This is a genomic window from Streptomyces sp. NPDC037083 (genome assembly GCF_055606485.1).
Window position 1 is genome coordinate 66,154 of the sequence record NZ_JBVJSQ010000014.1, and the last position, 111,921, is coordinate 178,074.

Sequence of the window (111,921 nt, forward strand, 5' to 3'; positions counted from 1 at the left end):
GACCCTCACGCCCCTGTGGTGTCGGTCCCTCGTGCCATCATCTTCGTGTGTTCATGATCCCCGGATATGAAGGCGGCCCTCTGGTCGAGGGCGGTGCCTACCTTGACGATCCGTTGTTCTGGCCCGTGCACCTCGGCACCTGTTTGCGCGGCGAGGACGCGCAACGAGCCGCATTCGGAGCTGACTGGGACGCGGCCATGGAGCTCTACAGCGTGCTCTCCGCCGAGCAGGAGTGGCCGATGTTCAGCGTGCCCCTCCGCTCCGGCCACACCATCTATGTCGTCTACCGCAACTTCGACGGGGACCGAGGGGTGGACTACCTGATACATCACCCGACTTGGCGGGCCGCGGAAACCCTCGCTGTGGATGACGGTCACTTCATGGGCCCTGGCATGGCCTGGCCGGAGTTGCTGTCTGCTGCTCGACAACCGTCGACAAAGGGCGTTGACGACCCCGACGCCCGTCTCCTGCTGCTCTTCCCCACACTCGGCGACGCGCGACTTCCCGACGACGCAACCCTGGCCCTCGCCACCGCGCTCAGCACTCTCACCTCGATCGAAGAGCCCGCCAACGTGGCAGGCATGCTCCTCGAGAACCAGGGCCAATGGGCTCCTGCTCACTGGAGGATGGCGGACGGCGTCTGCGTCAACGACGGCGGTCACTCGTACCGCAATCCCGGCAACGCCTTCGCTCTGCCCGAGGGCCGCCTTCTGGAGATCAGTAAGGCACTGAACGGCGGAGAAGCGACGGATCACCAGACACCCGGCTGAAACGATAGACGTGCCGTTGGCGAAGGCAGGTTCCCAGATCACGGTACGGATGATCTGCCTGGGGCCGGGTGACGCGAAGGTGACCGACGGATCCGGCGATTCCGTCCTGGAGGTGGCCGGCTGCAATGCCACGGCGGCGTACACGACGGGATTCACCTCAGTGAAGAGCGACCGCGTGATGCGGCTCTCGGTGCAGCCTTCTGTGTCGTGGCGGGTGTTGGTCTGGGGGTAGCCAGGCGGCCGCCCACCAGGAGCGAGCCGATGCGGTGCCGGCAGGTGACCCTGCCGGCACCGCATCCGTCGACTGGGTGGGTCGTTCCCCCGGCGTCGCCGGCAGGGTCACTTGCCGTCTGTCGGCCCTCGCAGAACTTCGATCACGCTCGCGTAGCTGTCTGATCCGTGGCCGGCGGCCTTCGTCCGTTGCATGGCGGATTTCAGGAGCTCGGGCAGAGCGTTGTCGATGCCGCGGGCTGCTGCGGCGTGGATGAGATGGTCGATGGCCGCGATCTGCACGTCGACGGTGGCGTCGTCACCCGGGTAGCGGCCGGCGTCCACTTGGGGCGCGTAAGTGGTGAGGAATCCTGCCACGGCGGTCAGCCAGCGGATGGCGATCGGAGTGAAGGCCACGGCCGGTGTCTTCTCCGCGCCGACGAGCGCGGTGCCGTGCAGCCAGCCCGTCATGGTGGACCACATCAGGCCGAGCAGCGCGGCGTCGTAGAGGGAGGCAAGGCCCGGGTCGGATCCGAGGTGCAGGGGATCGCCCAGGGTCGCCAACGTCGGACCATGGTCTTCGAAGGCGGCTTGGGAACCGCTGTAGAGGAACATCATCTCTGAGTTGCCGACTCCCGGCGGGGTCGTCATGATCGCGCCGTCGAGGTAGTCGGCGGAGTGTGAACGGGCCCACGCGGCGGCTCCGTGGGCCTGCTCGGGGGAACCTGACGTCAGGTTGACCAGGACCTTGCCCTCGAGGGAGGCCGCGACGGGGTCGAGGACGGCGTGCAGCACCTGGTAGTCCAGCACGCAAGCGATGACCAGCGGGCTCGCTGTGATCGCCTCCTCGGGTGACGAGGCCAGATGTGCGCCCCGGTCGACCAGCGCCTGGGCCTTGTGCGCCGAGCGGTTCCACACGGTGGTGTTGTAGCCCCGTTTCAACAGTGCAGTGGCCAGGGCTGAGCCCATGGAGCCCAGACCGAGGACGGTTACTGCCGGGCGATCAGAATGCATGCCACAACTCCCTGTTGCGTCCGCCTGTGGCGGCGGTCGGTCACGTAGGAATCAAGATCGCAGCAGGTCGTGATCGGAGACAGTGACAGCGGTGTCGGTAACCACCAAATACCTGCCATAACCTTCGAGGCATGAAGCCTGGTTCCGTGGCCGTGGTCGTGACCGAGAACATCGGAGTCCCCTCCTGGGATCTGTACGAGTTGAGCATTCCCTGCACGGTGTTCGGGCCGCAGCCAGGCCTCGCCGACTCCTGGTACGACCTCCGGCTGTGCAGTACGGGCCTGCGCCATCAGGACGGTTCTCCGGCCGGAGCCGGGCTGTCACTGTCAACTCGGTACAGCCTGGACGACCTTGCCGGCGCCGACACGGTCATCGTTCCCTCGGTGCCCGACCCCTGTGTGGACGAGGGCGCACCACTGCCCCAGGCACTGATCACCGCGCTGCGCCACGCCTACGAAGGAGGCGCCCGCATGGTCTCCTTGTGCACAGGGGCCTTCGCACTCGCCGAAGCGGGGTTGCTCGATGGCCGACGCGCCACCGCGCACTGGATGCACACCGCTCAACTGGCCGAGCGATACCCGAAGGTGCAAGTCGACGACTCCGTGCTCTACGTGGACGACGGAGATGTGCTCACCAGCGCCGGACTGGCTGCCGGCCTCGATCTCTGCCTTCACCTCGTACGCCGAGACCTCGGCGCGCACGTCGCCAATCAGCTGGCCCGCCGGATGGTGGTGCCCGCTCACCGATCCGGCGGCCAAGCGCAGTTCATCGACCTGTCCGTGCCCAGCACCGACGACGAGAGCCTGCAACCCGTCCTGGCCTGGGCCCGTGCCAACCTGGAGCATCCCCTGACGGTCGAGGGCCTGGCACAGCGCGCAGCGATGAGCCCGCGAACCTTCCACCGACGACTACAGGCAGCCACCGGCACGACACCGCTTCAGTGGCTCCTCAACCAGCGCCTGGCACGTGCCCAAAGCCTGCTGGAGACAACAGACCTGCCCATCGAGAAGGTCGGGGAGCTGAGCGGGCTCGGCACCGCGAACAACCTCCGTTACCACTTTCTCAAACAGGTGGGGGTGTCGCCCGGCGCCTATCGCCGCGCTTTTCCTCGGACGATGCCCGAGTCGTCCTCCTCTCGTGGCCCGTGGGAGCGGCGATGCAGCGTGTTGGGCGAGGACCACCCGGACACCCGGCGCTCAGCGCGGGCACTCGCGGATGTGCCCACACCCGCGGACGGTTGCCGGTAAGCGGATCATGCGGCGGGTTGAAACGCGCTGGACCGGTCATCGATCCACTGGTCATGCACGCTCACCGACGTCGATGGTGGAGCCGGGGTACCGGGCTGGGGGTAGCGTTCCGTCATGACGTCAGCGCTGACCCGGTTTCCGCCGTATCCGATCCGTGGCGTCCGCGTGCGGCACCAGAAGCAGAACTGCGCGCCACATTTCGCGGAGATAGAGGTGGATTTCGAGCCCGCGGCCGAGGGCTTCGCCTTCGAGCCGGCCCAGGGGCTGACGGTGGTTTATGAACCGGCCGAGGACCTGCCACGCTTCTTCGCTGCTGTTGCCGTGGGGATCGAGGAGCGGCTGAGCGCACCCGAGCACGGAGTTGTGGTCGCCACTCGAGTGGTGTTGCGGGGTGCCCGCGCCGATGCTTTCGGCTCTCACGAACTGGCGTTCAGAATCGCGGGCCATCTCGCCGCCGGCAAGGCTCTGGAGTGCGCGGCAGGCTCGTGGCGCGCGGAGGCAGGACGCTGACGCCGGCGCCGGAGCCGGGGTCCAGGACGTGCTCGCCTGTATGCAGGTCGGCGACAGCGGTGAGTGGCGCCAGTGTGATGAAGTGGTGGCGGCGCAAGCCCGCACGGCCAGTGGGGACTCGACCTCGACCTCGCGCGCGTTCGGCAGGAGTTGAGCGTTACGCCGGCGGCTGGGTGAGTTTGGCGGCCACGGCGTCGAGGACCCAGTCCAAGCCCGTCGCGAAGGATGTCTCGGCGTCCACGTCCGTGCCGTCGTACACGGCCTTGGCCAGTGCCGGGAAGCGGCCGGTTGCCAAGATTCTCGTCACATGCGGGCCGGAGGCCCGCTGCCAGTCGCGCTTGGACAGGCCCGTGGCGCGCTCGGCGCGCACGTTCGCGATCTCGCGCCTGATCGCGCCGATGAAGTAGGAGCTGACAGTCTCCACGGCGCGCATGACGGTGTCGACATCGGCGAGGCCGTCGAGGGCGGACAGCGTGGCCTCGGTCACGGCGAGGCCGTTCGGGCCCAGGGCCGGGCGACCGCCGAGCAGGTCGGCCAGCCATTCGTGGCGGAGAGCGGCCTGCCTGGTCCGCTGGGCTAGGACGCGCAACGCCTCCCGCCAGTCACCGGGCTGCTCCTCGGGGAGAATCTCGGCCTGGACCTCGTCCACCATGAGGTCGAACAGCTCCTCCTTGGTGGAGATGTATCTGTACAGCCGCATCGGGCCGGCGTCCAGGCGGGCGGCGACCTTGCGCACGGACACCGCCTCCAGCCCGCCCTCGTCGGCCAGCGCGATGGCGGCGGCGACGATCCGCTCCCGGTCGAGCGGCACGGGTTGAGTCGGCGGCTCCGGCCGGTCCCACACAGTCATGGTCACACCGTACGTTGCGATGCATCGTAAAGAAGCAATACAGTGTATCGGCATGAGACAGCGCATCGCAGTGGTCGGGGGCGGACCTGCCGGCCTTACCTTCGCCCGTGTCCTGCACCGCCATGACCATCCCGTCACCGTCCTCGAACGCGATCCCGCGCCGGACGCCCGCCCTCCGGGCGGCACGCTGGACCTGCACGAAGGGCTGGGCCAGCTCGCACTGGACAAGGCGGGGCTGCTGGCGGAGTTCCAGCGGCTGTCCCGTCCCGAGGGACAGGCCATGCGCATCCTGGACACGGCCGGGACCGTTCTGCGCGACTGGCGACCCGGTCCGGACGACCGGGCCAATCCCGAGATCGACCGGGGGCAACTCCGTGACCTGCTGCTCGGCCCTCTCGACGTCCAGTGGGGGCGGGGCGTGACACAGGTGGTGCCGGGGGCCCGGGACGGCGCACTGGTCCGTTTCGCGGACGGGCGACAGGAGACGTTCGACCTCGTGGTCGGCGCGGACGGCGCCTGGTCCCGGATCCGCCCGGCAGTCTCGCCGGTGACGCCGCACTACACCGGCGTCACCTCGGTCGAGACCTCACTGGACGACGTGGACACCCGCCACCCTGACCTCGCCCGATTGATCGGCGACGGTTCCGTGGCTGTGTATGGCGTGAACCGGAGCCTCGTCGCCCAACGCAACAGCGGCGGCCACGTGAAGGTGTACACCAAATTCCGCGCGCCGCTGGACTGGCACACGAACCTGGACCTGGACGACGTCGAGTCCGTGCGATCGGGCCTGCTGGCTCTGTTCGACGGCTGGGCCGCTCCCCTCCTCGACCTCCTCCGCCACGGCACACCTTTCGTCCACCGCCCCTTGTACGTCCTGCCCGTGTCCCACACCTGGGCCCACGTCCCCGGGGTGACGCTGCTGGGCGACGCCGCCCATCTGATGCCCCCGCTGGGGGTCGGTGCGAACCTCGCGATGCTGGAAGGCGCGGAACTCGCCGAGTCCATCGCCACCGGCGCCGGAGACCTGGATGAGGCCGTCCGCGCCTTCGAGGAACAGATGTGGGCACGGGCCGGCAGGTGGGCGGAGATCACTACGGCCGGTCTGGAACGCCTCGTGAGTCCGGACCCCGCCGAAGCCCTCGCCCTCTTCGACCAAGTCCAGCCGTCCTGACTGCCCGGCGCGAGAGGACCAGAACCAACAGCTCGCTCGCCACCACCCCTTCGCGGGTCAGTACGGCCCCCCCGCGGTCCCTTCCGGCGACAGCACTGTCGGACGAACGGACGGACGCCTGCGCCGAACGCATCCTTCAGCCTGCTACCGCCGCATTGTTCCCGAAGCGCCGGGGAATTGATGAACTGGTCGTCAGAAGATCCTGGACGGTAGGGTTCCGGGTTTGCGCGCGACTCGCATCGGCCGCATGGTGGAAGTAAGGCGACTGCGACCGACCGGCGGGCGCGCTCCTTGACCGGCCTCCATTCTCCCGAGGAGGCGCGATGGTTGCCCTGTCCCCTGTGCGTTTCCGTAAGCGCAACGATGAGATCAAGGCCGTTCAAGCCGCACTCATCGCAATCGGAGTGCGCACACCCGCGGGCGCCACCGGATTCTTCGGCGAGCAGACGAGAGCGGCCTACGCGAAAGGGCGGCGCCCGCTGGGATTTACCGGCCCGGCTGCCGATGGAATCCCCGACTGCTCGTCACTGGCCAGAATCGGAGCCGGAGCCGTATGCGTTGTGGACGAGTCGTCCTGCAACCCGAGCGCGGTGAACAGGGGCGACGCGAACGGGACAGGCCCGGTCCAGTCGGACGGTGCAAAGCTCAACTGTTTCACACGGCTACGCCCAGGTGATTCGCGGACGTTCGCCGAGAACCACCAGGCGGGCACGACTGACCGGATCTACGACCCGGTGGCGAACAGCGCGTGGCGGCGACCGACTGAGTCTGGCGCCACTGCCGTGACATCTTGCGCGTTCAACAGGCCAATCCGCATCGTGATCCGGCTCCTTACTGAAAGGAGAGGGCCATGCCTGTGGCTCCATTCCCAGGAGCGAAATTCTTCCACAAGGGACAACGCAGTCCCCTGATCGCTTCGATGGGCAAACGCCTGGTGAAGGAAGGGTGCGGAAAATACCGGTCAGGCCCGGGTCCCGAGTGGACCGAGGTCGACCAACAGTCGTACGCGGCCTGGCAGCGGAAAATCGGATTCGAGGGGCCCGAAGCCAACGGCATTCCGGGTAGGACCTCCTGGGACCGGCTCCGCGTCCCGACAGCAGCGCCTGCTCCCGGTGGCCACGTCGCATCTCCCGTACCGGGGCACCACGTCACGACCGCATACCGAGCAAAAGGGCCTCACTGGAGCCTGGGCTACCACACCGGCGCGGACTACGCCGCTCCGAACGGCACACCATGTGTTGCCGTGCTCAGCGGGTCCATAGCCCGCAGCGGGCAGGACCCCAGCTTCGGCAACTACCTCGTGCTGCGCGCTGGTGGATCCGACTACTGGTACTGCCACCTCTCCGAACAGACCGTGAAACACGGTTCGGTCAAGGCCGGCCAGAAGATCGGGGAGGTTGGCTCCACCGGGAACGCCACCGGCCCGCATCTCCACTTCGAGAAGCGTCCGGCCGGCGGCGGCTTCGGACACGACGTGAGACCCGTCTGGTAACCGTCGCCTCCCTGATGCGGGCTCACCCGACGCTCTCGCTCGCGGACGCGGTGAAGCAGCAGGCCGACGCACAAGCCCAACGCGCTTCAGTACGCCACACTACGTCGATGCTCACGCTCTGCGGCCAGTTGTGCGGCTGCCTGTCCTGCCTCGGCCGCGCGGTGCGGGGAGTTCCAGGCGAGCGCTACGCGTTCGGCCAGCGCGTAGTTGTCGGCCGCGGCCCGGTGATCCCCCAGCAACCGTTGGAGATCGGCGAGGGCATGAGCCAGCGGGCGGGTCGCGTAGGCGGCGCCGGCCGTCCCGGCGAACTGATCGCGGACGGGGCGCAGATGCTCGATCAGCATGGCCGCCGCGCCCGTGTCGCCGAGCAGGACCGCGAGTTCGGAGCGGTAGTCCAGCTCGACGCCGTAGAGGTGGTCGGTCACGGGTCGCGGTGGGAGGGACACCGCTGCCGCCTCCTCAAGCCGTCCCAGGTGGGCCAGGACGAGGGCGTGCGCCACCGCGACGGGAGCGCCGATCGCCGCGTACAGGTCGCGGACGACCGGTTCGATGTCGGCGGCCCGCCCCTGGGCCAGACGGATGGTGATCAGGCCCAGCGTGCGCGGGCCCGTGGCGTGATGCGCCTTGACGCGCTGCAACAGGGTGTCGGCGCCGGCGTAGAGGGCCTCCGCCTCGTCGAAGCGGCCGGCGACGGTGGCGAGCATGGCTGAGGTCGCGGCAGCGATGCCCTGTGCCCACAGCATGCGGTAGCGGCGCGCCAGTTCCAGGGCTCTGGCGTTGTGCTGACGCAGGCCGTCCGGGTCGTTGCGGGTCGCGGCCGTCATGCCGTCGAGGTGCTCGCACACCCAGCGGTACGCCGGTAGGTCGTGTGTCTGCGCCAACTGCCGCAGTTCGGTGACGAGCGGGGCACGGACGGTGCCCTGTGTCTCGTGGGGCAGCAGCTTGGCGGAGGTCATCAACGCCGAGGCCAGCAGGCGGGGTTCGCCGGCGGCTCGGGCCAGCGCCAGCTGTGCGTGCGCTGCTTCGACGGCTCGCGGCGCTTCCTCGGCGGCCACGGCGTCGACGAGGACCTGCAGGACTCGGGCGCGCGTCGCGTCGTCCAGCGTGCGGTCGTCGGCGAGACGTTCCAGACGGGTCAGCGCGGTGCGGTCGAAGAAGCCCTCCAGTCGGCTGCGCCAGGGGGAGGGCTCGGTCCAGGCGCCGTAGACAGCTGCGACCAGATCGTCCCGGCCGGCCCGCACTGCGAGGTCGACCGCTTGCTGCCGGGTGCGCCGGGCGGCGTCCGTGGACCCGGCCCGCACCTGTGCTCCGAGCAGTCGCACCAAGAGGGCCACCGTGTCGTCGGGGTCGGCGTCGCAGTCGTTCACGGCCGCCTGGTGGGTCTCGAGGGCTTGTTCGATGAGTTCGACGGCGACGTCGTGTGCGTACCGTCGCTCGGCCAGCTCCGCCGCGCGCAGGGCGTAGTCGACGGCCAGGGGAGCGTTGGCGGTCCTGCCGGAGCGGGCGAAGTGGAATGCGAGGGCCGCCAGATCTGTCGGGCGGTGGTGGCGCAGTCCCTGCGCGATGCGGTCGTGGAGACGGGCTCGGCGCACCTTGGACAGGTCGCTGTACACGGTGTCTCGGACCAGTGCGTGCACGAAGCGGACCCGCCCCAGGCCGGGCTCGGTCAGAAGGCCGGCGGCCACCGCGGCGTCGAGTCCTTCCAGCACCACGTCCTCGTCGGTGTCGGCCACGTCGACGAGGAGGGCGACCTCCGTCTCCAGCCCTGCGACGGCCGCCGACCGCACCGCTGAGCGGGCCGGGGCGGGCAGCAGCGCCAGACGCCTGCGCAGCACGTCGCGTACGCCCTGCGGGACTTCGGACACCGCCACCAGGGCGCCCTCGCTGACCAGCAGGCGCGCGCTTTCGAGCACGTAGAACGGATTGCCGCCGGTGCGTTCTGCGAGGGCCGTCACGATGGCCTCGTCGACGGGCTCTCCGCAGACGGCGGCGACCACGGTGGCGACATCCTGCGGCGAGAGGCCCCCGAGCGCGATGCGCCGGGGTGCACGCGGGGCGAGGTGGGCGAGGGTCTTGATCAGGTCCGCGCCCACCTCGGCCGGGCGGTAACTGGCGACGGTGAAGAGGGGGACGCCGGTGATCTGCGCGGCCGCCTCGAGGAGGGCCAGGGTCTCGCCGTCGGCGCGGTGCAGGTCCTCCAGGAGGATGGCGAGGGGGCGTGCGGTGGCTGCGGCCCGCAGCCAGGCGGCGAAGGCGCGGTGCATGCGGAAGCGTCCTGCGGCGGCGGCATCGCGTGTCATGGTCGATGCGGTGATCGGTTCGTGCAGCAGGGCGGCCAGTTCTTCGGGGTGCGCCGACGGCGCGGTACGGGTGAGGGCGCCGAGCGCCTCCCCCCAGGCCCAGGCGGGCGGCGCCCCCTCGTACTCGGGGCAGGAGCCGACCACCACCGTCCATCCTGCCGTCTCCAGCCGCTCCACGAGTCGGGCGAGCAGTGCGGACTTCCCCGCTCCGGCCTCGCCGGTGACCAGCACCACGCCGCCCGTGCGTCGCGCCGCCCGTGCGGCGGCCTCCACGGCCCCCAGTTCGGCCTCCCTGCCGACGAAGAGTCCGGCCTGGTCCACGTGTTCGGTCTCGAACTCGTGGACGGGCACCGGGTCCGGCGCGGCGATCGCGACCGTGTGGTCCGGCACGACCTCCCGTAGGACGTCGAGCCGCCGGCTCAGGACGGCGTGTTCCAGCTCGGTCAGGGCCGGCCCGGGATCGCAGCCGAGCTCCTCCCGCAGCACCGCACTGGCGCGACGCAGCGTGGACAGGGCGTCGCCCTGGCGGCCGCATGCCCACTGGGCCAGAGTGAGCAGACGCCAGCCCTCTTCCCGCAGGGGGCTCTGCCGCACCAGGATCTCGGCCGCCAGCACCGCTTCGGCCGCGTGGCCCGTGCGGAGGTCCGCCGTCACCGCCATTTCGCGGGCCTGGGCGCGCAGTTCGGTCAGCCGGGCCACCTCGGACGCGGCCCACGACTCGTCCCCGTGCTCCAGGAAGGCCGGACCATGCCACCATCCGAGCGCTTCGGCGAGCAGTTCTCGCGCTGTGTCGGGCGGGGAGCTCCGGGCCCGGGACACCTGGGCCTCGAACCGCCAGGCGTCCACCGCCTCGGTGGGCAGCCGCACGGCATAGCCCGGCGGTGACGTGACCAGGACGGCCGCGGGAGTGCGCGGGAGCCGCTCGGGCTCCAGCAGGCGGCGAAGATTCGACACATAGGCGTGCAGCGACGCGGTGGCCTTGGCCGGGGGTATCCCGCGCCACAGCTCGTCGACGATGCGGTCGACGGGAACCACCCCTTGGCGCGCGGCGAGCAGCAGGGCGAGGACGGTCCGCTGCCGCGGCGCCCCCAGTTCGACCGGGCGCCCCCCGACCTCGGCGCCCAGACAGCCCAGAACACGTATGCGCAGCACGACGCGCGAATCTACCCGAGCGGCGGTATCAGGCCGTCAACAGACGCTGAACGACCCCGGTCGAGCGGTCGCCGAGCCGGCCGCCAAGTCGGGCGCCAAGCCGATGCCAAGTCGGCCGGAGAACAGTGAGCGCGTCCCACCGGTACCTCATTGCTGGAGCAAGCAGGCGTGTCCCGCAGCACAGATTTCCCCCCTCCCTCCGACCAACGCCCCTACACCCACGAGATGGTGGTCGTCCATCGGGTCTTTCGACGCGAGTCGGCCCTCGCACCCCGACTGGTACGGGCCGTGCCGGACGGCGACACGGCACGCGCGGCACGGATCGCGGCCCACCTCGACGACTACGTGATGGGGCTGCACCATCACCATTCCCTCGAGGACGAGTTGGTCTGGCCCCTGCTGCACGCCCGAGGTGCGGGAGGCGAACTGGTCGAGCGAATGCAGGAACAGCACCAGCGGATCGACCGCACGCTGGCAGTGGTCGCCGAATGGCTCCCCGCCTGGCAGCGGGAGGCCAACCACATCGCCCGGGAGGAACTGGCCCTCGCCCTGCTCGAGCACCGCACCGTGCTGCTCGAGCACCTCGACGACGAGGAGCGGCTGGTGCTGCCCCAGGTCGCCGAACATCTGAGCGTCGCCGAGTGGGACCTGGTCGGCCAACGCGGACTGGAGGAACTGCCCAAGAAGAAGGTGCTGGTGGCGCTCGGCGCGATCCTCGAGGACGCGACGCCGCAGGAACGCGCCTACTTCCTCGGCAAGGCCCCCTTCCTCGGCCGCCTGCTGTGGAAGACCGTCGGCCGGAGGCAGTACGCCGCGTCATGCCGCGTCCTGCGCGGCGTACTGCACGAGGAGAGCGGCCCGTGACCGCGCTCGACGCTGCTCCTCTCGATGTCCTCGACGCCTACCGCACCTGCGAGTTCGTCACGCTCACCCCGGACGGCGCACCGGTGGTATGGCCCGCCGCGGTCCGCCGCCGGACTGACGGGACGCTGTTGCTGACCACGTCGCTGGCGTTCGCGCAGAAGGCGCTGAACGTGCGCCGGGACGGGCGCGTGGCCCTGCTCTACTCCGATCCCACCGGCAGCGGCCTGGACCACGCCCCCCAGATCTTCGTCAGCGGACGGGCCGTGTGCCCGGACGACGTCATGACGGGTCCCGAAGGCGCCGAGGACTACTGGCGGATGCTCTTCGAGCGGCAGCCGCACAGCCGGTCCTACCTCCTGCCGGGGGTGAGACGGTTGATGGAGTGGTACTACCTGCGCCTTCTCATCATCGTCACCCCTGAGCAGGTGATGGTCCGCCCTCCGTCGGCAACCCTGCCCCCGTCAGAGGCCGTCACCGGACCACACGGACCCGACGCCTCGCTCCTCGGCGCCGCACAACTGGCCCGCTACCCCAGCGCGGTGCTGGCCGCGCGCGACAGGACGGGAGCCCCCGTCCTCGCCCGGACCCGGCCTGTGGCGACGCCGACGGGATTCGCGGTGACGGTGCCCTCCGACTGCGCCGTCACGGCGGGCCCCGCCTCCCTGCTGGTGCACCGGCATGACGAGCGGCTCAACCACATGCAGAACACGCTCGTCCGAGGCGAGCTGGTCCAGGCCGGCGACGCCTGGCTGGTGGTCCCCCGAACAGTGGTGGAGCCGATGGGCTCCGGGCGTCCGAGCGACGCGCCGCGAGTGCTGCGTCGGACGAAACAGGCCACGGCACGCTACCTGCAACGACGTGGCCTGCAACGGCCTCGTGTGCAGTGGGAGGCCTTCCGGGCGCTGGCCGCCCCTGCACCGAAGCGAGTTGGCCGCTGAGGTCCGGTGATATGGCACCAACCAGCGCGGGTTGGATGGCCGGCGCCTGCCTGTAAAGGGGGACGGCACAGAGGTGTTGACCGGACTACCGAGCGACTCGCCGGGCCGCGGCGCATCCCCCGGTCGGTCTAGTCGGTAGATGTTGCGCATCCGAACGAGCAAGGAGCGCAGCAAAGTTGGACGATCTCTCGCGCGATGTCCGATCGATTCGCCTGCCACGTGGGGGCATGTGGCCGCGAACCCGGGCGTGGTGCCATGGCTGGTCTTCGATGAGGAGGGGCGGGCTGTCGAGCCGGTTCGCCGGTACCTGATCGATTTCGTCGCCCGGTACAACCGGCCCGGCAGCGTACGCAGCTACGCCTTCGACCTGCTGCGGTGGCTGCGCGTGGTGGATGTTCCGTGGAACCAGGCCACTCCTGCCGAAGGACGGGACTTCGCGTTGTGGCTGGGGGCGACGGTCAAGGTCCCCAATGCTGGGCGGACGATTTCCACCGCGACAGCGGGCACCATCAACCCGATCACCGAGAAGCCCTACCTGGACGACCGGTACAAGCCCCGCACCATCCGGCACAGCAACGCGGTGATCCGCAGCTTCTACACCTTCTGGATCGAGGCCGGCGAAGGCCCGCTGATCAACCCGGTGCCGCTGGCGCGCTCCGAGCGTCGCCGTCCCCACGCCCACCACAACCCCGCTCGATCCGTATCGAGGCGAGGGCCGGCTCCGATACAACCCGAAAGTCGCACGCCGCCGGCCCCGACAGATGTCGGACGAGCGGTGGAACGAGTTGTTCGCCGCGCTCCGCTCCAACCGGGACCGGGCGATCGTCGCGCTCGCCATCAGCAACGGCGCCCGTGCCTCGGAGCTCCTGGGCATGAAGGGGGTCGACGTGGACTGGGGCGACCAGCTCGTACGCGTGGTGCGCAAAGGTGCCCAGAGCGAGCAGTGGCTGCCCGCGAGCGCGGAGGCGTTCATCTGGGTCCGGCTCTATCAGAGCGAGGGCACACCGCTGGACCCGCAGGCTCCACTGTGGTGGACCCTGCGCCGACGTGATCGCGGGGCGGGACTGAACCATCAGCCGATGAACTACGAGGCCCTGCGGGCGGTGTTCCGCCGCGCCGACGCCCTGCTGGAGACGAACTGGTCCATGCATGACCTGCGGCACACCGCCGCGCTGCGCTTGGCCCGCGACAAGCGTCTTTCGCTGCGTGACGTGCAGACCATCCTTGGACACGCGCACCTGAGTACCACCGCCGACATCTACCTTCCAGCGGCGGCCCTACTGGCAGCCGCAGGTTATGAGCGAGGCCGCCGTCAAGCACAGGCTCGATCGAACGCTGGAAGCCACCGGCCTGCGCGACCAGGCAGGACAGCCGCTGACCTACACACCGCACGACTTCCGCAGGATGTTCGCCACCGAGGCCGTGACTGGCGGGCTGCCCGTCCACATCGCCGCCCGCATCCTCGGACACAAGACGCTGACCACGACTCAGGCATACCTTGCGGTCTTCCAGGACGACCTGGTGCGGACCTACCGCGGCTTCCTCGACCGGCGCCGGGCTGACCGACCTCAGGACGAGTACCGCGAGCCCATCGAGCAGGAGTGGCACGACTTCCAGCAGCACTTCGAGCTCCGCAAGGTGTCACTGGGCACCTGCGGGTGACCCTACGGAACTCCCTGCAAGCACGAGCACGCCTGCATCCGATGCCCCGTCCTCCAGTTGGATCCCCACCGGCGGCCCCGCCTCCTGGAGATCATCCAGAACCTCCGCGAGCGCATCCGCGAGGCCCGCGCCAACGGCTGGCTTGGCGAGGTCGAAGGACTTCAAGTCGGCTTTGACGCCGCGATGGCCAAGCTCAACAGCCTCAAACGGGCTCTGACCGATGGCCGGCCGCAGCTGATTGACCTTGGCATGCCGGTCTTCACCGACCACACACCACTGCTTCAGCCAGGATCGGGAGAGCCCGGATACCGCCCCTGATCCTGTCACCGAGCGAGTTCGGCTTGGCGAAGACTGCGGAACACCTCCGCGGTCGCCCATCCGCGCAGCGTGGCGTGAATCGACGAGCGGAATGCGGCCTCGGCCGTGGGGGCGTCGAGGGCCCCGGCCAGTTCGAGAGTCACAAGCCCATGCAGGGTTGCCCAGATCGACAGGGCGATCGCCGTTGCGTCGCCAGCGAGGACGGACGCCGTCAAGGCGCGATCGATCGCCGCGAGGAGCGGGCGGATCGGGTCACTGGCACCGACCTCCCCCGACGGGTCGAAGGACTGCACACCACCGAACAGCACCGTGTACAGGTGGCTGTATCCGCACCCCCAACGACGGTAGGCGACGGCCAGCGCGTAGAGGTCGGCGAGAGGGTCCGCGGAGGTTTGCACCGCCGACACGTGCTGGAACAGGCCGGCGACGGCTGTGTCGCGCACCGCACCGATCAGCCCGTCCTTACCACCGAACAAGGAGTACACCGCCGTCGTCGACGCCTCGGCGGCAGCGGCCACGGCGCGGACCGTGACCGACTCCTGCGGACGGGTGGCGAGCATCTCGGTTGCGCACTCCACAAGCCGCTCTTTGACGGCCTCGTCGTTTGTTCTCGGCCTACCCACGGCCAGCAGCCTACCCCCTCTGATAACGTCGTTTTGAAACAGTGTTCTGAAACTGTCGGAGGTCCGCCGTGCCCACGCCCGTTTTGCGCCTCGTCCGCTTCACCGGCCGCTTACTGCTGGCCCTGGCCGCCGTCGCGACGCTGGTCGTCGTCTTTCTCGCACTGATCGCCTTCATGGACGGGGCAGGTTCGGGGCTCGCCGCCTGGTTGACGACCCTCGGGGCCGGGACTGTCCTCGCGCTGTGGTGGGGTCGGCACCGCACCTGGCGGGCGCGGCTCGTGCCGTTCCTACCGGTGGTCATCGCGGCGGCGTTGACAGCGACGGTCTGCATCCCGACCGTGCCCACGGCCCGGCGATACCCGCCCGCGCTGCCGTTCGTGTCCACTCAGCACTGGAACCTGGCCACAGGCAGCCGGGTCGCGGTGTATCACTACCCGCCCGCGAACCCCGGCCCCCGGCATCCCGTCCCGTTCGTGTACCTCCACGGAGGACCCGTCCGAGGCATCTCCGTGCAAGACCACCGGTTCCTGCAACTCCTGGCACGCCAGGGCTACGACGTCTACGCCTACGAACAGGCCGGCGGCGGACGAAGCGACCTGCTCACCATGGACCAGTACACGATCTCCAGGTCGGTCCGTGACCTCGCCGCCTTCGTCGACCGCCTGGACAAGGGCAAGGTCGACATCCTCGGATTCTCCTCAGGCGGAGTCGTACTCACCCGAGCCCTGGCCGAACCTGGCGTCGCCGCACGCCTGCACCGGGCGATCATCGCCGAGCCCGGGCCCATGGACGGCCCCACCGCACACATCACCGGGCACAAGGGCCGAGCATCCGCACGGGGCCTCGCCCCGGCCCCGACCGGACCGCGATCGACGCACGTCCCCCGGTACGCCGTGGCATTCGGCCTCATGCGACTCGGACTCCTCACCCCCGACACCGGACTGATCGGACAGGCCGAAGGCGACAACGCCTTCACCGCCGCAGACCTCGGCAGCGACACCGCATCCGCCTACTGCGCGCGCGACGCGCACCGCATCCCCACCGAGGACACCGCACAGAACTTCTCCTTCAGCCCCGCTGCCAGCCTCCGTGTCCAGCAGACAGTCAAGGACTCACCCTCCATCGCCCCGCAACTGAGGCAGTCCCGGACCCCCGCGATGCTGATGATCGCCGAATGCTCCTCCCAAGTCCGTCAATGGGCGACCGCCATCCTTGGCCATGACCCCGCTATCCAGCGCACGCAGTACATGCCCGGAGTCGGACACCACATGTGGAACGGCCTGGACGACAAGAACGACCGAGCCGCCGCCGTCATCACTGCGTTCCTTCAGGACAAGCCAGCCCCCCTGCCGAACTACCCGACCCGCGACGAGATCCCTACCTTCCTGCGCGACCACAGATGAAGACGTTGTAGCCCGTCACCGGCAATGGCGGGCGAACCCTCGAAGCCGCCCGGGCCCTGCTAGAAGTACAGCCAAGGGCGATCTCTTAGTCCGGAAAAGCTCAACGGCCATGCCTGTCAGCTTCGTTGACATCCCGTCGCCGACGCCTTCACCAGCGGCGCACGACGTCGTGCGGGCGGCCACGGAAGCGCCGTGGCCGCCCGCACGTCCGCTTCACCGCCCGCCCCCGCATGGGCACCCAAGAACGGGCGGCCGACACGGACGATGAGGGAAGGTCGTCAGGCGTCCGCGATCCAACTGCCGTGCAATCCCAGCGGCACGCGGCCGGGCAGGTGGATGCGGGCCGGCGGGTGGCCGCTGAAGTCCTGGGCCGAGAGGATGAACAGGTCGGTCGCGCCGCGGTCGGGGTCGTTCACGTACGACAGGACGTAGCCGTCGTCCTCGTCCCGCGCGCCGCGCCGCGCGACGAACACAGGCTCGCTGACCGCCGCACCCTCGGGGAAGCGGTGAAGCCGGCTGCTGCCACGCAGCATGTCGTGCATGACGAGGTAATTGGTGAACTTCTCGTCCGGCGGCGCCCCGTCGACGGTTTCGTACGCGCGCCACATCTCGGCCGTGCTCGCGGTGTAGGCGTAGCGGTGTCGGCGCGCGACCAGGGCTTCGTTGATGCGGGGGACTCCTGCGGGCGGTCGTCCAGCCGGCTGCTGCGGACCCGGCCCGCGCGCGGGTCGATCGCCCAACGGTCGGGCGTCGGGGCGCCGGTGGCGGAGGGGCCGCCCATGCCGCGCCCGGCGGCGTGGAACGGGGCGGGGAACCCGCTGTACTCCACCACGACCGTGTCGTCCTGCTCGTAGGCGTTGAGGGTGTGGGAGTAGTAGACCGGGGCGATCTCGAACCAGCGTGTCGTGCCGCCGGCGCGCGGCAGCAGCCCGATGCGCACGGGGTGCCTGTCGTTCCACACGTACGGCACCACCGCGCCGGACTCCGCGGCGGCAGCGTCGAAGGTGATCGGTACGTCCACGATCACCACGTACTTCTCGGTGAGGGCGAAGTCGTGCATCATCGGCGCATCCGCGACGGGGATCCGTGTGCTCCGCGCCACCCGGCCTGTCCGGTCGATCATGATGTGCCGCACGTGGTCCCACGTGGGGTAGTAGGCGATCGCGTGCAGCTCGTCGGCCGCGGAGTCGCACTTGGTGTGTGCGGTGAACGCGCCCGTGAGGGTTGAGCGGAAGTCGTACGGGCGGACGGTGTTGAGCTCGCCGTCCAGCTCGTAGGGCAGCGGCCCGCCTTCTTGCATCGCCAGGATGCGGCCCTTGTACGGGATCACGTGCGTGTTGCAGGCGAAGTCGTCCGGCGGCGCCTGACCCGGGTAGGTCTCGCCCAGCTTCGCCGTCACCTGTGAGGACCGCACCCAGCGGTTGCGGTACCACTCCGCGCGTCCGCCGCGCAGCCGCACTCCGTGCACCATCCCGTCGCCGAGCATCCAGTGGTGGGCGCGGACGTCCTCGAGGCCCAGCGCGTTCGGGCCGGTGCGCAGGTAGCGGCCGTCCAGGTCGTGCGGAATGCGGCCGGTCACCTTGAGGTCGAAGGCGGTCAGCTCCTCGGTGACCGGTGCGAAGGCCCCTGCCAGGAACGGGGGCGAGCCGCTGTCGCCGTCCTTCCCGGCCAGAGGGCTCGCTTGTGCCGCGGCCAGGAGGAAGCCAGGACCGAGGCCGCTGCCGACCACGCTGCCCGCCGCCGCGAGCGTGGCGCCCTTGAGAACTGTCCGCCGTGTATGACTGGCCATCATGCGTCCCCGTTCCGGTGTCGGTGTCCGGCTCCTGCGGCCGGGCTCCTGATGACGGGGACGACTCTCCTGTGCGGTCGCCCGGAATGCAGTTGGCCCAACCCCCCAATCACGGGGTGGTGCCGGCAACACCCCGGGTGCCCGCGCTGCGATCCTTGCCTGCCTGCGCACTGGTCGGCTACGCGCAGTCGGGCCTCGTGACCGGTGACCCGGATCCTCCCGTGTGCCAGGAATGGTCCTCGCCGCCGCGAGGCAACGCTCCATGCCCATAAACCGTCTGGTCAAGCGAGATGGGGCTGAGTCGGAGCCCATCAGGAACGGAGCGAAGAGTGTTGATCGGCTTGCTGACCGCCGTTGCGGCATCCGTCTGTTACGGCACAGGCTCAGTCCTGCAAGCCGTCGGATCCCGCAGGTCCGCGCGGAGCGATGCGGCCACAACCGCCCGCACCCAGTACGGCGGGCCCAGCCTCTCCTCGACTGCCAAGGCGGCGATGACCTGGGAATTCGTCGTCGGCACCGTCCTGGACTTCGTGGGCTTCGCGCTGGGTGCGCTGGCCGCTCGGCTACTGCCCCTCTTCCTCTCGCAAACCGTGATCAGCGCCAACCTGATCATCACCGCCGTGCTGAGCGTCAGACTCCTCCGTATTCGGCTGACCCGCGCCGAGTGGACGTCCATCGGCGCGGTCTGCGTGGCACTCGTTCTGCTCGCCACGGCGGCGGGGGAGGAGGGAAGTGGAGACGGCGTCCCCATCTCCACGCACTGGTGGCTCCTGGCGATCTCGCTCGCTCTGATCGTGGGCGGCACGCTCGCGGTACGCCTCCTCGGTGCCCGCGCCGCGATCCTTGCCGGCCTGCTGTCCGGACTCGGATTCGGCGCGCTCGGCGTGGGTGTCCGTGTCCTGAACGGCGTCGCCCCCTTCGATCCGGCCGCGATGCTCACGGATCCTGCCCTGTACGCGATCGCGACGGCCGGCGTCGGCGGGATGTACCTGCACACCGTCGCCTTGCAGATCGGTTCGGTCAACGGGGCCACGGCGGCCCTGGTCGTCGGCGAGACCGTGCTGCCCGGCGCGATCGGCGTGCTGTGGCTTGGTGACGCCTCACGGGCCGGTCTCGCCTGGATGGCGATGCTCGGCTTCGTCCTGGCGGTGTCGGGCGCGGTCGCGGTGGCGTGGTTCGGCGGGCACGAGGCGCACCTGGAGGAGGAGCCTCAACAGGCGCCAGAACTGACTCCCGTGCGCTGAACACCCGACCTCCAGGAGGCCCCCGCGCACCTGGTGGTCCACCTGATCTGCGACGACCCTGACACTCGCAGGGTGCTCGCGAGCGGGACGTGGTCGTCCAAGCGCCGTCGCTTTCACCTGCGCTTCACCCGACCGGATCGTCCTGGATCAGCCGGGGCGAGCGGAGCGTCGGCTTCCGCAGTTGCGGAGTCTGCACGATGCGCGGACATCGCTGCTCGCGCCCAAGGAGCGTGGCTTCGGGTGGCGGCGGACGGCCTGCCTGAGCCCTGCGAGTGTCAGATCCATGATGCCTGTTCGGAGGCGGTTTGCGGTAGGACGGAGCGCACGTCCGTTCGGGCTTGTCGCAGTTGGTGGTGCGCCCGCAGACTCGTCGTCATCCACTCTCCGACGTTCGTGTCGGCATCCGTTTCCGGCTGCCGACGCGTTCGCTGTGCTGTCTCGTCGCGTGACGAGGCGGGCCGGGGGGTGAGGGAACGAAGGGGGATCGATGGATCAGGACATGGTTCTGCGGGCGAGGGTCGAGCTGCTCGGCGCCAACCGGCGGGTGGTGCGCGGCGTCGAAGGGCTGTGGATCTACCGCCTGCTGACACAGGTCGAGCCGGAGGTGTACGGGTCGAAGCTGGCGTACGTCCTGGTGGAGGCAAGCGCCTCGCCGCTGGTGCGGGAGCTGCCCGCGCAACGACTGGCCCTCCTGGACGAGGCAGTGGCGGTGGCGACGGCCCTCGACGGGGCGAATCCCTACCGGGCCAAGGTGCTTTCGAGGGCACTCGCCGCCCGGCGGGAACTTGACGGCCGACAGTCGAGGTAGCAGGAAAGGCGGAGGCCGGCGCGGCGTGCAGGACCAGGCCGGGACGCTCGGCCTGGCCCTGCAAGGCAAGAGCTACGGGGAGGGTGCAGCCACGTGCCGGGCGGCCGTGTGGTGGATGCGCGGCACCAGGTGCAGGAAGGCGGGGCCGCCGGCGTCGAGCACCACGGTCGCGCTTCTTCCCGCAGCGTGCGGCGCAACCCTCGTCGACCTCTCCCAACCCTGCTCGGCGCCCCTCACGAGCGGGTGTCAGTCAGGGCCGTCACCGCATCAGGTCTGCTGGGGGCGGACGAGCCGCGGAGCCTTTCCAGTTGCTCCGCGGCTTCGTCGTCGGGCGAGAACTCAGGAGCGCCCGGTGCCGGGCCCCGGGACAATGATCGGCATGACGTCTCTCCACGCGAACCCACTTTTCACTCGGCTTGCCGATGCCGAACGGATCCTCGTCGCGGGGGCGGGTGGCGGATTCGACATCTACTCCGGCCTTCCGCTGGCTCTGTCGCTGCTGCACCAGGGCAAGCAGGTGTATCTCGCGAACCTCTCCTTCAGCGCGCTCGAGGGTCTTCCCATCGACGACTGGGTCGCCCCCGACCTGGCCGCGATCACCCCCGACTCCGCTTTGCACCAGAGCTATTTCCCCGAGCGGACCCTCGCGCAGTGGCTGAGCCGGCACGGCTACCCGTTCACCGTGTACGCCTTCCCCCAGACCGGGGTGCGGCCGCTGCGCGCCGCCTACCAAGCGCTGATCGATCTGCACGACGTCGACGCCGTGGTGCTGGTCGACGGCGGTACGGACATCCTGATGCGCGGCGACGAAGCCGGGCTCGGCACCCCGGAGGAGGACCTGACCAGCGTTGCGGCGCTGGCCGCGCTGGACGGTGTACCGACCCGCCTCGTCGTCTCAGTCGGCTTCGGTGTGGACGCGTACCACGGCGTGAACCACGTACAGGTATTGGAGAACATCGCCGCGCTGGAGCGCGACGGCGCCTACCTCGGCGCGTTCTCCATACCGCGCGCCACTCGTGAGGGCGCTCTCTACCTCGACGCGGTGACACACGCTCAGCACCACACCCCCGAGCACCCCAGCATCGTGAACGGTTCCATCGCGGCAGCCGTGCGCGGATCCTTCGGCGACGTCCGGTTCACTGACCGCACCCGGGGCAGTGAGTTGTTCGTCAACCCGCTGATGTCCCTGTACTTCGCCTTCGATCTGCCGGGTCTGGCAGCCCGCTGCCTCTATCTGGATCGGATCGAGGACACCCACCTGATGCGCCAAGTCCACTCGCGCATAGCCGAGTTCCGCGAATCCGTCGTCACCCGCCCGCCCCGCCACTACCCGCACTAGTGACCAGGCCGACTGCGCACTGCCCCGTGACACGTGGCGGTCAGCCAGTGCGACGGGACCCCGGCGGTGGCGAGCCGGCACCTGGTTGCCGGGGGCGATGTGCGCGCCTGGACGCGCCTGATGGCGGCCGTGGTTACAGGCGTCAGCGTTCCTCGGGAAACGTGATGCGGACGCGCTGGAGGCGGCCGTTGTGCAACAGGGGACCCGCCTCCACCTCGAACGAGCGCAGCGCGTCGCCGCCGTCACCGCGCAACTCCAGGATCGTCTGCAGCACGGTGCCCTCGTCGTCGAGGAGTTCGACCCGGACCATGGCGGCCGACGCGTCCCGCAACTCACGCTCACGACGCCGCCGTACGGCGACCCACACGGCGGCGAGCAGGGCGCTCACCCCGCCCGCGGCGAGGTTCTGCCCCACGCCGGCCAGGGTGTCGACGAGCACTCCGCGCCGGCCCGTGTTCCCGATCACTCGCTGGAACGCTGGAAACGCGTCGGGCAGTGTCTCCTTGAGCTCCGCCGGTTCCAGACCGCTGTTCTCCACTTCGTACCGCATGACACCTCCGATTCAGCTGATGGCTGTCGCGTGCGCCTCGATCTAGGCGTGCATCACCCAAGGGGCGATTCCGGAAGCCGGTGCCCGGGCGTTCAGGGCCCGGACCAGGTCGGCCGGCGTGCCACGGTCGGCCAAGGTCTGGCGCATCGCCTGGACGATGAGCGGACCCCAGAGCCTGTCCTTGATCGTCCGAGTCGGCGAGATCACCAGGCGGGCTCCCGCCGCCAGGAACGAGGTCGCCGGCGGCGGGCCGCTGACCGCGCCCAGGGACGGTCCACGGCCTCCGGCGCACACGGTCAGTACCACCACCGCACGCGGATGGACCGGCAGCGCCGCGATCTCGGCGGGCAGGACCCAGCGGTCCCGCAACAGCAGAGCGGGTGTGCCGCCTAGGTGGGGCACCGCCTCGCAGTGCGTGGACAGCCACAGGAGCTCCGCCTCCGCCGCGCAGGCGCGCAGACAGTCGAAGGTGGCGTCGTCCTGGACGTGGGCGCGGACGCCGAGCAGGGCGGCGACCTCGAGTGCCTCCGCCAGCGAGCCGGGCAGGGCCTCCCCGTTCTCGGGCGCGCCGCCCATCGGATCGCCGAGTACCCGGGCGCGACGTGGCAGCGGGCGGGTCGCGGTGCCGAACCGGGGGCGGGTGCCGTGCCTGCGGACGACCACGCGGCGCTGCGCCAGGGCACGGCCGGTGGCATCGGGAATGTTCTCCACCGGGAGTGCCTGCCACGGCTCGGGCAGGCGCAGGGAGACTTCGGTCGCATCGCCCGCCGCCTCGTGCAGATGGTCCGCCAGCTGCTGTACCGCTTGGTCGGCCGACCGCGGAAGCGGCTCCGAGGGGGCGAGGCGGTGCAGGTCGGCGACGGACTGTGCGCGGGCTCGCGGCAGGGAAAAGGTGGACACGGTGATGTCGACGTCACGGGAGCGGCGGCAGCCGATCAGGTGCGCCTCCTCGGGGCCCTGGACGAGGTCGACGGTGGCCTGGTCACGGCGGGTGAACCAGGAGCGCACCTCAGCCCGTTGCCGTGCGAGGTGGGGTGCGAACAGCTGGGGCGCCGTGACCCGTGAGTCGTAAAGCCTCTTCAGGCGGCGGCCGTCCCGCTCTTCGAGCATGAGCAGGTGCATCTGTTCCAGGAGGCGGACGTCGCGAATGGGGCCCATGGCGATGGCCGTCTGCTTGCCGAACTCGATCACCGCCAGACTGATCTTCAGTCGCTGCGGTAGCCGGGCGGCGGCGCGCCCGAAGCGGCGCAGCCCTCTCTGCCTGCGGCGGTCGAGTGGGTGTGGGGGAGGGGCGTCACGGAGGCGGAAGGCAGGCCGCTTGCCGTGGACACGGACGAACTCGGCGGCCCATTGCCGCAGTTGGGCGGCGTCTGCCGCATCACCAAAGGCGAAGGCCGAGACGGCGGGCTGGAAGGTGAGCGCGAGGAGCCGGTCGATCCTGGCCTGGATGTCGCGCTGCCGGACGGGATCTCCGGCGGGCGTTCCCGCAAGGTCGTCGATGACGAGGGAGACGAGCGGTACGGGCGTGCTCGAACGCGTCACCTCCAGACCGACCTGCTCGCGGACGTGCGGGGGAACGTCCGACGACAACACCCATGCGGCCCCTGCCCAGGGCGGGATGTTCCAGCAGGTGTCGAGCATGCCGAGCAGACCCAGGACCATCAGGTTCTCGAAGACCTGGGCCTTGACGCGGTCGATGGCCCGCAGTCCGAACATGTCCGGCATCGATGAGTCGTCCCGCAGCATGTGGAACGACTCCAGCAGCACCTGGAGGGACGGAGACCAACGGGTGACGTCCCCCTTGGAGTGCAGCAACAGGTCCGGCCAGTCGTGCACGTCGCCACCGGGCTCGGTCAGCAGGCGGGCGGCGGCGCGGAAGCGGGCCGCTCCCACCTGCGGCCAGGAGTCCGGACGCAGAGATCCCTGCTCGGCGTCGGTTTCGTCTCGCTCCCCGAGAAGAGCGCCGACCATCTCGCGCTGCGCACGCACCAGATCCGTCTCCTCGACGGCGAGCGAGGCGTCGAACTGCGACCGTGCGGCGTCCAGACTGCCATTGCGGTAAAGGACATACCCGAGGTCGGCCTGCAACCCGCCCATGTACAGCGGAACCCGGGGGGCGGTCTGGGCCCAGCGGGCGAGGCTGTACGCGCCGAGCGGATCGCCGCGGCCGGCCAGATGCCGGGCCTGGGAGGAAAGGCTGACGCCCAGTTCCCGGTGGTTGCCACTGAGGAGACGGGCACACAGACCCAGCTGGTTGTGCCGGCGCACGATGGCCGTCGGAGCGCCGGCGTGCGCCGCCACGTTGGCCAGTTCGAGGTGCACGGGGGCGAGCAGGTCGTAGTCATCGGGGGCGGCCGCCTCAGCGATTTCGGACAGCGCCAAGTGGGCCGTCCAGAAGTCGCCGGTGCGGGACGCGCTCTGGGCGACGGTCAGCAACTGCCAGGGGCGGCCGCGCCAGCGCTCGGGTGCGTCGAAGACGGAACCGGGGCGCAGGGGATTGGGATCGAATTCGCGGTCCGCGGCGCCGGGCGCGGCGTCGTCCTGCGCCGCATGTGTCTCGTCCTGGTTGTAGAGGGCGAGCCGGTGGCGCTGGTGGCGGATCTCGCGCAACAAGTCGCCCTGTTCTTCCTCGGGGAGGCCGGCCGCCGCGTCCTCGGCCAGCCGGTAGTGCCCGTGGGCCTCGTCGAAGCGCCGCAGATCGCGCAGGGTGTTGGCGGTGTGGACATGGAAGGTCATGATCAGTGCGGGGGTCAGCCGGGGCAGGTGCGGTTCGAGAGTGAGGATGACGTCGAGCGACTCCTCCAGCTTGCCGTGTTCCCGAATGACGGAGGCGGCGGGAAGCGTCACCTCCGCCCGGGTGCGCTCGTCCTCGTACTCGTCGAGGATTTCCCGGTAACGGGACAGCGGCAGCGGGGCGAGATGCCAGAGCCGGTGCTCGACGACGAAGCGGATGTAGAGCTCGAAGCTCCGCAGGAGCTCCGTACGCAGCTCCTGTGGGGCGCGCGCGTAGGCGCCGGGATCCTGGGTGAGGGACAGGGCGCTCAGCGCGACGGCGCCCACGGCGAAGGCCGGATCGTCGGGGGCTGCGGTCCCGAGGTCCCGGCGGTCCACGACGCCTTCGACCAGCGCCTTGAGGTCCGTGTACCGGCGCGACTGCTGTTCGGCCTCCTCCAGAAGGGACCGGCCCACCGCGAGCGGCAACCTGGAGGAGATGTCGTCGAAGGTCTCGTCGAACCGCCGCACGAGGGCGCGCGGGAGGTGCGCCAGGTGCTCTTCGAGTTGCGTCACGGCGGCTTGGGGAGCGTCCGGCGCGCCGGTCTCGAATATGAGGTGGGAGGCCGCCTGCCAGCAGTAGGCCATCTTCTCGCCGTCGGTGAAACGGGCTGTCAATCGGGGGTAGTTGCCCACTGGTTGAGGCGCCAGATGCGGGATGCGACGGACGACGAGCCAGGTCAGGAAGACACCCAGTTCCTCCAGCCGTGCCTGCCGGTCATCCTCGTCCATCGGGTCGAGCAGGTCCGGCTCCGCGCAGATGCGCCAGGCGGTCAGCGCGGCGCGACCGAGCGCCGGCAGATCCAGGTCTGTTTCTGCTTCTGTTTCTGCGTCCGTGTCATGGTCGATGATTTGTGCTTCTTGGCGACAGGAATTGATCAGCTCGGTCAGGCCGGAATAGCGGAATGAATCGCCTCGGGTCTCTCCGACCACAGCTCTACCCACCCGAAACGCGATGTCGGACCTATGTTCGTCACCCTCGTGAAGAATGTCCCACTGCACTTGTCAACTCTACTGTGCACAGGATGAGTTGGCATGACCGCAAGGCGGAGTTCACTCCGCCGCCCGGCAGGCGGTTCGTCTCGACCAGGATTTCCGGCGACCGTCCCGATCCTTTTCTCTGGAATGTGAGGTGCGCAGGGCGACTCCTGGTCACCGCGAAGGACGGCGACTCGGCGCTGGACGCCGCCGACTTCACTGTTGAGTGATCCACACGCGCATGCGAGGGTGGGCATGTGGCCGGTTGGTGTCGCGTGGGCGCTCGTTTCCGAGGCTGAAGGAAGGCAGGCGGTGATGTCGGTGGGCGAGTCGTGGCGGATGTCGGTCGCCGGTGAGGAGTTCGAGGTCAGTCAGCGGGAGGGCAGGCCGGGGAGCTACGACTTCACCTGGCTGACCGGGCCCGACCCCCAGTACGGGTTCGGGTTCAGCACCCACCCTGCCGTGCAGTGCAGCAGCGCCGATCTGGAGGAGGCCATCCGGGAGTTCCTCTCGCAGGTCGACCCCGGCACCGGACACATCGAGTGATGATCACGATGGATGGAGTGCGCCCAGCGCCCGCTGCGTGACCTGTCACCAGCCTCGGCGATTTCCCCCACTCCGCGCAGGGGTGGGGCGGCTGCCGTCGCCTGCGGGGCCCGGACGGTGCGTGGGCTCCGGTCCTAGATACGCAGGAGCGCGGTCACGGCGACCGCGGCCATCAGGGCTACGGGGAGCGGGGCCCGGCGCCAGAGGAGCAGTGGGACGACCGCGAGTCCGGCGATCACGGTGAGGTCGAAGGTGCTCCAGCGGGGGCCCATCACGTCCACGACGATGAAGCCGGCGAGCAGGGCGGGGGCGGTGAGGGCGATCACCGACTGTGCTCGGGGGGGCAGGGTGCGCCCGCCGAAGAGGGCCGGGCCGAGGGCTTTGAAGGTGAAGCTGAGGAGGGCGACGGCGCCGATGGCGAGCCAGAGAGTCATGGGGAGACCTCTTCGTCGAAGTGGACGGGGTTGACGGCCTTTTCAGGCTTTTGGGCCTGCCCGGCCCTTTCTGCCGCTTCGGCCCGGCCCGTTCCTTCGGTCTCTTCGGACCGGGCGAGCGGCGGGGCGGGTGCTCCGAAGAGGGCGACGAGGGCCGCGAGCGCCGCGCCCACCAGGGCGGGCCCGGCGGGCAGGACGACGATGAGGCCGGCCGCGAGTACGGCGCCGAGCAGGGCCGGCAGTCGGTTGATCCGTTCCCGGCGGACTTCGTCGAAGAGGAGCGCGACGAAGAGCGCCGGCGTGAGGACGTCCAGTCCGAGCCGGTGGGACATCGGGGTCGGGGGGAGACCACGACGCCCAGGGCGGTGCCCGCCACCCAGGCGGGCCACTGGATCGCGGTGGCGCCGAAAAGCAGGTACCGGTCGAACCGTCCGCCGCCGAGATGGGCGGCGGCCCAGGATCCGTCGACCACGGTCTGGCCTTCGAGCGCGCGGCGGAACCGGCTGCCGCGCAGGTCCCGGGCGACGGCGATGCCCATGGGGATGAAACGGCTGTTGATCAGTGCCGCGGACGTCACGGCGCCGGCGAGGCCGCCGCCGGAGCCCCGGGTCGCCAGCAGGGCGAACTGGGCGGACCCCGAGAACACGGTCGTCGAGCCCGGCTTGCCGGGCGCTGACGGCAAGGCTGTGCGCTGATATTGGTGACCTTCTTCGCTGACACAGCGACTCCTGTCGTCCGTACTCGTTGTCAGGACAGCGGCCAGGCACGTGGGACGAGAGAGTGCCTGGCGGACCACAGGAGAGCAGGCGCGCATGAACCCCAGTGCTCACATCGAGGCCGTCTACGCACAGGTCTGCCGACGCAACGCCGGTGAGACCGAGTTTCACCAAGCGGTGGGAGAGGTGCTGCACACGCTGGCGCCGGCATTGCAGGCGCATCCGGAGTACGTCGACGCGTTGATCCCCGAGCGGCTGTGTGAGCCCGAGCGGCAGCTGATCTTCCGGGTGCCGTGGGTGGACGACGCGGGGCGGGTCCAGGTCAACCGCGGCTTCCGGGTGGAGTTCAGCAGCGCCCTCGGCCCCTACAAGGGCGGTCTGCGCTTCCACCCGAGCGTGAACCTCGGCATCGTGAAGTTCCTGGGTTTCGAGCAGATTTTCAAGAACGCGCTGACCGGACTGGCCATCGGCGGCGGCAAGGGCGGTTCGGACTTCGACCCCAAGGGCCGCAGCGACCACGAGGTCATGCGTTTCTGCCAGGCGTTCATGACCGAGTTGTACCGACACCTGGGCGAGCACACCGACGTCCCCGCCGGTGACATCGGAGTGGGCGGACGTGAGATCGGTTACCTCTTCGGCCAGTACAAGCGGATCACCAACCGCTTCGAGGCGGGAGTCCTGACCGGCAAGGGCGTCTCCTGGGGCGGCTCGCAGGCCCGGACCGAGGCCACCGGCTATGGTGCGGTGTACTTCGCGCAGGAGATGCTGGCCACGCGCGGGCACAGTCTGGACGGCCGCAAGGCCGTGGTCTCCGGCTCGGGGAACGTGGCGGTCTACGCGATCGAAAAGGTGCACGCCCTGGGCGGCTCCGTGGTGGCCTGTTCGGACTCCTCCGGCTATCTGTTCGACGCGGACGGCATCGATCTGGAGCTGCTGAAGACGGTCAAGGAGCAACGGCGCGCACGCCTGTCGGCCTACGCCGAGGCCAAACCGGCGGCTCGTTTCTCCGATCGGGGTTCGGTCTTCGAGGTGCCCTGCGACCTTGCGCTGCCGTGTGCCACCCAGAACGAGCTGGGCGGACAGGAAGCGGGGGTGCTGGTGAAGAACGGCGTTCTGGCCGTCGCCGAGGGCGCCAACATGCCGTGCACCCCGGAGGCGATCGAGATCTTCCGTGAGGCGGGCGTCCTGTTCGGCCCCGGCAAGGCCGCCAACGCGGGCGGAGTGGCCACCTCGGCGCTGGAGATGCAGCAGAACGCCTCCCGCGACGTGTGGACCTTCGAGCAGACCGAGACCCGTCTGGCGGCTGTCATGCGGGGTGTCCATGCCCAGTGCAGGACCACCGCCGAGCTCTACGGAGGTACCCCCGACGACTACGTCCTGGGCGCCAACATCGCGGGCTTCCTGCGGGTGGCGGAGGCGATGACGGCCCAGGGCGTCGTCTAGCGCGGGCCGTTGTGCGACAGGCCGCGAACGGCGGGTGCGGGAGCCGTGCGCTGAACGGCGCGTACGCCGCGGGCCCCCGCGCGCGTGCTTCCGGCAGCGAAGGCGTGCGGCCGCCGTCCCGTCCCGCGGGGACGGCGGGCAGTCCTGCTCGGCGACCGACCGCGACAGAGGGTGCCCGCCGGGCGCCCTCTTCGACCAACGCGGTGCACTCCGTCGGAGTAGGACCGTGAGGCAGTCCGGAACCGCCCGCGCCCAGGACGACAGCCACACGTCCTTCCTCGCCGACGAGTCGCAGCCTTCGCCGACGGCATCCGCATCTCGTCGAAGTGAACCTGCTGAGCACCCCTCAACACAGCGGAGGAATCGGCCCGTTGCCCTGGGGTCAAACCGTGACGGTATCCACTACGGCCGCTCGTTACGGCTGGCTACTCTGTGCGAAGGTCGGCGACGCAGACAACCGACTCGCTGGTGGACCTGTTCATCCAGCTCGTACTGAGGCCCGCCGTTAAGGAAAGCGGTCTCGAGGCAGGCGGGGTAACGCATGGGAAGCGCACGCAGGTTCTTCATACCAGCCGCCGTAGCAGCGCTACTCAGCGTCTCGGGGTGTTCGCAGGACGAGCCGGCCGCCGAGGCCTCCCCATCCGAGCTCGCTCAGTACACGGCAGCTCCCGGCCCGGCCACTCCGGCGCAGAGCCCGACAACGGCCGCGTCCGCGGAGTGCGTGAAGACCAGTGGCATGAGCGTCGGGCAGCTGACCGACTATCTGAAGACCCTGCGCAGCGGCAGCGGCGAATACCGGTCCAGGGGTTTGACCTTGGACTCCTCCGGCCTGAACTTCACCCCCGAAGCGATCCAGAGGCCGTGTGCGGCAGTCACGGTGAAACTCGCCCGCTTTTGGGTCGAGGTGGAGAAGGCGAGGGAGGCGACTGCCGTCACCCCGGCCCGCTACGAGTACCGGTACACGCCGATCAGCGTCACCTCCCACAAGGTCGGCCCGCAGGACGGCAGGGTCCCCGATACCGCGCCGCCGGGGAGCAGCGACTGCCAGGGCACGGTTTCGGTGGTCTACCTCGGCGAAGACATTCCGCTGCGCTCGTTGCCGTACAACTTGGAGCTGATCGACGCGACAGCGCCCGTTCCGGTCGAGGTGCACGGCGACGGGGTGCTGTCCGCGATCTACGTCTCCCCAGTCGGCGTGGAGTCCTGCTGACCGCCGACTCGGGTGGGACATCGTGGCGTTGGCATCGAGTCCTCCGGTGCTGCGGCCTTTGCGCACGCGATGAAACACCTTCACGGAGTCTTCGGACCCAACGTCTCGATCACGTCCGCTCCCGTGCCTGGAAACAATCCTGCTCACGACCACGACATGGCAGCCGATGTCCTTTGGCGTGCGACGGACAGTTCTCGGCGGCTGCGGAGCGTGGCCCACCGCAGTCCAGGCAGCAGCGGCTATCTCATGGAGTACGTGGGCTTCCGCCTGCTCATCGACCCCGGCTACGCCACGCTGCCACGCCTGCTCGACAAGAGCACCGTGGACGCCATTGACGCGGTGCTGATCAGTCACGGGCGCCCCGACCACTGCGCTGACCTCAACCCTCTCCTGCGTGCGCGGGGCCTGAGTGACACGCCACCGCCGGCATTCGACTCACCCACCCGGAAGCCGTGCTCGCCTGCACCGGCGACACGGGTCCAGGCCCTGACATCCTGCACCTCGCTCGAGGCGCTGACCTGCTGTTGTCGGAAGCCACGTACCTCCGTGAGGTACCGACCGCCGACGCACCGTATTTGCTGACCGCACGCATGGCCGGCCAGTACGCCCATGAGGCAGGCGTTGCCTGCCTCATGCTCGCCCACCTGTGGCCGGGGACGGATCCGAAAGCCGCACACGAGACAGCCAGGGAAGCCTTCCGGTACCCCGTCTTCGTCGCTGCCCCTGGGGTCGTCACCGACCTCGCCCGTGGAGCGCGGGTCGGCTTCCGGCCGCCGACCGGGGCCCCGGAGGACACGCGGGATGCCCACCGGTCATCCATGAGGACGGAGACACAGGAAGACGACCAGAGCGATGGCATCGGCCGCCGGCCCCAGCAGCGCGAGGCGGGCGGCGCGGGCGAGACGACGGACGCCAGGGGCGAAGTACAGCGGAGTCACCACGGCTGCGATGAGTCCCACTTGCACCACGGTCGCCTTGGCCAACGGGACTACGGACGTCAAGGGCTGCATCCAGGCGAGGGAGAGAACAGCCAGGAGGAGGACGGGGCCACATGTGATCAGTGCCGCCCAGCCCCAGAAGAACAGGGCCAGGAAACGACACGCGGGCCAGTCGGCCAGGTCGCGAGGCTTGACGTTGCGGGTCACGTTCATGGAGCCACCCTGCAGCCGGTAACCGGGCAGTGACATGAGTGCGACTACTCAGCGGAGCATCGCCGAATACTCAGCGTGGAGCGTTGCGCACGGCGCTGACGTCTCACTGAAGAAGCGCCCCGTTCGGCGGCGCGGCCCAGCGGCGAGCACGGGAGCCCAGTCGGGGGCGAGGTTGAAGACGCTCTTCCGCAGACCGCTGGGGTAGGCCTCGTGCTCGACGAGCTTCGGCTCCTGGTGCCGTCCGGGCGCACCCCATCAGCCCCTGAACAGGAGTGCGCATGCCCGAGCCGGACCTTGGGGTGCACCCCGTCGCCCCACACGTACACATCGTCACTGCCGGCGCTCGGTCGCCACTGATGCCCGCGGCGTCCCGCTCGGCCTTCTCGCGTCAGGAGCGAACCGTCACGACTCACCCCGGCTCGGACCGACTGCCCATGAAGCCATGGGGCGGGATGGGCGGCGCGGCCGGAACCGGAGGTCAGGGGCCTGCTCGCCGCGTCGCACTGGCTCCGCCGCCGCGCCGGCCCTCTGCCGGGTCGCCGATGGTGCGGCACCCCCAGCTACTTCAGGGGGTGTGTGAGTCTTAGGCTGGAGATACTCGGGGGTGAGCTGCGGAGGTGTGCCATGCCCCGATGTGTATGGTCCGGCACCGACTCGTTCGACCTGCTCACGGTGGCGATCAACGTGATCGGCGGGAGTGAGGACCACAGCACCCGTTTCCACCAATACCACCTGGAGCTGTTCCGGTGGAAGGGGCTGTGGTCGTGAATGGTGGGGTCAGGGGACTTCCCCGGCTGCTGACGGCAGCGGAGACGGCGGCGCCTGTGGAGGCCGTCGACGTGATCGCGGAGGACCTGCGGCGGCGTTTCCAGGCGATGACGGTCTCCTTCCTCATCGTGGACCTGACGGGCAAGGCGGTGGCGCGGCTTTCCAGCTGCCCTGCGGACGGTGAGCGGAAACCGGAGCGCATTCCCTTGTTCGGCAGCGTCTACGAGGAGGTGATCCGTACCCAGCTGCTGTATCAGGAGGCGACGAGTCAGGGGCAGCGGGTGATCGTTCCGGTCACCAACCGGGGAGATGCGATCGGGCTGCTGGAACTGCTTCTGCCGACCGGGCCCGGCGAGGATGTTCTTGACGAGGTCAGAGAAGCCGCCCACGTTCTGGCCTACGTCGTGATCGCCAACGGGCGCTTCACCGACCTCTACACCTGGGGCAAGCGTTCCAGGCCTCCCACACTGGCAGCAGAAATCCAGTACCAACTGCTGCCCCCGGCACTGTCGTGCGAGGCCGCACAGTTCACTCTGTGCGGGAGTCTGGAGCCCTCCGAAGGCCTCAGCGGCGACACGTTCGACTACATCTTGGATCGCGACACCCTCCATGTCTCGGTGACCGACCCGATGGGCCACGACATCGATGCCGCCCTGGCCGCCACGGTCCTGGTGAGCGCGTTGCGCGGCGCCCGCCGCGCAGGAGCCGACCTGGCCGAGCAGGCCCACCGGGCGGACCAGGCGCTGGTGGGCCACGGCAACGGGCACGCCACCGGGCAACTGCTGCGCATCGACCTCCACACCGGGCAGGCCCAGCTCGTCAACGCCGGCCACCCCTGGCCCTTGCGCATGCGTGAGGGGGTGGTGGAGGTAATTGCCTGCGAGGTGGACCATCCCTTCGGGCTGTCCGAGTTCGCGACTCGCCCCTACCGCGTTCAGGACCTCGATCTGCGCCATGGTGACCGTCTGCTCATGTTCACCGACGGCATGGTCGAACGTCACGGGGAGCAGGTCGACCTGCCTGCCCTGCTGGAACGCACCCGGCAACTGCATCCGCGGGAGACCGCGTTGATGCTGACGTCCGCAGTCCGGGACGCTGCAGGCGGTCTGCTCGAAGACGATGCCACCGTGATGTGCCTGGACTGGCACGGTCCCCAGGAGACGCAGCGGCACGTCAGCTCCGGCGCGGACACGCGGCAGGCTTCAGCCGGCCGCCCGAAACACCAGCCGTGACGGGCGGAGCCGGGATCGAGATCGCTGACTCCCGACGCATCAAGTCGCAATCGTGACTGCGGCCGGGTGGGTTTTGTCGACCGCAGGGTGCGAGCTGAACCCGTCCACGGCGACCCGAACGGCGGCAAGCCCCCGCACTGGACGATGAACAAGACCGTGAGGCCCAGCACCGGTCCGCGGTGTGCCCGCGGACCGCGCAGGCGGACATGCAGCGCGCCGCCCGCACCTCGTGCGACGAAGTTGAGTGACCGGCGACCGCTCCGGCCCCGGCGGTGGGCCAGGGCTGTAGCCAGGGCAGCACGGAGAGCCCGTCAGCTGTGGATCGCTTCGAGGGCCTGCTTGTCGAGGTCGGTGCGGCCGTCGGAGTCGTCGTCCGGGTCGTCGCCGTGTTCGAGCCGTAGGGCGATGCAGACGATCTCGTCGTTGTCCTCCAGGCGCCGTTGAGCGCTGGGAACGGGCAGGTGACGCCGTGGGCGGGCAATGCCTGCCTCTTCGGTATCCGCAACTACATCGGCTTTCGTCCCTTGGCCGAAGGCCGCGGCTTTCCGAGTGACGCATCCGAGGATCTGCGGACTGAATACGCCGCCTACGACGAGTCTCCTGACGTCCACGGCACAACGTGGATCTCCTGGGCCGAGTTGACCGCCACCGACTGGCAGGAAACAGACAGCTCAGGCACGCGGAACCGAGAATCGGTCGCCGGAGATGAAACCGGCTGGGGACCGGTCTGGAGCGTGATGAGGACGCTCAGCGAACTCCACGGAGCTGAACATGTACGACTCGTCGTCTGGTTCCAATGACCCGGATTCCGCGCCAGTGCACCGCTTGCCCGAGGGAGGGGGGTCGCTTTGACGGCTCAGCACCACCGTCAACGTCGTCTTCAGCGACCGCGACGACCGCGTGCCCGGCGCCAGGCGGCCGGCCGGCTCGTCGCGTGGACGCGATCGCTCTGGCCGGGTGCTCCGTACAGCGGCGAGCACCACGTTGTCGGTGATCTGTCGGGGGTGTCGGCGTCGTATCGGTCCGGTGTCGGCGGGGACTGAGACCTTTCGAGAAGTCCGGCCGGGTGACCGTCCGGCAGCGACTTCGGAAAAGGGATGTCTCATGCGTGATGTAGTGATCGTGGGCGCGGGTCCGGTCGGTCTCTTCCTGGCCTGCGAACTCGGCCTCGCGGGCTGCTCGGTGCTGGTGCTGGAGAGGGAGTCGGAGCCGGAGTCACCATGGCGGATGGAACCGCTCGGCACGCGCGGCCTGTTCGGCTTCTCGGTCGGTGCGTTCTACCGTCGCGGTCTGCTGGACGCGCTGGTGGCAGCGTCCTTCGTCGACGGACGCGACGTCCACACCAAATCTGACGTATCGTCACCACCGCGTGCGGTGGGTCACTTCGCCGGGATGCTGCTCGATCCGGGCAAGGTCGACATGGCCGCCCTGCCCTTCCGGCTGCCCAGCCCGGCCCCTGACTTCACGATGATCAGCCTTCAGGCGGTCGAGTCGCTGTTGTCCGAGCGAGCGGTCAAACTGGGCGTCGACATCCGGCGCGGCGCCCCTGTGGACGCCATCACGCAGGACGAGGACCACGTGGTCGTGTCCGCGGGTGAGGTCGGTTTCGAAGCGCGCTGGGCCGTCGGCTGCGACGGGGGGCGGAGCGCGGTGCGACGTCTCGCCGGCTTCGATTTCGCCGGCACGGAGCCGGAGTTCACCGGATACACGGTGCTCGGCACGCTCGCCGATCCGGGCAAGCTGCGTCCCGGGATCAATCTGACGCCGACGGGCATGTACGTCCGGATGGCCGTCGAGGGGCACATCGCCATGATGGACTTCGACGGCGGCGCGTTCGACCGCTCGCGGCGGCCGACCCGTGACCATCTCCAGGCGGTGCTGCGCCGTGTGTCGGGCACCGACGTCACCCTGAGCGACGTCCGGCTCGCCTCCACCTTCACCGACCGGGCAAAGCAGGCGACGACCTACCGGCAGGGCCGCGTCCTCCTCGCGGGCGACGCGGCTCACATCCACTCGCCGCTCGGCGGGCAGGGCCTGAACACCGGCATCGGCGATGCCGTGAACCTGGGCTGGAAACTCGCGGCGACCGTGCGGGGGCACGCGCCGCAGGGACTCCTCGACACCTACACCCAGGAGCGACACCCGATCGGCGCCCAGGTGCTCGACTGGTCGCGCGCCCAGGTGTCGATCATGAGGCCGGACAAGCACGCGCAGGCGATCCAGGGCGTGGTCCGCGAGCTGCTCGGCACCCAGGACGGGACGACGTATGTCTTCGAGAGGATGTCGGGGTCGTCGATCCGCTACGACCTCGGCAGTGCGCATCCGCTGGTGGGCCGTGATGCCCCCAACTTCCGCCTCGGTGACGGAACGTGTCTTGGCGAGATGATGCGGGACGGGCTGGGCGTCGTCCTCGACTTCAGTGCCGACCGCCGTCTGGGCGGCCCGGCGGCAGCCTGGCGGGGCCGACTGCGTCACGTGACCGGGACGCCGGCGGACGACCTCGGAGTGGGTGCCGTACTGGTCCGCCCGGACGGCGCCGTCGCGTGGGCCGACGACCACGACTTCGCCGCCGACGAGTTCGAACGAGCGGCCTCCCGGTGGTTCGGCCGCCCGCAAGTCTGAGCAGCCCACGTGCGCTTCGTCGCATAGACCCCAGCAGTGCTCCGCAGGAGCCCGGGACGATCTCAGAAAACCCCGACCGGTTTTGGTACGCCCCGGACACGGCCAGGCAGTGGCGAGTCCCGTGGGGAGTAGGCTGCAATCACCGAGGGCAATGCGTGCGCCGGTGGCCGTGCCGGCGCCGTTCTCGGTGAACGACAATGCCAGGCGGCCGGTGAGACCGCGCCTGGAGGCAGGTTCACGTCATGGAACCGACTGCCGATCATTCCCCGACCACCGCGATGCGCCCCTCCCCACCACCGCAGGTCCGGCTTTCTCTGGCGCCGTACGAAACCGCCCCGGGTGGACTCGACGGCGCCTGGTGGCCGTACTCCCACAATCTCGTCGGTGAACTGCCCCTTCTGGTGAAAGCGATGGACGGGACAGGCAGCTTCACCAGGGTCACTCTGGGGATCGAGCTGTGGCCTGACGTCCCGCACCGGGTCGCCGTGGGCAAGAACTTCGTGACCGTGGGATGGTTCGTCTCCGGTCACGAGCAGAACGAGATCTTGCTCTGCTCCTATCGTGAGGGGTTTCGCACCTTGCTCGTCATTCCTCCCGCGACGGAGGCCGACACTGCCGCCTGGCTGATGAACACGCCCGATCCGGTCGACGGCAGCAACACCGCCACCGAACTGCTGGAGATCGCGAGGACAGGGTTCACAGCGCCGGAGGTGCGCGCCGGCTGAGCCCGTTCAGCCGGCCTCGGTTCGTCCTGATGCACCTGGCGGCCTGCTCAGGCGTTCCGGAGGCACCCCCGGCCACGGCGGCCAGCGCTCCGAGGGGGACGCCGGCGGCCGTCCGGGAAGCGGACGACGCCGAGCAGCGCTGAGCCGAGCCCGCGGTACGGCCTCCATCAGGCGCAGTCCCGCCGCGACGGCCTCTTGGGGCTGTCGTTGCCCGGCGTCTGGGGTGGTGCAAGCCCTACCGCGGTGTGTCGCGGCCGCCGACGGCGTCCCCCAGCGCGGCTGCCGCCGCCGTGAGGTCGGCGTGGATCACCTGCTCGTGCGGCAGCAGATCGTGCTCTCTGCCGACGACCGACACGGCGGCCCGGATGCGCCCGTCGGGGTCGCGCACGGGCACCGCGTACTCGGTGACGCCGTGCTCGAACTCCCCGTGTGCCGCGACGACGCCTCGCGAACGGTCGCGGTCGTTGGCCGCGGTCAGCTCCTCGACGGTGTGGGCCGCGTTCGGACCGCCGACGCCGATCAGCTCGTAGGTGTCGAGCAGGACGGCCATCTCCTCGGCGGTGTGGTCGAGGAGGAGCGCGCGTCCGGCGCCGGTGCACCAGCACGGCGTGACGAGGCTCGCCCGTCCCTGCCACTCGTGGGCGAAGCCCGCCGCGGACTCGGCGCGCAGCAGCCGGACCTGGACGCCTTCGCGTACGGAAAGGCGTGCGCCGGCGCCGTGCGCCACGGCCAGTCGGCGCAGGAGCGGGCGGCTGCGACGGAGCAGGCCGGGGTGCAAGGAAGCGGCCGTGGAGAAGAATGCGCTACCGGCGCGCAGCGTCGAGTCGTCGAGGCGTTCGAGGAAACCCTTGTCGCACAGGTCCTGAGTGGTGCGTGACGCCTTGCTGCGCTCGATGCCCACCTCGCCGGTGAGCCTGCTGACGTTGAAGCCGGTCCGGCCGGAAGCCTCACGGTCCAGCACGGTGTTGACCACCCGCAGGGCCATCCGCAGCGAGGAGGCCGTTCCCATGCCCGTCTGTGCGGGGGAGGGGCCGTTCGTCGTCACCACCGCACTATATGCGAGCCGGTGATCACCGGCTCGGGGCGGTGGCCGGGGTGGCCGGCCCCGCGCCGGTGCGGGGCCGCCGCGAGGGTCCGCTTCCTGTGCACAGGACGAACGGATCCGCGCTGCACGTGGTGGCCATCACCGATCTTCGGGCCGGGCCGGGCCTGGACAGCGCCGACGCCGTCACCGTGTCCCGTACACCGGGCATCTGGGCTGTCTGCTCCCAGATGCCCTGTACGCGTTCCAGGGACGCCGCCTCGACGCTGACGAGTACGTCGAACTGGCCGCTGAGGACGTCACAGGAGACCACCTCCGGGACCCGCGCCATGGCGGCGAGGACCTCCGCTCCGCGCATGCGGTCCTCCTGGTGGACCAGGACGTGCGGGGCCACCGCCGTGCGGTCGGCCCTGCACGAGGGACGGACGATGGTGTAGCCGCCGATGTGCCCCTGCCGTTGCAGTCGCTCCACGCGCTGGCGCACGGCGTTGCGGGACAGCCGTACGCGCTGTCCCAGCTCGGCGTGGGAGATCCGGGCGTTGCGGGTGAGCTCGGTGATGATCTGCTCGCCGATGGCGTCCATGGCGCTGTGCGTCTCCTGACGTGCGAAGGCTCCGGTGGCATGGTGGCCACCGGAGCCGCTGTGCCGGTTCCGACCCCGGTCAGCTCGTGTGGTGCAGGGCGAACACGCGGGCGGGGAAGCCCGAACCGCCGTGCGGCTTGGGCCAGGTGGCGATGATCAGCGCTCCCGCCTCCGGCACCCGGTCGAGGTGGGCCATCAGCTCGATCTGCCAGCGGTCCCGCCGCAGCACGTAGTCCTCCAGAGCGAAGTCGCCCGCGGAGGTGGCCATTCCGGGATCGGTGTCGGTCTGCTCGTGCCCGATCGCGGTGACGCCGGCCTCCTCGAAGAGGTAGCGCAGCACCTCGGCCGACCAGCCCGGGCAGTGACTGACGCCAGCCTCGTCCTTGTTGGCCATGGCCGCGGGGTCCGGCCAGCGGCTGCTCCAGCCGGTGCGCAGGGCCACGAACGCCCCTTTCGGCACCCGGCCGTGGCGCGCCTCCCAGGCCGCCACGTCCTGCAGGTCCGGCACCGCGTCCGGGTCCGCGGCGACGCGCTCGGCGATGTCGAGGACGACGAGCGGCAGGATCATCTCGTCCACGGGTATCTCGTCCAGGGTCCGCGCGCCGGCGACGAAGTGCACGGGCGGGTCGACGTGGGTGCCCCACTGCCCGACGATCGTATAGAGGTGCACGTTGAAGCCGTCGCCGCGGGACATGTCGAAGGGCATCTCGCGCTTCTCGTCGGGGAAGGCGGGGAAGTGCGGCTGCCCGGGGTGGAAGGCGTGGGTGAGGTCGGTGCGGACCGTCCGGCCGATCAGTTCCCGGTGCAGGGCCCACAGCGGCGGTTCGGCGGTGGCCGGGGCGGCGGCCGTGACGGCCGTGTTCGGTGTCATGCGTGCTCATCCTCTTTCTCGGCGCCGGTCTCGGCGTTGTTCAACAGCGCCACCCACCCGACGAGTTCGGCCGGGCGGGCGACGGAGGCGACGGCGTGAGCCGACTCCGCGTGGCTGCCGTAGCCCCATCGCACGTGGACGGCGGGGATTCCTTCGGCGGCTGCGCTTTCGATGTCGTAGGCGCGGTCGCCGGCCATGAGCGGTCGGCGTACGTCGGCGCCGCGCGCCCGCAGGCGGGCGACGCACTCCCTGATCACCTGGCGCTTCGTCGTACGGCCCGTCTCGTCGCAGGCGCCGCAGACGGTCAGCAGCCGGGAGCCGAGACCGAAGCGGCGGGCCATCAGCTCGGCCTGGTCCTGCATCTTGGAGGTCGCGATGCCCATGGGCAGTGGGCGCGCGGCCAGGGCGTCGAGCAGTTCGGGGACGCCGTCGTACAAGGTGGCGGCCGATGCGCCGCTGCGCGCGTACTCGGCGCGGTAGACGGCGAGTGCGGCACGTGCGCCGGCTCGTCGAGTCCGTCGCACGTGGCGGAACGTGTCGCACATCGGCGGGCCGACCCGGCCGCGCAGGGTGGCCGCGTCGGGGACCGGGGCGCCGACGGCCCGCCGGGCGGCGGCGCTGGCGGTCACGCCGGGGGCGGAGTCCACGAGGGTGCCGTCGAGGTCGAGCAGGACGCAGGTGGGCGGCTTCACGCAGCCGCCCGGGTGGCACGGATGCGGCCGTGCCGCAGCCAGTGGTGCAGGTAGCAGCCCGCGACGAACGGGATGCCGAAGACGGTGAGACCGGAACCGAGGAAGAGGCCGGAGCCGATGACGCCGCCCATCGCGATCATGACGAGATGGCGGGAGTGCATGGTGCGGCGCGGGCCCTCGCCGGGCGGGTGGTGAGCGGGGTCGGCGGCGGTCGGAGCGTTTTCCGGTGCTGGTGAGACGGACATGGCGGTCTCCTTGGCGGAGAGGAGCGGGGGAGCGGTGGGCGGGGGGTGGGGGTGATCGGCACGGCATGGCTGAGGGTGGGGCCGCTTTCGGGCTGTGGGGTGCGCGTCGGGGTGGTCGCGCACGGGTGGGGGCGGGCGCCCGGGCCGGGCGAGGGGCTCGCTGGGGGCAGGGCCGCAGGTCAGGCGCGGGAGACGAGGTCCAGTGGGGCGGAGAGTTCGATCACCGGGATCTCCCAGGGGTGGGCGTCGGTGAGGCGGGCGAGGACGCGTGAGAGGGCGTCGTCGTCGGCGGTTGCGTCGACGTACGTGGTGACGGCGAGGGTCGAGGAGAGGAACCGTCCGCCGATCGTGCCGAGGGAAGGGCGGGCGCCGGGTCGGACGGTGAAGCCCTCCGCGCCGAAGGCCACCTCGAAGACGTCGCCGTAGACGCCGAAGTCGCCGAGTTCGGGGGAGGTTTCGAGAATTCGCAGCAGGCAGGCGAATGACTCGTCGGCGCGCAGCGCGTGGAGGTCACCCGTCGCGCAGGCGGTCAGGGTTTCCGTCGCGACCGGCCAGAACACCTTGATCGTGCGGACTCTCCTGCGTCGGACGGACGCCAGGGCTGCCTCCCGGTTCTCTCCGGGGGCTTCCGGCGTGATCGTGGTCGTGGCCATGCGCGGTTCATCCTTCGGCTTCGACGGCGGCTGATGCCAAGATGCTAGGCGTGCATTAAATGCACGGCAAGATGCATATTCTGCACGCTCTGTGGTCTGGGGAGAGACCGGAGGTACAGTGCGGACCGACAGTGACGGGGGCGGCACCCCCGGTGGATGCAGGCGTCGGCACGGCGGAGGAGCACGTGGACTCGAGCGTGACGAAGGGCCTGGACGCCTTGTCGGCCCTGGCCGACGGCCCCGGCGACGGCCGGCCCGGGGGCGCTGCCGAGTCCGTCTCGGAGTTGGCCCGCAGACTGGGCCGCGACCGCAGCCAGCTGTCCCGGATGCTGACCGCCATGGCCGCGGAGGAGTTCGTCACCCGCGACGACGTCTCGGGCGGTGTCGTCCTGAACTGGCGGCTCTACGCTGCTGCGCGCGACCTCACGGCCCACCGGTTGCGCACCGACGGGCTCACCGCCCTGGAGGGCATGGCGGCCGAGATCGGCGAGAGCTGCTACCTCGGCGTCCTGGTCGGCGACACCACCGTCACCATCGCCGAACGGGTGCCTCACGGCAGCCGGCAGCTCGGCTCGTGGATCGGCCGTCCCTACCCGGCCTACTGCAGCGACTGCGGCCAGGCCCTGCTGAGCGACGCCGACGACGACGAGGTGGCCGCTGTCTTCGCGCGCACGGAGTTCCTGCGTCACGGCCCCAACACACCGTCCGGCCTGGAGGACTTCCTGCGCCGTCTCGAGGCCACCCGGAAGCGCGGCTATTCGATCGTCGACGAGGAGGCCGAGCCCGGCCTGTACTCCTTGGCCGTGCCGGTCCGCGACTTCACCGACGAGGTCGTGGCCGCCGTCCAGGTCGTCGGACCACGACGGCGCCTGCAACCCAGGACGACGGAGTGCGCGGCCGTCGCCCTGCGCTGGGCCGCTCACCTGGAGACGGCGTTGCGCGGGGCCTGAACGCCCCTCGTGCCGAGTCCAAGCGCCGCCCCTGGAGCGCCGCCCTACCGGCAGGGGCCCGACGACTCCCCGCTTCGGGCGGCTCCCGCCCGGCCTCTGCTCGAGTTTCGGCCGGTGCGCTCCAGCTCGAGTCCGCACAAGAACGCTTGAAGGCCGTGCTGACGCCCGGGAATCCGCATCCCCGTCGGACGATCACGTGAGGGCATCGTTCGAGGCCGCCGTGGGCTCAGCTCAGCCCCATGCCGCTCGGAGGTGCGGACAGCGGAAAGCGCGTGGTCAACCAGATCGCCGGGCGCTTGGACGAAGGTTGGCGCCGGGGGACTGCCGCATCCCGCTGCAGCGGACCGACTCCCTCTGCCTTCGCCGACGGCCAAGGCGTCGCGCACTACCGGAGCGAGCCGAGCACCTCTACGACGTCGCCGGCACGGGTGTCCGGGTTGACGAAGGCCAGGCGCAGAACCGTCGCGCCGTTCCACTGGGTGGGCACACACAGCATGGCCCCCGACTGGGCGGTACGGGCGGACCATGACGCGTACTCCCGCGGACCCCAGCCAGGGCGTTCGAAGAGGACGACGGACAGTTCGGGCTCGATGGTCAGGCGCAGCCAGTCACTGGTGCGTACGACGTCGGCCACCCGTCGGCTGGTGGTCAGTGTCTGTTCCACGGCGCGGGAGTACCGCTCGGTTCCGTGTACGGCCAAGCTGAACCAGAACGGCAGACCGCGGGCGCGGCGGCTGAGATGGAGGGCCAGGTCAGCGGGATTGTGGGCGTCGCGGTCGATGGCGTCGAGATAGCTCGCCGACTGACTGTGCGCGGCGCGGGCCGCTGCGGGGTCCCGGTAGAGCAGCGCGCAGCAGTCGTAGGGGGCGAAGAGCCATTTGTGGGGATCGACGATGAAGCTGTCGGCGCGTTCGATGCCGGAGTACAGGTGCCGCACACTGGGCGCCGCCAGGCCCGCTCCGCCGTAGGCGCCGTCGACGTGCAGCCACACCTGGTGACGTTCGCACGCGTCGGCGATGTCATCGAGGTCGTCGACGAGACCGGCATTGGTGGTCCCGGCGCTCGCCACCACGGCGAACACCCCGGGCGTGGAGTTCAGGACGGCGTCCACGGCGCTCCCGGTGAGGTGTCCGTGCCGGTCCACGGGTGCGGTGACGACTGCGACGTCCATCGCTTGTGCCGCGGACCTGATCGAGGAGTGGGCACTGTCGGCGCACACGATTTTCCAGCCGTCCTTCGGCCGGGGTCGGGAGGCGGCGGCAGCGGCGCGGGCCGTGATGAGCGCCGACAGGTTGCCCATGGTGCCGCCGCTGACGAAGCATCCTGCCGCCGTGCCGGGCCATCCGAGCAACCGGCTGAGCCAGGCCAACGCCTCGTTCTCGGCGTGGATGGCGCCGGCCCCCGCCTCCCAGGTACCGGCGAAGATGTTCGCCGCGCCGGCGACCGCGTCGAAGGCGAGCGCGGCACGGGTGGGAGCCGCAGCGATGTACGCGAGGTTCATCGATCCGTTCTGCGCGCGGGTGGCAGGCGCCAGGACGCGGTCGAACAGCTTGAGGGCCGCGGCTCCGCCGATTCCCCAGGGGGTGACGGCAGTGCCGGCCGTGAGGGCGAGGTCGGCGGCGGGTCGGGCGCCGGCCACAGGATCGGGAGCCTGCATGATGCGCCGCCGCGCGTAGTCGACGGCGGCCGCCACGATCTCGTCCTCGTCTGCCCACACCCGGCGGTCCACGCTGTCCGCCCTGTTCGCAGAGGTGTTGTCGCATTGCGCTTTTTGCATGGCGGAAACCTAGAAACGTGCAGCGGAATGCGCAATATCCTGAATTTTATTTGAGCACAATGCTCAATTGGGTGAGTCGGTGCCGTGCCATACTGAGCACCATGCGAAATGTCGACGCCCTCGACGCCCGGATCCTCTTGGCGCTCGACGCGGATCCCCGGGCCACGACGGTTGCCTTGGCAGAGCGACTCGGCCTGGCCCGAAACACCGTGCAGGCACGTCTGAAGCGGCTGGAGGAAAGCGGTCAGCTGAGGGAGCACAGCCGGCGCGTGGCACCCGCGGCTCTCGGCTATCCGCTGCTGGCCCTCATCACGCTGTCGATCAGCCAGCGCGTGGGGCATCCCACCCGCGAGGCGATCCTGCGCATTCCCGAGGTGATCGAGCTGCTCGTCACCACCGGCGACGGCGACTTCCTCGCCCGCGTCGTGGCCCGGGACACCGAAGACCTGCACCGCATCACGAACCTGCTACTGGAAGCACCCGGGGTCGTCCGGTCCAACACCACCATCGTCCTGCGCGAAGTGCAGCCCCACAGTGTCCGGTCCCTGCTGGAGCGCCACGCCGCCCTCTGACACCGGGGGGTGGGGGCCATACGCAGTAAGACGGCCCCGGCAGCCTCGACGGAAGCGGGACGATGCCGCTCGGCACGGTCTCCCCGAGAGGTTCGCGCCGCCTGGGACGAGGCCCGCCCGACTCGTACGGCCCCGCCTCGTTGTCTTCCCGGCTTCCCCCAACTCGCGGCGCCGCCGCCGACGCGCCTCCCCGCGCGCGCCCGCCGATCGGAGGAGGACACCCCACCCGATCAGGCACTGTCCGTGCGACCCGCCGTCCCGGCTCCTCGTGGCGCCCCCGGGTGAGCGGAGAAGCTGACCGGCCCCAGGAACAACCGTTCCTCGGGGCGAACAGCCATCGGAGGCGACGATGCCGCACATGACTCCCATCGATCACAAGGTCAAACACAGATCGACTGTCCCGGCGAACGCCGAACGGGAGATTGAGCTCTTCGTACGCGAATACAAGAGCGGCGGATCCGGCGGCGCCCCCAAACCGGTCCTCATGCTCCACGGCAGGAGCGTTCCGGCTCTCCCCGGCTTCGACCTCACGCTGCTTCCGCAGGGCGGCTCCCCGCACCCGGACGTCAGTTACAGCTGGGCACAGGCGCTGGCGGGCCACGGCTACGACGTGTTCATCATGGATCTCCAGGGGTCCGGGCTCTCCCCACGCCCGAAGATGGACGACCCGTGCAACGCCAACCCGGCCCAGCGGGGTCTCTTGGAGACCAATCCGGGTACGGCGAACTGCTCACCGACGGCGAACTACCCCAACCAGCTCGGCAACTCCAGTAGTGAATGGGGCGAACTGGGCACCGTCGTCAAGTTCATCAGGGAACGGTGCAACAACGAGAAGGTCGCGTTCATCGGCTGGTCCGCAGCCGCGTTCGTCATGGGTCCGTACGCGCTGCAGAATCCCGGGGACGTGGCGAGCATGTTCCTTCTCGCGCCCATGTTCCCTCCGAACGGCCGATGGTCGACGAACATCAACGCACCCTTCGATCCGCCTCCCGGCACGCAGCTGCCCACGAAGCCCGAGTCCAAGCCGCCCGCCGTCTTCGGTTTTCCGATGAACCTGACCAGCAAGGCGGGTCTCCAAGGCGGCATCAGCGATCAGACGGTGGCCGACAACGTCTGGCGGATCATCATGGAGTGCGACAGCGTCGGCAAGACCTGGGGCGGCTCGACCCCGGGAGCACCGGAAGGCGTCATGCGGTGGCGCAATTCCTACTGGTGGGGCTGGAACACGAGCACCGTGCCGCACGGCTCCACGCTCGGCAACACCGTGCCGGTGTGCATCGTCTACGGGGACCAGGACAAAACGGCCAACACGCCACCGGAGATGGGTCCGCTGCTGCACTTCTCCGTCCCGAAGCTCTACGAGAGCATCCCGGGCACCGGCAAGCTCATGTTCCGTGTCGAGGGCTGGGACCACAATCCGGTCTGGGAACGCAAAGCCGCCCGTACCCTGCAGCACATGTCCTGGAAGTGGCTCAAAGACAAGCAGGTGTACGGCGTCCAGTCCGGAAGCTGGGCGATGGACACGGACGGCGTGCTGACCGAAGTGCTGCCGGTGGGCATGACGCCTAGTCCCGTGTGAAGCATCCTCGGCCATGCCCGTACGGCCGGATCGCGGATGCCGGCTACGAGCCCACAGGTACGGTCGTGGCTCGCCGAGCCGAGCTGAGACGACGACGTCGAGCGACATGAGGCTGCCGCGCCGCCGTCCCCACGTTCCGAAGGACGACTATCGCCGACCGAGGTCACTCCATCCGCCGCGGGCCTGCTTCACCTGCTCTTCAGGCTCGCTGAAACCGATAGAGGCGATGGCGGCGCGCCGCAGGAGAGGGACTGGACCGTTCGGGGAACGATGCTGCTCGTCCGTCGGGAGATGTGGAATGTCATCCGTTTGATGTCCGGTGCGAGCAAGTGGGAACCTGTGAGCGGAGGGGTGTCCGGGCCAGGCGGAATCGGAAGCGCCTCGATCCGCAACGCTGTTGTTGTGACCGCTTCCGTCCACTGACTGTCCCACGGCGTCCGCGCCGCCGCGGAGTTCGGAGTCCCGGCAGTGCTTTTCGACCTCACCCGCGGTGAACTCGTCGACATCTTCGGCGAGGACCGGCTCGCGACCATCCCCGCCACCGCCTTCCCGTCCGCCTCCGCGGACGCGGAGGGCGCCCGCCTGCTGCAGACCGTCGGCGTCCCCACCGGGACGCTCCTGTTGCGTCAGCCCGATGAGGACGACGGCCTGCTGCCCCTTGTCCAGGACGTCATCTCCATCGGGGACTTCGAGGACACCGTGGAGGGCGCGGGCGACTGGCCCGTGATCGGTTGGCTGCTCAACGCGCACCTCGCCCTGGACCCCGTTTCCGGCAAGGTGCACGCCTTCGACCCCGACGAGGAGAGCGCGCAGGAACTCCACACGGACGTCTCCTCCCTCGTCCAGGTCACCCTCCGGTTCCAGCGCCTGCTGGAAGAGTTCGCCTTCAGCGGCGACGACGGCGACGAGGAAGCCGACTTCGAGCGCCTGGAAGGCGAGGTCGAGCGGATCCGTGAGGAGACGAGCGGCATTGACCCGCTCCCCTTCCAGGATGACGAGACCCTCTGGTCGGTGGTGGGCGACGAGATCGCCATGGGCCAGCGCTTCAGGGCCGATCCCGTCCGCGGAGCCCGGTCCGGGCAGTAGTCGTGCGCAGCGACCGGTACAGGTTGTCGTGGGCGTTGCCGACGCAGCTCGCGCTAACGAGGGGACCGGGTCAGGGCGTCAGGAGGGTCTTGATGGCGCGGCGTTCGTCCATGGCCTTGTAGCCTTCGGCGACCTGGTCCAGGGGAAGGGTGAGGTCGAAGACCTTGCCCGGGTCGATGTGGCCGGACAGCACGCGGTCGATCAGGTCGGGCAGGTAGCGGCGTACGGGGGCGGGGCCGCCGCGCAGGCCGACCTGGGAGAAGAACAGCTCCTGGCCGTCGACGGCCACCTCGTGCGGAACGCCGACGAAGCCGACGTTGCCGCCCGGTCGCGCGGAGTGCAGGGCCTGGCTCATGGACTGGGCGGTGCCGACGCACTCCAGGACGGAGTCTGCCCCGATGCCGTCGGTCAGATCCTTGATGCGGGCGATGCCTTCCTCTCCGCGTTCGCTGACGATGTCGGTGGCGCCGAAATCCAGGGCGAGCTTCTGACGGGACTCGTGCCGGGACATGGCGATGATCCGCTCCGCGCCGAGCTCCTTCGCGGCGATGACACCGCACAGGCCGACGGCTCCGTCACCGACCACGACGGCCGTCGAGCCCGGCTTCACCTCGGCGGCGAGGGCCGCGTACCAGCCGGTGCCCATTACGTCGGACACGGCCAGCAGACTGGGCACGAGATCGGCGGAGGGGTGCTCGTCGGTGGCGACCAGCGTGCCGTGGGCGTTGGGGATGCGCACGTACTCGGCCTGGCAGGTGCTCATGAACTCGCGGTTCAGACAGGAGGACTGCCAGCCCTTCTGACAGTTGGCGCAGGTGTTGTCGGAGGTGGCGAAGGAGCCGACCACGAACTGGCCGGGCTTGACGTGGGTGACCTCGCTGCCGGTCTCCTCGACGACGCCGACGTACTCGTGGCCCATCGGGTGCGGGTCGCCCACGGGCTCCAGGCCGCGGTACGGCCACAGGTCCGAGCCGCACACACAGGTGGCGACCGTGCGGATGATCGCGTCCGTCGGCTGGAGGATCTTGGGCTCGGGGACGTCCTCCACCCGGATGTCACCGGGAGCGTGGATCACAGTTGCTCGCATGTCGTCTCTCCTGACGCGTTTCTCGGGTGGGGGTGGCTCTGGCGCGGGTGGTGTCTTCGCGCTGGTGGGTGGCCCTTGCCGGTCGGCGGACGCTTCAGGATTTCCATTGTGTTCTCTTCTTGCGTTGCTGTGGCGCCGCTGATTGGGCAGCGGTGTCACCCGGAGTTGCCGGATTCCTCGACGATGGCCAAGGGGGTATGCAGAAGCGTCGACGGGTTGTGAAAGAAACTGCCGGTCTCTCGCTCTCTCACCGCCCGCACGGGCCGTGCACAGGAGAATTCCACCCTGGGGCAGAAGTAGCCAGGGAGGAAACCCTCCTACCCAGGCGGGTGGCGGACAGCGCACACTGGGCAGTATGAACAGCAGTGCGCGCCGTAAGGAGTTGGGGAAATTCCTGGAGGACTCGCACCCTTCCGAGGGGCTGCGCTTCCTCTACTCCTGGGTGGCGACCCGGCCCGACGACTCCGTGGCCGACGCCGTCAATTGACGGATTCTGCCTCCTTTCCCGCCTGCACAGGGAAATGGTGCGTGAGATGCCCGGCGCGAACAAGCCGCCGCGATTTCTGCCATGCCCTGCCTGGACTTTTCCTCCGGTCAAGAACAAATCCCGACCAGAAGCAAATGCCGACCAGTAGCAAATCGCGACCAGGGGCAAATCCTTCCTGCCTTCGCCGCTGGATTCCGTGCCATGCGTGCATGAAGCACGAACTGCGGCACATGCGTGCCCAGGGCAGCGGCGTCATCGTCAACTGTTCCTCACTCGGTGGCCTGGTCGGCCTGCCCGGCCGTGCCTCCTACCACGCCTCCAAGCACGGCGTGATCGGCCTGACCACCAGCGCCGCCCTCGAGTACGCCCCTCGCGGCATCCGAGTCAACGCCGTCTGCCCCGGCACCATCGACACCCCGATGGTCAGCGACATGATCGCCAGGGGGGAACTCGAGCGAGCCGAGGCCGAGGCCAACCAGCACATCAACCGCCTCGGCACGGCTGAGGAGATCGCTCAGGCTGTCCTCTGGCTGTGCAGCCCGGGTGCCAGTTTCGTCGTAGGCGTCGCCCTCCCGGTCGACGGCGGCTACGTCGCCCGATAGCGAAGTGGGAGCCACTGTACGGTCGTTGGGCCAACGCCCCGTCATTCCACGATGACGGGGGCCAATGGGCTGCTCTCCGCTGTCACCTGCTCACGGGCCGCGTCGTCTGCCGGCCGACCGAGCCTTCGTCCGGGCCCTGGGCGAGCGGGAGGTCCTGGGGCGCGTCGAGGGAGAGGGCCGCTCCGGGGCCAGGCCGGCTCACGGGGTGGGCCCCCTCCGGGTCGGCACAGCTGGTACCCAAGGCTGGAGACAGGAAGTCCGCGCCCTGGGCCCAAGCCGAGGATGAAGCTGGGAAAACCCCCGCCAGGGACACCGTCACCACAGCAGCCCCACCACGGACAAGAGTGCGCGTCATCATGGGCGGTTCAACGATCACACCCCTTCTCGGACACGAACCGTCTTCGAATCGAGCAGCTGACCGCCCCACCACTGGGTCGGTGGTTCACCCAGGGGGCGTGTTCGCCTGTCAGTCAGTTGCAGGAGAACGCCCAGCTGCGACATGCGGTCGACTCCCACGCCGACAGTCGACCAGGCCCTCGGTGTCCTGATCGCGACCCACCGGATCCCGCCGGCCGCCGGGTTCGCGGGCCGCCCGGTCCGCGCGCTCTACGGCATCCCGTCGACGGGGTAGCAGCGGCACACCCGCTTCTGTCTGGGGCGTGGTTTCAGTCAGCGGCCCAGCGCGTTGGCCAATTCTTCTTTGTTCATCGACGAGCGGCCGTTGATGCCGCGCTTCTTCGCCTCCGCGTACAGCTGGTCCTTCGTGGGTCCTTGAGAGCCGCGGTGTGAGCGCTCACCGCCGCGCTGGGGAGCGGACTTCGTGTCCTGGGTGGACGTCTTGCTCGCTGTCTTCGACTCGCCGGAGCGGGCTCGTTCCTTGTTGACGGTGCGCGCCGCGATCTCTTTCGCCCGGCCATTGGAGGTACCGCGCTTCTCGGCGCTCTCCTTGATGTGCTCGTACTGACGCTCACGCTTCGCGCTGGAGCCCTGCGGCATGTCGCTCTCCTTTCAGGCCCGACACGGCCCGTTCGGCCGTACCGGCTTACCGTTTGATTTTCTGCGTACCCGCCGTCCGGCGCTCCTCACAGGATCCGGGCAGCTTTGGTCCCATCTGATGGGGAGGAGCCGGGGTGTGCGAGCAGGCAGCCACCGAACGGATGAGTGGACGGCCACCGCGCGCCCGCGGTGGACGTCTTCTCAAGGTCAGGAACGACCATGCGCGTGTCACGGACGGGGAGACAAGGCGTGTCCGGCAGTGGTGGGGGTAGACGGCCGCCACGATGAGACAGGACGTGCATCTGCCGAGAGGAGCCAGCGTGAGCGGACAAGGCGTACGTCTCACCAGGGCCCGGGCCCTCCCGCTCTGCGCGCTCCTGCTGGTCCTGGCCGCCTGCGGTGGAACCGAGCAGCGCAGTGCGAAAGTCTCTGCTGCGGCCACGGCCTTCGAGGAAGCACTGAGCGAAGGCGACCGGGCGGCACTGTGTGCGGCTCTCGCCCCGCAGACACGCAAGGAGGTGGAGGATTCAGCGAAGAAGGCATGTGCGGAGGCCGTCAGTGCGCAGGAACTGCCCGCCGGGGGTCCGGTCCGCGGCGTAGACGTCCATGGCCGTCAGGCACGCGCCGTGCTGGCTTCGGACACGTTGTTTCTCTCGCGTTTTCCGGACGGGTGGAAAATCGTCGCCGCCGGATGCACGCCTCACCCCGGTCAGCCCTACGAGTGCTCGGTCAAGGGAGGCTGACGCATGCGGACCATGTTCACCCTCTGCCTGGCCGTCGTCCTGGGCGGCCTGGCCTACTTCATCGCGGTGGGACTGATGCAGCGATGACCGCCGCCACGCCGCCGCCCCCGCCCGGCTCTTCGGACCGGGACGGCTCCGGCACCGTAAGGGAACACGGCATGCGCCGTTTCGTACGGGACAACGGCATAACTCTGGGTTTCGGATTCGCCTTCCTGCTCGCACTCGCCGGGCAGGCGATCGCTGGCTGGACGGAGTTCAACAACCAGCTCGCCACCGACGGGCTCGCGCAGATCGGCTTTCTCGGCTACCTCGCGTCCTCGGACTTCGCCGTGGACGTGACGGAGAACTGGCAGTCGGAATACCTGCAGTTCTTCCTGTACATCTTCGCCACCGTGTGGCTGCTTCAGCGCGGCTCGCCGGAGTCGAAGGAGATGCACAAGGCCGGCCCTGAATCGGATGAGGACCAGCGAGTCGGCGAGCACGCGGGCCCGGACTCCCCACGCTGGGCGGCAGTGGGCGGAGTGCGCCAGGCGGTGTTCTCCCGGTCGCTTGGCCTGGTGATGGCCGCGCTGTTTCTTCTGTCCTGGCTGGCCCAGTCCATCGCGGGTGCCGCCGCGTACAACGAGCAGCAGCTGAGACGGCTGCAGGCTCCTGTCAGCTGGACGCAGTACATCGCCTCCGCCGATTTCTGGAGCCGCAGCTTGCAGAACTGGCAGTCCGAGCTCCTGGCAGTCGCGTCCATGGCCATCCTCTCCGTTTACCTCCGCCAGCGCGGTTCCCCGGAGTCCAAACCCGTCGGCGCGCCCCACACCTCCACAGGGGTCGAGGGATGAGCGCAACGGGCCGCTTCACTCATGTGCTCAACGCCGGATTCCGGGCGGCCCGGGGTTGTCGATCGCGTCTGGCAGACGCATCGCCGTCTGCATCGGCCCGCCCTCCGGGGCGCATCGACGCCCCGGCAGGTACGGGGCGCTCTTCGGGGTTTCGCCAGCTCGTGTGACGCTGCTGGATCCTACGGATGATGAACGGCCCGGACCACGCGCCGGGGGACTGGTGTTGCCAGGGAGGATGGGCCCTATGACTACCGTGACGCCTCATTACGGTCTGCTCTGGACCGACCGCGACGGTGTGCCGCAGGCCTCTGCCGGCAGGTATGACAAACCTGCTGCCAAGCGTCGGCGGAAGGCGCTGAAGGAGTTTGGCTGCACCCGAGTCGAGATCGTGCTCGTCCGACCCGGTGAATTTCCCGAACCGGCAGCCTGACCCTCCGGGATGCCGGCAGACGGCCCCCATGGGGGTGCGCCACAGCTGAGGGGCCGGTCGCGGACCGGCCCCTCGGGTAACGCGTGTGTCCCGCGTGCTGTCCTCGTGGCCCCTCTCTGCCGTTCTCGGCGTGCAGGAGGCGCAGGGTCGCGTCCTGCTCGACGTCTTCCTGTGCAATCAGCCGGGTCGAGCCGTGTGCTTGTGAATCACATCCAGGTAGTGCCGATCAGGGTGCGGCACGTGGTTGTCCCGTCCCGGCAGACTGAAGACCGCGCAGACGTCAGCGGGTTGGGTGATGAGGCTTGACTGCCGGCCGAAGGTGAGGGCGCTGTTGACCTCATGCCGGCAGCCTGCGTTGTCCAGGGCGGCGATCAGCTCCTCGCGGAGGACGGTGGCGTCGAACGACTCGGAATCAGGCAGGACGAGCGGCGGAAGTTTGGCGGTGGAACCGGGCCAGAGGTTGATCCAGATACCGCTGACGGCCCGCTTGGTGACCACCAGCCCGAGCCCGTCCCAGGAGTACGGGTAGCCGTCGATGTCGGGCCCCTTCAAGATGTGGGCGGGGTGCGGGCGCCCCGGGCCGAGGAGGTCTTCTGCCTCAGCCAGAGTCATTCCGCAGTTCAGGGGCCCGAGCCAGCCGGTGAGGGAGAAGCCGACGAGTACGTCCATCAAGGTCACGACAGTGACTGTGACACTCTGCTGAGCCACTCCGCACTCCGATATCAGCGCGAGGCGGGGCCTGCGCCGCCTTGCCGGACGGCGATGAGGGGCAGAAGGCGTGCGCCGGCGGCACGTCGGGTTCGCGGGGTGTCGGGGCCCGCGGGTGTCGGAGGGCCGTCCAGACGATCGAGCAGTCGGTCCAGAGCCGGATGGGCTCGGGGATGCGGGCTGGCCCGGGGGCTTAGCGGTAGGACTGGTTGATCGCCCAGGTGCCGCCATACCCGGTGGCCAGGACCGGCAGCGGGGCGTTCGCCCGGGGGCCGGGGGCGGCCGTGTCGCCGAACTGCGCGAGCTGCCCCCGGAGGCGTCTCGGTCCGGGAGCAGTTCGATCGGTCGGGGCCGTTGTGGGCCGTTCAGGGACTCACATGTGGACGACGGGCGCCGCGTCGGGGTCAGTGGCCGGGATGCCGCGGCGGTAGAGCAGGACGCTGAGGACCAGTCCGGCGGCGAAGAAGGCGGCGGACCACCAGTAGGCGGTGGAGTAGCCCTCCAGGCCGGCCTGGGCGAGGACCATGGGGTCCTTGGGGTTCTTGCCGTCGAGGTAGTTGGTGACGGCGGTGGTGGACAGGGTGTTGAGGAGGGCGGTGCCGAGGGAACCGCCGACCTGCTGCATGGTGTTGACGGCGGCGGAGGCGACGCCGGCGTCCTCGGCGCCCACGCCGGCGGTGGCCAGGCTCATCGCCGGGGCCATCACCAGGCCGAGGCCGAGGCCCGCCACGATCAGCGGCGGCATGATGTCGGTGGCGTAGTCGCTGGTCAGGCCGAGGCCGGTGAGCCAGACCATGCCGGCGGCCGCGATGCCCATGCCGAGGGGGACCACCTGCTTTGGGCCGAAGCGGGGGACGAGCACGGTGGAGGCGAGGGTGGAGGCGATCATGAGGCCGCCGACCATGGGCAGGAAGGCCAGACCGGTCTTGACGGGTGTGTAGCCCAGGCCCTGCTGCAGGTAGTAGGTCAGGAACAGGAAGACGCCGAACATGCCGGCGCCGATGACCAGGACGGCGATGAAGGAGGCGCCGCGGTTGCGGTCGAGCAGGACCCGCAACGGCAGCAGGGGGTGGGCGGCGCGGGTCTGCCACCAGGTGAACGCGGCGAGCAGGACGGCTCCGGCGACCAGGAAGCCCCAGGTGGCCGGTGAACTCCATTCGTGGGACTCGGCGTTGGAGAAGCCGTAGACGAGGCAGAACAGGCCGCCGCCTACGAGGACGGCGCCGGGGATGTCGATCGTCGCGGTCTTGTCGCGGGTGGTGCGCTGGAGAAGCATCACCCCGCCGACGAAGGCGAGGGCGGCGAAGACCAGGTTGACGTAGAGGGTCCAGCGCCAGTCGAGGTATTCGGTCAGGACGCCGCCGAGCAGCAGGCCGACGGCGCCGCCGGCACCGGCGATGGCGCCGAAGGCGGCGAAGGCCTTGGCCCGTTCCTTGCCGTCGGTGAACGTCGTGGTCAGCAGCGACAGAGCGGCCGGGGCGAGGAGGGCGCCGAACAGGCCTTGCCCGGCGCGGGCGACGATGAGCATCTCGAAGCTGGTGGCCGCGCCGCCCACGGCGGAGGCGCCGGCGAAGCCGACGAGGCCGATCAGGAAGGTCATCTTTCGGCCGAAGAGGTCGGCTATGCGGCCGCCGAGCAGGAGCAGGCTGCCGAAGGCGAGCGCGTAGGCGGTGACCACCCACTGCCGGTCGCCGTCGGAGAAGCCCAGGTCCTTCTGCGCGGAGGGCAGGGCGATGTTCACGATGGTCGCGTCCAGGACGACCATGAGCTGGGCCAGGCCGATGACGACGAGGATCCACCAGCGGTGACGTGGCGGTGCCTCGGAGGGCGGGAGCGTGGACACGGTGGCCGTGTCCGGCGCGTCGGCTGAGATCTGCGGCATGACGGAAACTCCATGGAACTGAGGGGAACGGAAAGGGTGATGGTGCGAAGGGGGACGGCTGCGTCGTCGGAGCCCGTCACGCGGTCGGTGTCGGTGGTCGAGGGGGGATCAGGCCGCCCAGGCGCCCGGGCGATCGGTCGTCGCTTCGTGTCGGCGAGAGGTGCTGCGGGGGATGACGGCTGACTTCGCTTCCCTCTCCGGGCCTCGTAGTGCCTGTCGGCGGGCTTCGTGGGCCGAGGCGGCGGAGTAGGTCTGCCAGTACCGGGCCTGGCGGTTGAGCCGGCTGATCAGCGACATGAGATCGGTCGAGGGGGAGACCGCGGGGATGTCCAGGCGCTCCGCCCACCGCGCTCCGAAGGCCTGCCTGAGCATGCTGTGCATGAGGAAGCGCAGCTGGTCCTCGGTCAACTCCACGCCCGGCGTGCCGGCCGTGGTGCGGGCCTGTGCGTCGACCATGGCGGCGGTCAGCACCCGTGAGTCCTCGCCGGGTGCAGGGGTCGCGGTGTCCAGCAGGGACTGCAGACGGCTGGCGTCGTCGTGGGTCACCAGTTCCTTGTGAAGGCTCTCGTCGAGGCCCAGGAGATGGGCGACGTACGACCAGTACCGGTAGAGGTGGCGCTCTTCCTCGGCAGTGATGTCGATGCCGACGGTGGCCAGGGCCTGGAAGGCGACGAGGGTGAATCCGAGCCAGGTGCGGGTCAGATCGAGCCGGCCGGTCGGCAGACCCTCGGCGCCCGCGTCCCAGTCCTCGACGGCCCTGGCCCGCATACGGGCATGGCGCAGCCGGACCTGGGCCGTGGCCAGGTATCCCGGGCCTCCGCGCAGCAGCCCTCCCGGCCGTATGGTCTGGCGCGCCCAGACTCCCGCCGACGTGAGCCGGGGCGCGGCCATGGCCGTCGGCCTGCCGGTTCGGGCCAGTTGGCGTGCGGTGGCCGGTGACGCGTAGGTGTGGGCGAGGGCGCTGGTGATCGAGCAGAGCGTGAACCACATGGGGGGTACGGACAGGCTCACGACGTCGCCGCGATGGAGCATCAGGGGGTCGACCCAGGACGGGGTCGTCTCCAGTTGCCTCAGCAGTGCGGCGACAGCCGCGGGGGGTTCGTCGTCCAGGTTTGCCAGGCCTTTTGCGAGGCCCGCGTCGAGGGCCTGCCGAGCCCGCGTGCCGTGGAGGTCCAGTTCCGCGACGACGGCGTCGGCGAGCGGATCGCCCGCCGTGAGCTGGGTCAGCAGGTGGTGGGCCTGCGCGCCGTGCCGACGGAGGGTCGCTTGCGTGCCGGCCACTCGCTCGATGGGTTCGCGAGGCGGAAAGTGCGCGGTCATGTGGCTCTCACTTTCGGGGTGGGGGAGCGAGACAGGCAGACGTAGTGCCTGGTCCAGCCGCGGGTGATGCCGAATGGCGCCTATCTGACACTCGTCAGATTACTTTGAATCTGACGAGTGTCAAGTAAGCTGTGCGTAGGCCGTCGAACATCGAGGGTCCGTCTGAATCGAGAGCACAAGCGGGAGGCACCAGTGGGAGCACGAGCCGGATCCGGTCGACGGCCCGGGCGCCCGGGAGCGGGCACCCCCGCGGTTCCCGAGGAGGACGACATCCTGTTGCGCGGGCTGGAGGCGTTCGCGGAACTGGGTTACGACCACGCCTCGGCTCGCGAGCTGGCGCGCCGTCTGGGCGTGAGCCACAACTTCATCAACGACCGGTACGGGTCCAAGGCCGCCTTCTGGCGCGCCGCGGTGGACCACGCCCTCGGGGAGGAGCTGGCACGTCTGCCGCAGACCGATCCCTCGCTCGACGACGCCGAGCAGCTCCGGCAGATCATCACCGCCTTCTACCAGGCCGCGGCGGGAACGCCGATGATGGGACGGATCTTCGTCAGCGAGTTCAGCTCGGACACCGAGCGGTTGGACCACCTGTACGAGCGCTATATCGCTCCGACCCTGCAGCTCATGGCGTCGTGCATCGACCGGCTCGTCGCCTCCGGACGCATGGCGCCCATTCCGATGCACGTGCTCTTCTTCGCCGTCGTCCCGCCCGTCTCGGGCATGGTCGAGCTGCCTCTCGCACGACGTCTGGGCAGGCCCGAGCCCACGTCACCGGAACAGCAGGCGGCCACGGCGGAATCCCTCGCGCGCTTGGTGGTCAACGGCCTGCTCGCCACGGCCTCGGACAGTCGTCTCCGGGGTTGAGAGGGCATGGAGCGCCGAGCCAAGGCGCTGGGCACATCGTGAAATGGGCCTCCGTCGGCGCCGAGGATCTCGTGAGAGTGCGGGTCCGCCGTCGTGGCCGGCGCGTCCGTGCTCTCGACGTACAGCTCGACCCCAGGACCCCGGCCGAAGTCGGTCAGGTCGGCCGGGTTCTCCGCGCTGCCGAACACATGCCCAGCACCCAGGCGGCCCGCCTGGGCGAACCGGCCACGCCGGCGCGCACGGTGTCCACATGCAGCCCCGTCTCCCGGGCGACGCATCCGTTGGAGCGTCCACGCGCGGCGTGCAGCACCGCCTGTGCACCCACCCGCAGCCGGTGCCCGCTCTTGTGGCCGTAGGCCGTCTTCTTCGACCGCACGCGTTCGGCGGCACTCGGGGCGCTCGGACAGGGGGTGTGGACGGGCATGGCGGGCGAACCGATCGGCGGAAGCGGATCACTGTTGCCCCGTAGCCTGCCCCGCCCGTCACCGCCCCGGCCCCCGCAATGACCGGTGCAAGAGGCCACTTGGGCAAGGAAAACGCAACTTCGACAGGGCCCGCGGAAGCAGCTACCTTCACCTGGTCTTCGGCGATCGCCCACGGTCGCGCAGGAGTTCCTCCAGGCTGATCCACCCGCGACGGGATGAGTTGGTCACGCCCCCCGAACCCTCGCCCGCATGCGTAAGCCACCGAACCGGGTCCACGCCAGGCAGCCCCAACCAGGGAGAGACGCATGCCCCAACTTGCTCTGTACACATTCGGCGTCCTGAAGTCCCCTCTCGCCGACCCCGCGCCTCTCACGCGCGAGTTCTACGACAGTGGTGAGGCCGTCTACCAGAAGATCAGTCAGCACCCCGGATACCTCGCGCGGGCTGAAGCGGCAGACGGTGACCGGGGCATGCTCTTCGAGGCGGACTGGGGTGCATGGGGAGAGTTCGCCGTGCCGACCTGGTACGGCAAGGGCCGCACGGTGGAAACCACCGCCCTGGCCGCGACACTCTCACTCTGGACCGACCTGCACCCCGCTTTCGACGCCGTCTACACCGGTCTGCACCGTGAGGCGCTGAACAGGCGTTACGACTGGTTCGAGAGGACAGAACACCCGAACCACGTGTGCTGGTGGGTCTCTGACGGCGTGATACCCACCTGGCAGGACGGGGTTTCCAAACTGGAGCACCTCCACGTCCACGGCTCCGCGCCGCACGCCTTCACCTTCCACCACTCATTCGCCCCGGACGAAACTCCGACCAGGATCAACGGCATCGGGCCGAAGAGCGACCGGTTGGCTGACAAGGAAGCCTGAACCCGGGTTCGCTGTCCAACGCCTCGATGGAACGACGGCGAACAGATGTGTCTGCGCACAGCGGCTTATGGCCGTCGGCGTTCGTTGAACGGATCCATTCCCCACGCCAGCACCGGGCCGGCCTCCCAAGATGCGTCACACCCCGGCCGGTCACATCCTTGAGGCAGGGGCGCAGGCACGTCAGGACGCTGCCCGCAGACCCGGCCCGGTGCTTCCCCCGCACGCGGCATCCTTGACGGCGCTCTCATCCACACACCGCCGCCATCCACGGCAGCCCCCGGCGGGTCCGAACGAACAGGTGGAGAGCCATGGACGAACACGGCGGCCACATGCACCACACAGGCGGACACCCGGAACCCGACGCCCCTGCCTTCCACGGCATGGCGGTGGTCGGCGGCGACACCCCCTTCCTCTCCCATCTGGGGATGCCGCACCCACCGCACAACGAGCAGACGATCGTGCAAGCCGCGTTCGGGGCTGCCCACCGCGCCTATCGCGACGATCGCAAGGCGCATCCGGAAGCCCGGCTCTACACCTTTGCCCCCGAGGTGTTCACTCTCTCCGACCTCTATCCCGGTGCGGGCGGCGAACCGCCCGCCCGCACCTCGTTCACCGGGAGTCTGTTCCGCAACCACTTCGAACAGCCGGAAGCCCACCCCGAGACGCCTGTTGAGATCGCCTCCGATGTCGTGGTGCAGGTGGCCAATGTGGTCAACCACCACAAATTCACTGCGAGCGACCAACAGCCGGAGGAGTTGACGTATCTCCTGTTCGGCAAGGGGCCCGAGCGGTTCCTGGCGCATTGGATCACCGGCCCCTTCCAGCCCACGAGCCGTCAGGAGTTCGATCACCTGATGACGGCCGATGTCCAGGGCCTGCAGGTGTCCGACGACCAGCTGCGCCACGGCATCGAGGTCACCGTCACCGGTCGTCCTGACGAGCCCGGCGGGAAGCTCAGGGAGCGTGAACGGACGGCTGCCGTCGCCGCGGTCGACGGCGGGCAGGTCACGGTCGAGCTCGCGGCCGGCACCGAGCTGTATTTCGAGACCGGCGATCTGACACTTCGCTGACCCAGCGGTGCCCTTCGACCGTCACCAGGAGAGCCGGGGATACCAGTCCTCACGGCCCTGCGGGGTGAGGTCGAGCAGGTGCCAGACGGGGCTGAGCAGGTCGCTGGCCCGCTGACCGTCGCCGTCGGCCATCCGCACACGCGTGCTGTAGTAGTGGCGGACCGCGCCCTCTTCGTCGCGGGTGAACACCGACAAGGTGGCGTCCTGGCCGCCGTCGGAGTCCTCGCTGCCCAGGTCGTACTTGAAGCGGCTGGGTGCCGCGCTGAGCAGCCGCAGTCCTGTCCAGTCCCGTTCCCTGGCGTACGCGCGCAGCGCGGGCAGTTCGGCGGCGGCCACGACGGCGAAATCAAGGGCGCCGGCCAGGTGGCCGACGACCGCATGGAAACCGTCGATCGACATCGTGCACGAGGCGCAGGGACGGTCCTGTTCCTTGCCGTACATGAAGTGGTAGAGCATCAGAGGCCTGTCAGGGCCGGAGAACAGCTCGCTGAGCCGGACCTCGCGCACCGGATCGTCCCCGGCCGCCAGATCGGCCGGCCCTTCGTGGAACACATAGTCCTCGACCACGGGGCCCTCGGGCAGACGGCGCTTCAGTTCGGCGACGTGCTCACGCTGGCGCATCATCTCGGTCTCCGCCCGGCGCAGTTCTTCGATGGCGGCGGTGTACTCGGCGGATTCGTTGCCGACGTTGATCACGCCCATGTTTCCTCCTGGTCAGTCGCCGTTCGGCCCGGCACACCCGCACAGAAGAACAGGTCGGCCCGCCGCGGTGTGCCAGGCGCGCAACGCCGTTCACCTGAAGCGACCAGTTGCCGCTCGTACCTACAGGACATCGCCTCGAAGCACATGCCGGCACCGGGGCAGAGCGGCTTGCCACCGGATTGCGACCGCCCCCGATCGGCGCGACGATGGATGGATCCTCCACGGCTGGTTCCTATCGCCGGACTCGAGCGGGTGGCATGCGAACGCTCAGCTGCCGCACCTCGCGAGGATGACAGCGGCGCACAGCACCCGCCGGCGGAAGAGAGCCGTTCCGGGACGTCGTCATGTGCTCCGCGCCCGGCCGAGCCGGAGCAGCTTCACGGGCCTTTCCCTCCCGAATCTCTCACCCGCACAGGGAGCTGACGTGAATCTCGATGACGTCGCACGCTGCGAGATCCATCCCACGATCGGCATCGCCCGGGTGGGCAACAGCCCCGACGGCTTCTTCATCGGCCCGGAGACGGCCGGGATCCCGTCGCGTCCGTCCGGCGGTTTCAAGGACGCCGAGGGGCGGATCAAGCGTCAGGCCGCCCGGTTCCGTGTGTACGCCTACGACCGGGCTGGCACCGTCCTGGGCGAGCTCACCTCGGCCGAGGCGCAAATAGTCTGGACCGCCGAACTGGCCAATGCCAAGGGTGAATGGTTCAAGTTCGCCGGGCGCTTCCATGAGTCGACCGCCGACTCCGACCGTCGTAATCCGCACATCAATCCCGCTGATCCCGCCGAACGGGCGCGGCTGGTCATCCGGCCGGGGCCGCGCAGCGTGACCGGTCCGTCCCAGGACGGCAGGGATGCCAGGTTCGACACCGGGACCTTCCTGGACACCCCGGTTCCGCTGGGCGAACTGCGCACCGACGAGGCCGGCCGGCTGCTCGTCCTCGGCGGCTTCGGCACGTCGGCTTCGGTCGAACCCGCCAATCCGCTCCGCCACTACGCCAACAATGACCGCTGGTACGACGACGTCTCCGACGGCCGGGTCAGCGCAACCGTGCGCCTTGGCCCAAACGGACGCCAGGTCCCGGTTGCCTCGGCCTGGTGCGTGGTGGGCCCGCCCGATTACGCCCCCACCGTCCCGAGCGTGGTCACCCTGTACGACGTCGCCCTGGAGGTCGCCCGCGCATCGGGCGGACTGCCCACGCCGCCGGAGGTCTCCTTCACCCGCGACATCTTCCCGCTGCTCGCCCGCCCGGTCTTGTTCGGTTGGGTCAACACAACGGCGCGACGGATGCACGGCGACCCTCGACGCAACTTCCTCACACCAGGCCGTCTCGCCCGGCTGTCCTCGAACGCCCCGGACGACGCCACCGCACGTCAGCTCGTCTTCAACAGGTTGCGCAAGCCCGGACTGGTGGACGACACCAGCCAGGCAAACGAAGGATTCATGCCCGTCCTGTCCGGAGATGGCGGGGACGCTCAGCCCAACCAGCCACGGACGTGGCTGACGCTGTTGCCCGGCCAGTACGCGCGGATGCAGCGCTGGGCCGCCGGGGACTTCCGGGCCGACTGGACGGGAGTGCCCGTCCCGCTCCCGCTCGAGGCTCTCGCACCGGCCGAACAGCCCCACGCCCTGGTGCGGGCCGCGCTGGAGACGGCGAGCGGCGGCGGATTCTTCCCGGGCATCGAGATGACGTACATCGCTGACCGGCAGTCCACTTGGGCAGCGCCCTTCAGGCTGCGCGAAGATCTGGTCGCCGGAGACGTCACCAAGTACATGGCGCTGCCCTGGCAGGCCGACTTCTACCTGTGCAGGGACCACTGGTGGCCAGCCTCCCGCCCCGACGAGATCCTTCCCGAGCCGGCCCACGACGGGCTGCTACACGACGCGGCGGCCGGGGCGTTCCAGGAGTGGGACCGTGGCGTCGGCGACGGTGAGAACGCCGAAAAAGGGATGAACGAGATGGTCGAGAAGTGGAGCACTCTCGGGTTCATCGTCACCCGGACCGAACCGAACGGCGACGTGAGCCTGGTCGAGACGGAGCGGACCGACCACGAGGCCGGATAGACCGGTCAGAAGCGGGAGCGGCGCGTTGGACAGCGGCGGGCCGAGCGGCCGCGGGAGGAGCCGGCGCTTCGACGTCCTCGTCGCGGGCGCAGGCCCCGCCGGGTGTGCAGCCTCGCTGCACCTGGTGCGGGCAGGGGCGAGCGTCGTCCTCGTTTCCCCGGTGAGCTGCGCCGACTGGCGGGTGGGGGAGAGTCTCGCTCCCACCGCCCGGCCGCTTCTCGAACGACTGGGGGTGCTGGACGGGCTCGCCGACGCCGGGCACGCTCCCTGCTACGGCAACCAGGCCGCCTGGGGCCAGGATGCGCTCACGGCGGTGGACCACCGGCTCGGTCCCTACGGCGAGGGCTGGCAACTGGACCGCACCCGGTTCGACGCCGCCCTCCTGGAAGCGACCCGCGCCGCTGGTGCTCTTTGGCTCCCCGGACATGTCCGCGACGCACGTCGGCATCGGAGCCACTGGCAGATCACCACAGGCGAGGGCGTTGTACTGGAGGCCAGTTGTCTGGTGGACGCCACGGGCCGCGCCGCTCGGCTGTCTCGTCGCCTCGGCGCGGCACGCACCCGCTCCGACCGCCTGATCGCGGTAGCCGGGCTGTTGGGTCCGCCGACGAAGCAGGCCACCTACCTGGACTGCATGTCGCTGGTGCAGGCCACTCGCTGGGGATGGTGGTACACCGCCCCGCTACCCCGCGGTGAACGGATCCTCATGGCCATGACCGATGCCGATCTCCTCGCCGGCTCACGCCTGCTCGACCCGACCGTGTGGTGGGCCCAGGCGCAGGGCGCCGGTCATATCCGGGAGCGGATCGTCGGCTGGGAGAAACCGCGGCGGAGGCTGCGGGTCTTCGCGGCCGGCTCGGCCTGCGCCGCGCCCGCGGCCGGTCCGGGCTGGGTAGCGGTGGGAGACGCCGTCACCACCACAGACCCGCTGGCTGCCCGCGGAATCGTGACCGCCCTGGCCACCGGCCTGGTCGGGTCGCGGGCGATTCTGGCTGCCTGGGCCGGTGACGCCCACGCCATGACGGACTATGCCCGCCGTATGGCAGCCGTTCACGCCGAGTACCTGGAGACAAGGTCCGCGCAGTACCGCCGGGAACAACGCTGGGACACCCCTTTTTGGGGCCGCCGACACTGAGCGGCGCGGTCCTCCGACACGGGGTCGAGTCGTCGCACCGTTCCGGCGTGGCATCACCACAGCCTTCGGGACGCCGGGCAAACGAAGGACCATGAGCGTCCCAGCAGGCCAAAGCCCCTGACCGGCCGGGAGCTTGCCACCAAGGCGAGCTAGCCAAGGCCATGGTCCGCCGATGTCTGGCAGCCGGGCTCCCGGCGTTCTGGGTGACCGCGGACGAGGTTCACGCACAGGACTGCCCCTTCGCTTTCCGCCGACTGCTCAACCACCACCTCAGCCACGTCGTGGCCCCAAGTGCCAGCAGATCAAGTCCCTTGTCATTCCGGCGCATTGATGAGCTTCTCGCCCAGGCCGGCCGCCGCACCACCGACGACCATGCGGAAACCGGCGACTGTGACGTGCGATGTCGGCCGCATCCGGTGGTCCGCCGACGGCGCGAGTCGTCCGTGCGTCCCGGGACGGCATCCCAGGTCTCCCTGTCTCCCCAGGTCAACATGGGTGGGACGGTTTCACTGTCCCGGGTGTGGCGGCAGCTGTTGTCGCGGTTCCCGGCGTCTTGGAGTCTGTGGATGTCGCACCGGCCGAAGCGGCACGATCGCCGCGGCCGGCAGCACGACTACAACCGCCCTGCGCCTGTGCACCGGGAGACGTCTGTGCCCGGGCGACGTTTGGCGCCTCGCATCACGGCCGTCCCACGACGCAGGGAACACCCGCGTTCACACCAGAGAAGGAAGCCACACCATGAACAGGAACCTCCCCGCACGCCGCCGTCCGGGCCGCCGTGTGGCCGTCGCCACCGGTCTTGTCCTGGCCCTCGGGCTCGGTGCTGCGGCGCAGGCCTCCGCCGCCGCACCGCGGACCGCCGGCGGCAAGGTCAGCGCCTCGGCCCCGTCCACAGCGCTCTCCGAGTCGGACGCGTCGCTGTCCGGCCGCCAGATGATCCGGGTGCTGAAGTCCCTGCTGCCCAAGGGCGGCAAGATCTCCGCCGAGCAGAGCCAGGAAGGTTACGCCGCACTGGTCTGGGACGACGGCCACGGAAAGAGCATGATCGGGGTGAACTCCCAGCACGACATGGGCGACGTCCTCGCCGGGCACATGGGCTGCGAGGGCGCATACATCGAATGCCAGGCCCTGACCCTGGCCGACGGCACCCAGGTGAAGCGGGCCAAGCGGGCATCGGAGAAGGGCGGTTCCGCCGTGGTGTGGCTGGTCGACACCCTCCACCCCGACGGCCGCCGGGTCATCGTCCAGGAAGTGAACTCCTACGCCGAGGGCGGCGCGGTGACGCGACCGCAACCCCCGCTCACGCTCGACCGCCTGCAGACCATCGCGCTCGACTCACGGTGGGCGGGCTGACCGAATCGCCGCCGGCATACGTCCAGCCGGTTGGGGATCGGGCGACCCGTGTCGGACAGCGAGCGCGCGCGCCACGCCACGACGGGCTGGCAGAGCACGAAGGAGCGGTCGGCGAGCCGGCCCGCGCTGCACCGCGGCGTTACGGTTGTTCGAGGCTGAGGTGCAGTGGGTGTGGTGGTGGCGGATTTGCTGGGAGGCGAGAAAACAGGGGGCAGGGCAGGGGGTGGGCCTGGCTGCGCGAGGGGTTGAGCGCCGTACGGACCAGCACCCGGCCGATTCCTGATGGTTGAACTCGGGGGAGACACTCTCGCGGGCGAGCCAGCGTGGTTCCGGCCGTCGGCCGGCCGCCTGGGCTCGTGCCCGCGATGAGCAGCCGTTCGAGGTTGATGCCCAGTCAGTCCGCGTACTTCGCCGTCCACACCAGTCCGGCGTAGCAGTCCTCGACGGGAGCGGGGTGTTCGGTGCCGGCCGGTAATCGACCGGCACCACGACCGCGCCGCCCTCGGCGACGAAGGCGACGAAGGACTCCACGTCTGTTGGGCGGTCGCCTGCCGTATTCCGCCACTGCCCGGGCCGGGTGCGGGCCGGCCGGGCGTCCGACTCTCGCGACGTCCGGGCCTTCCTGCCGTAGAACACCAGGGCGAAACGGCGGTGTCGGAGGGGATGGCTGGGCAGTCCTGTTCCAGCCACTCGACCACTGTCAGCCGCTCGTCCTCGGCCCGCTGACGGGCACGTGCAAGCATCAAGGGCATGACGTCGAGCCCTGTGGCCTCGACGCCCGCCCGCGCGATCGGCAGGGTGATGCGCCCGGTACTGCTGGACACCTCCAGGACCGGGCCGCTCGCCCGGATCGCTTGGCCGGGGGAGAACGCGATGTCGTGGGCCGCGCGGCGAACTCTCGTGGTCGTAGTAGTCCACATCGTCGTATCAGGCCAGGTCCCTCACTGGCTTCATCGCGCCACCGCCGACGTCGGGCCGAAAGCGTCGGCAAGGCTGGTCAGGATGGAGCCGGACCACCTGCTCTCCCCGAACACGCTGACCGGCACGGCGAGCACGCCGCACTCGCGCTGGAGCGTCTTCGCGGGGATTTCAACCGGGAAGAAGTAGTTGCCGGGACAGGTCCGGCTCGCTGCGGGAATCGCCCCGACCACCTCGTCCGGCAGCCGTTCGAACAACCGCTCAGCCCGTGCTGCCAGTTCGTCGACGGCCTGCCGGGGCACGTCACTGTGCTCGGTCAGCAGACGGTCCGCGAGCCTCAGTTGAGCCGGCGTCGGTGGATCCGCCCGCAACGCTTCGGCCAGTTCGACCTGCGCCGGATCCAGCAGGACCACGCCGAACGTGCGTGGCCACAGCCATCCCTTGGTGACCGAATGCAGCAGGACCGCACGACCGGTGTCCAGCAATTGCCGCGTGCCGGCAGCGAAGGAGGTTCCCAGGTCGTAGACGCTGTCGATCAGCAGGCGGCGGCGTGGTGATTCCCGCAACCACGAGATCACCGCGGCGCACTCGGCGTCGGACAGGTACCGGCCGAGCGGCTTGCTGGGGTTGGCGAGCAGCAGGTATTCGGGCCGGTCGTCCGCCGGCGTCCTCGGCAGGGCCGGCTCCGGCAGCGTGGGGTAGGTCGCGGGTGCCAGGCCCGCAGCGCGGGCCAGTTCGAAGTAGACCGGGTACACGTCGCTGGGCAGCCACACCCGCGCTTGCACGGCGCGCAGCCAGTGGAAGATCACGCCGAGCCCGTGACGGACCCCTCGACAGACCATGGCGCGGCCGGACCACTCTTGCGGCAGCTCGAAGCGCCGCAGCCAGGCACGGGCGAGGTCGCACCGGTGCACCGTAGTCATGTGGGTCGGCGGATCCGGTCGCAACGGAGCAAGCGCCCGGTACACGTTGGTCTCGGCGGCATCCAGAAGGAACGAACCGGCCCTGAGCTGCCGCCGCCGCAATTCCTGGAACTCTTCGAACCTCATGCTGGTGCGCCTTCCGGCATGATCTCGCTGGCCCGGTCTTCCAGGGACGCGTAGCAGCGTCCGTCGGCCAGGACGTTCCAGCTGCGTGCGATCCCGTTGGTGCGTTCCCAGAGCAGGCTGGGTTCGGTGTAGGCGGCGATCCGCATCGGCTGTCCGTCCCAGCTGCCGTGGTAGACGGGTGCGCCCCAGGGCAGGCGGCTCGCCAGTTCGAAGCCGTGCTTTTCGGCGAACCGGGTGATGATGGACAGCGAAACCTGGTGCTCTCGGCTCCAGACGTTGGCGGCGCGGTCGAAGTAGAGCGACTCCGTGCTGGTGGAGACGTAGAGCTCTTTGAAGCAGACTTCCTCGACACCGAGGGCCGCGGCCCAGGAAAGGTAGTCGGCGACCTCGGCTGCGTCGGCGACGCCGCCGTGCTGGAGCACGCAGATCAGCCTCATCCGCAGCCCCGGCCAGCGCTCACGTTCCACGCGCCAGGTGTCGATCACAGAGCTCACCGGCGTGCGCAGCATCATCAGCCGCTCGCTGACGGCGTCGTCGTGATGATGCCGGGAGACCGCCAGCACGCTCAGGCCTGCGGCGCTCAGGGCTGCGAGGCGGTCGGCCCGGTCGGCGTGCCGGCCCTTCGCCAGGGTGTGCGCGTTGGTGATCAGGACGACCTTCGGGAAGGCCGCAGAACAGGCGGACACCAGTCGCAGCTGCTGTTCGAACGGTATGAGCGTGGGCTCCCCGCCGCCGGTGATCACTGCGCGCTCGGCACCCGCCGCGCGGGCCCGCTCCAGCCAGTGGGCGACCGCGTCCCACGGGAGTCGTGCCGGCGCTTGGTCGCTGGAGATCGAAGCCGAGGAGAAGCAGAACGAGCAACGGGCTTGGCAGGCGGAGGCGACCGGCAGCAGGGAAACCGAGCGCGGTCGCATGTCGGCGTAGCGACGCTGTGCCGATTCGTGCAGGTGCAGGGAGGCCGCCATCGCATCCTCGACGGTGGTCGGGAGCAGAGTGAACTCGTCGCCAACGTGGTCGAGCTCGTGAACTGCTGACAACCGGATGCGAGACTCGTGCAGTTCCATGCCGAGGCCGGTCGACTCGTTGGGCACCAGCTGGTCGGGGTCCACCGTGGTTTCCAGCACCAGCAGCCGGTCGCCCGGAAGGGCCAGACGGTCCAGCAGGCGTCTCGCCTTGCCGATGCCGATTCCCAACTCCGCACGCGTCAGCAGGTGGAACCGGTCGGGATAGGTACTCTCGGGAATCCCCGCCTTGCCGTAGGCGAACGCGTACTTGTCGAAGCCCTTCGCGAAGTTCGACAGCACGATGACGTGGAAGCGCTGGTCGCTTTGGTTCATCCGGTCATGATGCATGAACCGGGGATCGTCGAGACAAGCCCATTTAGGGGTCACGTGCTCCAGTGAGATATCGCTCGGCCGGGCCCGTGTTCGTGCAGGGAGGGGCGGTCAGGGGTGCCGCCCGGGGGTGCGGCGACGGAAGTTCGCCTCGGCTGCCGGGCGGTTACTGGTTGGATCGTCACGGCTCCCCGCTCTCCCGGGCGTTGCCGCAGGTGATGCGTGCACCTCACCTGCGGCGGCGGGAGGCCGGCCGCAGGTGGCGGTGATCATCGAGGAGGCTCTGCCGCAGTGAATCCGGCATGTGCTGCGGGGCCGTACTTGTCGTCATCTTGCTATGGCTGCGTCTGGCGATCGTGGAGGGCTGGTGACGCCCGGGGTGGGGACATCGCCGTGGGCCGCGGGCTGGGGCCGTCATGCGGGGTGGATGAGGCGGCTTTCGTAGGCGAAGATCACGGCCTGTATCCGATCGCGGAGTTCGAGCTTGTGCAGGATTCGCCCCAGATGGGACTTCACGGTCGCTTCCGCGAGGTACAGGGTGGCCGCGATCTCGGTGTTGGACAGACCGTGGCCCACTTGGACGAGGACCTCGCGCTCACGGGCGCTGAGCCGGCTCAGCCGGTCGTCGCGGTCGGCGCTGCTGCCGTCGGGGATGTGCGGGCGGAGGTCGTCCAGCAGGCGGCGGGTGATCCGCGGGGAGACCACCGCGTCGCCCGCTGCCACTCTGCGTATCGCGGTGAGCAGGTCTTCGGGTCTGGTGTTCTTGAGCAGGAAGCCGGAGGCTCCGGCGTTGAGTCCGGCGAAGGCGTATTCGTCCAGGTCGAAGGTGGTGAGGAGGAGCACCTTGCTCTGCGGGGAGATCCGGATGACCTGCCCGGTCGCCTCGATTCCGTCGGTTCCGGGCATCCGGACGTCCATGAGGACGACGTCGGGGCGCAGTTCCCGGGCGAGGCGTATGGCCTGGATGCCGTCCGCGGCTTCGCCGACGGGTGCCATGTCGGGCTGGGCTTCCAGGACTGTGCTGAAGGCCATGCGGAGCAGTGCTTCGTCGTCGGCGATCAGGATGCGGATCGTCATGCGGACGCCGCCTTGCTGGTGTCGAGGAAGAGGCGGGTGTGGACTTTCCAGCCGCCGCCCGGGAGCGGTCCGGCCTGCAACGTTCCCCCGTAGGCGGCCGAGCGCTCGCGCATGCCGGGGATGCCGTGGCCGCCTGGTGTGGTGCCGGGTAGTGGCGGGTGGGGACCGTTGTCGGTGATGTCCACGGTGACGGTCTCGGTTGAGCACTGGATTCGGACCTTGGCGTGGGTGCCGGTGGGTGTGTGCTTGAGGGTGTTGGTCAAGGCTTCCTGTACCAGGCGGTAGACGGTCAGCTGTGCGGTGGCGGGTATGCGGGTGTGGCCGCCTTGGATCTCGACGCGGGTCGGCAGGCCGGCGGCGCACATCTGGTCGGCGAGGGTCTGCAGTTGGGCGATGCCGGGCAGCGGGTGGCGTTCCGCCTCTGGTTCGTCGGTCCGCAGGACGCCCAAGGAGCGCCGCATGTCGGTCAGGGCCTGCCGGCCCGTCTCGGAGATCTGGAGCATCGCGGTGGTGGCCTTGTCGGGTGAGCGGTGCTGCGCGTAGACCGCGGCGTCGGTGAGCGCGACCATGACGGACAGGTTGTGGGTGACGATGTCGTGCATCTCCCGGGTGATACGTGTCCTCTCCTCGGCGACGGCCAGTTGTGCCTGCTGGTCGTGTTGTTGTTCCAGGCGTGCGGCCCGTTCCTGCAGGGCCGTGAGATAGGCGCGCGTGGTTCGCACGTTCACGCCCAGGACGGCGGTGGCGACGACCGTGGCGCTGACCGCGACGAAGGGGGCCAGGAACGCACCTTCCGTCGCCCAGCGCAGGCAGGCCAGCAGGGCCCCGCCCTCCACGATGGCACCGGCGACCAGCGTGCCGCGCGTGCCTGAGTGGGCGGCTGCTGTGTAAAGGGCCACCAGCAAGGCGATGTCCGCCGGTAGTTGGACGTTCATCAGCCACTGGACGAAGGCCGCGGCTGTCACAGCGGCGAACACCGTGAGCGGGGCCCGGCGCCGCCACAGCAGGGGCAGCGCAAGGGCTGCGGTGAGGGCCACGGCCACCGGCAGCTCTTGCGGCGTGCGCGTGGTGATGATGTGGAGCAGGAGCAGCGCCGGCAGAGTCGAGTCCCGCACCATGGGGGGCGGCTGGAGGCTCCAGCGCCGGGCGGCTGTGAGCAGTCGCGCCGCTCGCACGCAGGCCGCGCCGTCGTACCGTGCCAGATGTACGGCTGTCCTCGTCCGTCGCTCGTGGTGCCGGTGGCGCACCGGGTGGGCATTGCCGCGCTCTGCGGGCGCCTCGGTCATCACACGTCCCTGTCGATTCGGCGTCATGGTGCCCCCGCCGGGGGCCGCGACCGCGTACAGCCGGAGCCGGGTCGAGTGCAAGGAGCGCACACCCCGCGCTCCCCGCCGTGAACCGCGGCCCTGCAACGGTAGGCCTGCGGGCGTGCGAAGCACATGAGTCCACCGTCTGATGGCACCGCGGGCACGTACGACTGCAGGAGGAGTCCGGCTACCTTCCGGGGTCGCAAGGCGGTCGTTCACCTGGCGTGCTCGAGTGCGACTGCGGTTGCACGGTGGAGGTTCCTGGATGCGACTGTGGTCGCATCGGGGCATGCCTGGGATTGCGACTGCGGTGGCATGCGAGGGCCACTCGGGGTCGATGTGGCAGCGCGTGCCCCGCCCTGAGGATGGCCGGGTGACCGAGATCATCGCGGGGCTGTACATGTCCCCTCTGGAATTCGTTGTCCTGCTGGGTGCCGTCGCGCTGGCGGTGGCGCGCTGGCTTCCGGCTGCCCGCCGACGCGTCACGATCGCGGCGGGGGCGGTGTTCGTGCTGTCGGCGATCGTGCTGGGTGTGGTCGGGATCCGGTGGCAGATGCTGCCGGTACTGGCAGGCGCTGCCGTCGTGTTGCCGTTCGCCCTGTCTCCTTTGCTGCGACGCCGTGCCGGCCGGCGGGTGTGGCGGGCCCGGTGGTGGCTGGCCTTGCCCGGGTCGGTGGCCTGCGTCGGTCTGATGGCCATGGGGCCGGTGGCCGCCTGGGCCTTTCCTGTCCCTGTGTTCCCCGAGCCGTCGGGCCGTTTCGCGGTCGGCACCCGTGTGGTGCAGTGGACCGACCCGCGGCGCCCCGAGACCTTCACCGCCGATCCGCACGATGGGCGCACGGTCGTGGTCCAGCTCTGGTATCCCGCGCAGAAGAGCTCCGCAGGCACGCAGCGGGCCCGGTATCTCGGACGCACGGAGCACGAGGCGCGCACCGTCTCCGACGCCCTCGCCCGCGCGGTCGGCCTGCCCGGCTTCCTGGTCGACGGCGTCCCACGTGCCCGCACCCATGCGGTCTTCAACGCCGCGGTGGCGGACGGGGGCGGACGGTTCCCGGTCGTGTTGTTCTCTCCCGGATCGGGCGGAGTGCGCACCCAGAACACGGCCTGGGCGGAGGAACTGGCCAGTCACGGCTATCTGGTCGCCGCCGTCGACCACCCGTACGACTGCGCCGCCGTCGTCCTCACCGACGGCCGAACGATTCGCACCAGGACCGTCTCCACCGGCGACCGGGACAAGGACGACAAGCTGGCGGCCGGCTGGACGGCTGTTCGGGCCGCCGACCTCAGCTTCGTCCTCACCCAGTTGGAACGTCTGGACCGAGGTGAGATGGCCGGCCCGCTGACCGGGCGCCTGGACACCGGACGAGTCGCGGTCACCGGCCACTCCATGGGTGGTGCTGCCGCCCTGCAGGCCGCCCGGCAGGACCACCGGTTCGACGCCGTCATAGATCTGGACGGCTACCCCCACGGCCCCGCTTCCCCCTCCCTCCACCAGCCGGCGCTCGCGCTCACCCAGGCCATCACCCCCGGAACCGACCCGCACTACATGCCCCGCCTCACCAAGGCCCTGGGGCTCAGCACCGCGACGAGCTACCGGCTCACCATCCCCGGCGCCGCGCACCTCACCTTCATGGACGGCCCCCTGTACCTGCCGCCTGTGCCCTCGATAGTCGGCTCCCTGGGCCGCACAGGGAGCCCGCACCTCGTCGCCGCAACCACTCTCGCCTTCCTGGACACCACCCTGCGGCACAGACCCGCAGACCTGGCCGGCGTTCTGTCGGCCTACGGCGACCTCAGCGTCTACCACCCGGACAACGGCCGATGATCAGCTGATCCGCGGCCGACCGCACGGCCGTTCCCTCGCCGGCCGGAGTACGGTCCGCGGCGCCGCCCCCGCCGCGGACGGCGCTTCAGGGACGGCTTGCCTTCCAGACGTCGCCTGTGGCGAAGGGATGTTGCGTACCTGCCGGTCGAGTTGTCGGGGCGAGGGGGAGTTGATGCGTTCTGCAGGGGGGTGAAGGACTTTGGGTGCCGGTTTGCGTCTGCGGGGCTGGGGATTGTGCGCTGCCGGCGTGGTGTCGGTCGGCGGGGTCAGGCGAGGGCGGCGACGAGCAGGGTGAAGGCCGCGATGATGACGGCGACGCGGATGTAGTGGAAGCGGTCCCAGCGGTTCATCTGCTGCTTCCAGTCGGCGGGCCGGTTCTCGGGGGTCCATGTCTTGTTCCGGTTGTTGATCGGGACGAGCAGCAGGAGCGACATGATCACGCTGAGGATCAGCAGCGCGCCGGCGGTGACGACGAGGCCTGTGCCGTCGTGGTGCCGTCCGGCGATGGCCCAGACCGCGCTGAGGACGAGCGAGCCGATGTACCAGACCGGCATGACGGCGCCGAGCATCCGGCCGCCGTGGGCGCGGGCGAGTTGGTCGCTGTCCTCGGGGAGTGCGTTGAAGATCGGGTTCATGACGAAGGCGACGGAGAACTCCACTCCGACCATCAGGCCGACGATCACGGTGGTGACGATTTCGAGTGCGCTGAGCATGGCGACCCCTCCAAGGATCTAGCACTGCTAGCTGGTGAGGCAACGCTAGTACCGCTGCCGCTCGATTGTCTAGCGATGCTAGGATCGGGTTATGTCGGTACAGGAACGCAAGGAGCGCGAACGGGCGGTCCGCGAGCGCCTCATCGTGGCGACGGCCCGCGAACTCGCCGAGCAGCAGGGCTGGGAGGCGGTAACCACCCGTCGGCTCGCCGAGCGCATCGAGTACAGCCAACCCGTCCTCTACAGCCATTTCCGCGGCAAGCGCGAGATCATCGGCGCCGTCGCCCTGGAAGGTGCCGCCGAGATGGCGGCCGCGGTGCGGGCCGCGGCTTCGGCTGCGGACGGTCCGCGCGCCCGAGTCACCGCTCTCGCCCGGGCCTACCTCGACTTCGCCGAACGCAACCCGGCGGTCTACGACGCGATGTTCCAGCTCGACGGCGGACTGGCGTTCGCGAAGGAGGACACCCCGGAGCCGCTGAAGGACGCCTTCGCCGCCCTGCTGGAAAGCCTTGGCGAGGTCGCCGGGGACGGTGTCCACCCGGGACTGTTCACCGAGGTGTTCTGGGCGGCCCTGCACGGACTGGCGACCCTGACCCGGGCGGGACGTCTGCCGCCCGGGGACGCCGAGCGGCGGGTGGAACTGCTGGTGGACCGGCTCGCCGTGGTCTGATGCACTTTCCGGGTGGGCGGCCGGAATCCTTCCCGGCCCGCCCGCCGCATCCACGGCATCGCTTTTGCTCGCACACGCGCCAGCGGCGCAGCCACAGATCGCCGCATCTGGCCGCGCCCGCGGAAACAGTCGGCCTGGATGGGGAGGACGTCGCCGGGCTGGTCCAGGAGATCATTGCTGGGCAGGCTGCGATGGTGGCGAGCTTCCTGTGACAGCTGAGCTCGCTCTGGGCGCATACCGATGCCGGGTGATCCCGGAGGCGGCTGCCCGTGCGGCAGCCTCCGACGCGCAGCGCTGTCCTGGGGCACGCACACCACTAGTCCCGTCCGCTCACCATGGCGGTCGAGGCGACACGGGGCGGAGGGCTGGCCTGTTCCGTTCTGACGTCATGTGACATCGATGGTGGACGTGACTCCCACGAGCATGGCCACGCGTCAGTCGACTCCCGGCTCGGCCCGGCCGATCGTGGGAGCGCTGCGGAGCCATGTCGGCCCCCGCGACATGGGATGCGCGTCCCTCGGCCCGCAGTAGGGACGACGGGCATGCTGGACTACCGCCTCCGCCCGCGCGACCGGAGCCTGTCGCCGCCGCCGGTACAGCGGTGCCGCATGCGCCGCCGAGACCGTCCTCCAGCTCCCGCGACCCGCGTGCGACGGCCGCCCGCCGGTGATTTCCAGGAACGCCACTCTCTCAGGCACGGAGCCGTGGACGTAGGAAACGCGATTCTCAGCCCGCTGCTTTCGCGGGGCGGGGGCCAGAGTGCGCCGCAGCGATTGTCTCAGGCAGCTGAGAGGCTGGACCGGTGCTGATACAGGGATTCGAGAACGCCCCTCTTGCAGCGGGGGAGGAGTTGCTCGAGCTGCAGGGGTTCTGGGCGGCCTATCTGATGTGGCTGGGCGATACCCGGGACTACGACGCCGTGCCGGAATGGTTCGGTGTGGATGAAGCTGACGCCGCTGCGGCCTGGGAAGCATTGAGCAAGGAAGACCGGTGGCCCGTCTTCCGGATCCCGCTCGCCGGCGGCCACACAGCGGTGGTCCTCAGTTGCAACCTCCGCGAGGACCCGGGAACGGAGTACCTCATCACTCACCCCGACTGGGGACGGCATGGCCATCTGGCAACCCTTGGCGGCCACCCGGCCGGCCCGGGACTCTCCTGGAGTGAACTCACGCACATCGCCCGAACGCCCGACCTCGACGCCGCGGGAGTCCACGACAAACACACACGGCTGCTCCTTCTGCTGCCCGCCTTGGGCGATCAGCACCTGCCCGAGGACGCCGCAGAGATACTGAGCGACGCCCTGGCGCACGCGGGCCTGCCCGATACCCTCGGCCTCGCAGAAGCGCTCCTGGCGGACCATCCCTTGTGGGAGCCGGCCGAGTGGACTTTCCCCGCAGCCTCCCCGCTCTCAGACAGCCAGGAGCCCTTTCCCGCAATTCTGCAGTGCGACGGACTCCTGAGTCCGCGGTGCGGCACTCGCCTGACCCAGGGCCTCACCCGAGAGCAGAGCGACAGGCTGGCCCACGCACTCGGCTCCATCTGATGAACGCGTACGCACCCCGGAGAGACAGAAGCAACCGTCTGAGGCCTCAGGAATCTTGACGCACGGTCACCGCTCCGAGTCACCACGCTCGCGACCCGCCACCCTGGGCCTCTTGTCAGGTCTAGGGAATCACTGAGCGTCCAAACACGGCGCTGTGCACCTCTCTACACGTAGCGCGCAGCCTGGCCTGGCGGGCGGTTGTTACTCACTTTCGGGTGACGTTCCGCACGGCGCTGGGGTGGCGTGGCGATCTCGGGGACGCGGTCAACTGCTGCAAGAGGTCAGGGGCTGTTGCCTCGTCAACCTCGTGCACGATCGGCATAGATGGAGAATGTAGTCGAGAGTTACAGAAATATGGGCAACAGGTAACACAGTTCATTTTCCCTCCCAACTCCCGCACGGCGTGGACAGAGTGTGTGAGCGCGGCCAGCCCGGCCGTCACCCGCAGACCGCACCGCCCTGCGGCGGCCGTGAAGGCCGCCGGCGGGGGTGCCCGTGCCATCTGGGGCACTCTTGTCCGTTTCTGTTTCTGTCACTGCCCGTCGTCTGGCCGCTGCTGCGCTCGCGGCCGACCACGCGCGTGGGCCGCGGGCGAAGGTGGAGATTTCTGCCGTCCAGTACGGCTTCCCGGGCCGTGACGACCGCTCCAACCGCTCGCTGAACAAGGAGTGAGTGGAGCTGACCAACACCACCCGTCACACGGTCAACCTCGACGGCTGGACCCTCGAGGACTACCGTCTGGCGGGCCGTGCCACGGTCCGTGTCCACACCGGTGAGGGCCGACGGCTGATCCGCCACCTCAGTAGCTGTTCGTGGCACCAGCTCGCCTCGCGGGCCTCGGTCTTGGCAGGAACTCAAGGGCTCGGGCTTCACAAGAGGTCACGGTGCCGCGGGCTCGCACCACCAACTCCACGAGTGATCAACGGTGGGTGTTGACGTCTGGAGGCGCCGGGCGGCGAGCGATCTTCCTATCAACCCTCAGAGGGAGGCGTGAAACAAAATCGACCGCTCGATGCCCGTGGGCGCTAACGCCTGCCACGCCGTGGTGTGCTCCGAGGACACCGGGGGCCAGCGGTCTCGTAAGAGGCCATGGGAGTGCCTGGTCGACGTGAGATGTCCACCCGGTGCCCACGCAGCGCACCACGGTTGATCGAGTGGTGGTCGCCAGAGAGGCGCTGGCCGTCGCCAGTCTCGTAGGAGTGCTTGCTGCCCTGGTTGACGTTAGCCATCCGATCGGCGCCCGCCTGACCACCACCAATGAAGCGCAGGACCGCCCGCTGCTCTCCGCTGAGGCCTACAGGCCACGCATGGGAAAAGGCGTGACGGTCCCGCTGTTCGAAGCACCAAGCCCGATCCTGCTGGCCCGGCTGTCCTTCCATGGGAATTAGGCTGGAGGTGCTCGGGGCCGGCGGTGGAGGTGTGCAGTGCCCCGAACGATTTGGTCCGGCGCGATCAGCTTCGGCCTGGTCACGGTTCCGATCAACGTGGTCAGTGCGACCGAGGACCACAGCATCCATTTCCACCAGTACCACCTGGAGGACATGGGCCGGATCCGCACCCGCAAGATGTGCGAGATCGAGGACCGCGAGGTCTCTCAGTCCGAGATCGGCAAGGGCTACGAACTCACCAAGACCCAGGTCATCCCCATCACGGACGAAGAACTGCGCGACCTGCCGCTGCCGACGGCCAAGGCGATCGAGATCGAGGCGTTCGTGCCGTTGGAGTCGGTGGACCCGCTCAGGATCGGGGAGGGCTACTACCTGCAGCCCGGCGGGCAGGTCGCGGCGAAACCGTACAAGCTGCTGCGCCAGGCGCTGGAGCGTTCGGCGAAGGTGGCGGTCGCCAAGTACGCGTGGTCGGGGCGCGAGCGCCTGGGTCTGCTGCGGGTGCGCGGGGATGCGATCGTTTTGCACGCGATGCGCTGGCCGGACGAGATCCGTGACCCCGCCGAGCTGCTGCCACCGCCTGTGGAGGTGTCCGAGGACGAGATCGAGGGCGCGCTGGCGCTGATGGAGACCATGACCCGCCAGGACTTGGAGGGGGAGGAGTTCCGCGACTCCTACACCGAGGCCATAGCGAAGATCATCGAATCCAAGCGGGAGGACAGGCCGCTGCCTGAGGCGCCGGAGCCGAAGGAACAGGGCCAGGTCCTCGACCTGATGGCCGCGCTGCAGGAGTCGGTGCGCAAGGCGCAGGCCTCCCGCGGCGAGACGGACGATGCCGGAGCCGACGTCCACGACCTGGAACAGCCGAAGAAGAAGACGGCCGCCACGAAGAACGCGAAGAAGACGCCGGCCAAGAAGACCACGGCGACGGCCGGCGCGAAGAAGACGGCGGCTGCCAAGAAGACTGCGAAGAAGACGCCGGCGCGCAGACCGCGCAGCGCGTGACGCAGCCATACGGCCGCGGTGCGAGGAACATGGAGGCAGGGCTCCCGTTCCGTGTTTCCCCCGAGCCGGGACGGGAGCCCGCCCCCGGCCGGTTACCGTGGCGGAGTGCGCACGGTAGCGGAGGAGGGTGGGACGGTCACGCGGGAGGCGGCCGTCTGACGCCGGAGATCGGCCCCGCGCACCGCGCGACAGTGCCTCGGTAAGTCGTCCGTCGCGGTCGGTGGGGAGTTCGGCCGCGGCTACGGACTACAGGAAGGCGAATCCCAGGGCCGTCCCCGCGCCGAGCCCGATGACGATGTGGCCGGCCATCACTGCCGCGGCGACCCGTTCGTCTCGAGTACGCGGGTAGCGGTAGGTGTGGCGCTTTCCGACGTGCTCACTGCTCTGCAGCCAGAAAATACGGCGCACCACCTCCCACACTCCGTTTTTCACCGTCTGGTGGACGAACCATCCAAGGAGGCCTGCCGCAAGCAGCGCGAGCAGGCCCGTGAACACCCGCCAGGGCCAAGGGAACGCCGGGGAGAGGGCTGGCCAAGCGAAGACCACGACGGCGCCCGCCACCAGCGCGTAGAGGATGGCGATGAAGGGCTGCGGCCCGATGTGACGGTTGCGTGGCTGCTTCCAGCCGGCGAGGAAGAGCGCGGCAACGACCCCCCATGGCCCTGTTGCATAGCGCCCCCTGTCCCCGCACCGGCCGCCCATGCCGCAGTGCCCGTGGAACATCGCCACGAGGAGGGCGAGTGACACGACCGCGCCCCAGGCGCCAAGCACCATCGCGGCCAGAACCACCAGTCGCCGCGCCGATCCGGACCGCTCGTCGTCCGGTTTGTCCGGCCGGATTCCGCCCTTCGACCGGGACTGGTCGCTGTCCATGGATCCCCCCTGCGGTCCCCGAACCTCGTCACCACGTTAGCGGGGCCCTAGCTCATAGAGCGCCGAGAACACCGAGATTCATACGATCGTCTTACACGAGCGTATTGTACAAACGTATAGATGTGGTTTACGGTGATCCCATGACCACCGACACCGCCAAGCGCTCCGCGCTCACCATCGACGGCCGCTCTCTCTCCTACGTGGACTTCGGCGGCCCGGGCCTCCCGCTGATCGCCCTGCACGGGCACATGTCCGAGGGCATGTCGTACGCCGATCTCGCCGGCCGCCTCGCCCCGGACTGGCGGCTCATAGCCCCCGATCAGCGCGGCCACGGCGACTCCGATCGCGCGGCCGACTACAGCCGGGAGGGCTACCTCACCGACCTGGAAGCCCTCATGGACCACCTGCGCCTGGACCGAGCAGTCCTCCTCGGCCACTCCCTCGGCGCGATCAACGCCTACCAGTTCGCCGCCCGCCACCCCGAACGCGTGACCGCGCTGATCAACGCCGAGGGCTGCGCCGAGCTCGGCCTGGACGGAAGCAATCCGCTGGCCTTCGTCCTGAACCTGCCGGACGGCACCGCTCCCAGCCGCCAGGCGCTCGTGGCGCAGCTCGGCCCGTTCGCCTCGCATCTCGAGTCCGCTGTCCGCGAGCGGCCGGACGGCGCCTGGTGCCTGCACTTTCACCCCCGTGACATCTACGACTCCGAGGACAAGGTGCACGGCGACCACTGGGCCGACTGGACCGGCTCTGACTGCCCGGCGCTGCTGGTGCGCGGTACCAAGGGTGGTGTGCTGTCCGCGGAGCAGGCCGAGCAGATGGTCGCCCGGCGGCCCGGCACCCGCCTCGTCGAGCTGGAGACGGACCACTTCGTTTACGCCAACGACCCAGCTGGCTTCACGGCCGCGGTCCGCGGCTTCCTCGCCGCGGTCTAACGTCGATCCGCGGCCGCCCCAACCGGCCCGAGGCCACCACACAGAACAGCTTGTGACGGATTTTCACTGATGCTCGTCCGTCCACATCAAGCTGCACACGGTCGCTGAGAGGGTGATCGGCTGGGGTGCTGGAGTAGCCACTGGCGGAGTCGGTCGGACGGGAGCTGGACGTGGCCGTGCAGCGGCACTCGACCAGGACGACATTCCGGACCACCTATGCAGATGCGCTCGGGCGGTTGGTGCCTGTTCTGATCCGCGGGCTCGCTCGCAGGTGTAGCGACGTGAGACCGGCGTCCTCTGGCAACTCGCCAGGCGATCGTTGCCCGTGGGCAGAGCGCCTGGCGTCGGCAAACGGGTGCACCACAGGGCTGGCCGTCCAGGAGGCGGCCATGGCCGGTGCGGTGGGGATGCGGCCTGACCGTCAGAAACAAGTGCTCACCCTGACAGACACCGCAGCCGCCGCAGCGAGTGTGAGCGTGGAGGTATGGGCGACTCGGCAGGGGAGGGGTTGGGGAGACAGCCTCTCGCGGCTCTTCGCCGACAGTGGTCGGCGAAGAGCTCCCCGAGACCGTTGTGTGATCTTCGCGCCATACTGGGGGTGTCTTGCTGGTCCGGTCCGGGGCAGGCGTTTCCTCGACCAGACCCATGGCGACCCTCACCTGCCCGTGCCCTCACGGGCCAGGGGCCTCACCCAGCTGGTGGTCAGCGAGCTGGTCACGAACGCCCTCAAGTACGCCCCCGGCCCCGTCCTGATGGAACTGCGCATCAACGCCCATGCCGTGGACGTCGTCGTGTGGGACAGCGAACCCATCGTGCCCGCGACCCGGGCCGCCGATCCCGACAGGGTCGGCCAGCATGGCTTGGAGATCGTCAAGGCCGTCACCGAGGACCTGTTGATCGAGCAGGCGGTGTGTCGGTGGGACAGTCGATAATGCCGGTCATGGCAGATCGCAGTCCGGTGCTTTGGACGCAGTCCGGATCGGCTCCGAGCTGTTTCGCACCCAGGAGCAGTTCACGCCGCTGGCACTCGAACTCAGTCGGCAGGCGGCTGCGAACGTGACCGCGCTGAGGGAGAAGTTCCCGGCACTGCCGGACGTCACCCGGTACCTGACGTCGAGGCCAGTGCGGCGGGGATTCCTCTGGGACAGCTTCGACTCTGGGATCGCGGCCGCTCTGGCCGGGGACCCGGACGCGGCCCGCGATCACTTCGAGCGAATCCTTCGAGAGGACGCGCTGGCTCCGTGGATGGTCGAAGCCCAGGAGAAGGCGCGTGAGCTTCGCACGATTGCGGCAGATCACGACGCTGTGACCGCCTGGGTCACGCGGGCCGTCGGCGCATGTCGGAACAAGCTGGGCCTGGATCCCGCGCCGCTCGCGATCAGCTGAACGGCCCCGCTCGTCGAGCGACAGAACTGTGGTCAAGCAAGCAGCACTCGCTTCCGCAGCAGGCCGAAGCCGGCCCGGCCGTACACCTGACGCTTGATCATTTGGTTCGGTTGACGTGGCCTTTGACGACGCCGGAGCTCCACGGCAGCGTGAGGCCGCCGGTGACAGCGGCCAAGTCCCGTTCGAGGCGGTTGACGAAGGTGTGGAGGCGGGGAAGCTCGCGCACAGCCCAGAACCATCAGCCTCAGCGCAGTCGGCACTGGCAGTATCCAGACGAGAGCGGTACCGAGGCGCCTGGGCCGGCGGCATCTGGCCAATCGGATGGCGGGGTGCGTATCTCGTGATCCCCTGGACCGTTGATCACGGCATGAAGCCACGCACCGTACTCGGGGCCATCGCCCTCACGGCCATGCCCCTGCTCCTGGCGACTCCCGCCCAGGCCACCGCACCCGAAACCCCGTTGTCCCCCAAGTCCCTCAACGGCGCCCCGGCGGCCCCCGCCCAGGCCGCCGAAGAGCCGCTGGGCGCCGGTCTCAGCGAACTCGTCGCGATTGCAGAAGGCATTCTGAGGAAATACGGCATCACCAAGTAGAGGTCGCAGGCACGCATCCCGTCGGCAGGCCAGCAAGCCTCCCGACGGGCGACCCTCACGCGAGCTGGACTGGGGTTCCGCCCTCTCCCGGTGACGGGACCGACACGGCGCCCGGGCCAGAGGACGGGGGCTGACGGTGACCTCGGTGCCGGGGCATTCGCCTGCGATGTCGTGCATGACTGCCTGTTCGGCCGGGTCCACGCTCAGGTCCCACCCGAGTCTCACGGCGACTTGGTCGGCCAGGTAGCGGCACCGCTGGGTAGGGTTGTCGGGCACGATCCAGGAGGTGACGTCCTGGTCGGACTTCTGCCGGTTGGAGCGCTGGCTGACCGCCACCAGGTGGCGATCGTCGTCCAGGTGGTTGGCCGGTGTCGTCGTACCAGGAGTAGCAAAGACCCCCGGTGAGGGTGCAGCGTTCGCCTACCGCCGGCGGCTCGAGGCTTCTGCCAGGTGCACCTCCTGCCGGGCCGGGGCAACGTCGCGGTCGGCGTCGATCCAGCCCCCGAACGATGTTTCGCGCTGGTACCCGGTGCGGTCTTCCGTGGCGACGGGCAGCGTGTCGATCGGGACGACTCGCCGCGCCCAGCACGGCAGCCTCCGCTCTCGCCTCGTTCGCCGGCGCCGCACTGGCCGCACCGACGTCGGCATGGAGGTCCGGTTCCGACGGTCACACGGGGCACAGGTTCCCGATGGTCCGGACACCATCACACCGGTGCGGGCCGGGAACCTGCTGGTGCGCAGTGCTGGGCGAAGGTGCAGTCTGGAAGGTGGACGTTCAGGTCAGTGAACCTGCCCAGTCAGGCCATTACGAGGCCGAGGCCCTGCAAGCAGCGGGGCCGGGTCTGCGAACCAGCGTCGGCGAAGCGAGCCAGGCACGGCCTCGGTGCCGAGGCCCCCGACAGACAACGGTCTTCTCGAACCCAGGGAGTACGTCATGCCATCCCTACACTTCCACGTGAACTCCTCGATGAGCCCGGATGAGGTGATGGGCGTGCTGACGAACTTCAGCCCCTCCCGTGTCGAGGAGTGGCCCTCCATCGATGCCGAGCACTTCCAGGTCCACGAGCGGGGCGATACCTGGGCGGAGGTGACCGAGGGGAACGATAAGTCGTGGGAGCGCGCACGCTACGAGTGGGACCCCTCGACGAACAGGGTCACCGTCACCACGCGTGACTCGGTGCCCTTCGGCCCCGGGGGCTGGCAGTTTCAGATGGCTCCCACGGATATCGGCACCCGCGTCGACGTCACACTCGAACGGCACCCCACCTCGTTCAAGTCAAAGATGATGTCCCCGATCATTCCCTTTGCCGGGCCGGTGTTCCGTAAGTCGTTCAGGGAACCGCTGCACACCACGTAGCCGCGCCGCTCATGCACAAGACTGCGCCACAACAGGTGCGACCGCTGCGCAATCCGGGCGCGCCCGATTCTGGTGGGCCGTGTTCTGATTCAGTGGTGTCTGGCGGGTGCCTCAGCCGGTTCCGAGTCCGGCGCGCAGGAAGGCAGTGGCCTGGGCGACGACGGTTCGCGTGGCTCGGGTCTCGCTGAGTGCGTGGAGCGTTGACTTTGTCCGCCCGAGGGATCGGGACCTGTGGCGGGGGACGTTGGAGGACACCAGGAGGGATCTCCAGCGGCTGGTGTCGCCACGGCAGGCGGGTATCAGACGGCCAGGCGGCGGATTGCGACGACCGCCGCGTCGTCGTCGAGGTGTCCGTGGACATGGGCCAGCAGGTCGTCCTGGAGGTGGCGCAGCAGTTCGTCGGGGTCGTCCTTCGTCCACGCGGGCGCCCGTTCAGTGAAGGGGTAGAAGAGGCCGCCGGCATTGCGTGCTTCGATGACGCCGTCTGTGTAGAGGAGCAGCAGGTCGCCGACCTCGAAGGGGAACGTCTGGACGTCGTAGGCGGTGATGCCGAAGAGTCCGCCGAATCCGATCGGGAGGTGGCTCGCCTCGGGCGTGAGTGGGGTGAGGCGTTTTCCCCGCAGGAGGAGCGCCGGTGGGTGGCCGCAGTTGATGAGGTGGACGACTGGATCGTGGTCGGGGATGTCGAGCAGCATGGCGGTGGCGAAGTCCTCGTTGGTGTCCTGCTCCATCTGTGATCGCCACTGGCTGGTGTCCCAGCGGAACGCGGCGTCCAGGTGGATGGCGAGGCGGGAGAGGGTGGCCTGTCGATGTGCGGCTGCGCGGAAGGCGCCGAGCAGTAGGGCGGAGTTGTTGATCGCGCCCAGGCCGTTGCCGCGTACGTCGCCGATGAGCAGCCGCGTGCTGTGGTGAGCTGTTCGTGCGGCCGCGTACAGGTCTCCGCCCAGGTCGGCCTCTTCCTCGGCGGGCAGGTACAGGCCGGCGATCTGCAGCGGGCCGGTGCGTGCGGGCAGGGGCTGCAACAGGACACTCTGCGCTGCCTCAGCCACCGACTGCACCCGGTGCAACTGCTGCTCACGCCGGTCCCGCACCACGCAGACGGTGACACAGACAACGGAGACCACGACCAGGGCAACGACCTGCGCCTGAATATTGGCGGTCCCCAGAACCCCTCTGAGCGAGCCGATCAGCACCTGGGCCGCCACCGCGAGAACCCCCATCAGCGCCGTCACACCGGCGCCGGCGAACGCCACGGTGATCGCCGGCGCCGCCACGAGCAAGGGCCCGAGATGGATGTGCGGCGGAGACAGCACATCGACCACACAGACCGTGACGATCAGTGCCAGTGGGATCACGGCCAGCGCGGGTGAGTGACCCGGCCTCCAGGGACGCCGAAAGTCCAACCACGGTCGAAGGGCCATGCATCAAGCCTTCCACCTACCTCCGCGTACCGGAATGCGCCGCTCCGGGGGCCGGTGCGGGGGCTGTGCCGGGGCGGTGATTCGAGAAGTTCGGCGCCGTCGTCCGTTCAGCGCACCATGATGAAGTCATGACCCACGGCATCGCGTGCCATGACGCAACCGGCGAGCCGGCCGGACCTTTCGGAAGCCCGGCCCCGCTGCGGCACCGGCCGGGCCTCGCGCTCAGCCACAGCCGAGATCGTGCAGTCCCACTCCGGCCAAGGCGTCGGCCTGCACCTCACCGCCAGGGTGATCCACCGTTTCGAGAGCGACCTGCGGCACTCGACCGCCATCCGGCTCGTGCCGGGCTCGCACTGGGTGACCATACGGCTGGAATGCGACACGGACATCGGATCTGCCCATGACCTTGGTCAGCATCGCCCTCCAGGCTGACCAGGGAGGCCCAGGTCGAACGCGCTGACGCGAGCTGACGCAGCGCTCAGAACACGTTGATCGCGGATGGTGCTCGCTCCGCGCGAGTCAGGGCACGCAGCAGTGCCGCTTGGCCATGGCGCCGGACGGCAAGCCCGGTCAGTAGCGCAACCACGGGATCAAGGGCAGCACCGGGAAGCTCCGGCGCGCTGAGGTCCACGCTGACCGCCGGGTCATCCATATGCACAGCGAGCTCGACCATCCGGGTCACGAGGAAATCGTCCAGACTCAGCGCCCACCCTGTTTGCGGCATGAACACCACCCAGGCGCCATGTACCTCCTCAAGGCCGGTTCGCTGCTGGCCGAGCGCGGCACGGACGCGTTCGACCAGGTGTCGCACGCCTTCGGAAGAGATGCCTTCGCCCTTCGCTCGGATTCCAGAGCTGATCTCGCCGTCGAGCGGCACGTCGATCCACACCGCCCGCGCATAGTGCACCAGCACCGGGATGGGTTCTTGCTCAGAGGCGGGTCCCTCCAGTGCCGGATCCACGCTGAAGAATCTCAGCAGCGACGCTGCCGCCCGCATCCTGACGGAACAGCTCGGCCCCCGGCAGGCACTGCGCGATGTGCTGCGCTCCTCTGAGTTGGACGCCGAGTTGCGCCCAGCCGTACGTCGTCAGCCGGATGATTTGCTCAGCAGAGCCCGCGCCTTGCGCTCGACAAGCACGGGCACGAATTCGCGTACGCGTCGGCCGGTGAAAGACGCGTGAGCCTTGGCTACGGCAGCCTGGACCTCGCCCGAGCTGTGTGTCGCGCTGAAGACGTTCGTCAGGCGCTCCACCACTCCGGAGATAGCGTCGTCCTCGCGTGCTTTGTTCGTCATGTGTCACCTCCTCGGAGGAGGGCTTCTCAGCCCCCGCTGAGGTTTTCGCGGATACGTACCGCGCTTTGGTGATCATTGCATTCTGTTTGCGGAGCGTCGCCGGGAACCGGCCACGCCTCATGAGCCTGGTGAGCCTGGAGGGCCAGGCTGACCAGGGTCATGAGCAGGTGCACGTCCGCTTCCCCGTCGAGGCGCAGTGTCAGCCATTGCGATCCGGGCACCAGCCGGATCGCGGCGGACTGGCTGAACTGTTCTTCGAAGCGCCGTATGGCCCGGGCCGTGAGGTACAGGTCGACGTCGCTGCCGGAATGGAAATGAGCGATCTCGCCCTGGGGTGAGCGCAGTGCCCGGACGGGGCCGCAGCTTGGCTCGGCCTCAGTGAGGTCGTCCCAGGCGGACAGTTGCGTGAGGGCGCGCAGCCAACGTCATGCATCCATCATGGTCAGCTCACTGGGCCTTCACCAGAAGATGAGGAATCTGTAACCGGGCCGCATCGCACGAATGTCCTGATGTCGACTCGGTGTCTGCCCGGAGCGCGCGGCTGGCCGGCCGGGCCGGGATGCGCCGTGCTGCGGAATGCGCCGTCCGCCAGCCGGGCGGGTCAAGGTGGCGTGGCACACGGAGGCCGTCCTGGGGCCATGTGCGTACTGGGGTGTATGCAGGAGGCGTGGACTCCAGCCGACAATTGGGACCTGTGATCCGGTCGTGGAATGCGTCGAGCCGTCGGCTTGTGCTGCCTCTCGCCTTGATTGCAGTCGTCACCGTTGTGGACATTCTTGCCCCTCCCGACGTCCACCTCGGTCCCTTCCTGGTGGCGGCACCCGCGATCACGGCATCGTTCGCCGGCCCGCGTCTGACGGCCCTGGTCGGAGCGCTCGCCGTCCTCGCTCAGGTCACGGTCGCTGTCACACGCACCAGCCTCACGGACCTCAACCACACCCTCCAGATCCTCGCCCTGACCTTGATCTCCGTACTGGCGACTCTCTTCGCCTTCCGGCGCGAGCGTCATGAGCGGCAGCTGGTGCAGCTTCGCTCGGTGGCGCAGGCGGCGCAGGAGGTCGTGCTGCGGCCCCTTCCGCGCCGGATGGGTCCGCTACGTCTGGCTTCCGTCTACCTGGCCGCGGAAGCCGAGGCGCAGATCGGCGGAGACCTGTATGCCACGGCCCGCACCACGCACGGCACCCGTGTCCTCATCGGCGACGTCCGCGGCAAGGGGCTGGAGGCGATCGGAGATGCCGCCCGGCTCCTGGGTGCCTTCCGCGCCGCAGCGCACCGGCAGCCCGAACTGCCCGCTCTGATGGCCTTCCTCGAGGACGCCGTCTCCTCAGACCTCGACACACCGGGTGACTGGACCGATGGCATGGAGGATCTGGAAGCTTTCACCACCGCAGCCGTCCTGGACATCCCCGACCACGCCACAGCCGTCTCCATGATCAACTGTGGTCACCCGCCGCCACTGCTGTGGACCCGCGGCAACGTCCACGAAATGCAAGTTCGCCAGCCTGCCCCACCACTGGGGCTGACCGGACACATGGAGAACCCCTTCACCGTCCAGAACTTCACCGTGGCCGACGGAGACATCATCCTGCTCTACACGGACGGGGTCATCGAAGCGCGCAACAGCAAGGGCGACTTCTATCCGCTGGCCGAACGGCTCACTGCCTGGTCAGGGCGGGGACCGGATGACCTTCTCCGCTACCTGTGCAGCGATCTCCTGACCCACACAGGCCGAAACCTCGGCGACGACGCCGCCCTCGTCGCCATCGAGCGCGCCGGCCCCTCGCACGCCGCACCGTACACACCCTCGCTTTCCTGACGGTGCTACGCAGCAGGTTCTGGCGCGGTCGGAAGGCAGCTGGCGTGGGCGCAGGCCGGATGCTCCTTTGCAGCCGGCGAGGGGTTCGACGGCACGTGCCGGCGGCAAAGGTATGCCCCCGCCGTCGAGACGGCGCAGGGGATATCGTTGATCCCTGGGTAGGCTCCCTGGACCGAGCTCGTCCGGACACGATTAGTCACAGATTCGCCCTTCATGAGGCGTGGACGCATACGCCTGGGACGCGCCCGCCGTTCGGCGGATAGAGGGGCGCCGTTTCGGTTCCCCGTCGCGTCAGGAGCGCCCTAGTACGCGGGTGAGGCCGGCTACGAGTGTGGTGGCGAGTATCCAGCCCAAGGCGATGAGCGCATAGGCGAACCACTGCAGTCCGCTCGCCGGTAGGAACGCCTTCTCCTGGCCGAAGTCAATGATGGGCAGCAGTAGGTCGAGTGTGTAGACGGTGGGGTTGAAGGCCGGACCGCTGCCCGGCTCGGAGCGCTGTGGCTCGCTGAGACTGAAGACGAGTGTGCCGAGGAGCGTGAGGGCGACGAGCCAGCCACCGGCGAGGGCGGGGCGGTAGCCGTAGCCTGCGACAGCGTCTTGCAACCAGTCCCAGATCTTGGTTGTCCACGGCAGAGTTGAGCGGTGGTGACGATGCTTGGCGCGCAGGACTCTGCGGGCTTCGCTGTCATGGCCGAGGACGCGATAGGCCGCCGCCAATTGCTCGTAAGGCTGAGGCCAGTACTGACCGCTGAGGTTCTCTTGGAGCCAGGAGAGCCGAACGCGGGTCGAGCGAGGCGGAAGCGGTTCGAGCCGCTCGTAGGTGAGGGCGTCCAGTTCCAACAGGGGACCTCCTTGAGGACGGTCGACCAGCTTGCCGATGGTCGCTCCCCGCAGCGAGACCGACCTCGTGTCCGCCCGTGCGGTGCCGATGTCCAGGCGTCGCGCGTGGGTCTCATCGAGGCGGATCGCCGGTTCGTCGGAGGGGGCACCGTGCACAACGGCTTTCGACAAGACTGCTTCACCGTTGATTTGTGCGCCGCTCAGGATGATGCCGTGCGCCACCCGGATGTCCGAAGCCCAGAAGGTGTCACAGGTCAGGAGATGAGCGCCGAGCACCTGTTCGCTGGCTCCCGCATGGCCGATGTCGGCTTGGCGCAGGTCCACACCGCCGATCCGAGCGTTGGCGAGCGAAAGCCACTTGCCTACGGACAGGCCGAAGCGGCCGTTGAACCATGACCCGATCGTGAGGAGGTTTCCGTTGATCCAACCACCGACCTTCGCACGATCGAGGTTCACATCGATCGTGATGTCGCTCCCTTGGATCCACACGTTGCCCTCCACGACCGCGTCGCGCATGTCAAGGCCCGGACAGTGCAGCGCTTCCGCACTGAACTCGGGCAGGCGGGACTTCTGCAGGTAGACGGCGAGAGTCGTAGCGTGCCGAAGGCTCAGGACATCGGAGAAGGAGCAGGCAGCAAAGTCGATCTCGCAGTCGATGGTCGCTGACGTGAGGTCGAGTTCACCGGTCACTCGTGCGCCCGTGACACGGAGCGCACGCACCGTTCCGGGACGCGCAGGTGGTCCGTTGAGAAGCAGGCACGCGATCACGTGCGCTCTGATCTGCCGCTCCGGGCCCCACGCTGCCCCACTCGCGGGATCGTCGTCAACGGCCGATCCCCTACGAAGATCCAGCCTGCTACCGTCCTGAAAAGCCGACCACAGGCGGCGCTCAGGAGCGCTCCAGTCTTCCGGCGGTGACAGATCGTCGGGTTCTGGGCGGGTGACCGTGATTTCGTTGTACGGCAAGCATGGCCCCCTGTACCAGGGGGCCGGTCGGGGCCCCGGCCTCAGACACAGCATTGACGGCTCCCACAATGAGGTGGGCAGGCGGCGTCGGCCGTGTCCGGGCCGGAGTTGAGCGTTCGTCCCCGTGTGGGGACGTCACCGTGCCGGTTGAGCTGTGGGCCCGCCTGGAGCCGTTGCTGCCGGAGCTTGAGCGACGCTTGCGGTATCCCGGTTCCTGCAAGCTGCTGTCGGACCGGAGGTGCTCCGCTGAATCCTGTACGTGCTACGCACCGGAATCGAGTGGGAGCATCTCCCGGAAGAGCTCGGCTTCGGCTCCGGCATGACGTGCTGGCGCAGGTTGCGGGACTGGAACGAGGCCGGCGTCTGGCAACGCTTGCATGAGGTTCTACTGGCCGAGTTATCGCGGCCTCCCGGCTGGACCGGTCCCGCTGCTTGGTCGCTCCTCGCACGTCAGGGCCGCTGAAACAGGGAGCCGGACAGGTCCGTCGCCGGTCGACCATGGGCGGGCCGGCTCGAAACACCACCTCATCACCGACGGACACGGCATCCGCTCGCGGTCCTGTCAACCGGCGCCAATCGCAATCCGGCGCCAATCGCAATGACGTCCTGAAGAGCCGACGACCGCTCAGCCGGTGGCTCGTGGAGTGTCCAGAGATCGGGCGAAGTCGGCGAGCTTGTGGAAGTCGTCCTCCTGTAGGCCGACCCGAGGGTTGACATGGTGCAGGAGCCCGGGCGCTCGATGGTGGGCGGTCACATACGTCTGATCCAGCTCGCTCTGTTCGTCGTCCACCCACGCGAAAGGACGCCCGTTGGCGTAGTTCACTAGCGGACCGGTCTTCCAGTGGACTCCATCAGGGCGTTCTTGGAGCAAGACGTCGCCGAAGTCGACGAAGGGAAGTTCCGGAAGGCCGAGCACCGGTGCTATCCACCGGTTGGCGTCGTCCATCCATGTGGTGGCCCAGCACAGCTCGAAGCCGAGCTGGAGCAGGAATCGTCCGTGCTCTGGGTTGAGCCAGATCCGCAGTGGGCGCCACCGGGACGAGAGTCCCCTGTCCTGCTCACGGGGACCGTTCCAGGGAACTCTGAGTGTGGTGTAGCCGTCGGGACGCCGCTCCGGCTGGGCCGCATACGGGTTGAGCGGCCCGTCCACGTCAAGGAAGAGCAGTGGTCGGTTCACGGTTGCCCCCGGTCTGGCTCACTGTCAACTACCTCGATCAGCGTAGCTGCAGAGATCGTCTCGGCATGGGGCCAGCCTGAGCGGTGATCATGATGTGGCGAGCGTGATCACGGCTTCGGAGCCCTCCTGAATAGCCGCGTTCATCGGGCTGAGTCCGCGCTGCTTCGCCAAGCTGGTGACCAGACTGCGGCGCGACGGAGCAGATGTGGTTCACCGGGGCCTGCCGTGGAGTCTGTTTGTTGGGGGACCGGGCGCTGCTGGTCACGGCATACTGACGCACCAACCTGACGCTGCGCCATCGTTCCGATATTCGGCGTCTCGAAGTCCAAAGTCGGCCGAGTCATCAACCATCGGGCCCCTGCTCACGCTCCAGTCCCGCAAGCGGTTCGCCAAGGACACCGTGCTCATCGTGGACGGCACTCTGGTCCCCACCCGCGACCACAGCATCGCCGAGCGGTCGAAGAACTACCGATACTCCACCAACGACCAAGTTGTCATAGAGGCTGATTTACCCGCCTGGTGGTCGTGGTCGGCCGACCGCTCGTCGGAAACCGCAACGACTCCAATGGGAGGAGTCCGGCGTCAAGGTCGTCGTCGGCAAGACCCTCACCATCACCGACGGTGGCTACCCGGGACCCGGACTCGTCATTCCGCACTGCCGCCGGCGCGGGCCGGACCGAGCTCCCGGACTGGAAAGAGGAACACAACAAGTCCCACAAGCAGGTCGGTGCCCGCGTCGGGCGCGTATGCGCCCGGATGAAGACCTGGAAGACCCTCCGCGACTGCCGCCTCAAAGGCGTGTTCCGGGCCAGGAGGACGGACAGGGCCACGGTGACCGCGATGATCTTCATTTGCCGTTCCCGGAGGCACGGCGCTCCCCGTGGCCCACTTCGTCACCCACCACGGTGCGCGGATTCTGATCCGTCGCGTTCCGCCGCCACGGCGGCCCGCACCCGCTGCTCCTCGCGAGCAGAGCCGACGTCCCGTTCCAGGGGCGTGCGGCTCACGGCCGTCGTGAGCTCTTCCAAGGCCCGTTTTTGCAGTTCCGCTTCGCGCCGCACGACCGGGCTCCCGTTGTCGGCGGCGGCGTCCTCCCACGCGTGGAGCGCCTCCTCCACGCGTCCCCAGTCCGGATTCCTGTGCTCGCGTACGGCGTCTGCTGCCTTCGAGGTGTCCGTCTCCAGGGCTTTGGCGAATCGCTCGGCCTCGGGGACGAAACGGCTGTCGGCCCGCGGGACGTGGCTCTCCATGAGCATCGCCGCCCGGCCGAGCCCCTTGAGCGCCTCCTGTGCCTCCTGCGCCTCGCGCGACGTCAGACCCCTGGGGCGGACCGGTTCCTGCCTTGCCCGGTCGTATGTCTCCTGCCAGGCGGCACGTGCCTCCCTGCTCTCCAGCAGTGCCCGGCGCATGGCGGCGTGATGCTCTCGGGTCGGTTCGGCGTAGCTGCGGAGCACCGCGGCGGCGTAGCGGCCGTTTGCGGCGAGCCAGTCAGCAAGCCGGCCCGGCAGCCGAGGCGTCTCCCACGCGGGGAACACCACGTAGGCCAGCATTGCCAGGACCCCGCCGAGCAGGGTGAGCACCACGCGCTCCGGGACCGTCTGCTCCCATGCCTGGCCGCCCATGCCGAGCAGGAAGACGACGTATGCGGCAGTGAAGCACTGGGAGTAGGCGTAGCCGGTACGGATCAGCGTGTACGACAGGCCTGCCGAGACCACCGTCAGCGCGCCGAACACATGGGCGTCCGGGCCCAGGGCCCGCGCCACCCCGCTGGCGAGGGCGACCCCCGCCAGGGTCCCGGCGAGACGGGCCACCGCACGCGCGTACGTCTGGTGGAAGTCCGGCCGCATCACCATCACCGAGGCGATGGGCGCCCAGTAGCCATGGCCCAGGGGGAGCCGGGCGGCGATCAGATAGCCGAGCGTGGCCACCGCCGCCAGGCGGACGGCGTGCCGGAACACGGGCGAGTCCCGCCGGAGCTCACGGCGGACCGCTCGGACGACGACCGGGACCAGCCGGAGCATGGTCGGGCGCACCAGGAACTGGGCGCCCGCGGAGCCGGGCGGGGTGGGCGTTCTCCCGCGCACGCCGCCGCAGCCGGCGATCTCCAACGCCTCGCCGAGCAGTTCCACGAGCCGCTCGGCGGCCTGCCGCGCGGGGCCCTCCAGCACCTCGTGCTCCTCGTCGACGTGCAGGACGTCTGTGCTCTCGGGCCGCACCTCGGCGGGAGTGCCGCGGCGGATAGAGCGGGCGGCCGCGTCCAGGACGTCGGCGGCCGCGTCGAGCAACTCCCGTGCGCGGTCACGCCCGGGTCCATCCGCTGGGGCGCCGACGTCGGGGTCGGCGAGCGCGGCGATGACCGGCCGAATGCGCTCGGCGAGTCCCCGGGGGCCGTGGAGGACGGAGGGGCGGGTGCGGGCCTGTGACGGCGTCACGGCGGCCGCGTCCCGGGCCGTCATCAACGGCTCCGGGTCGAACGGGGCGGTCGGGTCGTGCCGCAGCCGGCGGGCGTAGTCCGCCACGGCAGCCAGGGCGTCGGCGAGCGCGTCACGATGCGCTCCCCAACGCCGGATCGGGAACAGCAGAATCAGCACGGCCTGCGTCACGCCCCCGAGCGCGATGACCCCGGCGTGCTCCAGGGCTCGCCCGACACTTGTGGGCAGGGTGACGGTCACCAGCATGCTGCCGACCGTGGTCGCTGCGACGACCCCGGCGGTCGATCCGACGGCCCACGCCATTCCTGCGGCGAAGGCCCATACGGCCAGCAGCGGAAGGAACGTCACGAGTCGCCCCGCCGCCAGATAGCCCACGAAGGTGCTGAGCGCCAGACCGGCGCCCGCGCCGAGCGCGATCACCTTGCGTGGACGCCAGGTGCGCTGGAAGGTGGCTCCACCCGCGGAGTAGGCGCCGAGGGCGGCGGACGCGGCATACGCGGGGGAGACCAGCCACAGCGCCAGCCCGATGACGATCGCCACCCCGGCGGCCGTGCGCAGCGCGAGCAGGGGCTCCAGCCGCGTCTCCTCGATCGTGAGCCCGGATCGCACGACCTCCCCGAAGGCCCGCAGCCACGTCACGGGTGTCCGCCTGGCCGGAACGTCCTGCCGGGTCGCGTCGGCCTGGTTGTGGTGCGGCAGCCGTTGGGCAAGGAAGCCTCCCACACGGCCCGCGAGCTGGCTGGCGGCCGCAGCCGCTGGACGGGGTGCCGCCACGGCGGACACTGCTGAGCGTCCGCCGTCCGTCCTCCGGGCCGGAGCGCGGGCAAGCGCAATTGGTTCAGGTCCGACCGGAGCGCGGGCGATTGCCCTCAGCCCCGGCCGGAGGATGGGCAGATCGCCGCCCGTTCCCCGGACCCGTCCGGGGGACGGGCGGCGGCCCCGGCTCTCCTACCGCTTGTGGCCGTTCCCGTGTCCGTTGGGATGCAGGACCACCTTGGTCCAGCCCTCGTCACGGGCGTCGAAGTGCTCGTAGGCGGTGGGGGCCTCGTCCAGGCTGAGTTCGTGGGAGACGACGAAGCTCGGCTTTGCCTTCTCACCGGCGATCAGATCCCGAAGCGCCCGGTTGTACCTCTTCACCGGCGCCTGCCCCGTGCCCATGCGCTGGCCCTTGAACCACATCATGCCGAAGTCGATCGGGACCTTGCCCTGTGCCTCCAGCTCGCCCTGGGCCTCCTCGCCGCCGGGGTCCTGGGGCAGGAACACGCCCACCACGCCGATGCCGCCCGTGAACCTGACCGAGTCGATCAGCCCGTTGAGCGTGAGGCTGGCGTCCTCGTGTCCCTCGGGATCGTGTGCCTGGTAACCGACGCACTCACAGCCGTTGTCGGCGCCCAGACCGAGGGTGGCCTCCTTGACGACCTCCGCCGGGTTCTGCTCGGCGGTGTTGATCGGGATGGCCCCGATCTCCTCCGCCTTGCGCAGCCGGTCGGGCTGGTGGTCCGCCACCCAGACGCGCCCGGCGCCCTTGAGGAGGGCGGAGTAGGTCGCCATCAGCCCGACGGGGCCGGCCCCGAAGACGATCGTCTGGTCACCCGGTTTGACGTGGGCCATCTCGGTGGCGTGATAGCCGGTGGGGAAGATGTCGGCGAGCATCACGTAGTCGGTCTGACGCTCGGCGGCGTCCTCACCCAGACGCAGCGCGTTGAAGTCGCCGTAGGGCACGCGCAGCAGTTCCGCCTGGCCGCCCTGGTAGGGGCCCATGTCGGCGAATCCGTAGGCGGCTCCGGCAAGGGCCGGTTCCGGCTGCATGGTCAGGCAGTAGTTGGTCAGACCCTGCTCGCACTGCTTGCAGAAGCCGCAGGCGATGTTGAAGGGCAGGACTACATACTCGCCGACCTGGACCTTGCGGACGGCCGAGCCGACCTCTACGACCTGGCCCATGTTCTCGTGTCCCAGAGTGCGGCCGGACTCGAACGAGGTGCGGCCCTCGTACATGTGCAGGTCCGAACCGCAGATGTTGGTAGTGGTGATCCTGACGATGATGTCGCAGGGGTGTTCGATCTTCGCGTCCGGTACGTCCTTCACTGTGACCGTTCGCGGGCCTTCATATACCGCGGCTTTCATGATCGCTCCTTCGGTGCCGCAGCATGACCGCAGCACGGGTGCGATGGAGACGGCGTACAGAACCTGACTCCCGTGCGTTGGTGCGACGGGGTCCGTGGCTCGGGCAAGCCTCTGTGGGCCGTTCACCCGGTTCAGGCGGAACGGTGGCACCGCCGTTGGCTTGCCAGGCGAAGCTTCGGCGCTCCGGCGGCGTGCCGTCCGGGTCCCCGTCGGCTCCAGACGCGAAACAACCACGCACCGATCGATCAGCGGATTCTTCGTACACGGATGACCGGCAATCATCACCAGGCACCGACGGATCTCCGACTCAAGTCGCCGACTGGTCACCGTCGTCGTCCTGGAGCATGTGGCGGCGTTCCTGTTCGCGCTTGGAGTAGGCGGCTGCCCGGATCGCCTCGTCGCTCTCCAAGCCTGATCCCAGCGCGCCGCCCACCGTCGCTACTGAAGCGACGAACCAGGACAACGTCCAGTATTCCGCGGCGTGGAGCGGGGTTCCTGTCGTGGAGGCGAACACTTGGCCGTTGAGGATGAACAGGGCCCACACCAAGTTGATGATGATCAAACCCACGTAGCAGACGAGCACCCCGATACCCACCGTCATGACCGTCGAGGCGTTGTAGAGCCTCGCCCTTTGCTTCGCCTCGGGCGAGTGCTCTGCAGTTCGATGCCACAGCTGCGCGTCCACGATCAGCCAACCGATCATGAGCACGACAGACCCGACCGTGGCGATCACGAGGCGCGGCGCGCTCAAGGACTCGGCCAGGCTCCAGATGGTGGAGTTCACGGTGGCGACTGCTCCCGTGGCGAGTGCGGCAGCCAGGGCTTTCGACAAGCCCGGCACCAAGCGCCACGGCCGGTTGGCGCGGACCATACCGAGGAGCACCCTCACGTAACCGCGCGGCCCGCTGACGACGTACCGAAGATCAGCGGTCTCCTCCTCACCGACCTGGCCCGGGTGAATAGGCGCGAAACGACTGACGAAGGGAGCCAGCGACGGCTGACTCTGCGGAGGTCCCTCCACCTCGCTGGCCCGCGGACCCGCCAGACTGAGCACGGCTTCTTCTACGGCCCGCCGGGCCCTCGTCTGCAGCCGCAAGCCCCCCAGGGTAGGAAGAGACAGCAGTGCCAAGCTGTGTTCGTGACTCAGATCCACCACGAGCCTGAGCCCGTGTGAGTGCAGCGGAAGGTCGGTGAGGGCCACGACGATGTCCCAACTCTCCGACCTTCCGCGGTCCATGATCCGGCGCATCAAGGTGGGCAGGTTCTCGGTCCCCGCAGTGAAGGGCTCACTGACCACCTCGACGTCGAACCGTCGTCCCTGGCCTGACCTGTCGGCGAGCCGAGCAGGAAGTATCCGGGCCATGCGCTGCGCGATCTCCGTGGGCGCGTCCGGATCCGCCAGGAGAGCCACGACCGTAACGCCCTGAGACGACACCCGCATGACTGCCTCCTCGTCGGCTGCCCCCGCGCTCGCACGTGCCCACAGGATGCCCCCGAGGGAACGCCGACGCCGCGTGACACGCTGGCCCCCGCCAGCAGGTGCAGGCGGTACGGGCAGATCTCCTCGTCCTCCCCGTGCAGGGCCTGCTTGACGAGAACCACGGGAAGGGTGGTCTCCATCAGCAACGCCACCTTGTCGGCATCCGCCGACAGCGGAGTGTGCGCCGCTCAAGGCCGTGCATCGAAAAGGGATCCGGGATACTCCCGACGCTCGCGTGAGCGGCGCCCGGTGACGGCGCCTGTCGCGCGGTTCCCGGCGCGATCAGGTAATCAGGAACGGTGGACAAGGACGCGACCGACGCCTTCGTGCATGTCCGGGGCGCCAGTGAGAACAACCTGCGGAACATCGATGTCGACGTTCCGCGGGACGCGATGGTCGCCTTCACCGGCGTCTCCGGTTCGGGCAAGTCCTCGCTCGCGTTCGGCACGCTCTACGCGGAGGCCCAGCGGCGCTACTTCGAGTCCGTGGCACCGTACGCCCGAAGGCTGTTGCAACAGGTCGGCGCACCGCACGTACAGGAAATCACCGGACTGCCACCGGCCGTGGCCCTGCAGCAGCGACGCGGGTCGCCCAGCTCACGCTCGACGGTCGGCACCATCACGACGCTGTCCAATCTGCTGCGCATGCTGTACTCCCGCGCCGGCACCTATCCGCCCCGGGCCGCACGGCTGGAGGCCGAGTCGTTCTCACCCAACACCGCGGCCGGCGCCTGCCCGGAGTGCCACGGACTGGGCGTCGTGCACGACGTCGCCGAGGACCTGCTCGTCCCGGACCCCTCGCTGAGCATTCGCGAGGGGGCGATCGCCGCCTGGCCGGGCGCCTGGCAGGGCGCCAACCTGCGCAGTGTCGTGAACGGCCTGGGGATCGACATCGACCGACCGTGGCGCAGGCTCAGGAAGAAGGACCGGGACTGGCTGCTGTACACGGACGAGCAGCCCTCCGTGTACATCGAGCCGGAGGAGGACCGCGTCGACTACGGCTACCAGGGCAAGTTCTGGAGCGCCCGCCAGCACGTCATGCACGTCCTCGCCGACTCCAAGAGCGAGAAGATGCGCGAACGGGCGCTCCGGTTCGTCAGGAGTGTGCCCTGCCCCGAGTGTCACGGCAGCGGACTGCGGCCCGAGGCGCTCGCCGTGACCTTCGCCGGACGTTCCATCGCCGAGATCAACGCGATGCCGCTCGCCGAGGTCGTGGCGCTGCTGCGGCCCGTCGCGGCGCGGTCCGAGGCCGGCGCCACCACGTCGACCGCCCGATCCGGGGAGACGACCGAGGTCGCTGTCCGGATCTGCGGCGATCTGGTCGCGCGGGTCGACGTACTGCTCGACCTGGGCCTCGGGTATCTCAGCCTCGGGCGCCGCTCGACGACCCTGTCGCCCGGCGAGGCGCAGCGCCTGCGGATCGCCACCCAGCTGCGCTCGGGGCTGTTCGGCGTCGTCTACGTCCTCGACGAACCCTCCGCGGGCCTGCACCCGGCTGACGCGGAACCGCTGCTGGACGTGCTGGACCGCCTCAAGGCGGCGGGCAACTCGCTGTTCGTCGTGGAGCACGACATGGACGTCGTACGGCGGGCGGACTGGGTGGTCGACATCGGCCCCGGCGCGGGCGAGGGCGGCGGACGCGTGCTGTACAGCGGTCCGGTCGCCGGTCTTGAGCGGGTCGGGGAGTCGGCCACGAGCCAGTACCTGTTCGGGCGTGCCCAGCCGCTCGATCACCGCCCGCGCACCCCGCACGGCTGGCTGCACCTGAGCGGCGTCTCCCGCCACAATCTGCACGACGTGTCCGTCGACGTACCGCTGTGTGTACTGACGGCGGTGACGGGCGTGTCCGGTTCCGGGAAGTCGACGCTGGTGACGCAGGTGCTCGCCGAGGTCGTCCGCGGCCACCTCGGACTCGCACCCGAGGAACCCGATGAGGCGCAACTGGAGGTCGACGTCCAGGACGCATCGGGGGTCGAGTCGTTCGACCGGCTCGTCCGGGTCGACCAACGGCCCATCGGCCGGACTCCCCGGTCCAACCTGGCCACGTACACGGGGATGTTCGACGCGGTGCGCAGGCTGTACGCGGCGACGGACGAGGCCGGGGCGCGCGGCTACTCGGCCGGGCGGTTCTCCTTCAACGTGCCCGAAGGGCGGTGCGAGACCTGCCAGGGCGAAGGATTCGTCGCGGTGGAACTGCTGTTCCTGCCCGGCACCTACGCGCCGTGCCCGACCTGCGAGGGCGCCCGGTACAACGTCGAGACGCTGGAAGTCACCTACCGCGGCAAGAACATCGCGGAGGTGCTGGGCCTGTCCGTCGACGCCGCCGCCGAGTTCCTGTCCGCCGTCCCGGCCGCCTCCCGCAGTCTGGAGACGTTGCGCGAGGTGGGACTGGGGTACCTGCGGCTGGGGCAGCCCGCGACGGAACTCAGCGGCGGTGAGGCGCAACGCATCAAACTGGCCACCGAACTGCAGCGAGCCCGCCGCGGGCACGCGCTCTACCTGCTCGACGAGCCGACGGCGGGGCTGCACCCCTCGGACATCGCGCTGCTGCTGCGACAGCTGCACCGGCTCGTCGACGCCGGCAACACGGTCGTCCTCGTCGAGCACGACCTGGACACGATCGCCACCGCCGACTGGGTCATCGACCTCGGGCCGGGCGGCGGCGACGCGGGCGGGCGCGTGGTCGCCGCGGGCCCGCCGGCCAAGGTGGCGAGGGCCCGCCGCAGCGCCACCGCGCCCTATCTCGCGGCCCGGCTCGCGCGCTCCTGACCACCGCGCGGGGGCTCGCCCGCGCATCCCTGGCATTCTTCGGCAACAGCGGCTTCAGCACCGCCCACTGCTCGTCCGTGAGGTTTCCCCGCCCCGTGAACCGTGATCATTCACAGCCCGAGATCCCATTCCGGGCCGCCGGGTCAGCCGGGCATGGGATGGTGCGCCCCGGCGAACTGTTCCACGACGGCAGCGCAGAAGGCCGGCAGGTCGGCCGGGCCGCGGCTGGTGACCAGTGGCCCGTCGACGACCACCTCCTGGTCGGCGACGCCCTCCGCGCCGGCGTTGCGCAGGTCGGTGCGGATGCTGGGCCACGACGTCGGACGGCGGCCGCGCACGGCGTCGGCTTCCGCCAGGGTCCACGGGCCGTGGCAGATCGATGCGACCGGTTTCCCGCCGGCCATGAAGTCCTTGACGAACTGCACCGCGTCGCGGTCCGTGCGCAGCTGGTCAGGGTTCATGGTGCCGCCGGGCAGCAGCAGGGCGTGGTAGTCGTCGACGGAGGCGTCGGCGACCAGGCGGTCCACGGGGAAGGTTCCGGCCGCGTGAGGTCGAATTGGCGGGCCTGGATCTCGCCGGGGTGGAGCGAGACGATCTCGGTCTTCGTCCCTGCGCCCTGCAGCGCACCGCGCGGCTGGTCGAGTTCCACGCGCTCGACGCCGTCGGTGGCCAGAATTGCCACCCGCATCCCCCGGAGTTCCTGTGTCATGGTCGGTTCCCTTCGCGAGTCGCTGGTGGTACGACGCGAGCGGCAGGGACACCCGGCAGGGCCGGTCCGGATCCCTTTTCCCGGACCGGGGAGCGGTTCGGCGCCACGCACCGGGGCGCGACTGCTACAGCAGCCGGTCGAACACCGCGGTCACGCCCTCCCAGTGACTCGTCTGCGGGTTCTTGACATCCGGATACATGATTTTGAACGTCTCGGCGAGGGCGACGCTGAGACCGCCGATGATCTCGGGGTAGCGCTCTTCGGCCTCCTGGGTGGGTGTCCTGTCGAGGGGAGGGTGCGTGGCGAGCTGTTCCAGGATCGGCTTCAGCTCGACCTCCTCGTCGAGCCGCCGGAACCGGTGGATGCTCTCCTGGAGGCCCTTGGTGATCGGTAGGTCCCACGGTTCGACGGTATCCCTGCCGTTGGCCTTGGCCGACGCCTGGCCGACGACCAGGAGGTCGTAGAGCTTGGCGTCGACGAAGTCGCCGTACCGCTTCAGGTCGTTCTTGTCCACGTCGAGGCTTGCGGCGGCGCGGAAGAACCTCTCGAACTTCGACACACCCATCACGGTCATGCCTCTCGCCTCCTTACCGGGAAGGGACTGCGGCGTTCGCTCCCGCCCGCGCCGAGGTCGGCTGTTACCCGGTCGAGGTTCGCAGAGCCCCCTGCTGAGCGCCTCCGCACCCCAGGCCGAAAAAGGGCGCTCCTTCTTCCCTTGGCAGAGCAGCATGAAGTGCGCAGGCATCCCTCGGCCGGCCGTCGGCAGGAGGCTGCACGGCGTGGCAACGCCGCAAGAGCGACGAGCGGGGACGCGCCATCCTGTCAACGCCGTCAGAGCACATCCAGGGGCGCGGGCCCGCTGGGCGGCGGGAACGCCTTGTCGAGGGCGTCGAGCGCCACGGTGGGAAGGTGGAGGTCCACCGCGCCGCGGTTCTCCCGAACGTGGTCGGGTGATCCGGAACGCGGGATCGCGGCCACCCCCTGTTCCAGCGCCCAGGCGAGCGCCACCTGGGCCGGCGTGGCTCCGAGGGCCCGGGCCACGGCAGCCAAAGCCTCGCCCTTCAGCAGCCGCCCCTGCTCGATCGGGGAGTACGCCATGACCGTCACCCCGGCCCCGCGGCACCAGGGGAGCAGATCCCACTCGATGCCGCGCCGGGAGAGGTTGTACAGCACCTGGTCGAGCGATGACCGCCGCGAACGGGCACAACGACGCTCGACCGGATCGCCGTCGGCCGTCCGGCATCCGCAGGGGTGGGCAGTTGCTCCTCCGCCCGCCCACCCGCTGCAGCGCTGTATGCAGCAGGGCAGCCCGCCCGACTGCTGCTGACGCCACTCGCACTCGAGTTCCGGCGAGGTATCAGCCGGGTCCGCCCAGCATGATCTTCCACACTCGGGTCGCCACTTGGAGGTTGAGCCGGTCCTCGACGTTCGCGAGGTCGTTGCCGCTGATGTCGCGGATGCGCTGGAGCCGATAGCGCAGCGTGCTGCGGTGGATCGCGAGGGATTCGGCGGTGTCGTCGTAGTTGCCGCCGCAGTCGAAGTACCGGGACAGGGTCTCCACCATGGCCGCCTGGTGCATGGAGTCGTAGTCGATGAGCTGCCCGAGCCACTCGTGGACGAACGTCTCCAGCTCCCGGTAGTCGTGGCCAGGTCCCAGGATGCGGTAGAGGCCGAGGTCGTCGAAGAACGTCGTGCCGTATCGCTCGCGGGAGTGGCGGCGCACTTCCAGGGCGCGCTGCGCCTCCTGGTAGCGGTGGGGAATGTCGTCCGGGGAGTCGGAAGGAGCGCTCACCCCGATCGTCCCGGACCGTGTCCCGGTCTCCAGGGCGAGGGCCTCGTACAGCGCGCGGGTGTGCGGCCTGTCGTCGGCGACCAGGACCACGTGGTCGGCACGCCGGGTCAGCAGCGAGCGCATGCCCACGGCAGAGGCCGCCCGGCCCACGGTCTGGGCGAAGGAATCGTCCGCAGTCCGGTTCGACCACTGCACCACGACGACGTAGTGGCTGCGGTGCAGGTCGTACCCGACTGCCTCGGACCGGGCGTAGGCGCTCGCCTCGTCCGTCCCTGCCAGGAGGTCGTCGACCAGCTCGCGGTGCAGCCTCAGCTCCACTTCGGCCAGATTGCGCAGGTGCGCCAGCTGCAGGGCGAGTGACGTGGCGGCGTGTTCCAGCGCGAGCACGGTGTGCTCGTCGGCCTCGTCCCGGGCATCGACCAGGGCCAGCACGCCCAGGATCTCGCCGTGCGGGCGGACCAGGGTGATCAGCCGATCCTTTATCCGCACCGGCCCGACCTCCCGGGCGACGGCGTGCAACATCTCGTCCTGGCGTACGGGGTCCGGTTCCGGATAGGGGTCGGGGCGGCCGGGGCCGGTCCAGGACCTCAGCCGACCGAAGCGGTCCTCGACCAGCGCGGGGAGCCCGGTGAGCCCGTGCAGTGCGCGGGTGATGGCTTCCTCGCCGCCGCCCGAGGCAGCGGCGTCGGCCATGAGCGCGTGAACGGCCCGCTGGTAGCCCCGCTCAGCCACGACGGAGATCAGCTGTCCCTGGAGGGCTGTGCGTTCGTCCCTCAGCCGGTGCAGTTCCAGCGTGTCCTCGCGTCGGCGGCGGTGTGCGAAGGCGACTGACAGTGCAGCGGCGGTGTGCTGGATGACCGTGGCGAGCAGGGATCGCTCGGCCGCGGTGGGCCGGGAGCGGGACGTCACCACGAGATAGCCGTGGAGTCCCTCAAGTCCGCGTAGCCCCAGGGCCCGGCCCCAGGGCCTGCCGGGTACGGTCACAGGGCCGTCCTGCCCGGCCAGCTCCCGCACCCTCCGGCCCACGGCCGAGGCATGGGTCTGCCCGTTCCTCGGGCTGGGGACCAGGTCGCCGCCCACCATGAGGTATCCGGCCTCGGCGCTGTATGGCCCCGCGGCGGCTATGTGGTTCATGGCCAGGCGCAGGATCTCGCTTTCGTCCGGGGTGTCGAACAGGGCGCGGGAGAGAACCGTCAGGTCGTGCAGGGCATGGTCGGCCGGCGTGGGAGCGGGTGGGCGGGGCCCTCCCCGCGCGGCCGTGGGGTGCCGCCCGCCGCTGCCCCGCGGGAGGCTGCCCTCCCGGTCGGAGCGGCGGCGGTACAGGCGGTACAGGCGGTACAGGTCGTGCGCCCGGCTGCCGGCCATGGGATCACTCCGTTCTCCCTTGCCTGTAGGGAGGCGAGTGGTGCTCCGAGTACCCGTCGGCGGGCCGGCTCATCCGAGACGTTCGGATTTCCTTTCGTACTAGTGGGGCGACCGGACCGGTGCATTTCTGCCTCGCCAGGCGCAGGCGTGGAGCCACTCGGCTCGCCACCCTGGGGAGCGTTCGAGAACCTCCGTGCGCACCGGCAGGAAGGGCGGGGCGATGACAGAGCAGCATCGCAGGCCGGTTGCCTCGTACGAGACGTACCGGGAAGCCGAACGCGCCGTCGACCACCTCCCTGACCACGAGTTTCCCGTGGAGAGGGTGGCGATCACCGGCCAGGACCTGCGCCTGGTCGAGCAGGTGACCGGCCGGATGGACTACGGCAGGGCCGCTTTTCACGGAGCGGCGAGCGGTGCGCTCCCCGGTGCCCTCATCGGCTGGCTGTCCGGCCTTGTGAACTGGCTCGACCCTGTCGTCTCCGCCCTGCTCCTCGCCCTGTGCGGGCTGATCTTCGGAGCGATCGTCGGCGCGCTGTTCGGCATGCTGCTGCACACCCTGCAGGGGGGTCGCCGGGATTTCGCATCGATCCGCTCGATGCAGCCGAGCCGGTACGAGGCCGTCGTGGACGAGGAGGTCGCCGACGAGGCTGTGCGGCTGATCGGCGGGCTGCAGACCGCCGGCGGAGGTCTCACCCGTACCTGAACGAACGTGATCCGGAGAGTCGGCGCAGGCGCCGTACCGGGAGGAGTTCCCCATGGCCAAGGCAGTGGGCATCGACCTGGGCACCACCAACTCGGTGATCGCCGTGTGGGAGGGCGGCGAGCCGTCCGTCGTGCCCAACAGCGAGGGCAACCGCACGACACCGTCCGTGGTGGCCTTCACGGACACCGGGGAACGTCTGGTGGGCCAGCTGGCCCGCCGCCAGGCGATTCTCAACCCCAAGGGCACCATCTACTCGGCCAAGCGGTTCATCGGCCGGCACTTCGACGAGATCTCCGAAGAGGCCAGGGCGGTGGCGTACGACGTCGTCGAGGGCGACGGCGGGGCCGCCCGCTTCAAGGTGCGCGACAAGCTGTACGCGCCTGAGGAGATCAGCGCACAGGTGCTGCGCAAACTCGCCGACGACGCCTCCAAGCAGCTGGGGGAGCGGGTCACGGAGGCGGTCATCACGGTGCCCGCCTACTTCAACGACGCTCAGCGCACCGCCACCAAGGACGCCGGACGGATCGCGGGACTGGAGGTGCTGCGGATCATCAACGAGCCGACGGCGGCCGCCCTCGCGTACGGCATGGACAAGAAGGAGCACGAGACCGTCCTCGTCTTCGACCTGGGCGGCGGCACCTTCGACGTGAGCATCCTCGACGTCGGCGACGGCGTGGTGGAGGTGCGCTCCACCGCCGGTGACAGCCACCTGGGCGGCGACGACTTCGACCGGCGTCTGGTGGATCACCTCGCGGACGACTTCCAGAAGGAGAACGGCATCGACCTGCGCAAGGACCCGCAGGCGCTGCAACGACTGTTCGAGGCGGCGGAGAAGGCCAAGACCGAGCTCAGTTCGGTGACGCAGACGCAGGTCAGCCTGCCGTTCATCACCGCCGACGCCGCGGGCCCCAAGCACCTCACCGACTCGATCATGCGGTCCACGTTCGAGCAGATCACCGGCGACCTGGTGGAGCGCTGCCTGGGACCGGTGCAGCAGGCGATGGCCGACGCCAAGGTCGGCGACAGCGACATCGACGAGGTCATCCTCGTCGGCGGTTCCACCCGCATCCCCGCCGTCCAGACCCTGGTCCGCCGGCTGACCGGCGGCAAGGAACCCAACATGAGCGTCAACCCCGACGAGGTCGTGGCCCTGGGCGCCGCGATCCAGGCCGGGGTGCTCAAGGGCGAGGTCAAGGACGTCCTGCTGCTCGACGTCACCCCCCTGTCGCTGGGCGTGGAGACGCGCGGTGGAGTGATGACGAAGATCATCGAGCGGAACACCACCATCCCGGTGCGCCGCAGCGAGACCTTCTCCACCGCCGAGGACAACCAGCCGGCCGTCGATGTGGTGGTCCTCCAGGGCGAGCGCGAGCGGGCCGCCGACAACCGGGTACTGGGCCGGTTCCAGCTCACCGACATCCGGCCGGCGCCGCGGGGCGAACCGCAGATCGAGGTCACCTTCGACATCGACGCCAACGGCATCCTCAACGTCAAGGCCCGCGACCGGGACACCGGCAAGGAACAGGGCATCACCATCAGCGAGAGTTCCAACCTGGACCGCAGTGAGGTCGAACGCATGGTCCAGGAGGCCGAGAGCAACCGGGGCCAGGACCAGGCACTCCGCGAGGCCGTCGACGCCCGCAACGAACTCGACGCCGTCGCGTACCAGGTCGAGAAGCGTCTCGCCGAACTGGGCGACGCAGCGCCCGCGCATGAGAAGGCACGCGCCGAGATGCTCGTGTCCGACGCCCGGGCGGCGGTCAAGGAAGAGGCGGGCGTGGAGCGCGTGCGGCCCCTGACCTCCGAGCTCCAGCAGGTGCTCGCCGGGCTGACGGCTCATCAGGACGCCGGTGCCACGGGCGGCGGTCCCGGCCAGGACGCCGCCGCCGGCGGTCCCACGAGTGGCGGTGGGGACGACGATGTCATCGACGCCGAGTTCGACAAGGGCTGAGGCGCGCCATGCCCACCCACCCCCAGGAACCCGACCGGGCCGCGTCGGATCCGGCCGTACCGGTCCCGGAAGGCACCGGACGCCCTCCTCGCGGGGATCTGCCCGAACCGGTCTCGCCCCGGTCCGAAGCGGCGAACGGCGAGCCGGGACCCGACGCCGCCGGTCCCGCGCGTGCCGAGGACGAGTACACGACGGCGATCCAGGAACTGGAGGACCGCTGGCGGCGCGCGCTCGCCGACCTCGACAACCTTCGCAAGCGTCACGCCAGGGAACTGGAGCGCGAACGGGGGGTCGAGCGGTCCCGCACGGCGGCCGCCTTCCTGCCCGTCCTCGACAACCTCGAACTCGCCCTGACCCACGCCGGCGCCGATCCGGGCGCGATCGTGGAGGGCGTCCGGGCCGTACGCGACCAGGCGGTGAACGTCCTCGAGCTGCTCGGGTACCCGCGGCACGCGGAGACCGGCGTCGCCTTCGACCCGGCCCTGCACGAGGTGGTCGGCGTCGTCCAGGACCCCGACGTCCCACCGGGCACGGTCGTCGACGTGCTGCGCCCCGGCTACGGGGACGGCGAACGGCAGCTCAGGCCCGCCGCCGTGACGGTCGCGAAGCGGGAGTGACCGGTCATGGCACGGGACTTCTACGAGGTGCTCGGCGTGTCGCGGACCGCGAGCCAGGACGAGATCCAGCAGGCATATCGCAAACTCGCCCGCAAGCACCACCCCGACGTCAACAAGGATCCCGGGGCGGAAGAGCGTTTCAAGGACCTCAACGAGGCATACAGCGTCCTGTCCGATCCCAAGACCCGGGCCCGCTACGACCGCTTCGGCGAGGATTTCCGCAAGATCCCGGAGGACTTCGACGAACGGGTCGCGGCGGGAGCGGGCGGCGGCTTCCGCGGTCGGAGGACCGCAGGCGGCGGCCCTCGTGCCCGGTACGCCACCGGCTTCGGCGACGACTACGGCGCGGAGGGCATCGACATCGAGGACCTGCTCGGCTCCATGTTCGGAGCCGGCGCCGCCCGGGGCGGCGTCCCCGGAGCGGACCAGGAGGCCGAACTGCCGCTCACCGTCGAGGAGGCGTACCGAGGCGGCCGTCGCACCGTCACGCTCGCCGGTCCCACCGGGCAGCCGCGGCGGTACGAGGTCGACGTGCCGCCGGGCGTCACCGACGGGCAGCGCATCCGGCTGGCGGGTGAGGGCGGCCGGGGCAGTGGCGACGCCGCCGCGGGCGACCTGTACCTGCGGGTGCGTGTCCAGCCCCACCCCCGGTTCCGGCTGGACGGCCGCGACGTGCACGTCCAAGTTCCGGTCACCCCCTGGGAGGCGGCCCTGGGTGCGACCGTGCCGGTGCCCACCCCCGGCGGCGGCACGGCCAAGGTCACGGTGCCCGCGGGCTCGTCCAGCGGCCGGCGACTGCGACTGCGCGGCGAGGGCATGCCGAACCCGCGCGGCGCGAACGGCGACCTGTACGCCGAACTCCGCGTCATGGTGCCGCCCAAGCTCAGCGACCGGGAGCGCGAACTGTTCGAGGAGCTCGCCGCCACTTCCTCGTTCGACCCCAGGAGGACGTGATGAACGACCGACCCGCGGGAGCGGCAGGCAGCGGCCGGGCCGGCGTGGGCGCCCGACCGGTGCGGACGGGCGCCGACCTCACCACCTCGACGGTTGTCCGGTACGCGCTCGTGCCCGTCCCAAGGCTCTCCCTGGCCGCCGTGGCCCGTCGCTCGGGCCTCCACCCCGATCTGATCCGCAGGTTCGTCGCCCTCGGCCTGGTCGACGCCGACCGCGACGCCGCGGGGCGCCTGGTGTTCGACCCCACGGCCCCGGCGGTCCTCGCCCGCATCCAGCGGCTGCGGACCGGACTCTGCCTCAACTACGCATCCATCGGCCTGGTGCTGGACCTGCTCGACCGCATCAGTCTGCTCGAAGCCGCCCTGCGCGGCCGCGGCACGAGGAGTGACACACCCCCATGGACATGAACCGTCTCACCCAGAAGTCCCAGGAAGCCCTCCAGGAGGCACAGACCGAGGCCGTCGGCATGGGGCACACCGAGGTCGACGGGGAGCACCTGCTGCTCGCACTTGTCGATCAGGAGGACGGTCTGATCCCGCGGTTGCTGCAACAGGCCGGCGCCGAGCCGCAGGAACTGCGCGCCGCCGTGGGCGATGAACTCTCCCGCCGCCCGAAAGTCACCGGCCCCGGCGCGGCACCCGGCCAGGTCTTCGTCACCCAGCGCCTCTCCCGCCTGCTCGACGCCGCCGAACGGGAGGCCAAACGCCTCAAGGACGAGTACGTGTCCGTGGAGCACCTCCTGCTCGCGCTGGCCGAGGAGAGCTCTTCGACCGCCGCCGGGCGGCTGCTCAAACAGGCCGGCATCACCCGGGACTCGTTCCTGAGCGCGCTCACCCAGGTCCGCGGCAACCAGCGCGTCACCTCCGCCAACCCCGAAGTGGCCTACGAGGCGCTGGAGAAGTACGGTCGCGACCTGGTTCTCGAGGCTCGGTCCGGGCGGCTGGACCCGGTCATCGGCCGGGACGCGGAGATCCGCCGCGTCACCCAGATCCTCAGCCGCAAGACCAAGAACAACCCGGTCCTCATCGGCGACCCCGGCGTCGGCAAGACCGCCATCGTCGAGGGCCTGGCCCAGCGCATCGTTCGTGGCGACGTCCCCGAGGGCCTGCGTGACAAGACGGTGTTCGCCCTCGACATGGGCTCCCTGGTCGCCGGCGCCAAGTACCGCGGCGAGTTCGAGGAACGCCTCAAGGCCGTGCTCAGCGAGGTCAAGGCCGCCGAGGGACGGATCCTGCTCTTCGTCGACGAGTTGCACACGGTCGTCGGCGCGGGCGCCGCCGAAGGGGCCATGGACGCGGGCAACATGCTCAAGCCGATGCTCGCCCGCGGCGAACTGCACATGATCGGCGCGACCACCCTCGACGAGTACCGCAAGCACATCGAGAAGGACGCCGCCCTCGAACGCCGCTTCCAGCAGGTCCTGGTCGACGAGCCGAGCGTGGAGGACACCATCTCCATCCTGCGCGGACTGCGCGAACGCCTGGAGGTCTTCCACGGCGTGAAGATCCAGGACACCTCGCTGGTCGCGGCAGCGACGCTCTCCCACCGCTACATCACCGACCGTTTCCTGCCCGACAAGGCCATCGACCTCGTCGACGAGGCCTGTGCCCGGCTGCGTACGGAGATCGACTCCATGCCCGCCGAACTCGACGAGATCACCCGCCGGGTGACCCGTCTGGAGATCGAGGACGCGGCCCTGTCCAAGGAGACCGATCCCGCCAGCAAGGCCCGCCTGGGGGAGCTGCGCAGGGAACTGGCCGACCTGCGCGGCGAGGCCGACGCCAAACGCGCCCAGTGGGAGGCCGAACGGCAGGCGATCCGCCGCGTGCAGGAACTGCGCCAGGAACTGGAGCAGGTCCGCCTCGAGGCGGAGGAGGCCGAACGCGCCTACGACCTCAACCGCGCCGCCGAACTCCGCTACGGCCGACTCCAGGACCTGGAGCGCCGACTCGCCGCAGAGGAGGAGCAACTGGCCGCCAAACAAGGGCAGAACCGACTGTTGCGCGAGGTCGTCACCGAGGAGGAGATCGCCGAGATCGTCGCCGCCTGGACCGGCATCCCGGTCGCCCGCCTCCAGGAGGGCGAACGCGAGAAGCTGCTGCGCCTCGACGAGATCCTGCGCGAGCGCGTCATCGGCCAGGACGAAGCCGTCAAACTCGTCACCGACGCCATCATCCGCGCCCGCTCCGGCATCCGCGACCCTCGCCGCCCCATCGGCTCGTTCGTCTTCCTGGGCCCCACCGGCGTCGGGAAGACCGAGCTGGCCAAGACCGTCGCCCGGACTCTGTTCGACTCCGAGGAGAACATGGTCCGCCTCGACATGAGCGAGTACCAGGAGCGGCACACCGTCAGCCGGCTCATGGGCGCACCGCCCGGATACGTCGGTTACGAGGAAGGCGGCCAGCTCACCGAGGCCGTACGCCGCAAGCCGTACTCGGTCGTGCTGTTCGACGAGATCGAGAAGGCGCACACCGATGTCTTCAACACCCTGCTGCAGATCCTCGACGACGGCCGCATCACCGATGCTCAGGGCCGCACCGTCGACTTCCGCAACACCGTGATCATCATGACGTCCAACATCGGTTCCGAGCACCTCCTCGACGGCGCCACCGCCGAAGGCGAGATCAAGCCCGACGCCCGCGCCCTGGTGATGGGCGAGCTGCGCGGGCACTTCCGCCCGGAGTTCCTCAACCGCGTCGACGACATCGTGCTGTTCAAGCCGCTCGGAGAGCGGCAGATCGAGCGGATCGTGGAGCTGCAGTTCGACGAACTGCGACAGCGGCTCGCCGAACGCCGCATCACCGTCGAACTCACCCCCGCTGCCCGGGAAGTGATCGCCCATCAGGGCTACGACCCGGTGTACGGGGCCCGCCCACTGCGCCGCTACATCTCCCACGAGGTCGAGACGCTGGTCGGACGCGCCCTGCTGCGCGGCGACGTCCAGGACGGCGCGACGGTCCGCGTCGACGCCCAGCACGGAGAGCTGGTGGTCACCTACGACCAGCCCGAGGACGTGAAGGGAGCGCGGGCGGCATGAGCACGATGCAGGCGACTACCGTCAGGTGTCCGAACTGCGGGCGCACCAATCGGGTGCCCGTGGCCGCGGAGGGCCGACCCAAGTGCGGCCACTGCAAGCAGCCACTGCCGTGGATGGTGGACGCGGGCGACGACGACTTCACCGAGGTCGCCGAGCGGGCCGACGTCCCCGTCGTGGTCGACCTGTGGGCCACTTGGTGCGGCCCCTGCCGCATGGTCAGCCCCGCGCTGGAGAAGGTCGCCACCGATCTCGCCGGCCGAATCAAACTCGTCAAGGTCGACGTCGACAAGAACCCGCGTCTGTCGCAGCGTTTCGAGGTCCAGGCGGTACCGACACTGCTCGTCCTCGACCAGGGCGAGACGGTCGCCCGCCAGGCGGGGGCGGCGCCAGCTCCCGCTCTGCGCCGGTGGGTGGAACAGTCGATCACGGCCCGGGAAGGGTGATCCGGATGACCCTGCACGCAGACCCCCACCTCGCGCTTGTCCGGCCGGTCCAGCCGCTGACCCCGGAAGGGTGTCAGGAGTGCTTGCTGCTCGGCTCCCCGTGGGTCCACCTGAGGCTCTGTCTGACCTGCGGGCACGTCGGCTGCTGTGACTCCTCGCCGAACAAGCACGCGCGTAGGCACGCAGCCGCCGACGCCCATCCGATCGTGCAGTCGTTCCAGCCCGGCGAGGAATGGCGCTGGTGCTACGTTCACGAGGCGTTCGTCTGATGTCCGGCGACCACTCGCTGCCGGGCGAAGGGCCGGTGCCGGAGGAAGCGGACGAGGTTGTCTTCTGGGAGACACCGGACGTCTACGGCGCGTATCCGCGCCTCACGGAGGACCAGACGGCACGTCTGGCGGAGCACGGGCAACGCCGGAGCATGGCTTCGAACGAGGTGCTGATCCAGGAGGGGGAGCGCTGCGAGACGTTCTTCGTCGTCCTCAGCGGAACCGTCGCCGTCGTCGAGGACTACGGCACTCCCGAGGAGCACGTGCTGCGCGTGCACGGCCCGGGTCGCTTCATCGGCGAACTCGGGCTGCTGCACGGACAGGTGGCCTTCTACACCGCAGTCGCCAGGGAGCCGGGCGAGGTCCTCGTCGTCTCCTTGGACCAGTTGCGCCACCTGGTGTCCCAGGACTCCACCATCGGGGACGTCGTGTTGCGCGCGTGTCTGGGCCGTCGCGCGCTGCTCGTCGGACAGGGCGCCGGCTTCCGCATCATCGGCTCGCGCTACTCGCCCGACACCAGGCGGCTGCGTGAGTTCGCCATCCGCAACCGGCTGCCGCACCGCTGGATCGACCTGGAGACCGACGAGGAGGCCGAGGACCTGCTGCGCCGCTTCGGCGTCGGCCCGGAGGAGACACCGCTCGTCATCTGGCGGGACACCACCCTGTTGCGCAACCCCAGCAACGCGGAACTGGCCCGGCTCCTCGGCCTGCCGTCACTGCCCGCCGGAGACCGTCACGGCGACGTCCTCATCGTCGGCTCCGGCCCCGCCGGCCTCGCTGCCGCGGTGTACGCCGCCTCCGAGGGCCTGAGCACCACCGTGGTGGAGGCGATGGCCACCGGCGGCCAGGCCGGCACGTCGTCCCGCATCGAGAATCTGCTCGGCTTCCCCGCCGGCATCTCCGGCGCCGAACTCAGCGAACGCGCCGTGCTCCAGGCCGACAAGTTCGGAGCCAGGATCAGCATTCCGGTGGAGGCGACCGGTCTCCATCCCAAGGACGCGGACCACTACGTGGTGGCGTTCGCCGACGGCAGTGAGATCGCCGCCCGCGCCGTCGTCCTGGCCACGGGCGCCCGCTACCGCCGGCTCCAGGTGCCCGGCATCGAACGCCTGGAGGGAACGAGCGTCCACTACTCGGCGACCGTCTACGAGGCCCAGCAGTGCCGCACCGACCCGGTGGCCGTCGTCGGTGGCGGCAACTCGGCGGGCCAGGCGGTGTTGTTCCTTGCCGGGTACGCGCCGAAGGTGCACCTGCTGGTCCGAGGACCCAGCCTTGAGGCCAACATGTCCCGCTACCTGGTCGACCAGGTCGAGCGCCAT

100 protein-coding genes and 10 pseudogenes (1 of these 110 only partly in view) are annotated in these 111,921 nt (G+C 69.5%); 62 read left to right on the top strand and 48 right to left on the bottom strand.

Annotated features, from left to right (window positions below; translation table 11 throughout):
• Positions 1-53 precede the first annotated feature (53 nt).
• Positions 54-770: a hypothetical protein gene (locus ACZ7DE_RS31630; RefSeq protein ID WP_470767572.1), complete on the top strand. Its 717-nt coding sequence runs from the start codon at positions 54-56 to the stop codon at positions 768-770.
• Between the two features lie 339 nt (positions 771-1,109).
• On the opposite strand, the gene ACZ7DE_RS31635 is transcribed toward ACZ7DE_RS31630, so the two are convergent.
• Positions 1,110-1,994, bottom strand: a complete 885-nt coding sequence (locus ACZ7DE_RS31635) for an NAD(P)-dependent oxidoreductase (RefSeq protein WP_470767196.1) — start codon at positions 1,992-1,994, stop codon at positions 1,110-1,112.
• Between the two features lie 152 nt (positions 1,995-2,146).
• Here ACZ7DE_RS31635 and ACZ7DE_RS31640 point away from each other — a divergent pair, with 152 nt between their 5' ends.
• Positions 2,147-3,241 (top strand): GlxA family transcriptional regulator, encoded by a 1,095-nt coding sequence (locus ACZ7DE_RS31640; protein WP_470767574.1) that lies wholly within the window; start codon positions 2,147-2,149, stop codon positions 3,239-3,241.
• Between the two features lie 114 nt (positions 3,242-3,355).
• Entirely contained in the window at positions 3,356-3,751 is a 396-nt protein-coding gene (locus tag ACZ7DE_RS31645) for a hypothetical protein (protein ID WP_470767197.1), read from the top strand.
• Between the two features lie 157 nt (positions 3,752-3,908).
• Here ACZ7DE_RS31645 and ACZ7DE_RS31650 read toward each other — a convergent pair whose 3' ends face one another.
• Complete coding sequence (locus ACZ7DE_RS31650) at positions 3,909-4,601, bottom strand: TetR/AcrR family transcriptional regulator (RefSeq protein WP_470767198.1); 693 nt, start codon at positions 4,599-4,601, stop codon at positions 3,909-3,911.
• 52 nt (positions 4,602-4,653) lie between these two features.
• Between ACZ7DE_RS31650 and ACZ7DE_RS31655 the strand changes: the two genes are divergently transcribed.
• Together ACZ7DE_RS31655 and ACZ7DE_RS31660 are read left to right on the top strand one after the other, a co-directional pair.
• Positions 4,654-5,772 (top strand): FAD-dependent oxidoreductase, encoded by a 1,119-nt coding sequence (locus tag ACZ7DE_RS31655; protein ID WP_470767200.1) that lies wholly within the window; start codon positions 4,654-4,656, stop codon positions 5,770-5,772.
• A gap of 850 nt (positions 5,773-6,622) precedes the next feature.
• Complete coding sequence (locus ACZ7DE_RS31660) at positions 6,623-7,264, top strand: peptidoglycan-binding protein (RefSeq protein ID WP_470767202.1); 642 nt, start codon at positions 6,623-6,625, stop codon at positions 7,262-7,264.
• Between the two features lie 86 nt (positions 7,265-7,350).
• On the opposite strand, the gene ACZ7DE_RS31665 is transcribed toward ACZ7DE_RS31660, so the two are convergent.
• Positions 7,351-10,716 carry a BTAD domain-containing putative transcriptional regulator gene (locus ACZ7DE_RS31665; protein ID WP_470767204.1) on the bottom strand — a complete coding sequence of 1,122 codons (3,366 nt, stop codon included), beginning with the start codon at positions 10,714-10,716 and terminating at the stop codon, positions 7,351-7,353.
• 168 nt (positions 10,717-10,884) lie between these two features.
• Between ACZ7DE_RS31665 and ACZ7DE_RS31670 the strand changes: the two genes are divergently transcribed.
• The 4 genes and pseudogenes from ACZ7DE_RS31670 to ACZ7DE_RS31685 all read left to right on the top strand — a co-directional run bounded on the left by ACZ7DE_RS31670 (position 10,885) and on the right by ACZ7DE_RS31685 (position 14,180).
• Positions 10,885-11,580 (top strand): hemerythrin domain-containing protein, encoded by a 696-nt coding sequence (locus ACZ7DE_RS31670; protein ID WP_470767206.1) that lies wholly within the window; start codon positions 10,885-10,887, stop codon positions 11,578-11,580.
• Positions 11,577-12,518, top strand: a complete 942-nt coding sequence (locus ACZ7DE_RS31675) for a pyridoxamine 5'-phosphate oxidase family protein (protein WP_470767208.1) — start codon at positions 11,577-11,579, stop codon at positions 12,516-12,518. Before ACZ7DE_RS31670 ends, ACZ7DE_RS31675 begins: the two co-directional genes overlap by 4 nt.
• Before the next feature lie 761 nt (positions 12,519-13,279).
• Positions 13,280-13,528: pseudogene (locus tag ACZ7DE_RS31680) on the top strand (tyrosine-type recombinase/integrase); the annotation flags it as partial.
• A gap of 286 nt (positions 13,529-13,814) precedes the next feature.
• The gene (locus ACZ7DE_RS31685; RefSeq protein ID WP_470767210.1) at positions 13,815-14,180 is read left to right on the top strand and encodes a tyrosine-type recombinase/integrase; all 366 of its coding nucleotides are present in this window, start codon (positions 13,815-13,817) and stop codon (positions 14,178-14,180) included.
• Here the strand turns inward: ACZ7DE_RS31685 and ACZ7DE_RS31690 are convergent.
• On the bottom strand, positions 14,160-14,450 hold the full coding sequence (locus tag ACZ7DE_RS31690; protein WP_470767212.1) for a hypothetical protein: 291 nt from the start codon (positions 14,448-14,450) through the stop codon (positions 14,160-14,162). The genes ACZ7DE_RS31685 and ACZ7DE_RS31690 overlap by 21 nt on opposite strands.
• 53 nt (positions 14,451-14,503) lie before the next feature.
• A complete protein-coding gene (locus ACZ7DE_RS31695; protein ID WP_470767214.1) occupies positions 14,504-15,121 on the bottom strand; it encodes a TetR/AcrR family transcriptional regulator in 618 nt (205 codons plus the stop codon).
• Between the two features lie 68 nt (positions 15,122-15,189).
• Here ACZ7DE_RS31695 and ACZ7DE_RS31700 point away from each other — a divergent pair, with 68 nt between their 5' ends.
• Positions 15,190-16,524 (top strand): alpha/beta hydrolase, encoded by a 1,335-nt coding sequence (locus ACZ7DE_RS31700; RefSeq protein WP_470767215.1) that lies wholly within the window; start codon positions 15,190-15,192, stop codon positions 16,522-16,524.
• Between the two features lie 278 nt (positions 16,525-16,802).
• Here ACZ7DE_RS31700 and ACZ7DE_RS31705 read toward each other — a convergent pair.
• Positions 16,803-18,313 (bottom strand): annotated as a pseudogene (locus tag ACZ7DE_RS31705) (carotenoid oxygenase family protein).
• Positions 18,314-18,642: 329 nt separating this feature from the next.
• Between ACZ7DE_RS31705 and ACZ7DE_RS31710 the strand changes: the two are divergent.
• From ACZ7DE_RS31710 to ACZ7DE_RS31720, 3 genes are all read left to right on the top strand, one after another.
• A complete protein-coding gene (locus ACZ7DE_RS31710; RefSeq protein WP_470767218.1) occupies positions 18,643-19,557 on the top strand; it encodes a hypothetical protein in 915 nt (304 codons plus the stop codon).
• A 487-nt stretch (positions 19,558-20,044) separates the two neighbouring features.
• On the top strand, positions 20,045-20,365 hold the full coding sequence (locus tag ACZ7DE_RS31715; RefSeq protein WP_470767220.1) for a hypothetical protein: 321 nt from the start codon (positions 20,045-20,047) through the stop codon (positions 20,363-20,365).
• A 379-nt stretch (positions 20,366-20,744) separates the two neighbouring features.
• Positions 20,745-21,704 carry a DUF1152 domain-containing protein gene (locus ACZ7DE_RS31720; RefSeq protein WP_470767222.1) on the top strand — a complete coding sequence of 320 codons (960 nt, stop codon included), beginning with the start codon at positions 20,745-20,747 and terminating at the stop codon, positions 21,702-21,704.
• A gap of 142 nt (positions 21,705-21,846) precedes the next feature.
• Here the strand turns inward: ACZ7DE_RS31720 and ACZ7DE_RS31725 are convergent, their stop codons facing one another.
• Positions 21,847-22,254, bottom strand: a complete 408-nt coding sequence (locus tag ACZ7DE_RS31725; RefSeq protein WP_470767224.1) for a hypothetical protein — start codon at positions 22,252-22,254, stop codon at positions 21,847-21,849.
• A gap of 42 nt (positions 22,255-22,296) precedes the next feature.
• Complete coding sequence (locus ACZ7DE_RS31730; RefSeq protein WP_470767225.1) at positions 22,297-25,758, bottom strand: hypothetical protein; 3,462 nt, start codon at positions 25,756-25,758, stop codon at positions 22,297-22,299.
• 293 nt (positions 25,759-26,051) lie between these two features.
• On the opposite strand from ACZ7DE_RS31730, the gene ACZ7DE_RS31735 reads away from it, so the two are divergent.
• Together ACZ7DE_RS31735 and ACZ7DE_RS31740 are read left to right on the top strand one after the other, a co-directional pair.
• Entirely contained in the window at positions 26,052-26,234 is a 183-nt protein-coding gene (locus tag ACZ7DE_RS31735; RefSeq protein WP_470767227.1) for a hypothetical protein, read from the top strand.
• Positions 26,235-26,319: 85 nt separating this feature from the next.
• The gene (locus ACZ7DE_RS31740; RefSeq protein WP_470767229.1) at positions 26,320-26,550 is read left to right on the top strand and encodes a hypothetical protein; all 231 of its coding nucleotides are present in this window, start codon (positions 26,320-26,322) and stop codon (positions 26,548-26,550) included.
• A 134-nt stretch (positions 26,551-26,684) separates the two neighbouring features.
• On the opposite strand, the gene ACZ7DE_RS31745 is transcribed toward ACZ7DE_RS31740, so the two are convergent.
• From ACZ7DE_RS31745 to ACZ7DE_RS31755, 3 genes and pseudogenes are all read right to left on the bottom strand, one after another.
• On the bottom strand, positions 26,685-26,984 hold the full coding sequence (locus ACZ7DE_RS31745; protein WP_470767231.1) for an AzlD domain-containing protein: 300 nt from the start codon (positions 26,982-26,984) through the stop codon (positions 26,685-26,687).
• The gene (locus ACZ7DE_RS31750) at positions 26,981-27,316 is read right to left on the bottom strand and encodes a hypothetical protein (protein WP_470767233.1); all 336 of its coding nucleotides are present in this window, start codon (positions 27,314-27,316) and stop codon (positions 26,981-26,983) included. Before ACZ7DE_RS31750 ends, ACZ7DE_RS31745 begins: the two co-directional genes overlap by 4 nt.
• 26 nt (positions 27,317-27,342) lie before the next feature.
• A pseudogene (locus ACZ7DE_RS31755) lies at positions 27,343-27,798 on the bottom strand (AzlC family ABC transporter permease); the annotation flags it as partial.
• Between ACZ7DE_RS31755 and gdhA the strand changes: the two are divergent.
• From gdhA to ACZ7DE_RS31770, 3 genes are all read left to right on the top strand, one after another.
• The gene (gene gdhA, locus ACZ7DE_RS31760) at positions 27,797-29,143 is read left to right on the top strand and encodes an NADP-specific glutamate dehydrogenase (RefSeq protein ID WP_470767235.1); all 1,347 of its coding nucleotides are present in this window, start codon (positions 27,797-27,799) and stop codon (positions 29,141-29,143) included. The pseudogene ACZ7DE_RS31755 and the gene gdhA overlap by 2 nt on opposite strands.
• Before the next feature lie 736 nt (positions 29,144-29,879).
• Positions 29,880-30,353 (top strand): hypothetical protein, encoded by a 474-nt coding sequence (locus tag ACZ7DE_RS31765; protein ID WP_470767237.1) that lies wholly within the window; start codon positions 29,880-29,882, stop codon positions 30,351-30,353.
• A gap of 246 nt (positions 30,354-30,599) precedes the next feature.
• Positions 30,600-30,935, top strand: coding sequence for an MBL fold metallo-hydrolase (locus ACZ7DE_RS31770; RefSeq protein WP_470767576.1), 336 nt, complete (start codon positions 30,600-30,602; stop codon positions 30,933-30,935).
• Between the two features lie 230 nt (positions 30,936-31,165).
• Here ACZ7DE_RS31770 and ACZ7DE_RS31775 read toward each other — a convergent pair whose 3' ends face one another.
• Positions 31,166-31,504 (bottom strand): hypothetical protein, encoded by a 339-nt coding sequence (locus ACZ7DE_RS31775; RefSeq protein WP_470767239.1) that lies wholly within the window; start codon positions 31,502-31,504, stop codon positions 31,166-31,168.
• A gap of 624 nt (positions 31,505-32,128) precedes the next feature.
• Here ACZ7DE_RS31775 and ACZ7DE_RS31780 point away from each other — a divergent pair.
• Positions 32,129-32,272, top strand: coding sequence for a hypothetical protein (locus tag ACZ7DE_RS31780; protein ID WP_470767240.1), 144 nt, complete (start codon positions 32,129-32,131; stop codon positions 32,270-32,272).
• 56 nt (positions 32,273-32,328) lie between these two features.
• Positions 32,329-33,504, top strand: coding sequence for a PP2C family protein-serine/threonine phosphatase (locus tag ACZ7DE_RS31785; RefSeq protein WP_470767242.1), 1,176 nt, complete (start codon positions 32,329-32,331; stop codon positions 33,502-33,504).
• Positions 33,505-33,815: 311 nt separating this feature from the next.
• On the opposite strand, the gene ACZ7DE_RS31790 is transcribed toward ACZ7DE_RS31785, so the two are convergent.
• Positions 33,816-34,115 carry a hypothetical protein gene (locus ACZ7DE_RS31790; protein WP_470767245.1) on the bottom strand — a complete coding sequence of 100 codons (300 nt, stop codon included), beginning with the start codon at positions 34,113-34,115 and terminating at the stop codon, positions 33,816-33,818.
• 493 nt (positions 34,116-34,608) lie between these two features.
• Here ACZ7DE_RS31790 and ACZ7DE_RS31795 point away from each other — a divergent pair, with 493 nt between their 5' ends.
• Both ACZ7DE_RS31795 and ACZ7DE_RS31800 read left to right on the top strand, forming a co-directional pair.
• The gene (locus ACZ7DE_RS31795; protein WP_470767247.1) at positions 34,609-36,126 is read left to right on the top strand and encodes an FAD-dependent monooxygenase; all 1,518 of its coding nucleotides are present in this window, start codon (positions 34,609-34,611) and stop codon (positions 36,124-36,126) included.
• Between the two features lie 242 nt (positions 36,127-36,368).
• A complete protein-coding gene (locus tag ACZ7DE_RS31800) occupies positions 36,369-36,851 on the top strand; it encodes a DUF5994 family protein (RefSeq protein WP_470767249.1) in 483 nt (160 codons plus the stop codon).
• Positions 36,852-37,086: 235 nt separating this feature from the next.
• Here ACZ7DE_RS31800 and ACZ7DE_RS31805 read toward each other — a convergent pair whose 3' ends face one another.
• The 6 genes from ACZ7DE_RS31805 to ACZ7DE_RS31830 form a co-directional block, all read right to left on the bottom strand.
• Positions 37,087-37,896, bottom strand: coding sequence for an IclR family transcriptional regulator domain-containing protein (locus tag ACZ7DE_RS31805; protein ID WP_470767253.1), 810 nt, complete (start codon positions 37,894-37,896; stop codon positions 37,087-37,089).
• A 25-nt stretch (positions 37,897-37,921) separates the two neighbouring features.
• Positions 37,922-38,476, bottom strand: coding sequence for an Lrp/AsnC family transcriptional regulator (locus ACZ7DE_RS31810; protein WP_470767256.1), 555 nt, complete (start codon positions 38,474-38,476; stop codon positions 37,922-37,924).
• A 79-nt stretch (positions 38,477-38,555) separates the two neighbouring features.
• Positions 38,556-39,347: a cyclase family protein gene (locus tag ACZ7DE_RS31815; RefSeq protein WP_470767258.1), complete on the bottom strand. Its 792-nt coding sequence runs from the start codon at positions 39,345-39,347 to the stop codon at positions 38,556-38,558.
• Positions 39,344-40,039 carry an HAD hydrolase-like protein gene (locus tag ACZ7DE_RS31820; RefSeq protein WP_470767261.1) on the bottom strand — a complete coding sequence of 232 codons (696 nt, stop codon included), beginning with the start codon at positions 40,037-40,039 and terminating at the stop codon, positions 39,344-39,346. The genes ACZ7DE_RS31815 and ACZ7DE_RS31820 overlap by 4 nt, the downstream gene beginning before the upstream one ends.
• Positions 40,036-40,284, bottom strand: a complete 249-nt coding sequence (locus ACZ7DE_RS31825; RefSeq protein ID WP_470767264.1) for a hypothetical protein — start codon at positions 40,282-40,284, stop codon at positions 40,036-40,038. The genes ACZ7DE_RS31820 and ACZ7DE_RS31825 overlap by 4 nt, the downstream gene beginning before the upstream one ends.
• 179 nt (positions 40,285-40,463) lie before the next feature.
• Entirely contained in the window at positions 40,464-40,937 is a 474-nt protein-coding gene (locus ACZ7DE_RS31830) for a hypothetical protein (protein ID WP_470767266.1), read from the bottom strand.
• Between the two features lie 185 nt (positions 40,938-41,122).
• Here ACZ7DE_RS31830 and ACZ7DE_RS31835 point away from each other — a divergent pair, with 185 nt between their 5' ends.
• Positions 41,123-41,887, top strand: a complete 765-nt coding sequence (locus tag ACZ7DE_RS31835; protein WP_470767268.1) for an IclR family transcriptional regulator — start codon at positions 41,123-41,125, stop codon at positions 41,885-41,887.
• A gap of 385 nt (positions 41,888-42,272) precedes the next feature.
• Here ACZ7DE_RS31835 and ACZ7DE_RS31840 read toward each other — a convergent pair whose 3' ends face one another.
• Positions 42,273-43,664, bottom strand: coding sequence for a pyridoxal phosphate-dependent decarboxylase family protein (locus tag ACZ7DE_RS31840; protein ID WP_470767270.1), 1,392 nt, complete (start codon positions 43,662-43,664; stop codon positions 42,273-42,275).
• Between the two features lie 101 nt (positions 43,665-43,765).
• On the opposite strand from ACZ7DE_RS31840, the gene ACZ7DE_RS31845 reads away from it, so the two are divergent.
• The 3 genes from ACZ7DE_RS31845 (at position 43,766) to ACZ7DE_RS31855 (ending at position 46,901) form a co-directional block, all read left to right on the top strand.
• Positions 43,766-44,236 (top strand): Lrp/AsnC family transcriptional regulator, encoded by a 471-nt coding sequence (locus tag ACZ7DE_RS31845; RefSeq protein WP_470767272.1) that lies wholly within the window; start codon positions 43,766-43,768, stop codon positions 44,234-44,236.
• A gap of 358 nt (positions 44,237-44,594) precedes the next feature.
• The gene (locus ACZ7DE_RS31850; protein ID WP_470767274.1) at positions 44,595-45,815 is read left to right on the top strand and encodes an alpha/beta fold hydrolase; all 1,221 of its coding nucleotides are present in this window, start codon (positions 44,595-44,597) and stop codon (positions 45,813-45,815) included.
• A gap of 468 nt (positions 45,816-46,283) precedes the next feature.
• On the top strand, positions 46,284-46,901 hold the full coding sequence (locus ACZ7DE_RS31855; RefSeq protein WP_470767277.1) for an SUKH-4 family immunity protein: 618 nt from the start codon (positions 46,284-46,286) through the stop codon (positions 46,899-46,901).
• Positions 46,902-46,971: 70 nt separating this feature from the next.
• On the opposite strand, the gene ACZ7DE_RS31860 is transcribed toward ACZ7DE_RS31855, so the two are convergent.
• A complete protein-coding gene (locus tag ACZ7DE_RS31860; RefSeq protein ID WP_470767279.1) occupies positions 46,972-47,988 on the bottom strand; it encodes a zinc-dependent alcohol dehydrogenase family protein in 1,017 nt (338 codons plus the stop codon).
• A 355-nt stretch (positions 47,989-48,343) separates the two neighbouring features.
• On the opposite strand from ACZ7DE_RS31860, the gene ACZ7DE_RS31865 reads away from it, so the two are divergent.
• The 3 genes and pseudogenes from ACZ7DE_RS31865 (at position 48,344) to ACZ7DE_RS31875 (ending at position 49,708) form a co-directional block, all read left to right on the top strand.
• The gene (locus ACZ7DE_RS31865) at positions 48,344-48,475 is read left to right on the top strand and encodes a hypothetical protein (RefSeq protein WP_470767281.1); all 132 of its coding nucleotides are present in this window, start codon (positions 48,344-48,346) and stop codon (positions 48,473-48,475) included.
• A 203-nt stretch (positions 48,476-48,678) separates the two neighbouring features.
• A pseudogene (locus ACZ7DE_RS31870) lies at positions 48,679-49,077 on the top strand (SDR family oxidoreductase); the annotation flags it as partial.
• A gap of 499 nt (positions 49,078-49,576) precedes the next feature.
• Positions 49,577-49,708, top strand: a complete 132-nt coding sequence (locus ACZ7DE_RS31875; protein WP_470767283.1) for a hypothetical protein — start codon at positions 49,577-49,579, stop codon at positions 49,706-49,708.
• 38 nt (positions 49,709-49,746) lie between these two features.
• Here the strand turns inward: ACZ7DE_RS31875 and ACZ7DE_RS31880 are convergent, their stop codons facing one another.
• Positions 49,747-50,073 (bottom strand): plasmid stabilization protein, encoded by a 327-nt coding sequence (locus ACZ7DE_RS31880; RefSeq protein WP_470767285.1) that lies wholly within the window; start codon positions 50,071-50,073, stop codon positions 49,747-49,749.
• Between the two features lie 296 nt (positions 50,074-50,369).
• Here ACZ7DE_RS31880 and ACZ7DE_RS31885 point away from each other — a divergent pair, with 296 nt between their 5' ends.
• From ACZ7DE_RS31885 to ACZ7DE_RS31895, 3 genes are all read left to right on the top strand, one after another.
• Complete coding sequence (locus ACZ7DE_RS31885) at positions 50,370-50,816, top strand: nuclear transport factor 2 family protein (RefSeq protein ID WP_470767288.1); 447 nt, start codon at positions 50,370-50,372, stop codon at positions 50,814-50,816.
• A gap of 158 nt (positions 50,817-50,974) precedes the next feature.
• Positions 50,975-51,649 carry a DUF6766 family protein gene (locus ACZ7DE_RS31890; RefSeq protein WP_470767292.1) on the top strand — a complete coding sequence of 225 codons (675 nt, stop codon included), beginning with the start codon at positions 50,975-50,977 and terminating at the stop codon, positions 51,647-51,649.
• Between the two features lie 244 nt (positions 51,650-51,893).
• The gene (locus tag ACZ7DE_RS31895; protein ID WP_470767295.1) at positions 51,894-52,079 is read left to right on the top strand and encodes a hypothetical protein; all 186 of its coding nucleotides are present in this window, start codon (positions 51,894-51,896) and stop codon (positions 52,077-52,079) included.
• Between the two features lie 177 nt (positions 52,080-52,256).
• Here ACZ7DE_RS31895 and ACZ7DE_RS31900 read toward each other — a convergent pair whose 3' ends face one another.
• The 3 genes from ACZ7DE_RS31900 to ACZ7DE_RS31910 all read right to left on the bottom strand — a co-directional run bounded on the left by ACZ7DE_RS31900 (position 52,257) and on the right by ACZ7DE_RS31910 (position 55,989).
• On the bottom strand, positions 52,257-52,757 hold the full coding sequence (locus ACZ7DE_RS31900) for a hypothetical protein (RefSeq protein WP_470767297.1): 501 nt from the start codon (positions 52,755-52,757) through the stop codon (positions 52,257-52,259).
• A gap of 403 nt (positions 52,758-53,160) precedes the next feature.
• Positions 53,161-54,669: an MFS transporter gene (locus ACZ7DE_RS31905; protein ID WP_470767299.1), complete on the bottom strand. Its 1,509-nt coding sequence runs from the start codon at positions 54,667-54,669 to the stop codon at positions 53,161-53,163.
• Between the two features lie 108 nt (positions 54,670-54,777).
• On the bottom strand, positions 54,778-55,989 hold the full coding sequence (locus ACZ7DE_RS31910; protein WP_470767301.1) for an oxygenase MpaB family protein: 1,212 nt from the start codon (positions 55,987-55,989) through the stop codon (positions 54,778-54,780).
• Between the two features lie 192 nt (positions 55,990-56,181).
• Between ACZ7DE_RS31910 and ACZ7DE_RS31915 the strand changes: the two genes are divergently transcribed.
• Positions 56,182-56,853: a TetR/AcrR family transcriptional regulator gene (locus ACZ7DE_RS31915; protein ID WP_470767303.1), complete on the top strand. Its 672-nt coding sequence runs from the start codon at positions 56,182-56,184 to the stop codon at positions 56,851-56,853.
• 154 nt (positions 56,854-57,007) lie between these two features.
• Here the strand turns inward: ACZ7DE_RS31915 and ACZ7DE_RS31920 are convergent, their stop codons facing one another.
• Positions 57,008-57,277, bottom strand: a complete 270-nt coding sequence (locus ACZ7DE_RS31920; RefSeq protein ID WP_470767305.1) for a hypothetical protein — start codon at positions 57,275-57,277, stop codon at positions 57,008-57,010.
• Positions 57,278-57,583: 306 nt separating this feature from the next.
• Between ACZ7DE_RS31920 and ACZ7DE_RS31925 the strand changes: the two genes are divergently transcribed.
• Both ACZ7DE_RS31925 and ACZ7DE_RS31930 read left to right on the top strand, forming a co-directional pair.
• Positions 57,584-58,153 carry a DUF3291 domain-containing protein gene (locus tag ACZ7DE_RS31925; RefSeq protein WP_470767307.1) on the top strand — a complete coding sequence of 190 codons (570 nt, stop codon included), beginning with the start codon at positions 57,584-57,586 and terminating at the stop codon, positions 58,151-58,153.
• 308 nt (positions 58,154-58,461) lie between these two features.
• Positions 58,462-59,223, top strand: a complete 762-nt coding sequence (locus ACZ7DE_RS31930) for a hypothetical protein (protein WP_470767309.1) — start codon at positions 58,462-58,464, stop codon at positions 59,221-59,223.
• 21 nt (positions 59,224-59,244) lie between these two features.
• Here the strand turns inward: ACZ7DE_RS31930 and ACZ7DE_RS31935 are convergent, their stop codons facing one another.
• Positions 59,245-59,925 carry a DUF899 family protein gene (locus ACZ7DE_RS31935; protein WP_470767311.1) on the bottom strand — a complete coding sequence of 227 codons (681 nt, stop codon included), beginning with the start codon at positions 59,923-59,925 and terminating at the stop codon, positions 59,245-59,247.
• Positions 59,926-60,349: 424 nt separating this feature from the next.
• Between ACZ7DE_RS31935 and ACZ7DE_RS31940 the strand changes: the two genes are divergently transcribed.
• From ACZ7DE_RS31940 to ACZ7DE_RS31950, 3 genes are all read left to right on the top strand, one after another.
• Positions 60,350-61,987 (top strand): LodA/GoxA family CTQ-dependent oxidase, encoded by a 1,638-nt coding sequence (locus ACZ7DE_RS31940; RefSeq protein ID WP_470767313.1) that lies wholly within the window; start codon positions 60,350-60,352, stop codon positions 61,985-61,987.
• Positions 61,988-62,012: 25 nt separating this feature from the next.
• The gene (locus tag ACZ7DE_RS31945; protein ID WP_470767315.1) at positions 62,013-63,122 is read left to right on the top strand and encodes an NAD(P)/FAD-dependent oxidoreductase; all 1,110 of its coding nucleotides are present in this window, start codon (positions 62,013-62,015) and stop codon (positions 63,120-63,122) included.
• A 738-nt stretch (positions 63,123-63,860) separates the two neighbouring features.
• Positions 63,861-64,475: a hypothetical protein gene (locus tag ACZ7DE_RS31950; protein ID WP_470767317.1), complete on the top strand. Its 615-nt coding sequence runs from the start codon at positions 63,861-63,863 to the stop codon at positions 64,473-64,475.
• On the opposite strand, the gene ACZ7DE_RS31955 is transcribed toward ACZ7DE_RS31950, so the two are convergent.
• From ACZ7DE_RS31955 to ACZ7DE_RS31975, 5 genes are all read right to left on the bottom strand, one after another.
• Positions 64,382-65,395: a class I SAM-dependent methyltransferase gene (locus ACZ7DE_RS31955; RefSeq protein WP_470767318.1), complete on the bottom strand. Its 1,014-nt coding sequence runs from the start codon at positions 65,393-65,395 to the stop codon at positions 64,382-64,384. The two genes, ACZ7DE_RS31950 and ACZ7DE_RS31955, sit on opposite strands and share 94 nt — an antisense overlap.
• Positions 65,396-65,425: 30 nt before the next feature.
• On the bottom strand, positions 65,426-66,442 hold the full coding sequence (locus ACZ7DE_RS31960; RefSeq protein ID WP_470767320.1) for an aminotransferase class I/II-fold pyridoxal phosphate-dependent enzyme: 1,017 nt from the start codon (positions 66,440-66,442) through the stop codon (positions 65,426-65,428).
• Entirely contained in the window at positions 66,439-67,779 is a 1,341-nt protein-coding gene (locus tag ACZ7DE_RS31965) for a radical SAM protein (protein WP_470767322.1), read from the bottom strand. The genes ACZ7DE_RS31960 and ACZ7DE_RS31965 overlap by 4 nt, the downstream gene beginning before the upstream one ends.
• Positions 67,780-68,190: 411 nt before the next feature.
• Positions 68,191-68,853 (bottom strand): response regulator, encoded by a 663-nt coding sequence (locus ACZ7DE_RS31970; RefSeq protein WP_470767324.1) that lies wholly within the window; start codon positions 68,851-68,853, stop codon positions 68,191-68,193.
• A complete protein-coding gene (locus ACZ7DE_RS31975) occupies positions 68,850-70,139 on the bottom strand; it encodes a sensor histidine kinase (protein WP_470767326.1) in 1,290 nt (429 codons plus the stop codon). The genes ACZ7DE_RS31970 and ACZ7DE_RS31975 overlap by 4 nt, the downstream gene beginning before the upstream one ends.
• Positions 70,140-70,497: 358 nt before the next feature.
• Here ACZ7DE_RS31975 and ACZ7DE_RS31980 point away from each other — a divergent pair, with 358 nt between their 5' ends.
• Positions 70,498-71,985: an alpha/beta hydrolase family protein gene (locus ACZ7DE_RS31980; RefSeq protein ID WP_470767578.1), complete on the top strand. Its 1,488-nt coding sequence runs from the start codon at positions 70,498-70,500 to the stop codon at positions 71,983-71,985.
• Between the two features lie 266 nt (positions 71,986-72,251).
• On the opposite strand, the gene ACZ7DE_RS31985 is transcribed toward ACZ7DE_RS31980, so the two are convergent.
• The gene (locus ACZ7DE_RS31985) at positions 72,252-72,698 is read right to left on the bottom strand and encodes an anthrone oxygenase family protein (RefSeq protein ID WP_470767328.1); all 447 of its coding nucleotides are present in this window, start codon (positions 72,696-72,698) and stop codon (positions 72,252-72,254) included.
• A 91-nt stretch (positions 72,699-72,789) separates the two neighbouring features.
• Between ACZ7DE_RS31985 and ACZ7DE_RS31990 the strand changes: the two genes are divergently transcribed.
• From ACZ7DE_RS31990 to ku, 5 genes and pseudogenes are all read left to right on the top strand, one after another.
• On the top strand, positions 72,790-73,368 hold the full coding sequence (locus tag ACZ7DE_RS31990) for a TetR/AcrR family transcriptional regulator (protein WP_470767330.1): 579 nt from the start codon (positions 72,790-72,792) through the stop codon (positions 73,366-73,368).
• Positions 73,369-74,170: 802 nt separating this feature from the next.
• Positions 74,171-74,911, top strand: a complete 741-nt coding sequence (locus tag ACZ7DE_RS31995) for a hypothetical protein (RefSeq protein ID WP_470767332.1) — start codon at positions 74,171-74,173, stop codon at positions 74,909-74,911.
• A 513-nt stretch (positions 74,912-75,424) separates the two neighbouring features.
• Positions 75,425-75,694 (top strand): annotated as a pseudogene (locus tag ACZ7DE_RS32000) (lamin tail domain-containing protein); the annotation flags it as partial.
• 371 nt (positions 75,695-76,065) lie between these two features.
• Positions 76,066-76,299 carry a hypothetical protein gene (locus ACZ7DE_RS32005; RefSeq protein ID WP_470767335.1) on the top strand — a complete coding sequence of 78 codons (234 nt, stop codon included), beginning with the start codon at positions 76,066-76,068 and terminating at the stop codon, positions 76,297-76,299.
• Between the two features lie 36 nt (positions 76,300-76,335).
• Positions 76,336-77,301 carry a non-homologous end joining protein Ku gene (gene ku / locus ACZ7DE_RS32010; RefSeq protein ID WP_470767337.1) on the top strand — a complete coding sequence of 322 codons (966 nt, stop codon included), beginning with the start codon at positions 76,336-76,338 and terminating at the stop codon, positions 77,299-77,301.
• Positions 77,302-77,547: 246 nt separating this feature from the next.
• On the opposite strand, the gene ACZ7DE_RS32015 is transcribed toward ku, so the two are convergent.
• Positions 77,548-78,174: a hypothetical protein gene (locus ACZ7DE_RS32015; RefSeq protein ID WP_470767339.1), complete on the bottom strand. Its 627-nt coding sequence runs from the start codon at positions 78,172-78,174 to the stop codon at positions 77,548-77,550.
• 140 nt (positions 78,175-78,314) lie between these two features.
• Here ACZ7DE_RS32015 and ACZ7DE_RS32020 point away from each other — a divergent pair, with 140 nt between their 5' ends.
• The 3 genes from ACZ7DE_RS32020 to ACZ7DE_RS32030 all read left to right on the top strand — a co-directional run bounded on the left by ACZ7DE_RS32020 (position 78,315) and on the right by ACZ7DE_RS32030 (position 80,495).
• A complete protein-coding gene (locus ACZ7DE_RS32020) occupies positions 78,315-79,109 on the top strand; it encodes an alpha/beta fold hydrolase (RefSeq protein ID WP_470767341.1) in 795 nt (264 codons plus the stop codon).
• A 665-nt stretch (positions 79,110-79,774) separates the two neighbouring features.
• Entirely contained in the window at positions 79,775-80,041 is a 267-nt protein-coding gene (locus ACZ7DE_RS32025) for an ATP-binding protein (protein WP_470767343.1), read from the top strand.
• A gap of 31 nt (positions 80,042-80,072) precedes the next feature.
• Positions 80,073-80,495, top strand: coding sequence for a hypothetical protein (locus tag ACZ7DE_RS32030; protein WP_470767345.1), 423 nt, complete (start codon positions 80,073-80,075; stop codon positions 80,493-80,495).
• Positions 80,496-80,527: 32 nt separating this feature from the next.
• Here the strand turns inward: ACZ7DE_RS32030 and ACZ7DE_RS32035 are convergent.
• Positions 80,528-80,715: pseudogene (locus ACZ7DE_RS32035) on the bottom strand (ISL3 family transposase); the annotation flags it as partial.
• Between the two features lie 147 nt (positions 80,716-80,862).
• Between ACZ7DE_RS32035 and ACZ7DE_RS32040 the strand changes: the two are divergent.
• Both ACZ7DE_RS32040 and ACZ7DE_RS32045 read left to right on the top strand, forming a co-directional pair.
• Positions 80,863-81,087, top strand: coding sequence for a hypothetical protein (locus ACZ7DE_RS32040; RefSeq protein ID WP_470767347.1), 225 nt, complete (start codon positions 80,863-80,865; stop codon positions 81,085-81,087).
• A gap of 934 nt (positions 81,088-82,021) precedes the next feature.
• Complete coding sequence (locus ACZ7DE_RS32045; RefSeq protein WP_470767349.1) at positions 82,022-82,444, top strand: SRPBCC family protein; 423 nt, start codon at positions 82,022-82,024, stop codon at positions 82,442-82,444.
• Positions 82,445-82,743: 299 nt separating this feature from the next.
• Here the strand turns inward: ACZ7DE_RS32045 and ACZ7DE_RS32050 are convergent, their stop codons facing one another.
• The 4 genes from ACZ7DE_RS32050 to ACZ7DE_RS32065 form a co-directional block, all read right to left on the bottom strand.
• The gene (locus tag ACZ7DE_RS32050) at positions 82,744-83,865 is read right to left on the bottom strand and encodes a PP2C family protein-serine/threonine phosphatase (protein WP_470767351.1); all 1,122 of its coding nucleotides are present in this window, start codon (positions 83,863-83,865) and stop codon (positions 82,744-82,746) included.
• A 478-nt stretch (positions 83,866-84,343) separates the two neighbouring features.
• Entirely contained in the window at positions 84,344-84,826 is a 483-nt protein-coding gene (locus ACZ7DE_RS32055) for a maleylpyruvate isomerase N-terminal domain-containing protein (protein WP_470767354.1), read from the bottom strand.
• A 126-nt stretch (positions 84,827-84,952) separates the two neighbouring features.
• The gene (locus ACZ7DE_RS32060; RefSeq protein WP_470767356.1) at positions 84,953-85,159 is read right to left on the bottom strand and encodes a three-helix bundle dimerization domain-containing protein; all 207 of its coding nucleotides are present in this window, start codon (positions 85,157-85,159) and stop codon (positions 84,953-84,955) included.
• A gap of 26 nt (positions 85,160-85,185) precedes the next feature.
• Entirely contained in the window at positions 85,186-85,578 is a 393-nt protein-coding gene (locus ACZ7DE_RS32065; protein ID WP_470767579.1) for a luciferase domain-containing protein, read from the bottom strand.
• Between the two features lie 248 nt (positions 85,579-85,826).
• Between ACZ7DE_RS32065 and ACZ7DE_RS32070 the strand changes: the two genes are divergently transcribed.
• Positions 85,827-86,975 carry a PP2C family protein-serine/threonine phosphatase gene (locus ACZ7DE_RS32070; RefSeq protein WP_470767358.1) on the top strand — a complete coding sequence of 383 codons (1,149 nt, stop codon included), beginning with the start codon at positions 85,827-85,829 and terminating at the stop codon, positions 86,973-86,975.
• 291 nt (positions 86,976-87,266) lie between these two features.
• On the opposite strand, the gene ACZ7DE_RS32075 is transcribed toward ACZ7DE_RS32070, so the two are convergent.
• The gene (locus ACZ7DE_RS32075; RefSeq protein WP_470767360.1) at positions 87,267-88,781 is read right to left on the bottom strand and encodes a hypothetical protein; all 1,515 of its coding nucleotides are present in this window, start codon (positions 88,779-88,781) and stop codon (positions 87,267-87,269) included.
• A 73-nt stretch (positions 88,782-88,854) separates the two neighbouring features.
• Between ACZ7DE_RS32075 and ACZ7DE_RS32080 the strand changes: the two are divergent.
• Positions 88,855-89,364 (top strand): annotated as a pseudogene (locus ACZ7DE_RS32080) (transposase); the annotation flags it as partial.
• 42 nt (positions 89,365-89,406) lie between these two features.
• On the opposite strand, the gene ACZ7DE_RS32085 reads toward ACZ7DE_RS32080, so the two are convergent.
• On the bottom strand, positions 89,407-89,958 hold the full coding sequence (locus ACZ7DE_RS32085; RefSeq protein WP_470767362.1) for an HAD domain-containing protein: 552 nt from the start codon (positions 89,956-89,958) through the stop codon (positions 89,407-89,409).
• A gap of 130 nt (positions 89,959-90,088) precedes the next feature.
• Here ACZ7DE_RS32085 and ACZ7DE_RS32090 point away from each other — a divergent pair.
• Positions 90,089-90,756 (top strand): annotated as a pseudogene (locus ACZ7DE_RS32090) (transposase family protein); the annotation flags it as partial.
• 95 nt (positions 90,757-90,851) lie between these two features.
• On the opposite strand, the gene ACZ7DE_RS32095 reads toward ACZ7DE_RS32090, so the two are convergent.
• The 3 genes from ACZ7DE_RS32095 to ACZ7DE_RS32105 all read right to left on the bottom strand — a co-directional run bounded on the left by ACZ7DE_RS32095 (position 90,852) and on the right by ACZ7DE_RS32105 (position 95,955).
• Positions 90,852-93,029: an FUSC family protein gene (locus ACZ7DE_RS32095; RefSeq protein ID WP_470767364.1), complete on the bottom strand. Its 2,178-nt coding sequence runs from the start codon at positions 93,027-93,029 to the stop codon at positions 90,852-90,854.
• A 309-nt stretch (positions 93,030-93,338) separates the two neighbouring features.
• Complete coding sequence (locus tag ACZ7DE_RS32100) at positions 93,339-94,514, bottom strand: glutathione-independent formaldehyde dehydrogenase (protein WP_470767366.1); 1,176 nt, start codon at positions 94,512-94,514, stop codon at positions 93,339-93,341.
• 307 nt (positions 94,515-94,821) lie between these two features.
• Positions 94,822-95,955 (bottom strand): hypothetical protein, encoded by a 1,134-nt coding sequence (locus ACZ7DE_RS32105; RefSeq protein ID WP_470767368.1) that lies wholly within the window; start codon positions 95,953-95,955, stop codon positions 94,822-94,824.
• 338 nt (positions 95,956-96,293) lie between these two features.
• Here ACZ7DE_RS32105 and uvrA point away from each other — a divergent pair, with 338 nt between their 5' ends.
• Positions 96,294-98,762 carry an excinuclease ABC subunit UvrA gene (uvrA, locus tag ACZ7DE_RS32110; RefSeq protein ID WP_470767369.1) on the top strand — a complete coding sequence of 823 codons (2,469 nt, stop codon included), beginning with the start codon at positions 96,294-96,296 and terminating at the stop codon, positions 98,760-98,762.
• A gap of 143 nt (positions 98,763-98,905) precedes the next feature.
• Here the strand turns inward: uvrA and ACZ7DE_RS32115 are convergent.
• The 4 genes and pseudogenes from ACZ7DE_RS32115 to ACZ7DE_RS32130 all read right to left on the bottom strand — a co-directional run bounded on the left by ACZ7DE_RS32115 (position 98,906) and on the right by ACZ7DE_RS32130 (position 102,628).
• Positions 98,906-99,471, bottom strand: a pseudogene (locus tag ACZ7DE_RS32115) (type 1 glutamine amidotransferase domain-containing protein).
• 124 nt (positions 99,472-99,595) lie between these two features.
• Positions 99,596-100,045: a DUF1931 family protein gene (locus tag ACZ7DE_RS32120; protein ID WP_470767371.1), complete on the bottom strand. Its 450-nt coding sequence runs from the start codon at positions 100,043-100,045 to the stop codon at positions 99,596-99,598.
• A gap of 257 nt (positions 100,046-100,302) precedes the next feature.
• Positions 100,303-100,656 (bottom strand): annotated as a pseudogene (locus ACZ7DE_RS32125) (aldo/keto reductase); the annotation flags it as partial.
• A gap of 172 nt (positions 100,657-100,828) precedes the next feature.
• Positions 100,829-102,628, bottom strand: a complete 1,800-nt coding sequence (locus ACZ7DE_RS32130) for a PucR family transcriptional regulator (RefSeq protein WP_470767373.1) — start codon at positions 102,626-102,628, stop codon at positions 100,829-100,831.
• 220 nt (positions 102,629-102,848) lie between these two features.
• Here ACZ7DE_RS32130 and ACZ7DE_RS32135 point away from each other — a divergent pair, with 220 nt between their 5' ends.
• The 9 genes in view from ACZ7DE_RS32135 to ACZ7DE_RS32175 are tightly spaced (at most 52 nt apart) and all read left to right on the top strand, a layout consistent with a single transcriptional unit that may run on beyond the window.
• A complete protein-coding gene (locus ACZ7DE_RS32135) occupies positions 102,849-103,331 on the top strand; it encodes a YflT domain-containing protein (protein WP_470767375.1) in 483 nt (160 codons plus the stop codon).
• Positions 103,332-103,383: 52 nt separating this feature from the next.
• On the top strand, positions 103,384-105,282 hold the full coding sequence (dnaK, locus tag ACZ7DE_RS32140; protein WP_470767377.1) for a molecular chaperone DnaK: 1,899 nt from the start codon (positions 103,384-103,386) through the stop codon (positions 105,280-105,282).
• An 8-nt stretch (positions 105,283-105,290) separates the two neighbouring features.
• Complete coding sequence (locus ACZ7DE_RS32145) at positions 105,291-105,899, top strand: nucleotide exchange factor GrpE (protein WP_470767379.1); 609 nt, start codon at positions 105,291-105,293, stop codon at positions 105,897-105,899.
• A 6-nt stretch (positions 105,900-105,905) separates the two neighbouring features.
• Positions 105,906-106,853, top strand: a complete 948-nt coding sequence (locus ACZ7DE_RS32150) for a DnaJ C-terminal domain-containing protein (RefSeq protein ID WP_470767381.1) — start codon at positions 105,906-105,908, stop codon at positions 106,851-106,853.
• Positions 106,853-107,260, top strand: a complete 408-nt coding sequence (locus tag ACZ7DE_RS32155; RefSeq protein WP_470767383.1) for a chaperone modulator CbpM — start codon at positions 106,853-106,855, stop codon at positions 107,258-107,260. The genes ACZ7DE_RS32150 and ACZ7DE_RS32155 overlap by 1 nt, the downstream gene beginning before the upstream one ends.
• Positions 107,251-109,890, top strand: a complete 2,640-nt coding sequence (clpB, locus tag ACZ7DE_RS32160) for an ATP-dependent chaperone ClpB (protein WP_470767386.1) — start codon at positions 107,251-107,253, stop codon at positions 109,888-109,890. Before ACZ7DE_RS32155 ends, clpB begins: the two co-directional genes overlap by 10 nt.
• Positions 109,887-110,333 (top strand): thioredoxin, encoded by a 447-nt coding sequence (trxA, locus tag ACZ7DE_RS32165; protein ID WP_470767388.1) that lies wholly within the window; start codon positions 109,887-109,889, stop codon positions 110,331-110,333. The genes clpB and trxA overlap by 4 nt, the downstream gene beginning before the upstream one ends.
• Before the next feature lie 5 nt (positions 110,334-110,338).
• The gene (locus ACZ7DE_RS32170; protein ID WP_067378125.1) at positions 110,339-110,602 is read left to right on the top strand and encodes a UBP-type zinc finger domain-containing protein; all 264 of its coding nucleotides are present in this window, start codon (positions 110,339-110,341) and stop codon (positions 110,600-110,602) included.
• Positions 110,602-111,921: the 5' portion of an FAD-dependent oxidoreductase gene (locus ACZ7DE_RS32175; RefSeq protein ID WP_470767390.1), read on the top strand. It continues 495 nt past the right edge of the window; 1,320 of the gene's 1,815 nt are visible here — the first part of the coding sequence; the start codon lies at positions 110,602-110,604; its stop codon lies beyond the right edge, outside the window. Before ACZ7DE_RS32170 ends, ACZ7DE_RS32175 begins: the two co-directional genes overlap by 1 nt.

Coding starts and splice junctions, on each gene's coding strand:
- ACZ7DE_RS31630 (WP_470767572.1), top strand. CDS start 54: ATGATCCCCGGATATGAAGGCGGCCCTCTGGTCGAGGGCGGTGCCTAC.
- ACZ7DE_RS31635 (WP_470767196.1), bottom strand. CDS start 1,994: ATGCATTCTGATCGCCCGGCAGTAACCGTCCTCGGTCTGGGCTCCATG.
- ACZ7DE_RS31645 (WP_470767197.1), top strand. CDS start 3,356: ATGACGTCAGCGCTGACCCGGTTTCCGCCGTATCCGATCCGTGGCGTC.
- ACZ7DE_RS31650 (WP_470767198.1), bottom strand. CDS start 4,601: ATGACTGTGTGGGACCGGCCGGAGCCGCCGACTCAACCCGTGCCGCTC.
- ACZ7DE_RS31655 (WP_470767200.1), top strand. CDS start 4,654: ATGAGACAGCGCATCGCAGTGGTCGGGGGCGGACCTGCCGGCCTTACC.
- ACZ7DE_RS31660 (WP_470767202.1), top strand. CDS start 6,623: ATGCCTGTGGCTCCATTCCCAGGAGCGAAATTCTTCCACAAGGGACAA.
- ACZ7DE_RS31685 (WP_470767210.1), top strand. CDS start 13,815: ATGAGCGAGGCCGCCGTCAAGCACAGGCTCGATCGAACGCTGGAAGCC.
- ACZ7DE_RS31715 (WP_470767220.1), top strand. CDS start 20,045: ATGGATCAGGACATGGTTCTGCGGGCGAGGGTCGAGCTGCTCGGCGCC.
- ACZ7DE_RS31720 (WP_470767222.1), top strand. CDS start 20,745: ATGACGTCTCTCCACGCGAACCCACTTTTCACTCGGCTTGCCGATGCC.
- ACZ7DE_RS31725 (WP_470767224.1), bottom strand. CDS start 22,254: ATGCGGTACGAAGTGGAGAACAGCGGTCTGGAACCGGCGGAGCTCAAG.
- ACZ7DE_RS31730 (WP_470767225.1), bottom strand. CDS start 25,758: ATGGACGAGGATGACCGGCAGGCACGGCTGGAGGAACTGGGTGTCTTC.
- ACZ7DE_RS31735 (WP_470767227.1), top strand. CDS start 26,052: ATGAGTTGGCATGACCGCAAGGCGGAGTTCACTCCGCCGCCCGGCAGG.
- ACZ7DE_RS31740 (WP_470767229.1), top strand. CDS start 26,320: ATGTCGGTGGGCGAGTCGTGGCGGATGTCGGTCGCCGGTGAGGAGTTC.
- ACZ7DE_RS31745 (WP_470767231.1), bottom strand. CDS start 26,984: ATGACTCTCTGGCTCGCCATCGGCGCCGTCGCCCTCCTCAGCTTCACC.
- ACZ7DE_RS31750 (WP_470767233.1), bottom strand. CDS start 27,316: ATGTCCCACCGGCTCGGACTGGACGTCCTCACGCCGGCGCTCTTCGTC.
- gdhA (WP_470767235.1), top strand. CDS start 27,797: ATGAACCCCAGTGCTCACATCGAGGCCGTCTACGCACAGGTCTGCCGA.
- ACZ7DE_RS31765 (WP_470767237.1), top strand. CDS start 29,880: ATGAGCGTCGGGCAGCTGACCGACTATCTGAAGACCCTGCGCAGCGGC.
- ACZ7DE_RS31770 (WP_470767576.1), top strand. CDS start 30,600: ATGGAGTACGTGGGCTTCCGCCTGCTCATCGACCCCGGCTACGCCACG.
- ACZ7DE_RS31775 (WP_470767239.1), bottom strand. CDS start 31,504: ATGAACGTGACCCGCAACGTCAAGCCTCGCGACCTGGCCGACTGGCCC.
- ACZ7DE_RS31780 (WP_470767240.1), top strand. CDS start 32,129: ATGCCCCGATGTGTATGGTCCGGCACCGACTCGTTCGACCTGCTCACG.
- ACZ7DE_RS31795 (WP_470767247.1), top strand. CDS start 34,609: ATGCGTGATGTAGTGATCGTGGGCGCGGGTCCGGTCGGTCTCTTCCTG.
- ACZ7DE_RS31800 (WP_470767249.1), top strand. CDS start 36,369: ATGGAACCGACTGCCGATCATTCCCCGACCACCGCGATGCGCCCCTCC.
- ACZ7DE_RS31810 (WP_470767256.1), bottom strand. CDS start 38,476: ATGGACGCCATCGGCGAGCAGATCATCACCGAGCTCACCCGCAACGCC.
- ACZ7DE_RS31815 (WP_470767258.1), bottom strand. CDS start 39,347: ATGACACCGAACACGGCCGTCACGGCCGCCGCCCCGGCCACCGCCGAA.
- ACZ7DE_RS31825 (WP_470767264.1), bottom strand. CDS start 40,284: ATGTCCGTCTCACCAGCACCGGAAAACGCTCCGACCGCCGCCGACCCC.
- ACZ7DE_RS31830 (WP_470767266.1), bottom strand. CDS start 40,937: ATGGCCACGACCACGATCACGCCGGAAGCCCCCGGAGAGAACCGGGAG.
- ACZ7DE_RS31840 (WP_470767270.1), bottom strand. CDS start 43,664: ATGCAAAAAGCGCAATGCGACAACACCTCTGCGAACAGGGCGGACAGC.
- ACZ7DE_RS31845 (WP_470767272.1), top strand. CDS start 43,766: ATGCGAAATGTCGACGCCCTCGACGCCCGGATCCTCTTGGCGCTCGAC.
- ACZ7DE_RS31850 (WP_470767274.1), top strand. CDS start 44,595: ATGACTCCCATCGATCACAAGGTCAAACACAGATCGACTGTCCCGGCG.
- ACZ7DE_RS31860 (WP_470767279.1), bottom strand. CDS start 47,988: ATGCGAGCAACTGTGATCCACGCTCCCGGTGACATCCGGGTGGAGGAC.
- ACZ7DE_RS31865 (WP_470767281.1), top strand. CDS start 48,344: ATGAACAGCAGTGCGCGCCGTAAGGAGTTGGGGAAATTCCTGGAGGAC.
- ACZ7DE_RS31875 (WP_470767283.1), top strand. CDS start 49,577: ATGCGGTCGACTCCCACGCCGACAGTCGACCAGGCCCTCGGTGTCCTG.
- ACZ7DE_RS31880 (WP_470767285.1), bottom strand. CDS start 50,073: ATGCCGCAGGGCTCCAGCGCGAAGCGTGAGCGTCAGTACGAGCACATC.
- ACZ7DE_RS31890 (WP_470767292.1), top strand. CDS start 50,975: ATGCGCCGTTTCGTACGGGACAACGGCATAACTCTGGGTTTCGGATTC.
- ACZ7DE_RS31895 (WP_470767295.1), top strand. CDS start 51,894: ATGACTACCGTGACGCCTCATTACGGTCTGCTCTGGACCGACCGCGAC.
- ACZ7DE_RS31905 (WP_470767299.1), bottom strand. CDS start 54,669: ATGCCGCAGATCTCAGCCGACGCGCCGGACACGGCCACCGTGTCCACG.
- ACZ7DE_RS31910 (WP_470767301.1), bottom strand. CDS start 55,989: ATGACCGCGCACTTTCCGCCTCGCGAACCCATCGAGCGAGTGGCCGGC.
- ACZ7DE_RS31920 (WP_470767305.1), bottom strand. CDS start 57,277: ATGCCCGTCCACACCCCCTGTCCGAGCGCCCCGAGTGCCGCCGAACGC.
- ACZ7DE_RS31925 (WP_470767307.1), top strand. CDS start 57,584: ATGCCCCAACTTGCTCTGTACACATTCGGCGTCCTGAAGTCCCCTCTC.
- ACZ7DE_RS31930 (WP_470767309.1), top strand. CDS start 58,462: ATGGACGAACACGGCGGCCACATGCACCACACAGGCGGACACCCGGAA.
- ACZ7DE_RS31935 (WP_470767311.1), bottom strand. CDS start 59,925: ATGGGCGTGATCAACGTCGGCAACGAATCCGCCGAGTACACCGCCGCC.
- ACZ7DE_RS31950 (WP_470767317.1), top strand. CDS start 63,861: ATGAACAGGAACCTCCCCGCACGCCGCCGTCCGGGCCGCCGTGTGGCC.
- ACZ7DE_RS31955 (WP_470767318.1), bottom strand. CDS start 65,395: ATGTGGACTACTACGACCACGAGAGTTCGCCGCGCGGCCCACGACATC.
- ACZ7DE_RS31960 (WP_470767320.1), bottom strand. CDS start 66,442: ATGAGGTTCGAAGAGTTCCAGGAATTGCGGCGGCGGCAGCTCAGGGCC.
- ACZ7DE_RS31965 (WP_470767322.1), bottom strand. CDS start 67,779: ATGAACCAAAGCGACCAGCGCTTCCACGTCATCGTGCTGTCGAACTTC.
- ACZ7DE_RS31970 (WP_470767324.1), bottom strand. CDS start 68,853: ATGACGATCCGCATCCTGATCGCCGACGACGAAGCACTGCTCCGCATG.
- ACZ7DE_RS31975 (WP_470767326.1), bottom strand. CDS start 70,139: ATGACCGAGGCGCCCGCAGAGCGCGGCAATGCCCACCCGGTGCGCCAC.
- ACZ7DE_RS31980 (WP_470767578.1), top strand. CDS start 70,498: ATGTGGCAGCGCGTGCCCCGCCCTGAGGATGGCCGGGTGACCGAGATC.
- ACZ7DE_RS31985 (WP_470767328.1), bottom strand. CDS start 72,698: ATGCTCAGCGCACTCGAAATCGTCACCACCGTGATCGTCGGCCTGATG.
- ACZ7DE_RS31990 (WP_470767330.1), top strand. CDS start 72,790: ATGTCGGTACAGGAACGCAAGGAGCGCGAACGGGCGGTCCGCGAGCGC.
- ACZ7DE_RS32015 (WP_470767339.1), bottom strand. CDS start 78,174: ATGGACAGCGACCAGTCCCGGTCGAAGGGCGGAATCCGGCCGGACAAA.
- ACZ7DE_RS32020 (WP_470767341.1), top strand. CDS start 78,315: ATGACCACCGACACCGCCAAGCGCTCCGCGCTCACCATCGACGGCCGC.
- ACZ7DE_RS32040 (WP_470767347.1), top strand. CDS start 80,863: ATGAAGCCACGCACCGTACTCGGGGCCATCGCCCTCACGGCCATGCCC.
- ACZ7DE_RS32045 (WP_470767349.1), top strand. CDS start 82,022: ATGCCATCCCTACACTTCCACGTGAACTCCTCGATGAGCCCGGATGAG.
- ACZ7DE_RS32050 (WP_470767351.1), bottom strand. CDS start 83,865: ATGGCCCTTCGACCGTGGTTGGACTTTCGGCGTCCCTGGAGGCCGGGT.
- ACZ7DE_RS32060 (WP_470767356.1), bottom strand. CDS start 85,159: ATGACGAACAAAGCACGCGAGGACGACGCTATCTCCGGAGTGGTGGAG.
- ACZ7DE_RS32100 (WP_470767366.1), bottom strand. CDS start 94,514: ATGAAAGCCGCGGTATATGAAGGCCCGCGAACGGTCACAGTGAAGGAC.
- ACZ7DE_RS32105 (WP_470767368.1), bottom strand. CDS start 95,955: ATGCGGGTGTCGTCTCAGGGCGTTACGGTCGTGGCTCTCCTGGCGGAT.
- ACZ7DE_RS32120 (WP_470767371.1), bottom strand. CDS start 100,045: ATGACCGTGATGGGTGTGTCGAAGTTCGAGAGGTTCTTCCGCGCCGCC.
- ACZ7DE_RS32130 (WP_470767373.1), bottom strand. CDS start 102,628: ATGGCCGGCAGCCGGGCGCACGACCTGTACCGCCTGTACCGCCTGTAC.
- ACZ7DE_RS32135 (WP_470767375.1), top strand. CDS start 102,849: ATGACAGAGCAGCATCGCAGGCCGGTTGCCTCGTACGAGACGTACCGG.
- dnaK (WP_470767377.1), top strand. CDS start 103,384: ATGGCCAAGGCAGTGGGCATCGACCTGGGCACCACCAACTCGGTGATC.
- ACZ7DE_RS32145 (WP_470767379.1), top strand. CDS start 105,291: ATGCCCACCCACCCCCAGGAACCCGACCGGGCCGCGTCGGATCCGGCC.
- ACZ7DE_RS32150 (WP_470767381.1), top strand. CDS start 105,906: ATGGCACGGGACTTCTACGAGGTGCTCGGCGTGTCGCGGACCGCGAGC.
- ACZ7DE_RS32155 (WP_470767383.1), top strand. CDS start 106,853: ATGAACGACCGACCCGCGGGAGCGGCAGGCAGCGGCCGGGCCGGCGTG.
- clpB (WP_470767386.1), top strand. CDS start 107,251: ATGGACATGAACCGTCTCACCCAGAAGTCCCAGGAAGCCCTCCAGGAG.
- trxA (WP_470767388.1), top strand. CDS start 109,887: ATGAGCACGATGCAGGCGACTACCGTCAGGTGTCCGAACTGCGGGCGC.
- ACZ7DE_RS32170 (WP_067378125.1), top strand. CDS start 110,339: ATGACCCTGCACGCAGACCCCCACCTCGCGCTTGTCCGGCCGGTCCAG.